This is a genomic window from Xylophilus rhododendri, from assembly GCF_009906855.1.
GTDB classification, from domain to species: domain Bacteria; phylum Pseudomonadota; class Gammaproteobacteria; order Burkholderiales; family Burkholderiaceae_C; genus Xylophilus; species Xylophilus rhododendri.
The window spans coordinates 622,411-732,508 of sequence record NZ_CP047650.1; the positions used below are offsets into that span (position 1 = coordinate 622,411).

The following is a 110,098-nucleotide window of genomic DNA, read 5'->3' on the forward strand; positions in this document are numbered from 1 at the left end:
GCGCTGCATAGAACAGGGCATGCATCTCCACGATGCGCCCCAGGGCCCCGGGGTGGTAGCCCTGCACGATGTCGATCGGCGCGGCGCCCATGTGCGGCTTCAGCAGCCGGCCGCGCAGGCACCGCGCGATGTGAATTCCATGGTGATGCCCGACAGCGGCACGAACACCGGCACCTTGACCGCCTTGACGAAGGCCTCGGTCTTGCTGCCCGGCCGCACCTTGCCGCCCACCGTGCCCACCTCGTTGGCATGCGAGGCGATCACCGCGGCGGGCTTGACCAGCTCGTTCATCACATAAGCCGCCTCGGCCGGGCCGGTGGTGAAGCCGTCGCCCATGTTCATCACCGCCAGTTTGGCGTGATAGAGGTCGCGCACCACCCGTTCCTGGTCGGCGGTGATGCCGGTGTCGCCCGACAGATAGGTCACCAGCCCGTTGCTGAAGGTCAGCACATAGCCGGTGGCCAGGCCCACATCGCCGTAGATGCCGGCCTCCTTCATCGCCTTGCCGAGTTCGCCGCCGATGTATTCGGGCTCCACGCCGTTGCTGTGCATCGCCGTGACGGTGGCGATCTTCACCCCGCCCACCGTCACGCTGCCGCCGAAGCGCGCCAGCATGGCATTGGCCGGATTGCCGCCCAGGGCCTTGAGCTTGGCGGCGAAGAAGGGCGGCATGTCGCTGCCCACCACGATCTTCGAGTTCTTGGCCAGCGCGATGTTGACGGCGTTGGAGTTGGGGTAGTCGGACACGGACACGTCCGGCGCCGCGCAGCTGCCCGCGTTGGGCGCCGCGTTGTGCGCATTGCCCAGGTGGTCGCCGTGCATGTGGCTGACCAGCAGGATGTCGATCTTGCCCAGGCGCGGATCGGCGGCGCCGGCCACGGTGCGGCCCGGGTCGTAGAGGATGCGGGTGCCGTTGGGGTCTTCGAAGATCAGTGCGCGGTCCTGCGGGCAGAACTCGCCGTCGATGCCGCCGAGCGGCGTGACCTTGACGTTCTGGGCCCAGGCCGGTGCGGCCAGCAGGGCGAAGGCCGACACTGCGGCGGCGGCGGCGAGACGATGGATTGGCTTCATGGAGTCTCCGAAAGGGTGGGCCGGAAATCCGCGAGTATGTCGCGCGCTTCGCTGCCTGTGCAGCCACTTCGCCTTCATCGCCGCGCTGCGGCGGGCCGGACTTGCTTGCGGCTTCGTCGGCGGCCGCCGCCCTGGCCACGCCAGCATGCGCGCTTTCATCCGCAGGAAAGCCAAGCCCTATGTCCGAATGGAGCCCCCAAGCCGTCCCGGTCCGCCCTGCCCCGGCCGGCCCGCATTGCCAGGACCCGCACCACGGCGCCCCGCCCCTCACGCCGCTGCCGGTCGACCGGACGCTGGACATGCAGACGCCGCCCACGCACGGCTCGCTCGCCTGGCTGCTCACCCACCGGCTCGAAGGCGCGCAGTGGCGGCCCGGCGGGCTGGACGGCTGGCGGGTGCACCGGCTGGCCGAGCGGGGCCATGTCGCCATCGACGCCGGGCTGCAGCAGGCCTGGGAGCACGCGCGCCGGCACTGGGGCCGGCGCAGGGATCAGGAAGTGGCCATGCCGCGCGCGCCAACGCCGGTCGAACGGCAGCTGGGCAGCTTCACCACCTATGCCGCTGGCACGCTGGTCGACCTGCTCAGGAAGCCCGCCTCGCCGGATGCGGCGCCCCTGCCGCGCGATCCCGAAGACCGGCTGCTCCAGCTCGTGGCCCTGTCCCGGCTGCTGGATCTGCCGCTGCGTCCCCACATCGCTTCGCTGCTCGCCGGGCGCCCCGCCGACTGGTTGGCACGCCCGATCGACGAACTGCTGGAGCATGCGCCGGGACATGTGGCCCGGTGCCTGCGCGCCGCCGAGCAGGTCGTCGTGCAGGCACGGCGCCGCGAGCCGTCGCCGGGCTCGCCGCAGCGCAGCCTCTTCGAGCCCGGGCTCAGCGATGCCCAGTACCGGGAATGCCTCGTACTGTTCCAGCAGTACATGCAGGAATGCGTGGACCGGGCCGCCCCGGGCGCCCGCGCCGGCGCCGGCTCCCGCGGCTGAAGCCGGGCCACAGCAACGTCAGAGCCCCTGCCCGCCCGACACCTCGATGCGCTGGGCATTGATCCAGCGGTTGCCGTCCGCCAGCAGGCTGGCGACCATCGGCCCGATGTCGTCCGGCAGCCCGACCCGGCCCAGCGCCGTGCGCTCGGCGATGTGGCGGTTGATCTCCGGGTTGTCGCGCACCACGCCGCCGCCGAAATCGGTCTCGATGGCGCCCGGCGCCACGGTATTGACCGCGATGCCGCGCGGCCCCAGCTCCTTGGCCATGTACAGGCTCAAGGTCTCCACCGCGCCCTTCATGGTGGCGTAGGCCGCATAACCGGGCAGCACCATGCGGGTCAGGCCCGAGGACAGGTTGACGATGCGCCCGCCGTCGGCCAGCAAAGGCAGCAGGGCTTGCGTCAGGAAGAAGATGCCCTTCAGGTGCACGTTCACCAGCCCGTCGAACTGCGCCTCGGTGGTCGATTCGAAGGCGGCGTATTCGCCGTGGCCGGCGTTGTTGACGAGGTGGTCGAACTGCTCGCGCTGCCAGGTCTGGCGCAGCGCCTCGCGCAGCCGCTGCGCGAAATCCGCGAAGCCGGCGACGCTGCCGGTATCGAGCTGCAGCGCGACGGCGCGCTGACCCAGGCCCCGGATCTCGGCGACAGCCGCCAGCGCCTCCTCGCGGCGGCTTTGATAGGTCAGCACCACATCGCCGCCGCTGCGGGCGATGTGCTGGGCGGTATTGCGGCCGAGGCCGCGGCTGGCGCCGGTGACGAGGGTGATCTTGCTCATGCGAAAACTCCGTGCTGGTGTTGTTTGGGGACGGGCCGATGCTAGGAATCGCGGACTCCGCCGTCTTTACCGGAAGCTCGCCGTTCCTTGCCTGTTCCTCCAGGCCCCTATCGCGCGCCACCCGCGCCCCTTAGGCTCGCGTCATGACCGAGACCCTGCTCCAGTCGGTGCGCCGCCACGCGGACACCTTTGCCGATGCGAACGGCATTGCCCGAACGCCCATTCCCGGCCTGATCGCCGTGCGCGCCGAGCAGCCCAGCGGGCTGGTGCACGACATCTACAAACCCCTGGTCTGCCTGGTGCTGCAGGGCAGCAAGCAGGTGGCGGTGGCCCGACAGACCTGGTCCCTGGCGCCGGGCGATTCGCTGCTGATCGCCGCCGACCTGCCCACCGTCAGCCAGGTCACCCGCGCCACGCCGGCCGAGCCCTACCTGTCGCTGGTGCTGGAGCTGGACCTGGCCGTGATCGGCGAGCTGACGATGCAGATGCAGGCCGCCCACGGCGACGACCACCAGGCCGCCCGCGCCGTGCCCACCGACACCGAGGTGGCCGACGCGGCGCTGCGCCTGATGCGCCTGCTCGACCGTCCGCAAGCGCTGCCCATCCTGCAGGACCAGGGCGTGCGCGAATGGCATTACTGGCTATTGGCCGGCCGCCACGGCGCGGCCATCCGGCAGCTGGGCCGGCCCGAGAGCCAGGCCAGCCGGGTGGCGCGGGCGGTGGCGCTGCTGCGCGCCGAATTCGACCGGCCGCTGCCGGTGGAGCGCCTGGCGCAGACGGCGGGCATGAGCGCCTCGTCCTTCCACCATCACTTCCGGGCGGTGACCTCGCTGTCGCCGCTGCAGTTCCAGAAGCAGCTGCGGCTGATCGAGGCGCGGCGGCGCATGGTGGCCGAGGGCGCCTCGGCCAGCAGCGCGGCTTTTGCCGTGGGTTATGAAAGCGTGCCGCAGTTCACGCGGGAATACGGCCGCATGTTCGGCCTGCCGCCGGGGCGGGATAAGCAGGCCGCCTGCAATTCTGGTTCCCCTTCAATTCAGCCCTGCGGCGGCTTGGCCGCCAATGCCGCATCGGACGTATATCCCAGAACGGATTTGTAGATCACAGGGCCGTTATCACCGCCGCGGCGCAACTCCAATACATCGCCGCGCATTCCCCATCCCGGTGCAGGTAAACATTGCCGTCGAGTTCCAGGTAAGGATTCCAATAATATGTGGTGCCTCCATCGATGTGTCCACTGTATTGACCATTGATGGTCCAGCCATGCATACTGTCCTGGTCAAGAATTTTCGGACAGTTCGATAGGGCGTGTTGCTGCCATTTTTCGCTCGAAGGCGTTGGGCGGCAGATAACCCAATGTCGAATGCAGTCGAGTGCTGTTGTAGAAGCCGACGATGTAGTCGCCGATGTCTGCAGCAGCCTCAGCGTGATTGGCGTAGTCGCGCTGCCAGACGCGCTCCATCTTCAAGTTCAAGAAGAAGCGCTCCATCACCGCGTTGTCCCAGCAGTTGCCCTTGCCGCTCATGCTGGCCAGCAGGCCGTGGCGTTGCAGTACGTCGCGATGAAGCTCGCTGGCATATTGACTGCCCCGGTCGGTATGCACGATCAAGCCGGGGCTGGGTTTTCGTTGGCCAATGGCCATCTCCAAAGCCGCACAGACCAGCTCTGCCGGCATGCTCGGTGCAGTAGCCCAGCCAATCAACTTGCGTGAATACAGGTCCAGGACGGCAGCCAGATAAAGCCAGCCGCTGCGAGTCCGGATATAGGTGATGTCTGCCACCCAAGCTTGATTGGCCGAGGCTGGCGCGAATTGCCGCTGCAGCACGTTTGCAGCCACCGGCAGCGTGTGGCGGCTGTCGGTGGTGTGAACGAATTTGCGCTTCCAGCTTGGCTGCAGGCGGTGTTCGCGCATTAGTCGGCGTATGCGCCAGCGGCCAACGTCAATGCCCTGGACCTCGAGCGCAGCACGCAACCGACGGCTGCCGTAACTGCGCCCGCTCGCTGTAAATGCGGCCTTCAATTGCACCTCAATGGGCTCGATTACGGCAGGCCGAGCTGCTCGTTTAAGAGCTGCGTAATAACCTGCTCGGCTGACACTCAAGACACGACACAGCGTGCTCACTGCAACTGTCTCGGCCTTCTTCTGCCACTGAGCAATCACGCGGTGGATTACTTCAGTTCCCGGGCGAAGAAGGCCGATGCTTTTTTTAAGATGTCGTTGTCCTGGCGCAGTTGCCGCAGCTCTGCTTCGAGCTGACGAATACGCCGTTGCTCCTCGGTCAAAGGCTTGCCAATGCCGGGCTGGCCTGCACTCTCTGCATCGTATTGCTCGACCCAACGGCGCACCGCGCTGTCGGTCAGGCTCATGTCTCTGCAGACCTGTGGCACGCTCAGGTTCTGCTCTCGGATCATCTTGACGACTTGAAGCTTGAAGGCCTCGTCGAAGCTGCGGCGGGGAAGGCGGTTCGTCATGTTCCAGTTGTCCTCAGGGGTTTGAATCCCCTATCGACTTGTCTTTGGAAATTAGACCAGGACATACCGGCAGTCTTGGCGAACAAAGCCTTGGCAATTTTCAGATGCATGACCTGACCATCCAGCCAGGCCACGATTCCAAGAGTGATGCGGCAAACCACGGGGCCGTCCTTTTCGCCCCGACGCACTTCCAGCACATCGCCGGCGGCGCCGCCACTGTGATAATAGGTGCTGATGCCTTCGCGCGAATCCCCGATGCACCAACTTTCGGCGCCACCCTTGCCGATGGCGCCGAAACGTTCTCCATTACGCCAGAAGCTGAATCGCTCGGGACCGTCGAAAAGTACCTTGGAAATCTGCAGCGTGCTCTTGCCCGCGTCCCACGACAGCGAAAGGTCCAGACAGCTGCTGTAGACGACATCAAAACCGTTTTGCCGAGCCAGCCTCACCTCGAAGAAATCGCCGGGCTTTGCACCTCCGTTACCCAAGTGCAAATTGATGCCGCTGTCAAGCCAGCCCGTCAGGTAGTGAATGATGGCCTTGTCGATGTCTCCGATATATTTTCCATTCAGATAAAAACCATGCCAAGATCCTTCGTGAAGCACCGCCGTGGACATGTCAAAATGCACCCAGTCATCCTCACGACGCGCCTTGATGTAAATATTAGCAGGCGGCCAGAAATCAGCCGGTTCATTGAAAAGAGTTATCCGCAGCCTGAGATCCGGATATTTTTCGGGTAACGGTACCAATTCGACAGGCGCACCGAACGAAACGCTGAAACCGGGAGGCGTGGGCAGACGTATCATCTCCTGCCAGTTCATGGTCAGTTCCGCTCCCCATCCGTCAAATTTCACGCTCGACTGGTCTTTTTCGGATATTTTTACCTTGCCTTGGGCTGCTTTAATTGGCTCGGTCGGAATCAGAATACGACTGTATGTAAGCTCCGGAGCTCCCGGATAATCCGGATGCTCTGAATCCAGGACAAGTTCAAATTGGTTGCATCCATAACGAACGGTGCAGGTGTAGCCGCCGCTGGAATGATCCAGGAATTGAGCGGAAAAGCCCATTTCCCATATGCCCGGCGAAACCCCCTCAGGACTTGCAGTGACTTTCAGATAACTCGGCATCATGGCCTCCTGCGATTGGTTGGCTTGCACCATAGCCATTGCACGAGCGTTTGTGTGCGCCCACACACTCAATCGCATGGCCCGTTCAACCCAACGCCACCAAGCATGTACAGCACATCCCACGTCAACCCGCGATCTTGCCGATCAAGCTCTTGTCGGAGGTATAGCCAATAGCGGTACGGTAAATCACCGGCCCCTTGGCACCGCCCTCGCGCAGTTCCAGCACTTCTCCGCGTACACCGTCGTATTTGTGAAAGAGACAGGTCTCAGCAGTCTTTTCGCTGATCCCCCAGTAGTAGAGGGATCCATTATGCAAGTGCCCGCTGTACTCACCGTTGCGTTGCCACTCGTAAATTCCCGCGCCTTGCATGGCGAACTTGCCTGGAAGCCGCAGATAGATAATTCCATTATCCAGCCAAGCCAACACACCGAGCATGACGCTGAAAATCACAGGGCCTTGTACCGTACCCCTGCGCACTTCGAAGACATCTCCCAGCTTTGCGCCGTCGCGGAAATATTGCCGCGCGCCATCCTTCAAAACTCCGCCCGTCCACTCGTGATCGACTTTATTGTTGGCGATCCGGCCGGCATGCCCCCCGTCAAGAAAGAAATAATAATCGACGCCACTGGCCAGCAGCGATTCCGCCGCTTTCAGCAATATTTTCGATCCCTGCAACTCCGCGGAAATACCCAGGATGGTGCTGTACACCACGATGCCTTTTTCGTCTCCCAGCAAAAGTTCGAATTTGTCGCCCGGCTTTGCGCTGCAGCCCACCGAGCGAAAACCGTCCCCTGTGCCATGATCGTTCAAGCGATGCAATGTGCCGTCATTCGCTATGTGTCCGGCGTATCTGCCGTTCAACATGAAGGTGAACCTGCGCCCCTCGATAAAAATCGTCGTGGACAGCGCCACGTAAACCCAGTCCTTTTCTGCAAAAGTATCGACATAGCAAAACAGCCGGGTCATGTCTTCCGGCGGCTCGTTGAACACAGCGAACTGCAGGGTGAGATCAGGATAATCGGCCGCTATCGGCTTCACCACAGCCGGCTTGCCCACCGACACGCTGAACGTGGCCGGCGTGGACAGAATTTGTGTGCTGGTGTGAATCTCCCAGGTGTCCGTCCAGACACCCACCCAGTCAAGCTTCGGATGATCCTGGGTGGAAACCTTCAACTTGCCTTGCGCCGCCTTGTACGGCTCAGTCGGAATTAATTTCTGCGCCGACAGCGCATGCGCACCCGGCTCTCGCGGGAGCAACTCAACGTGGTCATTATTATAATGAATGGAGACGCGCCGATCCCGCGCCGTGTCTTGCAAATACACCGTCATGCCATTGCCCGTCAGCTCCATGGAGACTGATGGATTTTCAATAAGCTTGAAATAGGTAGCCATGTTTTCTCCACGAAATGGGCCGCCGCCCGGTGTGAAAGAATCGCGCCTACCGACATTTGTCAATTCGGACATTGAAGCACCGGCCAGGACGTGGCTTCACCTGCGTGATTACCGCGTCAGGTATTGAAATGGGTCGGCATCGGCAGAAAATTCATTCCTGCCAAATGATTGTGCGCGCCGACTTCTCTTTCTCAATAGCCCATTGAGTCCATGGGCGCTGCGCAAAAGCCGCTATGCGGCCGTCGACCCCCCGCCGCCTCGAAACTCGCCATCTCCTGCAACACCAGGCAGGCCGGCATGCAGGGTCAGCACGCCGCGCAGCATGGCCACCTTGCGGGCAATGCCGGTCTCGTCCAGGCCGGTGCCGGCACCGGTGCACTCCTCCAGCGGCACGCCGACCAGGCGGGCAGCAGCGACTGGCCTTTGGCCAGGACCTGGTCGCGCTGGGCGGCGGTCATGGCCGGCCGCGATGTTCATCCGGCGACCTTGCCGATCAGGCCGAGGTGGGCGATGTAGCCGAGCGCCGAGCGATAGATCACCGGCACCCATCGACCACAAATAGGCCAGAGCACGTCTCATCCATTTGCAGATTTTCCGACCATGGCCAGATCGGATGTATATCCAAGCACGGTTTTGTAGATGACGGGGCCGTTATCGCCGCCCCGGCGCAATTCGAACACGTCGTCACGCGACACGCCGGTCGCGCCAAGAAGGACAAACCCGTCGCCGGCATTGTATTTGTTCCAGTAGTATCGCGTGCCATTATCGATGCCGCCACTATAGATTCCATTCAGATACCCGGTATATACGCCCGCGTTCGGGTCCAGAAGCTTGTCGTCAAGACGCAGGAACATCGTTCCATTGAAAAGCCAAGCGGAAATACCGAAGGTCTTGCTGTAGATAACCTCGCCATTCTTTCCGCCTTTACGCACCTCGAACAGGTCGCCTGGGGCACCGTCCTCCCGGTAAAAACTGAGCGTACCATCCTGCAGTTTTCCGCCACGCCAATAATTGACAACGCCGTCGATCACGTCGCCGACGTACTGATCATTCTTGAAAAAGGAAATATTCAGCCCGCTCTTGACCAAGGTTTCGGAGAGCCCAAGCGAAATCTTCGTTCCTTCCAGCGAGACTGAAATTCCAAAAACATCGCTATAAACCACGGGCCCGGTTTCACTCCCCAAACGCAACTCGAACTTGTCGCCGGGCTTTGTATTTTCATTGCTGTAATAGCAGAGACCGTCCTTTATGCCATTCCCATGCCATCCGTAGACGCGTCCGCCCTCAATATGACCAAAATACTGGCCATTCATCAGAAAGCAATAATTCCGTTCTTCCCGAAGCAGGGATTCCGGAATTTGCATCCGAACCAGCGACCCATTAAGCAGAGCATTAACATAACAAAGCAAACTTACCTCATTTCCTACGCTTTCGTTCAACAATGAAAGCCGCAGAGCAAAATACGGACAGGCCTCTGGGAGAGGCTTCAACAATATCGGCTTGTAAAGCTCCAGAGCGAAGTCTGCCGGCCTGCCCAAGTGCATGACGGGATTCATGAGCCGCACGCGCTCGGAAAAATTGCCGGCCCACTCCATGCGCTGCAGGTTATCGGAGGTTATTTTTAACTTGCTTTCCGCCGCCTTGATGCCCTCGGTGGCAATCGGCTCCCGATCCGATTCGCAGCATATTGAATCGCCATACTCGAATTGATTATTCGAAAAATGGGCCGCAATCTGCCAGTCGGGGGCGGTGGGATCGGCGAATGCGACTCTGATGCCTCCGCGATAGGCATGAAAACTGGCGGCAGGATGGCTCACTATCTTGAGATAGGTCGGCATATCGAGCTCCTCGGAAATTGGGGATGGCTCCATATTTTCGCGTTGTCATCGAAGCGTGCACCCACCATCCAATAGGCCATTTGGTCCAGACGGCGCCATATCTCGAAGGCGTTACTGTTGCGGCCAAGCTCTTGTCAAGCCGCCGTCGAAACCCCCGCCGCCTCGAAACTCGCCATCTCCTGCAACACCAGGCAGGCCGACTGCAGCAGCGGCCAGGCCAGCGCCGCGCCGGAGCCCTCGCCCAGCCGCAGTCCCAGCGACAGCAGCGGCTCGGCGCCCAGGTGGGCCAGCATGGCGCCGTGGCCGCGTTCGCCGGAACGGTGGGCGAACACGCAGCGCTGGAGCACCTTCGGCGCCAGGGCCGCGGCCACCATCACGGCGGAGCTGGTGATGAAGCCGTCGACCACGATCACCCGCCGCTCGGCCGCGGCCTGCAGCACCGCGCCGGCCAGGGTGGCGATCTCGAAACCGCCGAAGGCGGCCAGGGCATCCAGCGCCGTCTGCGCATCGGCATGCAGGGCCAGCACGCCGCGCAGCACCGCCACCTTGCGGGCGATGCCAGCCTCGTCCAGGCCGGTGCCGGCACCGGTGCATTCCTCCAGCGGCACGCCCACCAGGCGGGCCAGCAGCAGCGAGGCGGCCGAGGTGTTGCCTATGCCCATCTCGCCGAGCAGCAGCACATTGCCGGGCAGGCCGCGCACCAGCGACTGGCCGTTGGCCAGGGCGTGGTCGCGCTGGGCGGCGGTCATGGCCGGGCCGGTGGAAGCATCGGCGGTGCCGCGGGCGATCTTCAGTTCGGCCAGGCCGGGCCGCGGCGCGAAATCGTGCGCCACGCCGCAGTCGGCCACGGTGAGCGCCAGGCCATGCTGGCGCGCCAGCACGCTGACGGCGGCGCCGCCGGCCAGGAAGTTCTCCACCATCTGCCAGGTGACGTCACTCGGATAGGCCGACACGCCACGCGCCGCCAGCCCATGGTCGGCCGCGCAGACCAGCAGCTGCGGCGCCTGCAGCCGGGGCGATTCGCTGCCCAGGATCAGGCCGATCTGCAGCGCCAGCGACTCCAGCCGGCCGAGCGAGCCCAGCGGCTTGGTCTTGTGGTCGATCAGGTGCTGGAGGCGGGCCGACAGGGCGGCGTCGCGCAGGTCGGGGATGGAGGGAAGAACGAAGGTCATGGAACGGTCAGGAGAGAAGCGCTGAGGCGGCGGCGAGTGTATCGGCCGGCGCCTGTCCCGCTCCTGACCTGCCGTGCCTTATTCCACCTTGGCGCCGGAGGCCTTGACCACCTCGGCCATGCGCACATAGTCCACCGCCAGCAGCTTGCCGAAATCGGCGCTGCTCATGGCCTGCGGGCGGATGCCCTGCTTGTCCAGCCGCTCCAGGATCACCGGATCCTCCAGCAGCTTGTTGACCGCCGCGTTCACCCTGGCGACCTGCGCGGCCGGCGTGGCGACCGGGCCCAGCAGGCCGAACCAGGAATCGAACTGGTAGCCCGGCAGGCCGCTCTCGGCGATGGTGGGCACGCTGGGCAGGTACTTGGAACGCTGGGTGGAGGTCACGCCGATCAGGCGCACACGGCTGTCGTTGGTGAAGGCCAGCGCGCCGATGCTGGCGGCGATGATGGACTGGGCCCGGCCCGACAGCACCTCGTTGATCGCCTCGCCGGTGGCCTTCAGCGGGATGTGCACCACGTCGATGCCGGCCTTGCCGTTGAAGTAGGCCATGGCCAGGTGGGTGGCGCTGCCCACGCCGCTGGTGGCGTAGTTGAGTTTGCCGGGGTTGGCCTTGGCGTAGCGGATGTATTCGGCCACCGTCTTGGCGGGCACGTCGGCGTGGATCATCAGCACGTAGTCGGCGGTGCCGATGTGCGCGATGGGCACGAAGTCCTTCTGCGGGTCGTAGTTCAGCTTGGTGTAGAGCGTGCCGGCGATGTTGTGGCTGGCCGCCGCCAGCACCATGGTGTTGCTGTTGCCCGCGGCCTTGGCCACGTAGCTGGTTCCCACGGTGCCGCCGGCGCCGGCGCGGTTCTCCACCAGCACCGGCTGGCCCAGGGCCAGGCCGAGTTCGGTGGAGAACGAGCGCGCCAGGATGTCCTGCACGCCGCCGGCCGCGAAGGGCACGACCACATGGGTGACCTGGCTGGGCGCCTGGGCGAAGGCACGGCCGGCGGCCGCGGTGGCGCCCAGGGCGAAGGTGGCGCCGATGAAGCGGCGGCGGTCTGCGGTCATTTCTGCTTTCTGAGGGGAAGGGGAAAAAATGGGTCGTATCAGTTCACGCACAGCTCGTCGGCCAGGCGGCGCATGAAACGCTCGCACCAGGCCAGCTGGTCCAGCGTCACCCATTCGTTGGGCTGGTGCGCCTGGGCGATATGGCCCGGGCCGCAGACGATGGTGGGCACTCCGACCTGGTGGAACAGCGCCGCCTCGGTGCCGAAGGAGACCTTCACCGCCTGGCTGGCGCCATCGACCTCGGCGCAGCGAAAGCTGATCTGCGCGATCTCGCTGGCGGCGTCGGTGGCAAAGCCCGGCAGCACCGAGGTCTGGCGGTGGGTGATGCCGGTCTCGGGCGCCACCGCCTGCATGGCGGGAATCAGGCTGTCGGCGAATTCCTTGGCCTCGTTGAACAGGGTCAGCGGAGAGTCGAGATGGTGATGCCGGATCTCCCAGGCGATCTCGCAGTCGCGCGGAATGATGTTGAGCGCCGTGCCGCCCTGGATCACGCCGGTATGCACCGTCGTGTAGGGCACGTCGAACAGCGGATCGAAGGGGCCTTCGGCGGCCAGGCGGCGCGCCATGGTCTTGAGTTTGGTGACGAACTCGCAGGCCACTTCCACCGCGTTCACCCCCAGCGGGGTGAGCGAGGAATGCGCCTCGTGCCCGCGCACCGAAGTCTTGTAGCCGTGCTTGCCCTTGTGGGCGATCACCACCTGCATGCCGGTGGGCTCGCCGACGATGCAGCCGGCCGGGCGGTAGCCCTTGTCGACCATCATGGCGATCATGCGGCGCACGCCGATGCAGCCGACTTCCTCGTCATAGCTGAAGGCCAGGTGCACCGGGCGCTTCAGCTTGCGCTTCAACAATTCAGGCACCAGCCAGAGCGCGGTGGCGCCGAAGCCCTTCATGTCGGTCACGCCGCGGCCGAAGAGCTTGTCGCCGACCAGGGTGGCGGTGAAGGGATCGGTGTCCCAGGGCTGGCCGTCGACCGGCACCACATCGGTATGGCCGGAGAGCACGATGCCGCCGACCTTGGTCTCGCCGTTCTCGGCCGGCAGCGTGGCCCAGAGGTTGGCCTTGCGGCCGCTGTCGTCGTGGGTCAGCTCACAGTGGACGCCCTGGCTTTCCAGCAACTCGCGGGTCCAGTCGATGAGGGAGAGATTGCTGTCGCGCGAGACCGAGGAAAAGGAGATCCACTTCTCGATCATCGGCAGCGCGGCCAGGTTGGCGGCGGTGGCCGGTGCGTGGCTCGGCGGTGTGAAGGGGGCGTTCATGGCGGATCCGAAAAACGATGGAGTCCGGCATCGTATGCCGGCCCGGATCCGAGGCAATTCCTGTGCCCGGCAAAAGCCTGCAGGGCCGCGCGGCTAGGTCGGGGGGGCCAGCCTGTCGCGAGCGGCCAGCCTTACGAGTGCACGAATTTGATCAGGACGACCGAATCGGGTGCTGTGTCGGGGAATGGCGCCACGCGATAATCCATGTCTGCTTTGAAAATCGACTCCGATCTCTTTCTCAAAAGGGTTTCAGGAAACAGAGCCGATATGGACGCCAGAACGCCCTTCATGGTGATTTGTTGATGAACCTGGTCGGAAATCCTGATCCTGCCTGGCGTGGCGTTCGATTCCCGAGCAGCCTCGACATCGCTCCAACTCCTGTATTCCATTTCGTTCACAAAAAATTCCTGGCTGGCAAGTGGAGTTGCGCCATCGGCGCCGAATTTGGTCCACCTCATCCAGCCGAAACTGCCGCGCGGAATCCAGGGAAACACCTCAACCCGGTAATGGATGCCCTCGATTTTGTATTCCAGGCGATTGTTCGGGCTCAGGGAAAAATCGGAGCCATTCAACACTTGCAGATAAGTCGGCATAAATCAGCTCATTCTTGATGTGAAACTGCGCTCCAGAGCGTGCCGATTGTGAGGCGCCCCTGGCCCCACATGAATGGAATGCGTTGATCCTTTCAGGCTCGTGGGAGAGCCGAAATGCTCAGTCGATCAAACCGTCCAGTACATGCGGGTCGAAACATCGATCAGCCATCGCGGCCAGGCCGTCGAAGACGCTGTCGAGCGTGGGGGCCCCGGCGCCGAACAGGGCGTGCAGCACGGCCGGGTCCTCGAACATGCCGTGCAAGTACACCCCCAGCACATTGCCGTGCGCGTTCTGCCAGCCCAGGCCGGCGGGCAGCACCGCATGCGGCGCGGCCAGGTCGGGGCGCGGTGCGGTCTGGCCCTGGTGGATCTCGTAGCCGGACAGCGCAACGCCCGACAGCGCCGACCAGCTGCCGCGCACCGTGCCGAAGCTGGCGCGGGTGTGGCGCACCGTCTTCTCGGGTGAGAAGGCGGTGACCAGCGGCAGCAGGCCCAGGCCGGGGCCGTTGCCGTCGATGCCGTGGGCATCGACCAGGGCCTCGCCCAGCATCTGCAGGCCGCCGCAGATGCCCAGCACCGGCCGGCCGCGGGCGGCGTGGGTGGTGACGGCGGCGTCCAGGCCCTGCGAGCGCATCCAGGCCAGGTCGCCGCTGGTGTGCTTGGAGCCGGGCAGTACGATCCAGTCGGCGGCATGCAGTTCTGCCGGCGTGCGGGCCCAGACCAGGCGCACGCCTTCGATGTTCTTCAGCGCCTGGTATTCGTCCAGGTTGCTGATGCGCGGATAGGCCACCACCGCGATGGTGCGGCGCACCGTGCCGGCGGCGCCGGCCGGGCGGTCGTCGAACACGCCGTCTTCTTCCGGCAGGCCGTGGCGCCAGAACATGGGCACGGTGGCCACCGTGGGCACGCCGGTCATCTCGCGCAGCATCTCGGGGCCGGGTGCCAGCAGGCTGGCGTCGCCGCGGAATTTGTTGAGCACGAAGCCGCGCAGCAGTGCGCGGTCGGCCTCGGGCAGCAGCGCCCAGGTGCCGTAGAGATGGGCGAAGGCGCCGCCGCGGTCGATGTCGGTGACCAGCAGGCAGCGGGCATCGCCGTGGCGCGCCACCTTCATGTTGACGATGTCGCTGGACTGCAGGTTGATCTCGGCGGGCGAGCCGGCGCCTTCGATGACCACCACGTCGTTCTCGGCGCGCAGCGCAGCTAGCGCATCGGCCACGAAGGGCCAGACATGGGCGCTGCGTTCGCGCCAGGGCAGGCGCGACAGGGCGGTGTCGACCTGGCCCATCAGCACCAGCTGGCTGGCGGTGTCGCGCTCGGGCTTGAGCAGCACCGGGTTCATGCGCACATCGGGCACGGCGCGCGCGGCCAGGGCCTGGAAGTACTGGGCGCTGCCGATCTCGCCGCCGGTCACCACCCGGGCGTTGTTGCTCATGTTCTGCGCCTTGAAGGGCGCGACCTTCAGGCCCTGGTCGGCGTACCAGCGGCACAGGGCCGTGGTCAGCCAGCTCTTGCCGGCGCCGCTGGTGGTGCCCAGCACCATCACGCAGCGCGCGGTCACAGCAATCGAACCTGCTGGTCGGAATCGCCTTTTCTGACTTCCACGATGCCGTCCAGCGCCTTCACCATGGCGGGGAAGTTGGCGTGGCCGTATTCCTTGGGGTCGAAGGTGGGGTCGAGGCGCTTGATCATGTGGAAGATCGAGCCCTTGTTCACCCAGGGGTCGCCCTTGGTCTCGGCCAGCAGGTGCACCGCGCGGCGCAGCATCTCGGCGGCCGGGTCGAGCGGGGGCGGCGGCGGGGCGGCGGGGGTCTCGGGCGGCAGTTCCTCGGGCGGTTGCTCGATCAGGTTCTCGTAGTAGCGGAACTCGTGGCAGCTCTTGGCCCAGTGGCGGTTGGTGGAGCGCCGGGTGCCGATGCCCACGAGGGTGCGGCCGGCGGCCTTGATCTTCTGCGAGACGGGCATGAAGTCGCTGTCGCCGCCGACGATGATGACGGTGCCGATATGGCTGAAGCGCTGGATGTCTTCCACCGCGTCCAGGCAGAGCTTGATGTCCGCCCCGTTCTTGGCCGAGGCGCCGGGCGGGAAGAGCTGGATCAGCTCGACCGCGCCCTGCAGCAGCGCGTCGCGGTAACGGCCGTAGAACTGCCAGTTGCAGTAGCCCCGGTTGATCGCCACCGGGCCGAAGGAGGCGGCCAGCTCGACGATGGCCTGCACGTCCACCAGCGGCTCCTGCACCTTGAAGCGGTTGTCGGTCTTGCCGTAGGTGCCCTCGCCGTAGCGGTCTTCCACCAGGCTGGCGTGCAGGTTCTCGAAGTCCCAGTAAAGGGCGACGGACCGGTTGTCTTCGTTGTCGGGGCGTGCCATGGCGGAAAAGGAAATCAGGGCTGCGGGGCGTGCATGTTAGAGGGAGCGCGCCACCGCGTCGGCCAATGCCCTTTGCGCCGGCGGCGGCAGCACGCCCAGGCGCAGGTGGCCGGGCAGGCCGAAGGAGGCGCAGTCGCGCACCTGCACGCCCAGGGCGCGCAGGCGGGCCGGCAGGTCGGACGGGGTGGACTCGGGCAGGCGCACGGCGAAGAAGTTGGCGACCGAGGGCAGGCAGTGCCAGCCCAGGTCTTCGCAGAGGTTGAGCTGGGCGAGTTTCCAGCCGCGCAGGGTCTCCAGGCTGTCGGCCAGCCAGGCCTGGGTGTCCGCCCGGCACCAGGCATCGAGCATGGCCACGCCGTGGCTGCCGATGGGCCAGGACGGCGCGAGGCGGTCGAGCGCTGCGGCCTCGTCCTGCGCGCCGGGCGGCGCCACCAGATAGGCGGCACGGATGCCGGTCATGCCCAGGGCCTTGTTGGGGGTCCACAGCTGCCAGAAGCGGTCGGCGGAGGGGCCGGCCCAGGGGTCGGGGCCTTCCAGGCGCAGCGGCGCATAGGCGCGGTCGACCACCCGCAGCGCGGCGCCGTCGCTCTCGCCCGGGGTGTCGGACAGGCCCAGCGGGCTCGATGGGTCACAGGCCCAGGCCAGCGCATGGGCGGTGTCGGCGCCGCGCAGCTGAACTTCCAGGCCCCAGGCTTCGGCGGCGTGGCGGTAGTCGCCGTAGGCATAGCCGGGCAGCACGGCTCGCCGGATGCCGCGCTGCACCGCGCGGGCGGTCAGGCGCAGGATGGCCTCGCTGGCGCTGGCCGCGGGCACGATGCGCGCCACGTCCACGCCGTGGTGGGCGGCCAGGTCGTGGCGCAGGGCTTGATAGGCGGGATCGGGGTAGGCGCGCGGGTCGGCCCGCATCACGGCGGACAGCGCGCTCGGGCAAGGGCCGCAGGCGTTGGCGTTGGTCGAGAAATCAAAGGGGGCCGGACCGGAAGCATCCGGTCCGCCATGGGCGCGGTAGGGCATCAGGGCAGTACTCCGCCCAGCAGTGCGAGCAAACCGATGGAAAGGACGATGCGGCCGGTGCAGCGCAGGGCGGCGGCTGTGTCTGCCGCCTGCGGCACGCGGCCTTCGGGGAACAGCAGGTAGTGGCCGGGCTTGCCCAGGCGCACGCCCAGGCGCAGGGCCATGGCGCCCATGGGCCAGCCGCCGTTGGGGGATAGGGTGATGCGCGCTTGCGCGGGCAATGCGCGCCACGCGGCCAGGGGCGCGCCGACCAGCATCAGGGCGGCCGACAGGCGGGCGGGCAGCCAGGACAGCAGGTCGTCGGCCCGCGCCGTCCACTTGCCGGCCCATTCCCAGCAGCGGCCCTGGCGGCTGCCCCGATAGCCCCACATCGCATCGGCGGTATTGGCGAAACGGTAGAGCGCGGCGCCGGGCAGGCCCAGCAGCAGGAACCAGAACAGGGGCGCGATCACCGAATCGTTGAAGTTCTCGGCCAGGCTTTCGATGGCGGATTCGCGGACTTCCGAGGCGGTCAAGACCGAGGTGTCGCGGCTGACCAGGCGGGACAGCCGCGCCCGGCCGGCGCCCAGCGAATCGGCCAGCGCGGCTTCCACCGCCGAGGTCTCGTCGCGCAGCATGCGCCAGGCCAGCAGAGGCTTGAGCGCCAGGCCGAGCACGGCGGCGGCGAGCCAGGGATGCAGCAGGCGCATCGCCAGGTCCTGCACGGCCCAGGCGATCAGCACGCAGGCCAGTCCGCCGACAAACCAGGCCGCGGCACCTCGCCAGAAAGCCGGCATGTCGCGGCCCGGCGGGCAGTCACCCAGGGGCGCCACCCGCCTGCCGGCCCAGCCGAGGTAACGCCCCATGCCCACCACCGGATGCCAGCGGCGCGGCTCGCCCAGGGCGATGTCCACCCCCAGCGCCAGCAGCACGGCCAGCGCGGCGACGGCCCAGGGCAGTCCGCTCAATCCTCGATGCCCCGCTGCGCCGGCACGCCGGCCTGGAAGGCATGTTTGACCATGGTCATCTCGGTGACGGTATCGGCCAGCTCGATGATCTCGGGCGGGCAGCGCCGGCCGGTCAGGCACACATGCACCTCGCGCGGGCGCTGGCGCAGGGTGTCGAGCACGTCCTGCAGCGGCAGCCAGCCGTAGATCAGCGGGTAGGTGATCTCGTCGAGCACCACCAGGAAGAACTCGCCCGACAGGATGGCGTTGCGTGCCTTCACCCAGCCGTCGCGCGCCAGCTGCGCGCTGCGCTCCAGGTCCTGGCTCTTCCAGCTGAAGCCGTCGCCCAGGCCCTCGATGGGAATGCCCAGTTGTTCGAAGATGCGGTGTTCGCCGAAGCGCGCCGAGGGCACCTTCATGAACTGGTAGATGTGCACCGGCTTGCCGCGGCCATGGGCGCGCATGGCCAGTCCGAAGGCCGAGGTGCTTTTGCCCTTGCCGTCGCCGGTGTTGACGATGACCAGGCCGCGGCGTTCGCCCTCGGGCTTCTCGTAGGGCTTCTCGGTGGGTGGGGTTTCGATTTGCATGGAGGTCTTTCGTAGAGTTGGCACGGCTTCAGGCGCGCGGCACGACGGCCCAGCCGCCTTCCAGCGGCACGATGGCGATGCGGTGTTCGAAGACGGCTTCCAGCGCCGCATGGGTGGCCGCATCGTGCGGCGCGCCGGCATGCAGCACCCGGCCGGCCTGCAGCACCACGACATGGTCGGCGTGCAGGGCGAAGCCGATCTCGTGCAGCACGCTGACCACGGCCGCGCCCTGTGCGGCCAGGCCGCGCACCAGGGCCAGCCAGTCGGACTGGTGGGGCGGATCGAGGTTGGCCAGGGGCTCGTCCATCAGCAGCACCCGGGCCTGCACCGCCAGCGCACGCGCCAGCAGTACCCGCTGGCGTTCGCCGCCGGAGAGTTCGCCCAGGGGACGGTCGCGCCAGTCCCAGGCATGGGTGGCGCGCAGCGCCTGTTCGACGGCGGCGCGGTCGGCCGGGCCGGGCGGCGCCAGCCAGGGGCGGTGCGGCAGGCGGCCGAGCATGGCCACGTCCCAGGCGCTGAGGTCGTCGGCACCGCCGTCGGCCCCTTCGCCCTGGCCCAGCCAGGCGAGCTGGCGGGCGCGTTCGCGGGCCGGCCAGTCGGACAGCGCCCTGCCCTGCAGTTCCACCTTTCCGGCGCTGGCGGGCAGCAGGCCGGCCAATAGCTTCAGCAGGGTGGACTTGCCGGCGCCGTTGGGCCCGACGATGCTGGTCCAGCAGCCGGCCGGCAAATCGAGAGCTATGCCGTGCAGCACCTCGGCACGGCCCAGGCGGGCGTGCAGGCCGCGGGCACTCAGGGCGGTGTTCATCGGCGTGCTCCCCGGCGATGCATCAGCCACAGCAGGTAGCCGCCGCCCAGCAGCGCGGTCAGCACGCCCACCGGCAGTTCCAGCGGCGCGAAGAGGCCGCGGGCCAGCAGGTCGGACGCCATCAGCAGCAGTCCGCCCATGCCGGCCGACAGGATGAGCAATGCGGCATGCGTGCTGCGCACCAGCGGCCGCACCAGGTGCGGCGCGGCCAGGCCCACGAAGGCGATCAGCCCGGCATGCGCCACCGCCGTGGCGGTGCACAGCGCCAGCACGGCGACCAGGGCGGCGCGCAGCGTGGGCAGCGCCAGGCCCAGGCTGGTGGCGGTGGCCTCGCCCAGGGCCAGGCCGTCGAGCACCGGGGCCAGCAGCAGCGACACGATCAGACACCCCAGCAGCACCGCCGCCATCAGCGCCACCGCCTGCCAGCCCAGGAAGGCGGTGCTGCCCAGCGTGAAACCCTGCATCGCTTCCAGGATGCGCGGCGCGGCCAGCGTGACGAGATCCTTGGCCGCCCCCAGCACCACACCCACGATCACCCCGCCCAGCAGCAGGCGCAGCGTGTGCTGCGCGCCGCGCGCCAGGGCCAGGGTCAGCAGCACGGCGATCACGGCGCCGACGAAGGCCGCGCCGGTCACGCCCAGTTGGATCAGCCAGTCGCCCGCCATGGCCGCCGCCGGCGACTGGCCCGCCACCAGCAGCGCCAGCGCGGTGCCCAGCGACGCGCCGGAGGCGCTGCCCAGCAGATAGGGTTCGGCCAGCGGATTGCGGAACAGCCCCTGCGCCACCGCGCCCGCCAGGCCGAGCAGCGCGCCGCAGACCCAGGCGCCTGCGGTGCGCGGCAGGCGGATGTCCCAGACGATCTGCCAGGCCACAGGGTCCTGCCGCACCGCCCGCAGGCTGTCGATGCCGGTGCTGCCGATGGCCGCGCCCAGCGCCAGCAGCGCGCAGGAGGCGACCAGCAGCAGCGCGCCCAGCAGCCAGGGCCTTCTCCTGGTCACTCGGCCTTCCCGGGCTGGCGCTTGGCCGACTTTTCGACGAGGCATTCGGCCATGGCGCGCGCGGCTTCAGCCATACGCGGCCCGGGCCGCACCACCACGTCGGATATCTCGGGGCCGAAGACACAGACATTGCCCGTCTTCATCGCCCGCATGCTTTGCCAGCCCGGGTAGGGCACCATGGACTGCATGCTGCGGTTGCCGATCATGATCACGTCCGGATCGGCGCGCACCACGAACTCCGGGTTCAGGCGCGGGAAGGGCCCCAGCGATGCCGGCACCACGTTGCGTGCGCCCAGGCGGGTGAGCGTCTCGCCGATGAAGGAGGACTCGCCGGCCGCATACGGCCCGCGGCTCACCTCGAAATACACCCGCATGCCATGCGCCCGTTCGGGCAAGGACTGGGCAGCGGCCAGCACCCCGGCGTCGATCTCGCGCCAGAGCCGGTCGGCCGACGAAGTGGGCAAGCCCAGCAGCGTGGCGATCTGGCCCAGCACCCGGCGCACGTCGACATGGGTCTTGGGCTCCAGCGCCACCACCGGAATGCCCAGGGCTTCGAGCCGCGCGCTGGCCCGGGAGGACACGGCCAGCAGCACCACGTCGGGCTTGAGGGCGACGATGGCCTCGATGCTCGGATCCAGCCCGCCGCCCACCTGCGGCAGGCCGCGCACGAAGGCCGGTGCGTTGGAATAGCGGTCCACGCCGACCAGGCGCTGGCACTGGTCCAGCGCGCAGACGCTTTCGGTCAGCGAGGGCAGCAGGGTCACGATGCGCTGGGGCACCCGCGGCAGGGTGATGACACGGCCCCGGCCATCGGTGACGGACGGGCCGGCATCGGCCGCCTGCACCGCGCCGCAAGCCGCGAGCAGGCCCAGCCACAAGGCAAAAACGATCTTCTTCACAAGCTTCCCTTGAGTACCAGCGGCAGCCCGGCCGCCACCAGCGTGACACGCTCGCAGACCGCCGCCAGCGCCTGGTTGATGCGGCCCAGCGCGTCCACATAGGCGCGAACCTCGCGGCCCATGGGCACCACGCCCAGGCCGATTTCGTTGGAGACCAGCACGACCGGGCCGGCGGCCTGCGCGACGGCGTCGGCGAGCCGATCCGTCTCCTGCGCGATGCCGGACTCGTCCAGCGGATGGAGGTTGGCGAGCCAGAGGGTGAGGCAGTCGACCACGATCAGCGTGTCGGCCCGGCTGTGCGCGGCGATGGCTTCGGCTAGGGCGCGCGGCGCTTCGACGGTGGCCGCACCGGGCAGGCGTTCGGCCCGGTCGGCGCGATGGCGTTCGATGCGGCTCTGCATCTCTTCATCGCCGCCATGCGCCGTCACCACGAAGCTCGCGCGATGCCCGGCATCGCCCGCCAGCCAGGCCTGCGCCAGCTGCTCGGCACGCCGCGACTTGCCGCTGCGCTGGCCGCCCAGCACCAGCTCGCTGCCCGCCACCCTCATGCGCGCCCGCCCAGCAAGGCGGCGACCGCTTCGGGGCAGGACGCGAACCAGGCGTGGAAGTAGCTCGCCATCACCCCTTCGTGGGCATAGACGGCTTCCCCGCCCTGCCCTGCCGAGCCGCCGTCCGGCCGCGCGGTGCGCGCCACCACCGGCAGCGGCGAGGCCGCGGTCGAGTAGTGGAAGGTATGGCCGCGCAAGGTGCCCGCCGGCAGCGCCAGCTGCTGCGGCCCCAGGGCTGCCAGCCGGCGCTGCATGCGGGTGACGCCCGGCAGCAGGCCCCAGCCGGGATGGCTACGGCCTTCCATGTCGCAGATCTCGTCCATCAAGGCCATCATGCCGCCGCACTCGGCCCAGACCGGCTTGCCGGCGGCGATGTGCGCGGCCAGGCCTTCGCGGCTGGCGGTGGCTTCGGCCAGCTGGCGCGGATACAGCTCGGGATAGCCACCGGGCAGCCAGACGGCGTCGCAGTCGGGCAGCGCCTCGCCGGCCAGCGGCGAGAAGAAGGACAGCTCGGCGCCCATGCCCCGCAGGGTGTCCAGATTGGCCTGGTAGACGAAGGCGAAGGACGCATCCCGCGCGATCGCCACCCGCCGGCCGGCCAGCAGCGCCGGCAGTTCGGATGTGGATGCGGGCGCGGGAAAGTCCACCGCCCAGCGCTCCAGCGGCAGCGCCGCCAGGGGCGTGGCGGCCAGGGCGTCGGCGGCCGCGTCGATGCGGGCCAGGGCCTCGCTCGCCGGCAGGTCGGCCGACAGGCCCAGGTGGCGTTCGCGCAGGGCCCAGTCGGCGCTGCGCGGCAGCGAGCCCAGCCAGTCGTCGGCATCCCGCAGGCCGGCCTTGAGCATGTCGCCATGGCGCAGGCTGGCGACCTGGTTGGCCAGTACCCCCGCCCAGGGCAGGCCTGGCCGGTAGTGGCGCAGGCCGTAGGCCAGCGCGCCGAAGGTGCCGGCCATCTTGCCGGCATCGACCACCGCCACCACCGGCACGCCGAAGCGTTCGGCCAGGTCGGCGGCGCTGGGCTGGCCGTCGAAGAGGCCCATGGCGCCTTCGATGACGATCAGGTCGTTTTCCTGCGCGGCCGCATGCAGCATGGCGGCGCAGCCCTGCTCGCCGACCATCCACAGGTCGAGCGCATGAACCGGTGCGCCGGTGGCGGCTTCGAGCCAGTAGGGATCGAGGAAGTCCGGCCCCACCTTGAAGGCGCGCACGCGGCGCCCGGCGCGGGTGTGCAGGCGCGCCAGGGCCGCGGCCACGGTGGTCTTGCCCTGGCCGGAAGCCGGGGCCGCCACCAGGAGCGCGGGGCAGCGGGCAGAGAGCTCGTTTATTGCGGCGCCCATTTCACGCCCACGTACAGCACACGACCGGGCGTGGCGTAGGTATTGGCCAGCTGGTAGGACTTGTCGGCGAGGTTGTCGATGCGTGCGACCAGGCTGTAGTCGCGGGCGATGCGGGTGCTGGCATAGAGGTTGAACAGCGTGTAGCCGCCCAGGCGCGTGGTGTTGGCCGCATTGTCCCAGCGATGGGCGGATGTCTGCATTTCCGCGCCGGCGTCGATGTCGCCGAAGCGGGTATCTGCGCCCAGCACCGCATGCTGCTTCGCTCGGCGCGCCAGTTGCTTGCCGGTGTCCTCGTCCTTGGGGTCCTGCAGGTCCAGCGAGCCGCGCAGCGAGAAACCGGCGATCTTCTGGCTGCCGGCGAAGGTCACACCCGAGTACTCGGCATGCGCGGTGTTGCGGTAGCAGCCCAGGGTGGAGCCGCAGCCGCCGGCGGCGCCGAAGGTGATCAGGTTCTCGACCTTGTTGCGGTAGACGGTGACGCTGGCCTCGCTCGCACCCTGCGACCAGCGCAGCGCGGCCTCGGCATTGCGCGAGGTCTCGGGCTGCAGCGTGCCCAGGCCGTAGATCGAGAAGCGCTGGTAGAGCGTGGGCGCGCGGAAGGCGGTGCCGATGGACGCGGTGGCGCGCCAGTTGGCGTTGAAGGCGTAGCCGTAGGCGGCGCTGCCGGTGTCCTTGCCGCCGAACTCGCTGTCCTGGTCATGGCGGGCATGCAGCTGCAGGGTGTGCGGGCCCTGCTTGAAGGCATAGCCCAGGGCCAGGCCGTTCTGCGAGCGGTCGCGGTCGATCGGGGCGTTCTGCAGGTTGTCTTCCCGGCGTTCCAGCGCGGCGGTGAAGCGATGCGGGCCGAAGGTGAACTCGTTCTGGAACAGGTAGTTGTGCAGCTCGGTCTTGGTCAGGTAGTAGCTGGGCTGCGTCTCGTAGCGGCTGCGCGAGGCGGTGGCCTGCAGCGTGGCCTTCCAGAAGTCGGTCCACTGGCCGGTGTAGGTGAGGCCTGCGGTGCGCAGCTGGTGGAAGTTGGTGTCGTTGCTGCGCAGCGTGCTGTCGTACTGCGAGTCCATGTCGTTGGCCAGGAAACTCGCGTCGAGGCGGTTGCGGGCGTCGATCTTGAAGCCCAGGCGCGCGTTGGCGGAGCTGCTGCGGTAGCCGTCCTTGTCCGGGTTCTGCGTGGGCAGCGGGCGGGCGTTGAAGCCGGTGCTGATCTCGCGGGCCGCGCCGATGGAGTAGTCGAAGGCGTTGTCGGTGCCGAAAGCGCCGCTGGCGCCGGCCTCGATCTTCTTGGTGCCATGGGTGCCCGCGCCCACGCCCACATAGGGGTGGAAGCCGGCCTCGCCCTTCTTCGTGAACAGCTGGATCACGCCGCCGATGGCGTCGGAGCCATACACGGCGGCCGCCGGGCCGCGCAGCACTTCGATGCGCTCGATCTGGGACAGGGGGATCTGCTCCCAGATCACGCCGCCGGTCGATTGCGAATCGATGCGCACGCCGTCGAGGTAGACCGCGGTGAAGCGCGACTCGGCGCCGCGCAGGTACACGCTGGTGTTGTTGCCGGGGCCGCCGTTGCGGCTGATCTCGATGCCGGGCAGGCGCGCGAGAACGTCGGCCACGCCGACCGCGCCGCTGCGTTCGATGGTTTCGCGGTCGACCACCGAGACGTCGGACAACACGTCCGAGATCGGCTGCTCGGTGCGGTCGGCGGTGACCACGGTTTCCTTCAGCGATGCGGCCGAGGACTGGGCCAGCGCGGCGGACGCCAGGGCGAGTGTGGACAGGCAGGCAACGGCCTGCGCCACCAGGGAGAGACGGATTTTCATGAGAGACGACGGACAGTGAGGGCGGCCCTGGCCGGCTTCCCCGCCGGCTCTGGGCTCGATCGGCCCTTGCGGACGCGCCACTCGGGCAACGTCTGCAGGACCACGTCGTTGGCCGGTATCCGGGCTGGGTGGAACCCGTGTGTCTCGCCTTCCCAGATGCCTTGCTTGCATCCAGTGGCCATGAGGGCACACGCGAGTCCGCGATAACGCTGCGGACTCTTTCCACCGACCGTTGCGGGGGCAGCGCAGGTCGGGCATGTCCGTCGGCGGACAGCCCTCCTGCTTCCCGTTGAACTGCGCTGCCGAGAACCGGCGGCGCGAGCACCAACGGCGGCGATTCTATGCGACCCCGCCACAGGGACTAAGCGCCCACCCGGCGATCTTTCGGACGCATGTTTCAAAACCCTACAATCATGGGCCATGGCCCAATCCTCCGTCCCCCTTGAGCAAGTCGCCGAGCGCGTAGAACGATTGCTGTTGCGCCATGCCGAGCTGCGCCGCACCAATGCCCTGCTGGCCGAGCAGGTCGCCAGCCTCACCCGCGAGCGCGACGCCCTGCAGGTGCGCCTGCATGCCGCGCGGGTGCGGGTGGATGCGGTGCTGGAGCGCCTGCCGCTGGCGCTCGACAGCGAAACCGATGGAGGCCGCGCATGAAACAGATCGAAGTGCAGATCCTCGGCCAGGGCTACCTGCTGGGCTGCCCCGACGGCGGCGAGACCCGCCTGCGCGAGGCCGCCGAGAAGGTCAACCTGGCCATGACGCGTATCCGCGACGCCGGCAAGATCCGCGCGCGCGACCGCATCGCCGTGCTGGCCGCGCTGAACCTGGCCTTCGACGCGGCCGAGCGCCCTGCCCCCGCGCCCGCCACGCCCGGCGACCCGGAATCCGACGCCGCGCTCTGGACCAGCCTGCTGCGCCGCCTCGACGATGCCCTGGCCGAAGACGGACGGCTTCTGTAACGCCGCTGCCTTCGTGTGGCCGTACAATACAAACGTGTCTGCGGCGCACGCCGGGTCTTATATTTCCTTGAACCAATGCTCCCTGAGCAAGGGCTAGGTACATTGCCAGGCAAGCGTGATCGTCTCGCGTCAGACGAACCCAATGCCTGGCTGCCCTGGCCCACCTGAACCCCCGGTTCAGGATGAGGGCTCGGTGGCGACTGCAGACACCTCGTACATCCGGCCAAATGGCTGCCCCCGCGGCAGCCATTTTGCTTTGGGCATGAAAAAGCCCGCGGCTCGGCGGGCTCATGGCGGTGCAGCTCAGGCGTTTCAGCTGCTCAAGGAGCCCAGGCCATAGTTCATCGCAGCGGTGGCCACCACCAGGCAGGCCATCGCCAGCCATGCACCGGAACAGGCGAGCAGCAGGCCGGACCGAGCCTGGGAAGGCAGGCGGTCCGCCATCAACAGTCCCAGGCCGGGCAGCAGCGTGACGAGGACGAAGATCCAGACAAGGGTGGAGGAATCGGGCATGTCGCGCTCGGTTGGAGAATGGAAGCCCAAGTGAGCAGGCCTATCTGCCTGAAACTCTATGTGTCAGCCTGGGGTTTACGTGTAGGACGCAATCCCCTAATTCCGTCATGGACTCGTGCCCATGCGGGCATTTTTGGCGCTTCGTCCATTTCCCGCGCAGTAGCATCGCGTCCGCCCCAGAAGCAACGAGCCATGGCCAAGAAGCAGCCGCATATCAGCGAAACCCCCGCCACCCAGGTCCTCCGGCAGGAACGGGTCGAGTTCACCGAACACCCCTACGAATACCTGGAACACGGCGGCGCCCAGCACAGCGCGGCGGTGCTGGGCATGGACCCGTTCACTGTCGTCAAGACCCTGGTCATGCAGGACCAGGATGCCAAACCCCTGCTGGTGCTGATGCACGGCAACCGCACCGTCTCCACCAAGAACCTGGCGCGCCAGATCGGCGCCAAGTCGGTCGAGCCCTGCAAGCCCGAGGTGGCCCACCGGCACAGCGGCTACCTGGTCGGCGGCACCTCGCCCTTCGGCACCAGACGCGAGATGCGGGTGTTCATCGAATCGAGCATCCTGGAGCTGCCGCGCATCTGCATCAACGGCGGCCGGCGCGGCTATCTGGTGGGGCTGGATCCGCAGGTCTGCGTGCGCCTGCTGGGGGCGAAACCGGTGCAATGCGCGCTGGCAGAATAGCCGCGCCCCTCGGCCTTCACCAGAACAACGATCCCATGTCCCCCACCTTGCTCACCGTGCTCTGCACCCTCGCGGCCTACCTGATCGGCTCCCTGTCCTTCGCGGTGCTGGTCAGCCGCTCCATGGGCCTGGCCGATCCGCGCAGCTACGGCAGCGGCAATCCGGGTGCGACCAATGTGCTGCGCTCGGGCAGCAAGAAGGCCGCCATCGCCACGCTGCTGCTGGATGCGGCCAAGGGCTGGCTGCCGGTCTTCCTGGTGCGGGTGTTCGGCCCGGCCCATGGGCTGGACGACACCGCGGTCGCGCTCGCAGGGCTGGCCGCCTTTCTCGGCCACCTCTATCCGGTGTTCTTCCGCTTCCAGGGCGGCAAGGGCGTGGCCACCGCTGCCGGCGTGCTGCTGGGCATCGCACCGCTGCTGGGGCTGGCCACGCTGCTGACCTGGATCATCGTGGCTGGGTTCTTCCGCTACTCCTCGCTGGCGGCGCTGGTGGCCGCCGTGTTCGCGCCCTTCTATCTGGTGCTGGGCGGCGGCATCGCCTGGCCGCGCTCGACGGCGCTGGTGGCGGCGACGGTGGTGATGGCGGCCCTGCTGGTCTGGCGCCACCGCCTCAACATCCAGCGCCTGCTGGCCGGCCAGGAGTCGCGCCTGGGCAGCAAGAAGAAGCGCTGAGCCCGTCGCCTTTTTGGTGCGCCTGGCGCCCCAAGATCAGGCGATTTCTCCGACAAAGCCGGGTTTTTCCTCAACAGGAACCGGGCACGTTCCATGCGTAATGTCATCTGTCGACAGCTGACAGAACCCTGCCGCAGTAGAAAAAGCCTGCCGCAAACGGAGAAACGCATGGAACGCACAGCCATCTCGGGCGCAGTCCCGATCCGCCGCACCACCGGCTTCCTGCCCGGCATCTCCGAAGCCGAGCGCCGGGTGCGCGAGGAACTCGCCGCCTGCTACCGCCTGGTCGCCCACTTCGGCATGGACGACGGCATCTACACCCACATCTCGGCGCGTGTTCCCGGCCGGCACGACCAGTTCCTGATCAACCCCTTCGGCGTGCTGTTCCGCGACATCACCGCCTCCTCGCTGGTGAAGATCGACCTCGACGGCAACATCGTCGAGCCCAGCGACTACGACGTGAACCCCGCCGGCTTCACCATCCACAGCGCCGTGCACGCCGCCCGCCACGACGCGGCCTGCGTGCTGCACACCCACACCGTGGCCGGCGTGGCGGTGGCCTCGATGACCGGCGGGCTGCAGCCCTGCAACCAGTGGGCGCTGCAGTTCTACAACCGCGTCGTCTATCACAGCTACGAGGGCATCGCCCTCAACCACGAGGAGCGCGAGCGCCTGGTGGCCGATCTGGGCCCCACCGCCCGCACCATGATCCTGCGCAACCACGGCCTGCTGACGGCCGGCCGCAGCGTCGCCGAGGCCTTCATCCTCATGCACAACCTGGAGCGCGCCTGCAAGGTGCAGGTGGCCCTGCAGAGCACCGGCCAGGCGATCCACCCGGTGCCGCACGAGGTCTGCGAACTCACCGCCCGCCAGTACGAGAGCGGCGACACCAACCGCCTGCCCGACGCACCCGATCCCTACACCCGCGAGTGGCGCGCCCTGCTGCAGCGGCTCGAACCCGCCTCCACCGCCTCCTACCGTTCCTGAGATTTCCCCCTCCGTCGCATCGCCAGTCCATCCCACAGAAAAGGATCGTTCTTCATCATGAAACGTCGCCACCTGCTCCAAGCTGCTCCCGCCGCCGCCTTCGGCCTGTCGATCGCCGGCGTGCCGCTGCACTCCCTGGCGCAAACCAGGAAGGGCACGATCAACGTGCTGGTGCAGCCCGAGCCGCCCGGACTGATGATGGGCATCGTGCAGAACGGCCCCACGCAGCTGATCGCCGGCAACATCTACGAAGGCCTGCTGCGCTACGACGAGAACCTCAAGCCCATGCCCCAGCTGGCCACGTCCTGGACGGTCAGCCCCGACGCCAAGGTCTACACCTTCAAGCTGAAGCCCGGCGTGAAGTGGCATGACGGCAAGCCCTTCACCTCGGCCGACGTGGTCTTCTCCTGCGACGTCTTCCTGCGCAAGATGCACGCACGTTTCCGCGCCAGCCTGGCCCAGGTGGAATCGATCAAGGCGCTGGATCCGCTGACGGTGCAGTTCACCCTCAAGCAGCCCTTCGGCCCCTTCCTCGGCATCTTCGAGAACGGCACCATGCCCATGGTCCCGCAGCACATCTACGAAGGCACCGACTTCGCCACCAACCCGGCCAACAACACGCCCATCGGCACCGGCCCGCTCAAGTTCAAGGAATGGAACAAGGGCAGCTACATCCAGCTGGTCGCCAACGAGCAATACCACCAGCCCGGCGTGCCGGGCGTGGAGAACGTGTACTTCCACGTGATCCCCGACGGCGCTGCGCGTGCCGCCGCCTTCGAGTCCGGCAAGATCGACATCGCACCCGGCGGCACCGTCGAATACTTCGACGTGGATCGCCTGTCGAAACTGCCCGGCACCGCCGTCACCACCAAGGGCTGGGAGTTCTTCTCGCCGCAGTCGTGGCTGTGGATCAACAACCGCAAGGCACCGATGGACACGGTCAAGTTCCGCCAGGCCATCTGGACCGCCATCGACCGCGAGGCCATGGCCAAGATCGCCTGGTACGGCTTCGCCAAGCCCGCCACCGGCCCGTTCAACAGCCACATCGCCTTCGCCAGCACCGATGTGCCGAAGTATCCGAAGGACACCGCCAAGGCCAAGGCCCTGTTCGCAGAAGCTGGCTACAAGGGCGAGACCATCCGCCTGCTGCCCCTGCCCTACGGCGAATCCTGGCAGCGCCAGGCCGAGATCGTGCGCCAGAACCTGACCCAGGCCGGCGTGAAGGTCGAGATGGTCGCCACCGACGTCGCCGGCTGGAACCAGCGCTGCAACGAATGGGACTTCGACCTGGCCTTCACCTACGTCTACCAGTACGGTGAGCCGGCACTCGGGGTGTCGCGCAACTACACCAGCGACAGCATCGCCAAGGGCTCGCCCTTCAACAACGTCTCGGGCTACAGCAACCCCAAGGTCGACGAGCTCTTCGCCGCCGGCGCCAAGGAAGCCGATCCCGAGAAGCGCAAGGCGATCTACCTGGAAGTGCAGAAGATCTTGGTCACCGACGTGCCGGTCGCCTGGCTGCACGAGATCAACTTCCCCACGCTCTACCGCACCAAGGTGAAGAACCCGGTCAGCTCCGGCATCGGCCTGAACGACAGCCTGGGCCGCGCGACCCTGGCCTGATCCCGCCCCACAGCCGACGCCCGCGTCGGCCGGCCACGGCCCCTGTTCCGGCAGGGGTCGCGGCCGCCGCATTGCCCCATGACCTCCCAGGATCCGCCCTCCGCATGAAACGTCGCAAGCTCCTCCAGACGGCCGCCGCCTCCGCCACCGGCCTGACCCTGGCCGGCATTCCCCTGCACCTGCTGGCCGCCGGCACCCGGGGCGGCACGATCAACGTCGCGCTGCAGCCCGAGCCGCCGAGCATCATGATCGGCACCATCTCCAACGGCCCGGCCCTGCTGGTGGGCGGCAACATCTACGAAGGCCTGCTGAGCTACGACGAGAAGCTGGTGCCCCAGCCCTCGCTGGCCACCTCCTGGACGGTCAGCCCCGACGGCCTGACCTACGTCTTCAAGCTCAAGCCCGGCGTGAAATGGCACGACGGCCAGCCCTTCACCTCGGCCGACGTGGTCTTCTCCATCGACGTGTTCCTGCGCAAGGTGCATGCACGGGCGCGCAGCAACATCGTGGCGGTGGAGAGCATCAAGGCGCTCGATCCGCTGACCGTCGAGTTCAGGCTCAAATACCCCTTCGGCCCCTTCCTCGGCATCTTCCCGGCCAACGGCATGCCGATGGTGCCCAGACACATCTACGAAGGCGCGGCCGATTTCCTCAAGCACCCGGCCAATGCCACGCCCATCGGCACCGGCCCCTTCAGGTTCAAGGAATGGTCGCGCGGCAGCTTCATCCAGCTGGTGCGCAACGAGCAGTACCACGTGCCGCAGGTGCCGCTGGTCGACAGCCTGTACTTCCACGTGATCCCCGACGCCGCCGCCCGCGCCGCGGCCTTCGAGTCCGGCAAGATCGACATCCTGCCCGGCGGCTCGGCCGAATACTTCGACGTGGCCCGCATGGCCAAGCTGCCCGGCGTGCAGCTCAGCACCAAGGGCTGGGAGATGTTCGCGCCGCTGTCCTGGATCAACATCAACAACCGCAAGGCGCCGATGGACAAGGTCGAGTTCCGCCAGGCGCTCAGCCTGGCCCTCGACCGCGAAGGCATGCGCAAGGTCGCCTGGTACGGCTATGCCGACGTGGCCACCGGCGCCTTCAACAGCCACCTGAAATACTTCCGCGCCGACCTGCCCAAGCTCGCCCGCGACAAGGACAAGGCCATGAAGCTGCTGGCAGCCTCCGGCTACAAGGGCGAGACCCTCAAGCTGCTGCCCCTGCCCTACGGCGAGACCTGGCAGCGCATGGCCGAGATCACCCGGCTCAACCTGCAGGAGATCGGCATCAAGGTCGAGATGGTGCCCACCGACGTGGCCGGCTGGAACCAGCGCCTGAACGAGTGGGATTTCGACCTGGCCTTCAACTTCCTCTACCAGCACGGCGACCCGGCGCTCGGCGTGGCCCGCAACTACACCAGCAGCAACATCGAGAAGGGCTCGCCCTTCAACAACGTGGAGGGCTTCAGCAACCCGCAGGTCGATGCGCTCTTCGAACAGGGCCAGAAGGAGACCGATCCGGCCAAGCGCCAGGCCGCCTATTACGAGGTGCAGAAGCTGCTGGTCGAGCAGATGCCGGTGGCCTGGCTGCACGAACTGAATTTCCCCACCCTCTTCCGTGCCCGCGTGCACAACCCGATCAACTCGGCCACCGGGCTGAACGACGGCCTGGCGCGCGCCTGGGTCGCCTGACAACGCCGCCCGCATAACCGGAGCACACGATGAAACGTCTGCAATTCATGTCCGTGCGAATCGTCCAGGGCCTGCTGGCCCTGGTGCTGATCGCCACCGCCAACTTCATGCTGGTGCATTCCGCGCCGGGCGACCCGGTGTCCATCATGGCCGGCGAGGCCGGTGCGTCGGACCCGCAGTTCGTCGCCCAGCTGCGCAAGCAGTTCGGCCTGGACAAGTCCCTGCCCGAACAGCTGGGCACCTACCTTACCCACGTGGTGCAGCTGGACCTGGGCTACTCCTACCGGCAGCAGCAGCCGGTGGTCAAGCTCATCATGGACCGCCTGCCCGCCACCCTGCTGCTGACCGGCTCGGCCTTCGTGCTCTCGCTGATCTTCGGCGTCGGCCTGGGCGCGCTGGCCAGCCGCCACGCCGGCAGCTGGGTGGACAGCGTGATCACCGTGGTCGCGCTGATCTTCTACGCCACGCCGCTCTACTGGCTGGCCATGATGGCGGTGCTGGTCTTCACCGTGCAGCTCGACTGGCTGCCGGCCTTCGGCTTCTTCACCGTCGGCGCCGACCTGCACGGTTTCGCCAAGGCCTGGGACATCTTCCAGCACCTGCTGCTGCCTTCGCTGACCCTGGCCCTGTTCTACATGGCCGTCTATGCCCGCATGACCCGCGCCTCGATGCTGGAAGTGGCGCAGATGGACTTCGTCAAGACCGCCCGCGCCAAGGGCGTGCGACCGGCCCGCATCCAGCGCAACCACATCCTGCGCAACGCCCTGCTGCCGGTGGTGACCCTGGCCGGCATCCAGGCCGGCGGGATGATAGGCGGCGCGGTGCTCACCGAGACCGTCTTCGCCTGGCCCGGCATCGGCCGCCTGATGTTCGACGCCCTGCTGCAGCGCGACTACAACCTGCTGCTGGGCTGCTTCCTGTTCACCGCGGCCATGGCCGTGCTGTTCAACCTGATCACCGACCTGGTCTACACGCTGGTCGATCCCCGGATCGAGTTGTCCTGATCCACACGGAAAGAACCCCATGAAGACAACTTTCTGGCAGCGCTTCTGCCGCAACAAGGGCGCCCTCTTCGGCCTGGTCGTGCTGGCCCTGGTCGGCCTGGTCGTGGCCTTCGGCCCCTGGCTGGCCACCAACAGCCCCTGGGACATGGTCGGCCAGCCCTTCCAGCATCCCATGACCGACAAGGAACTGCCCCTGGGCACCGACACCATGGGCCGCGACATCCTCTCGGGCATCGTCGGCGGCGCACGGGTGTCGCTCTTGATCGGCATGGTCTCGACCGTGGTCTCGCTGCTGATCGGAGTGACCATCGGCGCCATCGCCGGCTACTTCGGCCGCTGGATCGACTCGGCCCTGATGCGTTTTACCGAGCTGTTCCAGGCCATCCCCAGCTTCGCCCTGGCCATCGTGCTGGTGGCCATCTTCGAGCCCTCGGTGAAAAGCATCGTGGTGGCCATCGCCATCGTCTCCTGGCCGCCGGTGGCGCGCCTGGTGCGCAGCGAATTCCTCACCCTGCGCCAGCGCGACTTCGTGGCCGCCGCCGAGCTGGCCGGCCAGTCCACGCCGCGCATCATCCTCACCCAGATCCTGCCCAACGCCGCCTCGCCCATCGTGGTGATGGCCTCGCTGATGATCGCCACCGCCATCCTGCTGGAGTCCTCGCTGAGCTTCCTGGGCCTGGGCGATCCCAACCAGATGAGCTGGGGCTATATGGTGGGTTCGGCCCGCACCGTGCTGCGCCAGGCCTGGTGGATGGCGCTGTTCCCCGGCGTCGCCATCCTGCTGACCGTGCTCGCACTCAACCTGGTCGGCGAAGGCCTGAACGACGGCCTCAACGCACGCTCCGACGGAAAGGGCCGCTGACATGACGACCTCCACGCAAACCATGAAACCCGTGCTGGAAGTCACCGGCCTGGACATCCGCCTGCCCAAGGGCGGCGACCGCGAACTCGCCGTCAAGGGCGCCGCGCTGCAGCTCCTGCCGGGCCAGACCCTGTGTGTGGTCGGCGAATCGGGCTCGGGCAAATCCATGATCGCCAACGCCATCATGGGCCTGCTGCCCCGCCCGCATGTGGAGCCTGTGGCCGGCAGCATCCTGTTCGACGGGCAGGACCTGTTGAAGCTCGACGAGAACCAGCTGCGCACCCTGCGCGGCCGGCGCATCGGCATGGTGTTCCAGGAGCCGATGACGGCGCTGAACCCGGTGATGCGCATCGGCGACCAGATCGCCGAGGTGTTCGATGCGCACGTCAACCTCAGCGCCGCCGAGAAACGCAGCCGCATCATCGCGGCGCTCACCGACGTCGGCCTGCCCGAGCCCGAGGTGCTGATCGACAGCTATCCCTTCCGCCTCTCGGGCGGCCAGCGCCAGCGGGTCATCATCGCCTGCGCCCTGGCCATGGAGCCGGCCGTGCTGATCTGCGACGAGCCCACCACCGCGCTCGACGTGACCACGCAGGCGCAGATCCTCAAGCTGATCCGCGAGCTGCAGCAACGCAAGGGCACGGCCGTGCTCTTCATCACCCACGACTTCGGCGTGGTCTCCGAGATCGCCGACCAGGTGGTGGTGATGCAGACCGGCATCGCCGTCGAAGCCGGCGCGGCCAAGGACGTGCTGACCAACCCCCAGCACCCCTACACCCGCAAGCTGATCGCCGCCATCCCGCAGGGCACCATGCGCGAGCCCGAGGGCGCCAGCCAGGAACCCTTCGTGCTGCAGGTGCAGGACCTGCACAAGACCTACGTCACCGGCGGCAGCCTGTTCAAGCCCGGCCGCCGGGTGCATGCCTGCAACGGCCTGAACTTCGAACTGCGGCGCGGCCAGACGCTGGGCATCGTGGGCGAGTCCGGCTCCGGCAAGTCCACCGTGGGCCGCTGCATCGTGGGCCTGAACCCCTTCGACAGCGGCCGCATCATGTTCAAGGGCAAGGTGCTGGCCGCCTCCGGCGCCGAGTTCCGCGCGCAGTCGCGCGGCAAGATCCAGATGGTCTTCCAGGACCCGTATGCCTCGCTCAACCCGCGCCACCGCGTGGGCGCGGCGATCGCGCAGGGGCCGATCGCCCAGGGCGTGTCCAAGGCCGAGGCCATGGCCCGCGCCATCGAGCTGCTGCAGCTGGTGGGCCTGGGCCCGGAGGCCGCCGACCGCTTCCCGCACCAGTTCTCCGGCGGCCAGCGCCAGCGCATCGGCATCGCCCGCGCGCTGGCCATGCAGCCCGAGCTGCTGGTGGCCGACGAGCCGGTGTCCGCGCTCGATGTCTCGGTGCAGGCGCAGGTGCTCAAGCTCTTCGCCGAGGTGCGCGAGAAATTCCAGCTGGCCATGGTCTTCATCACCCATGACCTGCGTGTGGCCGGCGAGATGTGCGACCACATCGCCGTGATGCAGCGCGGCACCATCGTCGAATACGGCGAGACTGCCAAGGTGCTCGCCAACCCGCAGCATGCCTACACCCGCACCCTGATCGAGGCCGTGCCGCGCATCGCGCAGCAGCCCGGCGCGGCCGAAGCCATTCCCCTGGAAACCTCCGTATGAGCAAGCCCCTCGTCATCGCCTTCGCCAGCCGCACCATCGGCATGGACTACCAGCTGAAGGCCTTCAGCGCCCAGTTCCCCGAGGCCGATTTCCGCTTCTTCGACACCAAGCGCGACACCCTCGGCGACCGCTCCGAGATCGACGTGGTCGTCACCTGGTCGCCGCCCCACGGCCTGATCGGCAGCCTGCCCAACCTGCGCCTGGTGCAGTCGGTGGCCGCCGGCACCGACCACATCACCAGCGACCCGGCCCTGCCGGCTCAGGTGCCGATCTGCCGCATCGTCGATACCGACATGGCCGGCGGCATGACCGCCTATGTCTGCTGGGCCGTCATCCAGCGCCAGCGCAAGATGCACGGCTTCCTGGACAACGCCCGCGAAAACCGCTGGGACGAGCTGCTGCCCATCATCCCGCCGGTCACCCACCGCGTCGGCATCGCCGGCCTGGGCACGCTGGGCATGGCCGCGGCCAAGGCCCTGCTGGCCATCGGCTACCAGGTGCGCGGCTGGAGCCGCACGGCCAAGACCGATCTGCCCGAAGGCCTGGAAGGCTTCCACGGCGAGGCCGGCCGGGCCGAGTTCCTCTCCGGCTGCGACACGCTCATCTGCCTGCTGCCGCTGACCGGCGAGACCCGCGACATGCTCGACTCGAAACTCTTCGACCAGCTGCCGCGCGGCGCCCACCTGATCAACACCGGCCGCGGCGAACAGCTGGTCGACGCCGACCTGATCGCCGCACTCGACGACGGCCGCCTGGGCTTCGCCACGCTGGACGCCTTCCGCGTCGAGCCGCTGCCGCAGGACCATCCCTTCTGGCACCACCCCAAGGTGCTGGTCACCCCGCACATCGCCACCCGCACCACCCCGCCACCGTGGCCCGCCAGACGGCGGAGAACCTGGCCCGCCTGGATGCGGCGGCCCACGAACTGCCGGTGCTGGACCACGCCCGCGGCTACTGAACTCTCGCTCCCCTGCAGCAAAACCAAGGAAAACATCCCATGCAAGACAGCAACACCATCGGCGGCAAGGACGTCGCCGTCCACCTGCATTCCTATACCAACCTGGCCGCGCTGCCCAGCACGCCGCCGCTGGTGATCGTCAAGGGCGACGGCATCCATGTGGTGGACGACGAGGGCAAGCGTTATGTCGAGGGCATGTCCGGCCTGTGGTGCGCCTCGCTGGGCTTTTCCAACAAGCGCCTGGCCGATGCCGGCACCCAGGCGCTCAACACCCTGCCCTACTACCACACGTTCAACCAGCGGACCAATCCGGCCGTGGTGGAACTGGCCGAGCGCCTGCTCAAGCTCGCGCCGGTGCCCATGTCGCGTGTCTTCTTCGCCAACTCCGGCTCCGAGGCCAACGACAGCGCGGTGAAGATGGTCTGGTACTACCACAACGCCATCGGCAAGCCCGAGAAGAAGAAGATCATCGCCCGCAAGCGCGCCTACCACGGCGTGACCGTGGCCGCCGCCAGCCTGGGCGGGCTGGACGCCAACCACCGCGACTTCGACCTGCCGCTCGCGCGTTTCCTGCATGTGGACACACCGCACCACTACTACGGCGCGAAGCCCGGCGAGACCGAGGACGCCTTCTCCACCCGCCTGGCCGAAGGCCTGGAGCAGACCATCCTGGCCGAGGGCCCGGAGACCGTCGCCGCCTTCATCGCCGAGCCCGTCATGGGCGCAGGCGGTGTGCTGGTGCCGCCGGCCGGCTACTTCGAGAAGGTGCAGGCGGTTCTCGCCAAGTACGACATCCTGTTCATCGCCGACGAGGTGATCTGCGGCTTCGGCCGCACCGGCAACATGTTCGGCTCGACCACCTTCGGCATGCGGCCCGACATCCTGACCTGCGCCAAGGCCCTGTCCTCGGGCTATGTGCCGATCTCGGCCGTGATGGTCAATGCCAAGGTCTACGACGCCATCGCCGCCAACAGCGGCAAGATCGGCACCTTCGGCCATGGCTACACCTACTCCGGCCATCCGGTGGCCAGCGCCGTGGCGCTGGAGACGCTCAAGGTCTACGAGGACGAGGACATCCTGGGCAACGTGGCCAAGGTCGCGCCCGTGTTCCAGGCCGCAGCGCGCGCCTTCGCGAACCGCCCCATGGTCGGCGAGGTGCGCGGCGTGGGCCTGATCGGCGCCATCGAACTGGTCGCCGACAAGGCCGCGCACAAGCCTTTCGCGCCAGAGCAGAAGGTCGGCTACCGCCTGGCCGCGCTGGCGCTGGAGGAAGGCGTGATCGTGCGCGCCATGGGCGACGCCATCGGCCTGTGCCCGCCGCTGATCATCAGCGCCGAGCAGGTCACCGACATGTTCGCCCGCCTCGCCCGCGCCTTCGACAAGCTCGAAGCCGAGATGCTCGCGAAGGCCTGAGATGAAAGCCTTCTTCTCCGACGACCAGCTGCTGCACGACCCGCAGCAGTTCATGCGCCTGGGCCGCATCGTCCACCCCACCGACCTGCCGGCCCGCGCCGAGGCGCTGATGGCCACACTTAAGACCCGCGGCATCACCGTGCTGGAGTCGCCCGACTACGGCCGCGCCCCGCTGGAGCAGGTGCACAGCAGCGACTACCTCGACTACCTGGAGACGGCCTACGAACGCTGGGAAGCCCTGCGCGCCGAAGGCAAGGACCCGGGCATCGAGGTGCTGCCCAACGGCTCGCCCTACGGCGTGAGCTACGCGGCCGGACAGCGGCGCGGCCCCTGCCCTTCGCCGCACATCGTGGCGCGCACGGGCTACTACATCACCGACCTGTCCTGCCCCATCGGGCCGAACAGCTGGCGCTCCATCCTGCGCTCCTCGCATGCGGCCGTGGCCGCTGCCGATGCGGTGCTGGCCGGCGACCCGCTGGCCTACGGCCTGTGCCGCCCCTCGGGCCATCACGCCTACTACGACCGCGCCGGCGGCTTCTGCTACGCCAACAACAGCGCCGCGGCCGCGGCCCGCCTGCGCCAGAAGTTCGACCGCGTGGCGGTGCTCGACATCGACGCCCACCACGGCGACGGCACCCAGCACATCTTCTACGAACGCAGCGATGTGTTCACGCTCTCCACCCACGCCGATCCGGCCGGCCAGTACCCCTGGTACACCGGCTACGCCCACGAGACCGGCGCCGGCGAAGGCCAGGGCTACAACCTGAACCTGCCGCTGGTGCATGGCAGCGGCATCGCCGAATTCACCGCCGCGCTGGACACCGCCTTCGCCGCCATCGGCCAGTTCGGCGCCCAGGCACTGGTCATCCCCCTGGGCTTCGATGGCCTGAAGGGCGACCCGACCGCCCTGCTCGGCTTCGACTACGACTGCTTCCGCCTGGCCGGCCAGCGGGTGCGTGCGCTCGGCGTGCCCACCGTGCTGGTGCAGGAAGGCGGCTACATGGTGGACGCCATCGGCACCGCGCTCGACGCGTTTCTCGAAGGACTTGAGGCATGAACGCCGTGCTCGATACCCAACTCTCGATCGACGGCGGCCGCATGTGGTCGGCCCTGATGGAACTCGCCAGGATCGGCGCCACCGCCAAGGGCGGCAACTGCCGGCTCGCCCTGACCGCGCTCGACGGCCAGGGCCGCGACCTGGTCAGCGGCTGGATGCGCGAGGCGGGCCTGACCGTGACGGTGGACGCCGTCGGCAACATCTTCGGCGTGCGCCCCGGCCGCAACATGGCCCTGCCGCCGGTGGCCACCGGCAGCCATATCGACACCCAGCCCACCGGCGGCAAGTTCGACGGCTGTTACGGCGTGATGGCCGGCCTGGAAGTGATGCGCACCCTGCAGGCGCAGAACATCCAAACCGAAGCCCCGCTGGCCCTGGTGGTCTGGACCAACGAGGAAGGCACGCGTTTCGTGCCGGTGATGATGGGCTCGGGCGTGCACTGCGGCGTGTTCCCGCTGGAGACCGCCCTGTCGGCGGTGGACGTGGATGGCCTCTCGGTGCGCGATGAGCTGAAGGCCATCGGCTACGACCAGGGCGCGCCCATCGGCAGCGTGCCGCTCGGCAGCTACTACGAGGCCCACATCGAGCAAGGCCCCATCCTGGAAGCCGAGGACACCGTCATCGGCGTGGTCACCGGCTCGCTCGGCTTGCGCTGGTTCGACATCACCGTGACCGGCATGGAAGCCCATGCAGGCCCCACGCCGATGGAGCTGCGCCGCGACGCGCTGTACGCCGCCACCCACCTGATGCAGAAGGTGGTCGACATCGCCAACGCGCCCGAGTTCGCGCCGCACGGCCGCGGCACGGTGGGCGTGGTGAACGTGTTCCCCGCCTCGCGCAACGTGATCCCGGGCCGGGTCGGCTTCACGGTGGACATCCGCCATCCGGATGCCGCCAAGCTCGATGCGATGGAGCAGGCCTTCCGCCAGGCCGCCACCGAGCTGGCCGAGGGCAAGACCACCGGCTACCCGGTCGAGGTCGATGTGAAGTTCGTGCAGGAATTCCCGCCCACGCCCTTCGCCGCCGAGATGGTGGAAGCGGTGCGCAGCGAGGCCGCCGCCCGGGGCCTCAGCCACCGCGACATCCTCACCGGCGCCGGCCACGACGCGGTCTACATGGCCCGCGTCGCGCCCACCGCCATGATCTTCGTGCCCTGCCGCGACGGCATCAGCCACAACGAGATCGAGGATGCCGATCCGCGCCACCTCGAAGCCGGAGCCAACGTGCTGCTGGGCGCGATGCTGACCCGTGCCGGCATCGCCGGCTGAGGGCGACGGCAGCCCGATGGCCATCGCCACCGACACGGCCCGCGGCGCCCCCGGGCGGCACGCCACCCGCGACGGGGTGCTGCTGTTCCTGGGCGCCCTGGCCGCCTTCGCCAGCTACGACGCCTTCGCCAAGCAGATGCTGATGACGCAGGCGCCGGGCATGGTGAACCTGGGGCGCTACGTCACCATCGTCACCATGTCGCTGGTGCTGCTGCTGCGCCACATGCGCGCCCGGCCCGGCGGCCCCATGCCCTGGCGCCAGCCGCACCAGGGCCTGCTGTGGCTGCGCAGCTTCATGCTGGCCACGGTGGCGACCAGCTTCATGACGGCCCTGGTCTACATGCCGCTGGCCGAATCCACCGCGCTCTACTTCACCGCGCCGCTCTTCATGGTGATGCTCTCGCCCTGGCTGCTGGGCGAGAAGGTCGGCCGGGTGCAGTGGACCGCCGTGGCGCTGGGCTTCGCCGGCATGCTGCTGGTGGTGCGGCCGGGCGGCAACCTGCCGCTGGTGGGCACGCTGTCGATGCTGCTGGCGGCCGTCTGCTATGCCATGTTCCAGATCCTGACCCGGCGGCTGTCGGGCCTGATCCCGGCGCCGGTGCAGTTCGCCCACATGGCGCTGGTCTGCCTGGTGGTCACCAGCGTGCCCACGCTGCTGGCGCCGCACATCCCGCTGCCGTCCTGGCCGATGGCGCTGGTGCTGCTGGGCGGCGGGCTGGTCAGCGGCTGCGCGCAACTGCTGCTGCTGGCGGCCTTCGCCCGGGTGAGCGCGGCCACGCTGGCGCCGCTCAACTACATCCAGCTGCTGCTGGCGGTGCTGATCAGCACCGTCTGGTTCCAGAAGCCGCCCGATGGCATCGCCCTGGCCGGCATCGCGCTGATCGTGGCGGCGGGCGTCTACCTGGCCAAGGCCGGGCGGCCGTCGCGCTAGGCAAGAGACAGACACCCACAAGAACACCGGGAGACATCCACACCATGGCCACCAAGCCCGTATTCGCACCGCTGGAGCCGGCCAAGGCCCCCGCCTTCGCCTCGATCGAGGTACCCGACCTGGTCGGCGTGGTCGAGGCCCGCCTGCAGGAGGCCATCCTCTCCGGCCGCATGGGGCCCGGCGAACGCATCGTGGAGGCCGAGATCGCCCGCCAGATGGGCGTGAGCCGCGCCCCGGTGCGCGAGGCCGCGCGCCGGCTGGAGAGCCTGGGCCTGCTGGTCTCGCGGCCGCGCCACGGCTTCGCGGTGCGCACCATCTCGGTCAAGCAGGTGGACGACCTCTACCAGGTGCGTATCACCCTGGAGCTGATGAGCGCCGCGCTGGCCTGCCGCAACGCCACCGACGAGGAACTGGCCGAGGTGGACCGCAAGGTCGACGAGATGATCGCCAAGGCCGACGTGCTGGACCAGGGCGAACGTGTGGCGCTGGACCTGGCCTTCCATGCCTATATCTGCGAACTCTCGCGCAACGACTACCTCTGGCGGCTGTTCGGCAACATGCGCACCGAGGTGCGCATGTTCCTGGCGCTGTCCGAGGAAACCTACGGCGACCGCCATGCGCTGGCCGAGACGCACCGGCCGATCTCGCAGGCGCTGATCGCACGCGACGTGGACACGGTGCAGAAGGCCTTGCGCTACCACCTCGAAGTCGCGCAGGAGCATGTGCGCGGCCTGTTCCTCAAGGACTGACGACATGGACACCCCGCATTCCAAAGTCGCCATGGTCAGCGGCGGTGCCCGCGGCATCGGCCGGGCCATCGTGGAGGAGCTGCTGCGCCATGGCTGGCGGGTCAGTGTCGGCGCACGCAATACCGCCGCCAGCTTCGAGGGCTTCGGGCCGGACCGGGTGCGGGTCTACCGCTTCGATGCCGAGCAGAAACAGACCGAGGCCGACTGGGTCGCCGCCACGGTGCGCGACTTCGGAGGCATCGATGCGCTGGTGCACAACGCCGGGATCATCAGCACGCAGTCGGTGGTCGAGGCACCGGACGAGGAAGTCGACCGCCTGCTCGAAGTCAATGTGAAATCGCCCCTGCGCCTGACCCGCCATGCCTGGCCGCACCTGCTGGCCGCCGACGAGGCCAAGGTGCTGGTGATGGCATCGCTCGCCGGCAAACGGGTGCGGGCGCCGGGCGCATCGCTCTATGCGCTCAGCAAGGCCGCCGTGCTTTCGCTGGCCCACGGCATCCGCCACTGCGGCGCCGAAAGCCGGGTGCGCTGCACGGCGCTGTGCCCGGGCTTCGTCGCCACCGACATGGCCGTCGGCGTGCCCACCGAGCAGTGGGAAAAGCTCACCCGTCCCGAGGACGTGGCCCGCATCGCCCGCACCGTGCTGGAGCTGCCGGCCAGCGCCAGCGTGGCCGAGATACCGATCAGCTGGCAGGTCGAACCTCAGTTCTGACCCGCTCTCATTCCATCGCAAGGAACAACAACATGAAAGTCATCTACAGCGACCACCACATCGGCCACGACCCGCAGCAGTTCATCGTGCGCGGCCGCATGAAACGCAGCAACGAGCAGCCCGAGCGCGCCCACCGCCTGCTGGCCGCAGCCACCGCGCTGGGCCATGAAGTCGTGTCGCCCGAGGACTTCGGCCCCGGCCCGCGCGCCGCCATCCACACGCCCCGCTACCTGCATTTCCTGGAGACCGCCTGGGCGCGCTGGCAGGAGCTGCCGGATGCCTCGGAAGAGGTCATGCCCAATGTGCACCCCTTCCCCGGCCAGCCCGCGAGCTATCCGGACAGCCTGGTCGGCCAGGCCGGCTGGCACCTCGCCGACATGGCCTGCTCGGTCGGCAGGAACACCTGGGAGGCCGCCACCTGGTCGGCCCATGTCGCCACCCATGCGGCCCAGCTGGTGATGGACGGCGAACGCGCCGCCTACGCCCTGTGCCGCCCGCCCGGCCACCATGCCTATGCCGACCGCGCCAACGGCTTCACCTACCTGAACAACGCCGCCATCGCCGCGCAGCATCTGCGCCAGCAGCACGACCGGGTGGCCATCCTCGACATCGACGTGCACCACGGCAACGGCACGCAGGGCATCTTCTGGCGCCGCAAGGATGTGCTGACCGTCTCGCTGCATGGCGACCCGCATTTCTGCACGCCCTTCTTCACCGGCCATGCGCACGAGATCGGCGAGGGCGAAGGCGAGGGCTACAACCTCAACCTGCCGCTGGCCAAGGGCACGCCGGACGCCGGTTTCCTGCAGGCCCTGGGCAAGGCGCACCAGGCCATCCGCGCCTTCGCGCCGGGCGCGCTGGTGGTCGCCCTGGGGCTGGATGCGCACGAGCACGATCCCTACCAGGCCCTGGCGGTGAGCACGGCCGGCTTCTCCACCATCCTGGCCGAGATCGCCCGCCTGGGCCTGCCCACCGTGCTGGTGCAGGAAGGCGGCTACCTGTCGGAAGACCTGGGCCCCAACCTCAGCAGCGCGCTCAGCGGCTTCACGGGCGCGGCATGACGGTGGTGGACCACGACGCCGCGATCCGCGCGGCCCTGCCCGAGGCGGCGGTGCTCACCGCCGCCGCCGCACCCGTCGAACAGGCCTGGGCCGAAACCGCCCTGGCCGCGCAATACGGCCTGCGCGGCGAATTCAAGCTGCTGACCGGCGAGCGCGATTCCAACTTCCGCGTCGACCTGCCCAACGGACGGCGCTGCATGCTCAAGGTCTCGCATCCGGACGAAGACCCGGTGGTGGCCGACTTCCAGACCCAGGCCCTGCTGCACATCGCCCAGGTCGATCCCGAGCTGCCGGTGCAGCGCCTGCTGCCCACGCTGGGCGAGCAACCCTCGGTGCTGCTGCCCGACGAACAGGGCCGGCCGCGTGTGGTCCGCCTCTTCAGCTACCTCGAAGGCATGCCCATGCCCCAGGCGCCGCGCACCGCCGCCCAGCGCCGCGACGTGGCCGGCACGCTGGCCCGGCTGGACATCGCCCTGTCGCGCCTCTGGCATCCGGCCGGCGAGAAGGAACTGCCCTGGGACATCCAGCGCGCCGACCGCGTGCGCGCCCTGCTCGACTACGTGCCCGACGCCGAACGCCGCGCCCTGGCCCACGGCGCGCTGGACAGCTTCGAGTCGCGCGCCAAGCCGGTGCTGCCCGCCCTGCGCCGCCAGCCCATCCACAACGACTTCAACATCTACAACCTGCTGGTGGACCCGGCCGCGCCCGACCGGGTCTCGGCCATCCTGGACTTCGGCGACATGGTAGAGGCGCCGGTGCTGGACGACCTGGCCGTGGCCGCCTCCTACCAGCTGGACGAACAGGGCGACGCGCTGGCCACCATCGCCGAGTTCGCCGCCGCCTACCACGCGGTGTCGCCGCTGCAGGACATCGAGATGTCGCTGCTGCTGGAGATGATCCGCGCACGCCTGTCCATGGTGGTGGCCATCAGCGGCTGGCGTGCCGCGCGCCATCCCGACAACGCGGCCTACCTGCTGCGTAACAACGCCATCTCCTGGGCGCGGCTGCGGGCCATCGCCGCCTATTCGCCCGAACAAGCGCACGAGGCCATCGCCGCGGCCTGCCGCGCCGTCCGAACATCCGAGGAAACGAATGCTGCCGCCTGAAGACCAAGCCCTGCTCGAACGCCGCGCCCGCCTGCTGGGCCCCGCCTACCGCCTGTTCTACGAGGAGCCCTTCCATCCCGTGCGCGGCGAGGGCGTGTGGCTCTACGACGCCGCCGGCAAGCCCTGGCTGGATGCCTACAACAACGTGGTCTGCGTGGGCCATGCCCGGCCCGAGGTGGTGGAGGCCATCGCCCGCCAGGCGTCCACGCTGAACACCCACACCCGCTACCTGCACGAAGGCGTGCTGGACTATGCCGAGCGCCTGCTCGCCACCCTGCCGCCGGAACTGGGCCACGCCACCTTTACCTGCACCGGCAGCGAGGCCAACGACTTGGCGATGCGGGTGGCGCGGGCGCATACCGGCGGCACCGGGCTGATCGTGACGCACTGGGCGTACCACGGGGTCACGTCCGCCATCGCGGAGGCCTCGCCCTCCCTGGGCCAGCACATCGTGCTGGGCGCCAATGTGCGCACCGTGCCGGCGCCCGCGCCGCTGCCGGGGCAGTCGGCCGAGGACTGCGGGCGGGTGTTCGCAGAGGGTGTGCGGGCTGCGGTCGCGGACCTGAAGGCGCATGGCATCAAGGCGGCGGCGCTGATGGTGGATACGGTGTTCTCCAGCGACGGGATATTCACCGAGCCAGCGGGCTTCCTGCGCGAGGCGGTGGAGGCGATTCACGAGGCGGGCGGTGTGTTCATCGCCGATGAGGTGCAGCCCGGGTTCGCGCGCACCGGGGAGTGCTTCTGGGGCTTTCAGCGCCACGGCATCGTGCCGGACATGGTCACCATGGGCAAACCCATGGGCAACGGGCATCCGGTGGCGGGGATGGCTGTTCGGCCTGAGGTGATGGCTGCGTTCGGGCGGCAGTCTCGCTACTTCAATACCTTTGGCGGGAACCCCGTTTCGATGGCTGCTGCTGCTGCGGTGCTGGATGTGATCCAGGGGCAGGAGCTGCAGCGCAATGCGCTGGAGGTGGGGGCCTATCTGCGGGCCGGACTGGTATCGCTGGCCGATAAACATGCGCTGGTCGGCGAGGTGCGCGGCGCGGGGCTGTTCATCGGGCTGGAGCTGGTCACGGATCGCGTCTTGCGCACGCCTGCTACTGCCGAGGCTGCTCAGGTCGTCAACGGCCTGCGCCGCAATGGGGTGCTGCTGAGCGCCACCGGTGAGACCGCTCATGTGTTGAAGATTCGGCCGCCTCTGGTCTTCACTCGGGAGCATGCGGATTTGCTGGTTTCTCGGGTTGATTTTGTGCTTGGGTCTCTCTTTTAGTTAATCGGTTTTTACTTCTTCTACTCCTACGGAGGGTGGAGGTGGGGCTGGCGTCGCCCCACACCCCCGGTAACTTTCTTTCCATTGAAAGAAAGTCACCAAAGAAAAATTAAAAAGCGGGATCGGGGACGGGCTTTCGCCCGGGTCGGGCCATTGTTCCGCTGACGCTCCACTCGGCTCTCGGCATGGCGTAGTGGGCTCAGCAACTGGAACGAATGCTCGAGGTTCGGGCCGCTCGTTCGCCAAAAGCTTCACGCACTGACGCGGTTGGTGGGCGCTTGTTTTGGCGCACTGGCGGCTTCCAGCGGATTGGGCGCGGCGCTTGATCAAACTTGTCGGTTGGCTGAGCGTGAAGCTTTTGGCGAACGAGCGTCCCGATCCTCGAGCTTTTGCAATCGTTGCTGAGATCAAATCGCCATGCGGAGAGCCGAGTGAAGCGAAGCGAAACAAAGGCCCGACCCGGGCGAAAGCCCGTCCCCGATCCCGCTTTCTAATTTTTCTTTGGTGACTTTCTTTCAATGGAAAGAAAGTTACCGGGGGTGTGGGGCGACGCCAGCCCCACCTCCACCCTCGGTAGGAGTAGAAGAAGTAAATAAGAACCCCAAAAAACCAATCACCGATCAGTAGCCAAAAAGAGACTCTCCTTAACCTCCTCCATCACCACATAACTCCGAGATTCCGCACTAACCGGCAACTTCTTCAAAATATCCCCCAGCAGATGCCGATACTCCCCCATCCCCCCAACCGAAACTTCACAAGATAATCAAAATCACCCGACACCAGATGGCACTCCATCACCTCAGGCATATGCAGCAACTCCTTGCGCACCTTATCGAAGACATCCCCCGATTTGGCAGCCAGCTTGATCTCCACAAACACCAGCAAGGTCTTGCCCAAGGCCTCAGGAGCCACCCGAGCGGCATAGCCGGTGATCACCCCTTCACGCTCCATGCGCCGGACCCGCTCGGTGCAGGGCGTGGCCGACAGCCCCACCTTCTCGGCCAGCTCGGTCATGGAAATGCGCCCCTGGCGCTGCAGGAGGTCGAGGATCCTGCGGTCGATTCGGTCGGGTTCGAACATTCACTCGGCGGATGGGGGCCGCACCAAAAAATAAGCGGATTGGCGAACATATCACCAAAAAAACAGCGGATTCCACTAGATGGGCATTCCTAGACTTCTGGATTCCCCGGAAATTCGAAAGACCCACGCCATGAAAGTCATCGTCCTCGGCAGCGGCGTCGTCGGCACCGCCTCGGCCTACTACCTCGCCCGCGCCGGAGCGGAGGTCACGGTGATCGACCGCCAGGACGGCCCCGCCCTGGAAACCAGCTTCGCCAACGCCGGCCAGGTCTCGCCCGGCTATTCGGCGCCCTGGGCCGCGCCTGGCATTCCGCTGAAGGCGCTGAAGTGGATGTTCGAGGAACACGCACCGCTGGCGATCCGCCCCGATGGCAGCCTGTACCAGCTGCGCTGGATCGCCCAGATGCTGCGCAACTGCACCGCAGGGCGCTACGCCATCAACAAGGCCCGCATGATGCGGCTGGCCGAATACAGCCGCGACTGCCTGCGCGAGCTGCGTGCCGACACCGGCATCGCCTACGAACAGCGCACCGGCGGCACGCTGCAGCTGTTCCGCAGCCAGCAGCAGATGGATGCGGTGGGCCGCGACGTCGAGGTGCTCAAGGCCTGCGGCGTGGATTACGAAGTGCTGGGCCCGGACCAGCTCGCCCGCGTCGAACCCGCCCTCGCCAGCCGCGGCCAGCCGCTGGCCGGCGGCCTGCGCCTGCCGGGCGACGAGACCGGCGACTGCCATCTCTTCACCAAGGCCCTGGCCGAACTGGCGCGAAAGGCCGGCGTGCAGTTCCGCTTCGGCCAGGACGTGACCGGTATCGAGACCACCGGCGACCGGGTGAGCGCCGTGCGCATCGGCCAGGAACGCCTGGTGGCCGACCGCTACGTGATGGCCTTCGGCAGCTACTCGCGCCAGCTGCTGCAGCCGCTGGGGCTGGACCTGCCGGTATACCCGGTCAAGGGCTATTCGCTGACCGTGCCGCTGGTGGACCCGGCACTGGCTCCCGTCTCCACCGTGCTGGACGAGACCTACAAGATCGCCGTCACCCGCTTCGACGACCGCATCCGCGTCGGCGGCATGGCCGAGCTGGCCGGCTTCGACCTGCGGCTGGACCCGCGCCGCCGCGCCACGCTGGAGATGGTGGTGCAGGACCTGTTCCCCGGCGGCGACATCGCCCGCGCCAGCTTCTGGACCGGCCTGCGGCCGATGACGCCGGACGGCACACCCATCGTCGGCGCCACGCCCTATGCCAACCTGTTCCTGAACACCGGCCACGGCACGCTCGGCTGGACCATGGCCTGCGGCTCCGGCCGGGTGCTGGCCGACATCGTCTCGGGCCGCGCGGCGGAAATAGACCTGGAAGGCCTGGGCCTGGCGCGTTATGGCCGCGCTAGGCCAGGTCGGGTGCCGGCGCATCCCGCCGCAGCGTGAACCAGAGCAGTGCGATCAGCATGGTGAACATCGGGCCTCCTGGATAAAGCGGCAAGGCGCGGTCCCACCTTCCCATGCGGCACAGCGGCGGGCAATAGGGCGGCACGCCTACGGCCGCCTTCTAAGATGCGGCCATGTCCGCCTCCGCTCCTCCGACGCGTCCCGATCCGGACGCCTTGCTGATCCAGCTCCAGCGCGAGGACCAGCGCGCCCGGCGCGGCCGGCTGCGCATCTACTTCGGCGCCAATGCCGGCGTGGGCAAGACCTTCGCCATGCTGGGCGCGGCCAGGCGCGAGCAGGCCGCGGGGCGCGACGTGGTCGTCGGCGTGGTGGAGACCCACGGCCGCGCGGACACCGCCGAGCTGGCCACCGGCCTGGAAACCATGGCACCGCGCGCCCTGCCCCATCGCGGCCGCAGCCTGCCCGAGTTCGACCTGGACGCGGCGCTGGCGCGCCATCCGGAGATCCTGCTGGTCGACGAGCTGGCGCATTCCAACGCCCCCGGCTCGCGCCACGACAAACGCTGGCAGGACGTGCAGGAGCTGCGCGAGGCCGGCATCGAGGTCTGGACCGCGCTCAATGTGCAGCACCTGGAAAGCCTCAACGGCACGGTGGGCGCCATCACCGGCATCCGGGTGCAGGAGACGGTGCCCGACACCGTCTTCGACGATGCCGACGAGCTGGTGCTGATCGACGTCACGCCCGACGAACTGGTGGCGCGCCTGCAGGCCGGCAAGGTCTATCTGCCGCAGCAGGCCGAACGCGCGGCGCAGAACTTCTTTCGCAAGGGCAATCTGATGGCGCTGCGCGAGATCGCCCTGCGCCGCACCGCCGAGCGGGTGGGCGACCAGCGCCAGCACTGGCGGGTGGAGACGCCGCGCGAGGGCCAGCGGGCCGTCGGCAGCGGCGCGGGCTCGGACGCGGTGCTCTGCTGCGTCGGCCCGCAGCCCGGCGCCGAGCAGGCGGTGCGCTCGGCCGCGCGGCTGGCGGTGCAGCGCAACCAGCACTGGGCTGCCGTGTTTGTGGAAACCCCGCGCCTGCAGGCCCTGCCCGCCGCCGAACGCGACCGCACTTTGGCCGTGCTGAAGCTGGCCGAGTCGCTGGGTGCGCGCACCGCCGTGCTGACCGGCGCCGACGTGGCGCAGGCCCTGGCCGCCCATGCACGGGAACACGGCTTCAGCACGCTGGTGATGGGCCGCGCCACCCCGGCCGCGGGCTGGCGCGGCTGGCTGCGGCGCCTGGCGGCGGGCCACGGCCTGCGCGAGCACCTGGCCTTGCAGGCGCCCGAACTGGACATCCTGGAAGTCGCCGCCGCGACCAGCACACGCCGCCTGGGCAGCGCCCTGCCCGCCGAGCTGGCGGACACCCGCCACCAGCGCCAGCGCTGGCCGGGCTACGCCTGGGCCTGCGCCACCAGCCTGCTGCTGACCGTGGCGCTGCAGGGCCTGGGCGGCGCCTTCGAGCTGGCCAACCTGGTGATGCTCTTCCTGCTGGGCGTGGTGCTGGTCGCCGTGCGTTTCGGCCGCGGGCCGGCCGGACTGGCGGCGCTGCTGAACGTGCTGGCCTTCGATTTCTTCTTCGTTCCACCGCGCCTGTCCTTCTCGGTCAGCGACGTGCAGTACCTGGTGACCTTCGCGGTGATGCTGGGCGTGGGCCTGCTGATCGGCCAGCTCACCGCCGGTTTGCGGTTCCAGGCCCGGCTGGCCGGCAGCCGCGAGACCCGGGCGCAGAGCCTGTTCGAACTGTCGCGCGACCTGTCGGCCGCCCTGCTGCCGCAGCAGATCGCCGAGCTGGGCGAGGCGGCGGTGCGGCGCAGCTTCGGCGGCCAGGCCCATGTGCTGGTGGCCGACGAGCACGACCGCCTGCCCGCCCTCGCCGAACTGCCGCCCGGCATCGATGCAAGTGTGGCCGACTGGGTCTACCGGCACGGCCAGCCGGCGGGCCTGGCCACGGCCACGCTCTCCGCCCAGGACTGGCATTACCTGCCGCTGGCCGCGCCCATGCGCATCCGCGGCGTGCTGGCCTGCCGGCCCGAGCAGGCGCGCTGGCTGCTGATTCCGGGCCAGCAGCAGCTGCTGGGCACGCTGGCGCGGCAGATCGCGATCGCGCTGGAGCGGGTGCATTACGTGGACATCGCCCGCCAGGCCGTCGTGCAGATGGAGTCAGAACGCCTGCGCAACACCTTGCTGGCCGCCATGTCGCACGACATCCGCACGCCGCTGACCGCGTTGCTGGGCCAGGCGCAGGCCCTGCAGGCCGGCGGCGCCGCGCTGCCCGAGGCCAGCCGCGAGCGCCTGCTGGCCGGCATGGTGCTGACCGCCCGGCAGATGCAGGGGCTGGTGCTCAACCTGCTGGACATGGCGCGGCTGCAGAGCGGCGCGCTGCATCTGCGGCTGGACTGGCAGTCGGTGGAGGAAGCGGTGGGCAACGCCATCCGCGCCGCTGCACCGGCCCTGGGCGAGATCGCGGTGCGCACCGAGCTGCCGGCCGATCTGCCGCTGGTGGAGTTCGATGCAGCGCTGATGGAGCGGGTGCTGGTCAATCTGCTGGAGAACGCCGCCAAGTACGGCGCGCCGCCCATCGTGATGGCAGCCCGGGCGGACGCGGACAGCCTGACGATCACGGTGCGCGACCACGGCCCGGGCCTGCCGCCGGAAGGATCGCAGGACCTGTTCGCCATGTTCACCCGCGGCGCGGTCGAATCCGGCACACCGGGGGTGGGCCTGGGCCTGGCGATCTGCCGCGAGGTCGTCGCGGCCCATGGCGGCAGCATCGTCGCGGCCAACGCGCCCGGCGGCGGCGCCGAATTCGCCGTGCAGCTGCCGCGCCGCGCGCCGCCCGCCCTGGCCGAGCCCGACGAGATGGCACCGATGGCAAGATCGCGGCCATGAACACGCCCGTGGCCGTGGTCGTCGAGGACGAACCGCAGATCCGAACCTTCATCCGCAGCGCGCTGGAGCAGCAAGGCTGGACGGTGCATGAGGCGGCCACCGCCGAACGCGGCATCGTCGAGGCCGGCACCCGCAAGCCCGACCTGCTGGTGCTGGACCTGGGCCTGCCGGATGCCGACGGCGTGTCCGTGATCGAGGCGGTGCGCGCCTGGTCCACCGTGGCCATCCTGGTGCTGTCGGCGCGCAGCGACGAGCAGGACAAGATCCGCGCACTGGACGCCGGTGCCGACGACTATCTGACCAAGCCCTTCGGCATGGGCGAACTGATGGCGCGGCTGCGTGCGATCCGGCGCCGGCCGCGGCCGGGCGGCGATGGGGCGGCGGAATCGGCCCTGCTGCGCTTCGGCGATGTGGAACTCGACCTGGCGGCCCGCCAGGTGCGGCGTGCCGGCACGCAGGTGCACCTCACGCCGATCGAGTTCCGCCTGCTCTCCACCCTGGCCGCGCATGCCGGCCGGGTGCTGACCCATCGCCAACTGCTGCTGGCCGTCTGGGGGCCGGCGCACGCGGAGCAGACGCACTACACCCGTATCTACATGGGCAATCTGCGCAAGAAGCTGGAAGCCGATCCGGCCCAGCCGCGCCATTTCCTGAGCGAGAACGCGGTCGGCTACCGGCTGGTGCTGTAGGGGCGCGCCAACAGGAAGTGGTACAGGCTGTCGGTTTTTCCCCGCAAATCGGCCGCGCAGTAAGGAAAAGCTAACGTAAAAAACATCTTTTTACGTAGAGTTCGGGCTTAGCCCGGATTCGTCCGGAGATTTTTCCGACTCGGCACCCTCGCGCATGAAATTTTCCAATCTCCCCATGGCGCTCAAGTTGGCGTTCTCCTTCGCCATCATCGTCCTGCTGACCTTGATCCTGGGCGTGGTTTCCTGGCTGTCGCTGAACCGTCTGGGCGAGCAGACGGATTCGATCGCACGCAACAACCTGCCGAGCATCACCCTGCTCAACGACTATGCGCAGGAGCTCAACTTCTTCCGCCGCAGCGAAGCGCAGGTGCTGCTCGAACTGCCGCCCGAAAACCGCAAGATTGTGTTGACCGCGATGGCCGATCGCGACGGCAACATGGCCAAGATCGAGCAGAAATACGCCCCCATGGTGGCTTCGCCCGAGGAACAGCAGGCCTTCGACAAGCTGCGCGCCGCCGGCCAGGCCTATGGCGCGTCGCGCAAGCGCATCCTGGCGGTCGGCCGGGATCTCGACTCGCTGAACGCCGGCACGGTCTACTACATGAACGAGTCGCGCGAACTTTTCGCTGGCGTCAACCGCGCGCTGGAAGCACTGGTAGCGATCAACCGCAAGCAGGCCGACGAAGCAGCCGCCACGGCCGTTTCGACACAGGCCAGCGGCGAGACCACCATCATCGCCACCCTGGTCATCTGCCTGGCGCTGGCGGCCATCCTGGCCACGCTGCTGACCCGCATGACCGTCAACTCCCTGCGCCTGGCCAGCGAGGCGACCAACCGCATGGCCGACGGCGACCTGACGGTGGCCGTCTCCGCCCAAGGCACCGACGAGATCGGCCAGTTGCTCAAGTCGCTGGAAAACATGCGCCAGCGCCTGGCCAATGTGGTCGGCGAAGTGCGCGGCAATGCAGAAGGCGTGGCCACCGCCAGCGCCCAGATCGCCCAGGGCAACGACGACCTGTCGGGCCGCACCGAACAACAGGCTTCGGCCCTGGAAGAGACCGCCGCCTCGATGGAGGAACTCAACTCCACCGTGCGCCAGAACGCCGACAACGCCCAGCAGGCCAGCCAGCTGGCCTCCGGCACCTCCACCCTGGCCCAGCAGGGCGGCGACGTGGTGGGCCAGGTGGTGCAGACCATGAAGGGCATCAACGAGAGCTCGCAGCGCATCAGCGACATCATCTCGGTGATCGACGGCATCGCCTTCCAGACCAACATCCTGGCGCTGAACGCCGCCGTGGAAGCCGCCCGCGCGGGTGAACAGGGCCGCGGCTTCGCGGTCGTGGCCAGCGAAGTGCGCAGCCTGGCCCAGCGCAGCGCCGATGCCGCCAAGCAGATCAAGACCCTGATCAGCACCAGCGTGGAACGTGTCGACCAGGGCACCGAGCTGGTCGACAAGGCCGGCGCCACCATGCAGAACGTGGTGCAGTCGATCCGCCAGGTCAACGACCTGGTCGCCGAGATCAGCGCCGCCAGCCGCGAACAGAGCGCCGGCGTGCAGCAGGTCGGCGAGGCCGTCACCAACATGGACCAGGTCACGCAGCAGAACGCCGCGCTGGTCGAAGAGGCGGCAGCCGCCGCCGGCAGCCTGCGCCAGCAGGCCGAACAGCTGGTGCAGGCCGTGGCCTACTTCCGCATCGGCGAGACCGGTGTCGGACACGCCATGCGCGCCGCCGCGCCGATGCCGGCGCCCCTGCCCGCAACCAAGCCGGTGGCGGCCGCCCGTCCCGCCGCGCCGGCCGTGCAGGCAGCCGTGCGCAAGCCGGCTGCCGCCGCCGCACCCAAGCCGGTGGCCAAGGCCCTGGCCCGCCCCACCGCCGCAGCGCCGGCTCCGGCGCGCAGCCCGGCGCCGGCCAGCGCCAAGGCCACGGCCTCGGAGTCGAACGACGACTGGGAAAGCTTCTGACCGATGTCCAGCCAACTTCCGCCGCTGCCGACCATTCCCTTGGGCCGCTACCACCACTACAAGGGTGGTGAGTACGAGGTGATCGGCGTGGCACGCCACAGCGAAACGCTGGAGGCTTTCGTCATCTACCGCCCGCTCTACAACGCCACCGGCATGTGGACACGGCCCCTGGCCATGTTCCTGGAACAGGTCGAGGCCAATGGCGAATGGCAGCCGCGCTTCCGTTATCTGTCTGCCTATTCGCAACGAGCGCAAGACCGCGTGCCGGCGCTGGGCACGGCCGGTTAAACGCCGCTCTTCAACACCCTCGCCCATGACATCCAGCGCCCTCGTCCTTCGTCCCGCCCAGCAGAGCGACTTTCCGGCCTGGCTGACCCTGTGGCTGGGCTACCAGGCCTTCTACAAGGTCGAGATCGCGCCGGCGGTCACCGAGCGGACCTGGGCGCGGCTGCTCGATCCGGCCGAACCGATGCACTGCACCCTGGCCGAGAGCGCCGGCCGGCCGATCGGCCTGGTGCACCACATCTTCCACCGCTCCACCTGGACCGACGGCCCCTACTGCTACCTGCAGGACCTGTTCGTGGCGCCGGAGCTGCGCGGCCAGGGCACGGGCCGGCAGCTGATCGAACATGTCTACGAACAGGCCCGCATGGCCGGCGCTTCGCGTGTGTACTGGCTGACGCACGAGACCAACCAGGATGCGATGAAGCTCTACGACCGCGTCGCCGACCGCTCCGGCTTCCTGCAATACCGGCACCTGCTGGGCTGAGCCGCCGCCCCGCGCGGCCTGGACCGCTATTTGCTCCGGCAGCCCATGACGATCGAAGACGACAAGCCCCGTGTGCACGACGAACTGCTCTGGAACGACTGGCATCCGGTTGCTTTCAGCCAGCAGATAGACGCGGGCCAGACCCAGGCCGCGCGGCTGCTGGAAGAGGACATCGTGCTCTGGCGCCGCGCCGACGGCAGCATCCACGCATGGCAGGATCGCTGCCCGCACCGCGGTGCCAAGCTCTCGCTGGGCTGCGTGGTCGCCGACCAGCTGGCCTGCCCGTACCACGGCTGGCGCTTCGATGGCCAGGGCCGCTGCGTGCTCAAACCCGCCCAGCCCTCGCTGCCGCTGCCCGCCGCGCCCATGGTGAGCGCTTATGCGGTGCAGGAGCATTACGGCCTGGTCTGGGTCTGCCTGGGCACGCCGGTCCGTCCCGTCATCCCCTATGCGGAATTCGAGGACTCGCGGCTGCGCCACATCATGGCCGGTCCCTATGCGGTACGCGCCTGTGCCCCACGGGTGGTCGAGAACTTCATCGACATGGCGCATTTCTCCTTCGTGCACGAAGGCATCCTCGGCGATGCGGGCCACACCGAGATTCCGGAATACACGGTGCACGACTTCCTCGATGACAGCGCCCAGCCCGGCGTACGTGCCGAGGGCATGCGGGTGTCGCAGCCGCAGGCCAATCTGCAGGCGCAAGGCACGGCCGATGTCGTCTACGGCTACCGCATCTCGCGGCCGCTGTCGGCCATCCTGACCAAGCAGATCGTGGGCTCGGAAATCGCCGAAGCCATCACCCTGTTCATCCAGCCGGTGGCCGAGGACCAGTCGCAGGTGTGGATGGTGTTCTCGGGCGTGAAATCGCCGGAGCCGGACGAGGCGGTGCGCGCTTTCCAGGACACCGTCTTTGCTCAGGACAAACCCATCCTGGAATCGCAGCGCCCCCAGCGCCTGCCGCTGCAGATGCGCGCCGAACAGGCGCAGCGGGCCGATCTGCTGTCCGCGCACTATCGGCGGTATCTGCGCGCACAGGGGCTGCGCTACGGCGTCACGCCCTGAACCATGCCTGGAACTCCTGTCCGCCCCGGGCAGTGGATCATTGGCTCTTGATGCGGGTCTTGCGATCGGCCTTTTTGGCGGCGCGCTCGGCATCCGCTTTCTCGGCCTGGGCCTGCCAGACGGTGAATTCCTCCGGCGTTTCCAGCGTCATGCGGCCCAGCGTGGCGGAGCGGAATTCGTGGATCACGATCTCGGCGGCCTTCTGCAGATTGACCCGTCCCTTGCCGAGCAAGGCGCCGCGTTGGCGGCCCACGCGCTCGAGCACATCCTCGTCGCGCAGATCGGCGATCTCCTCGGGCGTCTCTGGCAGGCGGAATCGCGCCTTCAGCAAGGTCCCGTAGGGCTGCTTGATGTATTGCAGGAACTCCAGCGCCACCAGTTCCTCGTCATAGGCATTGCGGCCGATCGAGCCGGCCGCCGCCAGGCGATAGCCGGACTCGGGCAGCGCGATGCGCGGCCAGAGCATGCCGGGGGTGTCCCAGAGGTAGAAGTCGTCCTGCAGCACGATGCGCTGCTCCAGCCGGGTGATGCCCGCCTCGTCGCCGGTCTTGGCCTTCTTGACGCCGGTGAGGGTGTTGATGAGGGTGGACTTGCCCGCATTCGGCACGCCGCAGATCAGCACCCGCATCGGCTTGGCCATGCCGCCGCGGTTGGGTGCCAGCGCATGGCAGGCGGCGACGATCTTCTGGGCCGGGGCCGACTCGCTGGCGTCGAGCGCGATCGCCTGGGTCTCGGACAGGGCCTTGTAATACGCCAGCCAGGCGGTGGTGCGTTCCGGATCGGCCAGGTCCTGCTTGTTGAGCACCTTCAGTGCCGGCTTGCCCGCCGTGAGTTCGGCCAGCAGCGGATTGGCGCTGGAGCCCGGGATACGCGCATCGAGTACTTCGATGACGGCGTCGATCTCTTTCACGCGTTCGGCGATGGCCTTGCGCGTCAGGTGCATATGGCCAGGGAACCACTGAATCGACATGAGGCGGGAAACTTTCGAAGAAAAGAGGTAGGTCGGTCGGAGCGGACCTCACGACGTTTCGGCGCCCGCATCGCCGATTGTCGGGCATTGGGTATCGGCGTCTCAGAGGGTCTGGCAGCCCATCACCGCATAGGCTACCCGCGGCATCAGGGCGAGCCACTCGGGCCCCACCCGTGCAGTCGCCTCCACCAGGGTGTAATCCAGTTCGCGCAGCCAGTCGGCCCGATTGAGCACCAGCGCCACCGCTACCTTGTCCAGATCGCACTGCGCCAACCAGGCCTGCTTGCCCGTGAGTGCCTCGACCGTCTTGCCGAGTACATGTTGATAGGCCACTTCGCCCATAGAAAACTCCGAATTCACACTGTGACGCAAACCATAGCCGCAGCATCAGCCCATCCGGCTGATCCGCACCTGACTTTTGCACGGGTGTGACAAGGCATAGACCTGCCATCTAAGATCGCAACATGGCCTTGATTCCATTGACCGATGCGGCGTCCTCGCGCGCCATTGCCCAGGAACTGCTGGCACGGCTGCAGACAAAAGGCATCGTCGATTTTCGGCCGCCACCTCCCGAGCCCACGACCTGCTGCGGAAGAGGCTGCAATGGCTGCGTCTGGGAGGGCTTTTTCAATGCATTCGTTTATTGGCGCGACGAAGCATTGCTGCTTCTGGATTGATTGAATAATCCGCCGCCCCAAAGACAAAAGCCCCTCAATCTTTCGACTGAGGGGCGTTTGCGGCTGTAAGAGCCTGACGATGACCTACTTTCACACGGGAACCCGCACTATCATCGGCGCGGAGTCGTTTCACTGTCCTGTTCGGGATGGGAAGGAGTGGTACCAACTCGCTATGGTCATCAGGCATAAAGGGTTGCCGTCCTGGTTTTGAGGTCAGGACAGCGAATTCATAGAGTCAAATCAGTTTGAGTGTTTTGATTACGTCTTGGCATAACACCCTGATATCTGCGCTGGCAGTGTATCAAAGTTATAGGGTCAAGCCGCACGAGCAATTAGTATCAGTTAGCTTAACGCATTACTGCGCTTCCACACCTGACCTATCAACGTCCTGGTCTAGAACGACTCTTCAGGGGGCTCAAGGCCCCGGCAGATCTTATCTTGAAACGAGTTTCCCGCTTAGATGCTTTCAGCGGTTATCTCTTCCGCACTTAGCTACTCGGCAATGCCACTGGCGTGACAACCGATACACCAGAGGTGCGTCCACTCCGGTCCTCTCGTACTAGGAGCAGGCTTCCTCAAATCTGCAGCGCCCACGGAAGATAGGGACCAAACTGTCTCACGACGTTTTAAACCCAGCTCACGTACCTCTTTAAATGGCGAACAGCCATACCCTTGGGACCGGCTACAGCCCCAGGATGAGATGAGCCGACATCGAGGTGCCAAACACCGCCGTCGATATGAACTCTTGGGCGGTATCAGCCTGTTATCCCCAGAGTACCTTTTATCCGTTGAGCGATGGCCCTTCCATACAGAACCACCGGATCACTATGTCCTGCTTTCGCATCTGCTCGACTTGTCAGTCTCGCAGTTAAGCACGCTTATGCCATTGCACTATCGTCACGATGTCCGACCGTAACTAGCGTACCTTCGAACTCCTCCGTTACGCTTTGGGAGGAGACCGCCCCAGTCAAACTGCCTACCATGCACTGTCCCCGATCCAGATAATGGACCTAGGTTAGAACCTCAAACGCACCAGGGTGGTATTTCAACGTTGGCTCCATGCGATCTAGCGACCGCACTTCAAAGCCTCCCACCTATCCTACACAGATCCGTTCAAAGTCCAATACAAAGCTACAGTAAAGGTTCATGGGGTCTTTCCGTCTTTCCGCGGGGAGATTGCATCATCACAAACATTTCAACTTCGCTGAGTCTCGGGAGGAGACAGTGTGGCCATCGTTACGCCATTCGTGCAGGTCGGAACTTACCCGACAAGGAATTTCGCTACCTTAGGACCGTTATAGTTACGGCCGCCGTTTACTGGGACTTCAATCAAGAGCTTGCACCCCATCATTTAATCTTCCAGCACCGGGCAGGCGTCACACCCTATACGTCCACTTTCGTGTTTGCAGAGTGCTGTGTTTTTAATAAACAGTCGCAGCCACCGATTTTTTGCAACCTCATTGGGCTCCAGGAGTAAATCCCTTCACCTACTAAAGGCACACCTTCTTCCGAAGTTACGGTGTCAATTTGCCGAGTTCCTTCTCCCGAGTTCTCTCAAGCGCCTTAGAATACTCATCTCGCGCACCAGTGTCGGTTTGCGGTACGGTCGTCAATAGCTGAAGCTTAGTGGCTTTTCCTGGAAGCAGGGTATCACTCACTTCGTCTGCAAGCAGACTCGTTATCACCCCTCATCTAAGCCCGGCGGATTTGCCTACCAGGCACGACTACAGGCTTGAACCAACATGTCCAACAGTTGGCTGAGCTAACCTTCTCCGTCCCCACATCGCACTATTGATCGGTACAGGAATATTGACCTGTTTCCCATCAGCTACGCATCTCTGCCTCGCCTTAGGGGCCGACTCACTCTACGCCGATGAACGTTGCGTAGAAAACCTTGCGCTTACGGCGAGGGGCTTTTCACCCCCTTTAACGCTACTCATGTCAGCATTCGCACTTCTGATACCTCCAGCATCCTTTACAAGACACCTTCACAGGCCTACAGAACGCTCTCCTACCACGTGCCATAAATGACACATCCGCAGCTTCGGTAACTGGCTTAGCCCCGTTACATCTTCCGCGCAGGACGACTCGATCAGTGAGCTATTACGCTTTCTTTAAATGATGGCTGCTTCTAAGCCAACATCCTGACTGTTTTAGCCTTCCCACTTCGTTTCCCACTTAGCCAATTTTAGGGACCTTAGCTGGCGGTCTGGGTTGTTTCCCTCTTGAGTCCGGACGTTAGCACCCGGTGCTCTGTCTCCCAAGCTGTACTCTGCGGTATTCGGAGTTTGCCTTGGTTTGGTAAGTCGCCATGACCCCCTAGCCAAAACAGTGCTCTACCCCCGCAGGTAATACTTGAGGCACTACCTAAATAGTTTTCGGAGAGAACCAGCTATTTCCAAGTTTGTTTAGCCTTTCACCCCTATCCACAGCTCATCCGCTAGTTTTGCAACACTAGTCGGTTCGGACCTCCAGTACCTGTTACGGCACCTTCATCCTGGCCATGGATAGATCACTTGGTTTCGGGTCTACACCCAGCGACTGGACGCCCTATTCGGACTCGATTTCTCTACGGCTTCCCTATTCGGTTAACCTTGCCACTGAATGTAAGTCGCTGACCCATTATACAAAAGGTACGCAGTCACCCTTGCGGGCTCCTACTTTTTGTAAGCATGCGGTTTCAGGATCTATTTCACTCCCCTCCCGGGGTTCTTTTCGCCTTTCCCTCACGGTACTAGTTCACTATCGGTCGATGATGAGTATTTAGCCTTGGAGGATGGTCCCCCCATATTCAGACAGGATTACACGTGTCCCGCCCTACTTGTCGCTGGCCTAGTACCACACGTCGGTTTTCGCATACAGGGCTATCACCTGCTATGGCTGACCTTTCCAGATCATTTTGCTAACCGTCGTGCTATCACCAGCAGGCTCTTCCGATTTCGCTCGCCACTACTTTCGGAATCTCGGTTGATGTCTTTTCCTCGAGCTACTGAGATGTTTCAGTTCACCCGGTTCGCCTCGCATGACTATGTATTCATCATGCGATACCCCTAAGGGTGGGTTTCCCCATTCGGAAATCTCCGGATCAAAGCTAATTTGCCAGCTCCCCGAAGCTTATCGCAGGCTATCACGTCCTTCGTCGCCTATCATCGCCAAGGCATCCACCACATGCTCTTATTCACTTGACCCTATAACTTTGACGTCTCTCATCGAAACATCGCCGCACTATCAAGGAATTGTCAGGTCTTTCACCTGACGCGTTATGCCGTATGACCCTTGCGGATCGATACTTTGAATTTCCAGACTTAGTCTGAATATTCGTTTTGACGCAATCAAAAATTCATGTCACCGGCGGCACGGTGAGGACTTGTCCTCTTTCCGCCGGCAACACTGATTAGACTCTATGAATTTTTAAAGAACAGCCGATCAATCGCACTATCACGATCAACAACAAAACAGCCTCTTGCAAAGCTGCTTTGGTATTGAACCCAGAATTTCATCCCAGAATCATAAGCATCTGTTGTTGACTTCGAAGAAGAATGGTGGAGGATGACGGGATCGAACCGACGACCCCCTGCTTGCAAAGCAGGTGCTCTCCCAGCTGAGCTAATCCCCCAATAAGGCCTCACGCCATATCTCTTCTATCCAGTCACCCGAAATGGTGGGTCTAGTTGGGCTCGAACCAACGACCCCTGCGTTATCAACACAGTGCTCTAACCAGCTGAGCTACAGACCCATTCGCCGAGTGACTCGACTTCTTCCAACAACCGATAAGTGTGGGCGTTCAATAACGCTAAACCTGCTAGTTTTTCCAGAAAGGAGGTGATCCAGCCGCACCTTCCGATACGGCTACCTTGTTACGACTTCACCCCAGTCACGAACCCTGCCGTGGTAATCGCCCTCCTTACGGTTAGGCTAACTACTTCTGGCAGAACCCGCTCCCATGGTGTGACGGGCGGTGTGTACAAGACCCGGGAACGTATTCACCGCGACATTCTGATCCGCGATTACTAGCGATTCCGACTTCACGCAGTCGAGTTGCAGACTGCGATCCGGACTACGACTGGCTTTATGGGATTAGCTCCCCCTCGCGGGTTGGCAACCCTCTGTACCAGCCATTGTATGACGTGTGTAGCCCCACCTATAAGGGCCATGAGGACTTGACGTCATCCCCACCTTCCTCCGGTTTATCACCGGCAGTCTCATTAGAGTGCCCAACTAAATGTAGCAACTAATGACAAGGGTTGCGCTCGTTGCGGGACTTAACCCAACATCTCACGACACGAGCTGACGACAGCCATGCAGCACCTGTGTTACGGTTCTCTTTCGAGCACCAAGCCATCTCTGGCGAGTTCCGTACATGTCAAAGGTGGGTAAGGTTTTTCGCGTTGCATCGAATTAAACCACATCATCCACCGCTTGTGCGGGTCCCCGTCAATTCCTTTGAGTTTCAACCTTGCGGCCGTACTCCCCAGGCGGTCAACTTCACGCGTTAGCTTCGTTACTGAGTCAATGAAGACCCAACAACCAGTTGACATCGTTTAGGGCGTGGACTACCAGGGTATCTAATCCTGTTTGCTCCCCACGCTTTCGTGCATGAGCGTCAGTGCAGGCCCAGGGGATTGCCTTCGCCATCGGTGTTCCTCCGCATATCTACGCATTTCACTGCTACACGCGGAATTCCATCCCCCTCTGCCGCACTCCAGCAATGCAGTCACAAATGCAGTTCCCAGGTTGAGCCCGGGGATTTCACATCTGTCTTACATTACCGCCTGCGCACGCTTTACGCCCAGTAATTCCGATTAACGCTTGCACCCTACGTATTACCGCGGCTGCTGGCACGTAGTTAGCCGGTGCTTATTCTTACGGTACCGTCATAGACCCATCGTATTAGGACGAGTCTTTTCGTTCCGTACAAAAGCAGTTTACAACCCGAAGGCCTTCATCCTGCACGCGGCATTGCTGGATCAGGCTTGCGCCCATTGTCCAAAATTCCCCACTGCTGCCTCCCGTAGGAGTCTGGGCCGTGTCTCAGTCCCAGTGTGGCTGGTCGTCCTCTCAGACCAGCTACAGATCGCAGGCTTGGTAGGCCTTTACCCCACCAACTACCTAATCTGCCATCGGCCGCTCCGTCCGCGCGAGGTCTTGCGATCCCCCGCTTTCATCCGTAGATCGTATGCGGTATTAGCACAGCTTTCGCTGCGTTATCCCCCACGATCGGGCACGTTCCGATGTATTACTCACCCGTTCGCCACTCGTCAGCATCCGAAGACCTGTTACCGTTCGACTTGCATGTGTAAGGCATGCCGCCAGCGTTCAATCTGAGCCAGGATCAAACTCTACAGTTCGATCTTGATTGTTTTACTCATAAAAACGGAATTGAAGTGACTTCACTTCTATTCTCATGAGCGTTTGATGAGAGTCAGTTAAGACTCTCTGGTTCTGTGAACCTTGGCAAGTCGCCTCTCAAACGCCCACGCTTATCGGCTGTAAGTTTTTAAAGATTTCCCGCAAAACCCGGCAGCGTTTGCCACCCTGTTTTACTTGCTAGCTGCGATCAGCTGAGCCTTAAATTCTACACCGTTTTTGAAGTTCGTGTCAAACTTTTTTTCACTTGCTTCGAACAACTCGCTGAATTTCTTCCAGCTCGCCGTTTTCTGCTGAGCCTCGAATTCTATACTGCTTTTTCGACTTTCGTCAAACAACCGTAAAAAACTTTTCGACCCATTCAGCGCAACCAACTTGCTGCAGATGCAGCGCACTGTGTTGTGCTGAGCCAGTGACTATAGCACAGGAAATTGCGCCGTCTTGCAGGCTGCATCGTCCTACATGGGAGGACGACGATGCCCACTATGTTGGTGCGATAGCTCATAAGGAATCCACGATGACCCCTTCCCATGGAAATTCGCCGGAAGTGACGCGGCGTGCCGTCCTGGCCACTGGCGTCGGCAGCGCGACGCTCGCCAATGTCGCCCAGGCTCAGCAGGCTCAACTCGCTACCGCACCAGCGCCCAAGGCTTCTGCAGCCAATGACGATGCGCAAGTGCCCGGCATGTCCGTGACGCTGGATATCAACGGTCGCGCTCACACTCTGAGACTCGATCCCCGCACCACACTGCTCGATGCCCTGCGCGAGCATGTCCAGCTCACCGGCACCAAGAAGGGATGCGATCACGGCCAGTGCGGCGCCTGCACCGTCATGGTCAACGACCGCCGCATCAACAGCTGCCTGACGCTGGCCGTGATGCACGAGGGCGACAAGATCACCACCATCGAAGGCCTGGGCCGTCCCGGCCAGCTGCATCCGATGCAGGCGGCCTTCGTCAAGCATGACGGTTTCCAGTGCGGCTACTGCACGCCGGGCCAGGTCTGCTCGGCCGTGGCCACGCTGGGCGAGATACGAGCGGGCATTCCCAGCCATGTGAGTGTCAACCTGATCGCCAATCCGAAAGCGACGGCAGAAGAAATCCGCGAACGCATGAGCGGCAACATCTGCCGCTGCGGCGCCTACTCCAACATCCTGGATGCGATCCAGGAAGTCGCGGGAGGCCAGGCATGAAAGCCTTCACCTACGAACGCGCCGCTTCGCCCGCTGAAGCAGCCTCCGCCCTCGTGGCAAGGCCCGGGGCCAGGCTGATCGCCGGCGGCACCAATCTGCTGGACCTGATGAAGCTGCAGATCGAGACGCCCACCCACCTCATCGACATCAACCGCACCGGCCTCGACCGCATCGAGGACACCTCCGACGGCGGCCTGCGCATCGGCGCCCTGGTGCGCAACACCGATCTGGCCGCCCACGCTCGCGTGCGAAAGGATTACGCCGTGCTCAGCCGCGCCCTGCTGGCCGGCGCATCCGGCCAGTTGCGCAACAAGGCCACCACGGCGGGCAACCTGCTGCAACGCACCCGCTGCCCTTACTTCTACGACACCACCAAGCCCTGCAACAAACGCCAGCCGGGCAGCGGTTGCTCGGCCATCGGCGGTTTCGACCGCAACCTGGCGATTCTGGGCACCAGCGAGCACTGCATCGCCACGCATCCCAGCGACATGGCGGTCGGCATGCGGGTGCTCGATGCCACCGTCGAGACGGTACGCGCCGACGGCAGCGCACGCCGCATCCCCATCGCCGACTTCCACCGCATGCCGGGCAGCACCCCTCATATAGAGACGGCACTGACCGCTGGCGAAATGATCACCGCCGTCACCCTCCCCGCCCCGGTCGGCGGCAGGCATGTCTATCGCAAGGTACGCGACCGCGCCTCCTACGCCTTCGCCCTGATCTCGGTGGCCGCCATCGTGCAGGCCGACGGCAGCGGCCGCTTCGCCTACGGCGGCCTGGCGCCCAAGCCCTGGCGGGTGGAGGCGGCGGAAAAATCGACCGATCCCATCGCCATCACCCAAGCCACGCTGCAAGGCGCCCGCACCAGCGAACACAACGCGTTCAAGCCCTTGCTGGTGCAACGCACGCTGGCCTCCGTCCTGCAAGAAGCCAAGGCCTGATGCCATGAAGTTCGACAAACCCGCCACTCAGAACCCGATCGACCGCCTGCAGGTCATCGGCCAGCCGCACGACCGCATCGACGGCCCGCGCAAGACCACCGGCACCGCGCCCTATGCCTACGAGCGCCACGACGTGGTGAAGAACCAAGCCTACGGCGTGGTCCTGGGCGCGGCCATCGCCAAGGGCCGCATCACACGCATCGACACGCAGGCCGCATTGGCCGCGCCGGGCGTGATCTCCGTCGTCACTTATCAGAACGCCGGCAAGGTCGGCAAGGCCAAGGCCATCACCGCGCATCTGCTGGCAGGGCCGGAGGTGGAGCATTTCGACCAGGCGGTAGCCATCGTCGTGGCCGACAGCTTCGAGAAGGCCCGCTCGGCCAGCAAGCTGATCCAGGTCGATTACCAGTCCAGCCCAGGCCAGTTCGACCTGGCCGCGCAAAAGGACTCAGCCGCCAAGCCCGACATGGGCAAGGACCAGCCCGATACCGCCGTCGGCGACTTCGAAGGCGCTTTTGCAAACGCCAGCGTGAAGGTCGACCAGACCTACACCACGCCCGACCAGAGCCACAGCGCGATGGAGCCCTTCGCCAGCATCGCCTCCTGGGAGGGCGACAAACTCACCCTGTGGACGTCCAACCAGATGATCGCCTGGGCCCGGCGCGACCTGGCCGAAGTCTTCGGCCTGCCCAAGGAAAACTTCCACGTCATCTCCAGCTTCGTCGGCGGCGGTTTCGGCTCCAAGCTGTGGATCCGCAGCGACGCGGTCATGGCCGCGGTGGCCGCACGCGCGGCGGGCCGGCCGGTGAAGGTGGCGCTGGCGCGGCCGCAGATCGTCAACAACACCACCCACCGGCCGGCGACCATCCAGCGCATCCGCATCGGCGCCGGGCAGGATGGAAAGATCACCGCGATCGCGCACGAGAGCTGGTCCGGCGACCTGAAGGGCGGCCAGCCCGAAACCGCCGCGATGCAGACCCGCCAGCTCTATGCCGGCGCCAACCGCATGACCTCGCACCGCCTGGCCACACTCGATCTGCCCGAAGGCAACGCGATGCGCGCCCCCGGCGAGGCGCCCGGCCTGATGGCCCTGGAAATCGCCATGGACGAACTCGCCGAGGCGCTGAAGATGGACCCGGTCGCCCTGCGCATCGCCAACGACACGCAGGTCGATCCGGAGAAGCCCGAGCGCCCCTTCTCCCACCGCGACCTGGTGGGCTGCCTGCGCACCGGCGCCCAGCGTTTCGGCTGGGAGCGGCGCATCGCCGAGCCGGGCCGGCAGCGCGACGGCCGCTGGCTGGTCGGCATGGGCATGGCCAGCGCCTTCCGCGGCAATCTCACGATGAAATCGGGTGCGCATGTGGCCATAGACCGGCGCGGCACGGTCACCGTGTCCACCGACATGACCGACATCGGCACCGGCAGCTACACCGTCATCGCCCAGACCGCCGCCGAGATGCTGGGCGTGCCGCTGGAGCAGGTGCAGGTGCGGCTGGGCGACTCGGCCTATCCGGTGTCTTCCGGATCCGGCGGGCAATGGGGCGGCAACAGTTCCACCGCGGGCGTGTATGCGGCCTGCATGGCGCTGCGCGGGGCGATCGCCCGCAAGGCTGGGTTCGACATCGACGACACGCTGTTCGAAGCAGGCAAGGTGCTGTCGCAGGGCCGGGCGATCTCGCTGGGCGACATCGCAGGCAATGCCGGCATCGCCGCCGAGGATTCCATCGAGTTCGGCGACCTCGACAAGCAATATGCGCAGGCCACCTTCGGCGCCCATTTCGCGGAAGTGGGCGTGGATGCCGCCACCGGCGAGGTGCGGGTGCGGCGCATGAGCGGCGCCTTCGCGTCCGGCCGCATCCTCAACCCCAAGACCGCGCGCAGCCAGGTGATAGGGGCGATGACCATGGGCCTGGGCGCGGCGCTGATGGAGGAAGCCATCGTGGACAAACGCCACGGCTATTTCGTCAACCACGACCTGGCCGAATACCACGTGCCGGTGCATGCCGACATGCCGGTGCAGGACGTCTTCTTCATGGACGAGGTGGACGACAAGTCCTCCCCCATGAAGGCCAAGGGCATCGGGGAACTCGGCCTCTGCGGCAGTGCGGCGGCCATCGCCAACGCGGTCTACAACGCCTGCGGCGTACGGGTGCGGCACTATCCGCTGACGCTGGACAAGCTGATTCGCGGCATGGCCTGAGGCGGGTAGAGAATCGGCCGATGCCTCATCGATTCGCCCGAACTGCCAGCACGGCGCTCACCAGCGCCGTCGCCGCCCTCCTCGTCGCGGCCTGCGCCGCTCCCGCAGCGAACAAGCCGGTTGTGGTCTCCATGCCCGACGCGGCCGTCAGCGCAGCACCGGCAGCCGTTGCACCGCCCGCGCCAAGTCTGGCGGTGAATCCGTCCTCGCCGCCAGGCTTTGCCGACTGGCTGGCCAAGGTACGCGAGACCGCCCTGGGCAGCGGCATGGACGCCGCCACACTGGACCAGGCCTTCGGCGGCGTGCAATTCCTGCCCCGCGTGGTTGAACTCGATGGCCGCCAGCCGGAGTTCACCCGGCCGGTCTGGGAATACCTCGACACCGCCGTCTCCCAGCAAAGGATCAGGCGCGGCCAGGAGAAGTGGCAGGAAGTGCAGGCCCAGGCCGATGCCGCGGCCGCCCGCTACGGTGTTCCGGCCAGCATCGTCATGGCGATCTGGGGCATGGAAAGCAATTACGGCAGCAACTACGGCGACATCCCCACCATCGACGCCCTGGCCACCCTGGGCTTCGAAGGCCGGCGCGAGGACTGGGCGCGCGGGCAACTGCTGGCGGCGCTGAAGATCCTGCAGAACCGCGACATCGACCGCGAACACATGATCGGCTCCTGGGCCGGCGCCATGGGCCAGACGCAGTTCCTGCCCTCGGCCTTTCTCGCCTATGCGGTCGATGCCGACGGCGACGGCCGCCGCGACATCTGGGGCAGCATGGCCGATGTCACCGCCTCCACCGCCAACTTCCTGGCCCGCTCGGGCTGGCGCGCCAACGAGCCCTGGGGTTTCGAGGTGCGGCTGCCGGCCGGCTTCGACCTGGCCCGTGCCGATCCGCGCGTCAAACAGTCGAGCGCGCAGTGGCAGGCCGAGGGCCTGGCCGCGGCCCAGGGCGATGCCCTGCCGGCCCTGTCGGACGGCTACATCCTGCTGCCGGCAGGCGCCGGCGGACCGGCCTTCCTGGTCGGGCCCAATTTCGGCGCGATCCTGCGCTACAACAATTCGATCAGTTATGCGCTGGGCGTGGGCCTGCTGTCGCAGCGGCTGGCGGGCGGTCCCGGCGTGATGGCGGCCTGGCCGCGCCAGCTCGTCAACCTGAGCCGCAGCCAGTTGCTGTCGCTGCAGACGGCGCTGAACCAACGCGGTTTCCCCAGCGGCACGCCGGACGGCATGATGGGCCCGGCCACCCGCGACGGCATTCGCGCCTATCAGCGCAGCCTGGGCAACGCGCCGGACGGTTATCCCACCCTGGAGCTGCTGCAGCGCCTGCAGCCCTGAGGTTTCGCCCGCCCGCGCATCACATGCGCAATGGCAATTTTCCCTACACAGGGCGCGGCAATGGATGACTCCGGACCCGCGGGCGAAACGCGATCTTCCTGGTCCAGCACATCCCATCTTTGCGAGACCGCCATGAGCCCTGAACTCGACCCTGCGCTGGACCCCGAGCCTTCCCTGCCCAACCGCATCGTCTATGTCAGCTGCGTGGCTGCCGCGGCCGCCGCGCTGTTCGTGCTGGTGTCGGGTGTGAATGCAGGCGCCGGTCAGGACCCGCGCCTGCAGGTCGCGCAGTGCTGGCACGAGATCGAGACCGAGCAGCCGGCGGGCGACGTGTTGCACGACATGCGGGTGGCCTGCCAGCAGCTGGAAAGCCATCTCGCGCAGTCCACCCGGCGCCGTCCCGAGGCGCTGGTCGCCTCGCAGGAATGAAGCTTCAGAAGCCCGAGCCGTACATCTGCTTGAAACCGCGCTCCATGCGCTCGCAGGTCTGAATCTGCTCGGTGCGCGAACGCTGCGTCGGCAGCTTGCTTTCCACAGCGTCCCAGCAGTTCTCCACCACACGCCGGTGGGTTTCGATGGAATCGACTTCACGGCTGGCGCTCGTCTGCCAGAGGACCACCGCCAGCACTCCCACCACCATCCAGACCACGAAATTGGGAGAGCGTGAAGGCTTGGGGTCCGGAATCGGCGCGGTGGGTGGGGGGGTCATGAAGCGATTGTGACTACATTCTTACATCCAGCAAAACCTGGGGATACCCGGCTTGCCCCGTCCGCAAGCCGATTCAGAAGAGGCTGCTTTGAACGGGACGGGAAGGCGCCGGGGCCGGCTGAGCCATCGGCGATGGCGCGGCCGGCGGCTTGACGGCACGGACTTCGAACCAGGCCGTGTGCGATTCCGCCAGCCCCCGCATGCCCTCGGCCCTTGCCCGCTGGGTGGCGACGACCCAGGCCTGGGCGAGTTGGCGTTCCTCGGCGCTCAGGCTGTTGCCATCGCTTTCGCTCGCCAGTGTCCAGGCCCGCAGGGCGCCCGGTACCGCCAGAGGGCCGTGCAGCGCCCGTTCCAGTTCCTGGCGATAACGCCATTGCGCCTCGGCCGGTTCGGGGCCCGACTGCAGCGGATAGTCCTGCAGCGTGATCGACACCTGCCGCCGCGCCGCCGCGATCGCGGCATCGGCCGCCGGATCGATCTGCTCCAGCGTGCGCCCGCGGGTCTCGGCCATGGCCGCGCCAATGGCGGCGAAGACTTCGTCCATGCTGCGTTTCGTATTGCCCATCGCTGGCGGAACCTCTGTTCGTAAAATACTGTTTAAATATACAGCATTTCGTCAAACAGAAACCGGATCACTCGACAGCAACCGTTAAGCTGCCCGCCATGAGCACCGGAGATGGCCCCACACCCGACCCTTCGCCTGTCGTCCCGGATTCGATCCGCCTGGCGGTCAACATCCTGGCCGGCGCCGCCATCCTCGCGCTGCTCTACCTGGGCCGCGAGATCCTGGTGCCGATCACGCTTGCCGCCATCCTCAGCCTGGTGATCGCGCCGCTGGTGCGGTTGTTCAAGCGACGGCGGCTCGGACAGTTCGGCGCGGTGCTGTCGGCGGTGGGGCTGGTCACGCTGGTGCTGGGCGGCGTGGCGGTGGCGATCGCGATGCAGCTCTCGGCCATGAGCCAGAAGCTGCCCGAATACGAGCAGACCCTGCGCTCCAAGCTGCAACTGGTGCAGACCGCCACGCTGGACCGGCTGCAGGCCATGGAAGGCGATGCCACCCAGCTCATGGGCGCGCCGCCGCCGCTGCACGGCCGCCAGACCCGCACCGTGCCGGTGGAGATCCACGAGCCGCGCCGCAATGCCCTGACCATCGTCTGGCGGCTGCTGTCCTCGGTCTGGGCGCCGCTGGGCACCACGGCCATCGTGCTGGTCACCCTGGTCTTCGCGCTGCTGGAGCACGAATCCCTGCGCGACCGGTTCATCCGGCTGGCCGGCGGCGACCTGCGCGCCACCAGCCATGCGCTCAACGATGCCGGCGAACGGCTGTCGCGCTATTTCCTGTCGCAGCTGGCGGTCAACACCGGCGTGGGGGTCATCGCCGGGCTCGGCCTGGCGCTGATCGGTGTGCCGCAGGCGCTGCTCTGGGGCGTGCTGACGGCGCTGCTGCGCTTCGTGCCCTATGTGGGCATCTTCCTGGCGGCCGGCGCGGTGGCCTTGTTCGGCGCTGCGGCCGATCCGGGCTGGACGCTCTGCCTGGGCGCGCTGTCGCTGTTCGTCGCGGTGGAACTCATCGTCGCGCAGATCGTCGAGCCGCTGCTCTATGGGCACAGCACCGGCCTGTCGCCGATCTCGGTGGTGGTGGCGGCCATCTTCTGGGGCTGGATCTGGGGGCCGGTGGGACTGCTGCTGTCCACGCCGCTGACGCTGTGCCTGGTGGTGGCCGGGCGCAATGTGCGGGGGCTGGCCTTTCTCGACATCCTCTTCGGCGACACACCGGCGCTCACGCTGTCGCAGCGCTTCTACCAGCGCTCCCTGGCCGGCGATGCGCATGAGCTGATCGCCGATGCGCGCAAGTTCCTCGCCCGCAGCAGCCTGGCGCGCTACTGCGACGAAGTGCTGATGCCGGCGCTGCAGCTGGCCGGCCGCGATTTCGCCGCCGGCAGCATCTCGCCGCTGCAGCAGCAGAACGTGCGGGCCACCATGGCCTCGCTGCTGGCGCGGCTGGGACCGAAGGAGCGGCCGGCAGGAGGTCGCCGCGGCAAGGCCGATCCGGCGGACGACGCCGGCCCCGGCCAGTTGCTGCGCCGCCAGCGCGAGGCGGTGCTGGGCCGCTACCAGGGTCCGCTGGAAGTGCCGCCCGGATCGGTGGCCCTGTGCATCGGCATGGGTTCGCAGCGCGACGATCTGGTCACCGAAATCCTGGTCCGGGTGCTGCGCGATGCGCAGGTCGATGCGCGCCATATTTCCATCGCCGATCTGGACCACCGCCCGGCCGAGGCCAAGGCCGGCAGTGTCGCGCTGGTGTTCATCGCCAGCATGGATCCGGCGCAGGAAGGGAGCGCCGCGGCGGCCTTGGCCGGCCGGCTGCACGAGCTGCTGCCCGGCGTGCCGCTGGTGGCGGTGCTGCCGGCGGCCGTGCCTGCCGAGGGGCGGCAGGCGGGGCTGAAAGTGGACGCCATCGCCCACTCCTATAGCGAGGCGCTGGAGGAAGTGCGGCGCCGTTTCCAACCGAACTGATCGGTGCCGCCGTCCGCAGGCGCCTTCCCCGCGCCTTTTTCCTACAAGCTCTGCGGAAGCGTCCTACACAGTGAGCACGGGTTCATCTCTCTGGCGGCGCGGCACTTTCGTTGCAGACTGAGGCTTCATGACCTCCGACTGGCACAACTCCGATCCGCACGCCGACCCGGCCCGCCCTGCCACCCGTGGCCGAACCGATTTTCAGGATTCGCTGCTCGCCGCCCGCCGAGAAGAACAGGCGCAGGAGAAAAGACGCTCCCAGGCCATCGCCGAGGCCTTGCGCGCCCGGGGCCTGGCGTCCGATCCCGATGGCAGCCAGTTCCGTGCCGCGCAGCAAAAGGCGATCGCCGCCCGCCGCGCCGACAACGCCCGCCTGGAGGCCGAACGCCAGGCCAAGCGCGATACCGGCTTCACCCTGAGTCAGCTCGACGCCTGGGAAGACGCGCCGGTGAAACGGCGCGCCAAACGCCTGAGCAGGCCGATGTGGCTGCTGGCCACATTGGTGGCCTCCGGCGCGGTGGCGCTGGCCACGCTGCTGCTGCGCAGCTGAAAGATAGCGGGCCTAACGGTCCCGCTTCCAGAGCTGGCCGAGCCGCCGCTGGTCCTCGCTGAACTCGGCCAGGCCGATGTCCCAGTTGGTTTGCAGCAGCGGGTTCTCTTCCTTGTTCAGCACGAAGTGCACCGGCTCCAGCTGTGTTCCCGCGTTTCGCTCCGCCGGCCTCAGCCGGATGCGGTCTCCATCGAAATAAAGCTGGGCCGCGCCGATGTTGACCAGGTACTCCACCGTCATGTTGTATCCCTCCAGGGGGCGGAGTAAATCACGTTTGTCACGCTGCCGCATTAGCAAAAAACAATCGGGCCGATCATGTTTTCGACGGTGCCGGCGCTGACTTTTCCATCGCCAGAATCTCGGTCGCGATACGCGAAACGCCGCCTGGCGAGAGCTCGTCCGCCGCCACGGATGCCCGCTCCGCCCAGTGAGCGAAGTGGCGGGCCTGGGAGCGTTCGTAGTGCGGGTCGTAGTGCTGCGCGATCAGCTCGGAAAAGAGCGGTGCGAGCGCACGCTGGCGCGCCCAGTCCTGCCAGCGCCGCACGTTCTCGCCGCCCTGCAGCTGCTTGAGCTGGCCGAGCTGGGTGGCCAGTGCCTCGGGATCGTCGCCCAGGTAGGCGTAGTCCTCCAGCAGATAGGCGTGGCGCGCATCCAGCGTGGCGCGCACCTCGATGCAGGGCGCGGCGCGCATGCATTCGACCAGTTCCACCGGCAGGTTCAGCTGGCCGATACGGGGGCTCTCGCCTTCCACATACACGTCGCGCTGCAGGTCGAAGGCGTCCAGGGTGGTGGCCAACAGGGTCTCGAAGCGCTTTTGCGAGGGCTGCGGCTGGCCCGGCAGGCGGCCCAGCAGCGAGCCCTTGTGGCTGGCGAAGAATTCCAGGTCGAGCACCTGGGCGCCCTGCGCTTGCAGCGCATGCAGCACCCGGGTCTTGGCGCTGCCGGTGGCGCCGCAGATCACCTTCAGGCGCAGCCGCGGGCTGAGTTCGGCCAGCTGGTCGACCACATGGCGGCGGAAGTTCTTGTAGCCGCCGGCCAGCTGCTGCGCATCCCAGCCGACCATACGCATCCAGGTGACCATGGAGCCGCTGCGCAGACCGCCGCGCCAGCAATAGACCAGCGGCCTCCAGTTCGCGGGCCGGTCGGCGAAATGCGCGTACATGTGCCGCGCCAGGTTGGCCGCCACCATGGCGCCGCCGACGCGCCGGGCCTCGAAGGCGCCAGTCTGGTGGTAGAGGGTGCCGACGATGCGGCGCTCCTCGTCGTCGAGCACCGGGCAGTTGATGGCGCCGGGGATGTGGTCGAGCGCGAACTCGCTGGGCGAACGCGCGTCGATGATGGTTTCGAAGCGGCGGTACTCGTCCGCGCGGGCCAATGGACGCTGGGTCATGCACGCACTTCCAGTCGCTGTCGGCCGGACGGCGCGGCGACCACTTCGCCAATGACCGCCGCGGCCTCGAAGCCATGGCGCCGGAACACCGCCATCACCTCGTCGACGGAGCCCGCGTCGCAGGACACGAGCAGGCCGCCGCTGGTCTGCGGATCGGTCAGCAGCGCGCGTTCGGCGGCTGGAAAGCCTTCCGGCAGCGACACCTCCGCGCAATAGCCCTCCCAGTTCCGGCCCGATGCGCCGGTGACCGAGCCTTGCGTGGCCAACTCCCGCACGCCGTCGATCAGGGGAACGCTGCTCCAGTCCAGCCGCACACCCAGGTCCGCGCCGCGCGCCAGTTCCAGCAGATGGCCGGCCAGGCCGAAACCGGTGACGTCGGTGAGCGCATGCACGCCGTCCAGAGCCGCCAGGTCCGGCCCGGCCGTGTTCAGCTTGGTGGTGGTGGCGATCATGCGGGCGTAGCCGGCTTCGGGCAGCACTTCCTTCTTGAGCGCGGCCGACAGCACACCCACGCCGATCGGCTTGCCCAGCACCAGGCGATCGCCCACCCGGGCATCCGCATTGCGCTTGACGCGTTTCGGGTGCACCACCCCCAGCGCCACCAGCCCGTAAATCGGTTCGACCGAGTCGATGGTGTGCCCGCCCGCGATCGGAATGCCGGCCTCCCGGCACACCGATTGCCCGCCGGCCAGGATCTCGCCGATGACCTCGGTGGACAGCACATTGACCGGCATGCCCACCAGCGCCAGCGCCATGATCGGCTTGCCGCCCATGGCATACACATCGCTGATCGCGTTGGTGGCGGCGATGCGGCCGAACTGGAAGGGGTCGTCCACGATGGGCATGAAGAAATCGGTGGTGGCGACCAGGGCGATCTCGTCGGTGAGCTGGTAGACGGCGGCGTCGTCGGCTGTCTCGATGCCGACCAGCAGTTGCGGCGGCACCGGCATGCCGGGCGCCTTGCGCAGGATCTCGCTGAGCACGCCGGGGGCGATCTTGCAGCCGCAGCCGCCGCCGTGGGACAGCGAAGTCAGGCGTGGCGGGACAGTGGCGGCGAGGGGGGCGTTCATCGGGAGGCTCTCCGGTATGTGTTCGTTCGGCTGGAAATCCGCAGCGCCCTGCGCGGGGATGCGAGGCGGGAGTGTCGCACCGTCATTCTTTCGGGGTGTAATGCCGGCTTTCGGTTTACGGCCTGTCCCTTACATGACCACTTCGACCCTCCGCCGCGCCCTGCTCGCCTGCGCCCTGCTGGCCGGCGCCTTCCAGCTTCCCGCCCAGGCCCAGCAGCAGAAGATCCTGCGTGTCACCGCCATTCCGGACGAATCGCCCACCGAGCTGGCCCGCAAGGCCGCGCCGCTGGTGAAATACCTGGAGCAGCGCCTGGGCATGAAGGTGGAGTTCACCCCAGTGACCGACTACGCCGCCTCGGTGGAGACGCTGATCAACCGCAAGGTCGACCTGGCCTGGTTCGGCGGCTTCACCTTCGTGCAGGCCTCGGCGCGCTCGGGCGGCAAGGTGATTCCGCTGGTGCAGCGCGAGGAGGACGAGAAGTTCAAGTCGGTCTTCATCACCGCCGATCCGGCCATCAAGACCCTGGCCGACCTCAAGGGCAAGGACGTGAGCTTCGGCGCGCAAAGCTCCACCAGCGGTCACCTGATGCCGCGCAGCTTCCTGCTGCAGGCCGGTGTGGATCCGGACAAGGACTTCCGCCGCGTGGCCTACAGCGGCGCACATGACGCGACCATCGCGGCCGTTGCCGGCGGCAAGGTGCAGGCCGGCGCGGTCAACATCTCGGTGTGGGAAAAGTTCGTGGCCGACAAGAAGGTGGACACCAGCCGCGTCCATGTCTTCTACACCACCCCGCCTTACTACGACTACAACTGGTCGGTGAGCAGCGAGATGGCGCCCGAGCTGCGCGAGGCCATCACCAAGGCCTTCCTGGATCTGAACGACAAGACGCCCGAAGGCCGCGAGGTGCTGAGCCTGCAGCGCGCCACGCGTTTCATCCCGACCAAGCCGGAAAACTACAAGGGCATCGAGACCGCCGCCAAGAGCGCCGGCCTGCTCTGAGTTTTCGATGAGGCTGGACCTGCGGGGCGTTCACGCGCGGCATCCCTCGGCGCCGCGCGGCAGTGCGGTGCTGCGCAGCATCGACCTGCACCTGGCCAGCGGCGAGCAGGTCGCCGTGATCGGCCCTTCGGGCGCCGGCAAGACGACCCTGATGGAACTGGCCGCCGCCAGCCTGCGGCCGGGCGAGGGCCGCATCGCCTTCGATGAGACCGATCCCTGGACGCTCGGCGCCGCCGCCTTGAAGCGCCAGCGCGGCCGGCTCTTCCTGGCGCCGCAGACGCCGCCCCTGCCGCCGCGCCAGCGGGTGGTGACCGCCGTGCTGGCCGGCTGCCTGCCGGGCTGGAGCCTGGCGCGCAGCCTGCGCTCGTTGTTCTATCCGGCCGATATCGAAGGCGCCCGCGCCGCGCTGGCGCATTTCGACCTGGCCGAGAAACTCTTCGCGCGGGTGGATCGCCTTTCCGGCGGTGAACGCCAGCGTGTCGGCCTGGCCCGCGCGCTGATGGCGCCGGCCGGGCTGTGGCTGATCGACGAGCCGCTTTCGGCCCTGGACCCGACCCGCTCCCGACAGGCCCTGGCCGCGCTGACCGGCCTGGCGCGCGAACGCGGCATCACCCTGCTGGCCACGCTGCACCAGGTGGACATGGCTTTGGCGCATTTCGACCGCATCGTCGGTTTGCGCGCCGGCGTCGTCGCCTTCGACCTGCCCGCCGCGCAGGTCGATGCGGCGCGGCTGGCCGCGCTGTATGCGCAGCACGAGGCGGAACTCGTCTCGCCCGGCGCCCCGCCGTTCGACGCGTTGCCACCGACGGCGGCCGCGCCGGTGCTGATGCAATGCCGCTGAAGCCGGCTTTGCACCGGCAGCACGATCCCGCCTGGATCGGCCGGCTGTTCTGGACCGGCCTGGCCCTGCTGCTGCTCTGGCCCACCCTGGTGGCCACCGAATTCCGGCCCTGGCAGCTGTTCGACGCGGCCAGCCGGGCATCGAGCGCACGTTTTCTCGGCGCCTTCTTCCCACCCGCCACCGGGGCCGACTTCCTGGCGCAGGTGGCCCGCCAGACCTGGCGCACCGTGGCGATCGCCACCGCCGGCATCACGCTCGCCTGGGTGATCGCGATTCCGGCCTGCCTGCTGTCGACCCGGGCCTTGTCGATCTCCGCCCTGCCCGGCCGCATGGCGCCGCTGCCGGCCGCGCTGCGGCAAGGCCTGCGCTGGCTGTTGATCGTGCTACGCAGCATTCCGGAACTGGTCTGGGCGCTGGTCTTCGTGCGGGTGGTCGGCCTGGGCCCCACGGCCGGCGTGCTGGCCATCGCCCTCACCTACGGCGGCATGCTCGGCAAGGTCTATGCCGACATCCTGGAAAGCAGCGATCACAGCAGCACCCGCCACCTGCTGGGCAATGGCAGCGGCCGGCTGCAGGCCTTCTTCTACGGGCTGCTGCCGCAGAGCGCGGCGGAGCTGGCGTCCTATACCGTCTATCGCTGGGAGTGCGCGATCCGCTCCTCGGTGGTGCTCGGTTTCGTAGGCGCGGGCGGGCTGGGCCAGATGCTGGACACCTCCACCAAGATGTTCGCCGGCGACGAGGTGGCGACCATGCTGCTGGTCTTCGTGCTGCTGGTGGCAGTGGCCGACCGGGTCAGCGCCTGGCTGCGCCGGGGGCTGGGATGAACCGGCCGCTGCTGCGCTGCAAGGCCTGCTGGTTCTGCCTGGCGGTGCTGGCGCTGGTGGTGGCGAGCTTCCGGGAGCTGGACCTGCAGTGGGCCGCCTTCCTGTCGCCGGGCGCGCTGGCGTCGATGGGGCATTTCATCGGCGAGTTCTATCCGCCCGAGGTGTCGCCTGTCTTTCTGCGCAAGATCTTCGTGGCTTCGGGCGAAACCCTGGCCATGTCGGCGCTGGGCACCGTGCTGGCCGCGCTGGGCGGGCTGCTGCTGGCGGTGGCCGGCCGGGGCTGGGCCCGGGGCCCGGTGCGCCTGCTGCTCAACGGCCTGCGTGCGGTGCCGGAACTGGTCTGGGCGGCGCTGCTGCTGATCGCCGCCGGCCTGGGCCCGCTGGCCGGCACCCTGGCGCTGGCGCTGCACACCACCGGCGTGCTGGGACGGCTGTTCGGCGAGGCGATGGAGAACAGTCCGCCCGGGCCGGCAGCCGCCCTGCGCATCCAGGGCAACGGCGCGCTGCGGGTGTTCTGCTATGCCACGCTGCCGCAGCTGCTGCCGCAGATCGTTTCCTACACGCTCTACCGCTGGGAAAACAATATCCGCGCCGCCGCCATCCTGGGCGTGGTCGGGGCGGGCGGGCTGGGGCAGATGCTGGCCTTCCACCTGGGGCTGTTCCAGATGGGACGGACGGCGACCGTGCTGCTGGCCATGCTGCTGTTGGTGGCGCTGGTGGATGGCGCCAGCTATCTGTGCCGCCGGGCGATGGCGCGCTGACCGGCTGCAAATCCCCGCCCGGTCCGGGCATTTGCCTTACACCGCGCGTGCGCTGGCCACTTCGACAATCGCCGGATGAACTTATCGGAGAAATGGCGCGACTCGCAGCCGCCACCGCAACCTGTGCGCCGACGCTTTCGGGCCCAGGATTTCGAGGATTCGGTGATCAATGAACGCGCCGAGGAACGCAAGTCCAGGCTGTATCAGGCCTCTCCCGCGGTCGCGGCGCCCGCCCGCATGCGGCCGGCGGCGCCGGATCCGGGCTCCTGGCTGAGCCATGCGCCGCAAGGCAAGGCCATCGTGCACGAGTTGCGTGAGCGGCGTGCGGCTGCCGAGGCTGTTTCGTCCGAATCCGATGCGCTTCCCCACCAGGTCGAAGCCCGCGGCCTGCGCCACCGTGTCGGCTGGATGATCGGCGCTGCCGTCATCGCCGTCTGCGCTTTGGGCGCGGTCGCGGCATATGCCCTGCCGCTGTCTGCGGTTCAGTGATGCGCGCAGGTATCCCGCGGCAGCCAGACCTGATCGGCCTCCGCGGGATTGCGGTCGCGCATCAATTCCAGCCCGCAGCTGATGCACTGGAACTGGTAGACGGCATTGGTCTGCCGGCCGGTGATGCCGTCACCGAAATAGGTGATGCCCGTCAGCTGCAGCTGCGAATGCGGCGGCTCCGCCGTCCGGGCGCCGACGATGCCGAAACAGTGGCTGCAGATGTGCAGTGCTTGCGATTCGATCATGGGCTCACCTTGCGCCCCAGCGGCTGACGTCCATCTGACCGCGTGCGGCTTTTACAGGACCGTGGGCGCGGCAAGACAATTCCACTTGAACAGGTGTCTTTCTCCACTGCGGGATGGCGCATGAGAGGAAAATTGCGGGATGTTCCATGTCTTTCACGCCAGCGGCGTCACGTTCTTCGCCTGCGCCGTAGCCTGCAAGACGGGATGGTTGCCGGTGGTCGACATCGTGACCAACCGCTCGGACATCACGCGGCACCAGCGGCTGGAGGTGTATCCCACACAGATCGCCGCCCTGCTGGCATCCTTCGCCGACGCTTCCTATCTGGCATCGCTGGTTCGGCAGCACGGATAAAAAAAGCCCGCTGAAGAGCGGGCTTTTTCGATGGTGTTTGGCGGCGGACTCTGACGCGATCCGCCTTTACGGCACTTTCACTTGCGGGAGACACCTGTTGTTATCGTCGTGGTGACTCGGGTTCGACGTGCCGCCGTGAGAGTCGGCGTTGCCTGGCCAGGCTGCCGGCGCCTTGCAACAAGCGCCGAATGACGGATTATACATCGCATTCAGCCACGCCGTGTGACTTTCGAGAAAACAATGTCGTGAGACATAGGAACGCCGTCCGGAAATATCCATAATGAACGGACATGCGAACCGCCGCCAGTCTCGACGAGGAAGAACGGATACAGGCGCTGCGCTCGCTCGACCTGCTCTACACCGCACCCACCGAAGCCTTCGACCGAATCACCCGACTGGCCGCAGCGGTTTTTCAGGTGCCGATCGCGCTGATCACCCTGCTGGACACCGAGCGGCAATGGTTCAAGTCGCGTGTAGGTTTGTCGGTGCCCGACACCTGCCGCGAAGATGCTTTCTGCAACTACACCATCGCCAGTCCGCAGGTGATGGTGGTGCGTGACGCGGCCCAGGATCCACGCTTTCTCAACAACCCCCTGGTCACCGGCTATCCGGGCATCTGCTTCTATGCGGGTGCGCCGCTGGTGCTGGCCAACGGCCACAGCCTGGGCAGCCTCTGCCTCATCGATCATCGGCCGCGCGAATTCGACGCCGCCCAGGAGCAGATGCTGCTCGACCTGGCCGCCATGGTGGTGGCGCAGATCGAACTGCAGCATGCCGTCGGCCGGATCGACGGCAGCACCCACCTGCCCAACCGGGCGCAGCTGACGATCGACCTGGAGGAACTCTGCCAGGCCAGCCCCGGCCAGCAATGCACCCTGATCCTGCTGGACCTGATGGGCCCGGAATCGCTGCAGAGCGTGATGCGGGCGGTGGGCGCGGGCCCGCTCGAAGAGCTGGTGCGCGGCGCCGGCCGCCGCCTGCGTGAATTCGCCGGGCATGTCTCCAAGGTCTACCAGGTCGACATGAGCTGCCTGGCGCTGGTGGTGCGAAAGACCGCCGACTTCGACCTGAACCGTTTTCTCCAGGCCCTGGTGCAGGAATTCCGCGAGCCTTTCACCACCTCCGACCCCTATCTGCTGGAACAGCGTCCGCGCCTGGGCGCCGCCGTGTTCGAGCTGGATGCGGCCAACATTCAGGACGTCTTCCGGCGGGCGATCGCCTCCTTGCATACCAACAAGTCGCGCCGGCCGGTGGTGACCTGGTACGACGCCGACGAAGACCTGCGCTACAAGCGCAGCTACCAGCTCCTGAGCGCGGTTCCGCATGCGATGGCGCATGGCGAGTTCTCCCTGGTGTTCCAGCCGAAACTCGACCGCGACTCCCTGGCTTTTCGCGGCGCCGAGGCCCTGCTGCGCTGGCACCATCCGGTGCTGGGCAATATACCGCCAGGCGAATTCATACCGCTGGTGGAGAGCACCAACCTGATCCACTCGGTGACCGAATGGGTGATCCACTCCGCGCTGGCGCAGCTGGTGGAGTGGGAAACCCGCGGCCTGGTCGTCGATGTGGCGGTGAACATCTCGGCGCGCAATCTGGAAGACGCCGATTTCATCCGCATGATGCAGAACGCATGCACCCTGCACCAGGTGCAGCCCCGGCGCCTGCAGCTGGAATGCACCGAGAACGTCGCGCTGACCGGCGAATCCACGGTGCGGGCGATCAACGAAGCACGCGCCCTGGGCATCCAGATCGCGCTGGACGATTTCGGCACCGGGTATTGCAATTTCGGCTCGCTCTACAGCCTGCCGGCCGAGGCGCTGAAGCTGGACCAGTCGCTGATCCGCCCGATCGGCACGGACGAGCGGGCGCGGGAAATCGTCCGCTCCATGATCGACCTGGGCCACAGCCTGGGCTACAAGCTGGTGGCAGAAGGCGTGGAAACCGTCCAGATCCTCGATCTGCTGATCGACATGGGTTGCGACGAGATCCAGGGCTACTACGTCAGCCGGCCGCTGCGGCCGGAGGATGCCTTCGCCAGGATGAAGCAGCAGAACGATGCGTTTCTCCGCGGACCATCTTCGGCATGAGCCCTGGCCCCGATGCCGTCCAGCCCGTGCTATTTCGCCGCGGCCAGCGTTTTCACCTCACCGCGTACATAGCTGAAGAAAAGCTCCTGTTCGGAGCCCTTATCGAAGAACGCGTCTGCACCACCACGCAGGCAGGCATCCCGCAGCGCCTGGGAACTGCTGTTGGTGAACACCACGATGGGATGGGTCAGGCCCGCATCGCGCATCTGCCTGAGGATGCTCAGCCCGGTACCGGAAGTGAGGTACATGTCGAGGATGACCAGCGACACCCTGTGGGAGTAAACGGCCAGCCAGTTGATCGCATCGATCTCGTTCTCGGCAGTGGCGATGACCGCGACCGAAGCCTCGGACTTCAGGAGCTCGATCAGGCTTTCCCGCAATGACGGGTTGTCCTCGACCAGGAATGCGCGTTTGGAGTGGGGCATGCATCCATCATCGGCGACGCCGGGGAAACTTTCCTGCTGCAAATTTCCCATTCAGCCGTAGGACGACGATGTGCGTCCCTGCGTTTCGCGCGGACCGGGTGGCGCTTTGGCAGTTACAACGTGACCTAGACTCTGGATTACAAGCTCGTGGATGTGTCCTGGGTGTGCTGCATCGCGCATCCAGTACCAAGACGAAAGATCAAAAGCAGGGCCGACTGGCTTGCTCGGCAATCGGCATCAACAACCGGAGGACTACACGGTGGTCAGTATCAATATCGGTGGTCGTCAGAAACTGGCGTTGGCTGCACTCATGGCGGGTGTCGTCGTAGCTGCGCATGCCGCAGCACCACAGCAAGCCGCGCGCGGCGGGCAGGATTGGGGGCCGATGCCCTACCCCACCCCGGTGAATGAACCGACGATCAGAGACTTCACGCTGGCGGCGCAAATGATCGACAAGGTATCGGGCGATCCGGCATATGCGGCCAAGCTCGCCACCTACCGCATGTGCAGCGAGCTGGCCCTGCGAGCCCTCGTCCCCTACAAGGTCGATACGGTCGGGTCCATGATCTACACCGCAGTGCGCGGCTGTACCCGGCAGATGGATGACTATGTGCTGCTGTTCGTTCAAGACGAACGCTTCAAGGCCAATTACTACGTCGCCCACGCCGTCCAGCGGCTTGCCCAGCAGGAGCAGCAGATCGATCTCCTGCCGCTGGCTGAACGCCTGCGCGCGCCGACTTTCACAGTGGAGGCGCCAGGGCTGCTCACCAGCATCAAGAAGTTCTTCAATATCGGCCAGCAGCAAACGCGAGAGGAGAAGACTTGAGAGGCTGGCAATGCCTGGCCGGCATGCTCAGTTTTCCCGGCACACCGCCAAAGAAAAAGGCCGCATGAAGCGGCCTTTTGAAAATGGTGGGACCTGCGGGGGTCGAACCCACGACAAACGGATTAAAAGTCCGCTGCTCTACCAACTGAGCTAAGGTCCCTTGCCGTCACGTCAGATGTCGTGTGCAGCAAAGCCCACGATTATAGCGGCGAAATTGCTCGCCCAGCCAGCTTCTCGATCACATGTCCGGCCGCGACCATGCCGAAGGTGGCGGTCACGCTGACGGCGGAGCCGAAACCGTGGCAGTTGAGCGAACCGTCGCCGTCGATGGCGCAGGACGGATCCGGCGGCGCGACTGCTTCCCGGCTGAACACGCAGTCGATGCCGATGCTCTTGCCATCGCGTGCGGCGCCGTACTCCTTGCGCAGCCTGTAGCGCAGCTGGGCCAGCAAGGGGTCGTGGGTGGTCAGGCTCAGATCGGCCAGCTCCACGGCCTGGGCGCGTCGTTTGCCGCCGGCAGCGCCGACGGTGACAAACACCGCGCCGCCCTTGCGCTTGCGCTCAGTCAGGGACCACACGGCCATCGTCAGCTTGGCCTTGGCGTCGTCGCAGGCGTCGATCACCGCATCGACCTGGGCCGGCAGCAGGGCCGGCCAGTTCTGCGGATCGACGAAGTCATCGACCGTCTCCACCCGGCAATCCGGGTTGATCTGGGCGATGCGTTCACGCATGGCTTCAACCTTGGCCTGGCCCAGAGTGGCGCTCAGCGCATGGATCTGGCGGTTGACGTTGGACTCGGCGATATGGTCGAGATCGACCAGCACCAGCCGTCCCACGCCGGACCGCGCCAGCGCTTCGGCGGCCCAGGAACCCACGCCGCCGATGCCCACCACCGCCACGCAGGCGGCCCGGATGCGCGCCGCCGGCTGCATGCCGTAGAGGCGCTCCATGCCGCCGAAGCGGCGGGCCGCATCGGCGGATTCGGCGGGCGCTGTCGCCAGCAGGCTCACTTCAGGCGGGCCAGCCGCTCACGTGCGGCCGAGGCGGCTTCGGACTGCGGATAGGCCTTCATCAGGTCTTCCAGCGTCTTGCGGGCCGCCTTGCTGTCCTTGAGTTCGGCCTGGCAGTTGGCGATGGCCAGCGCGGCCTCGGGTGCACGCGCATGGTTGGGCGCCTGGGTCAGCAGGGCCTTGAAGCTGACGATGGCTTCCTTGTAGCCACGGTTGGCGTACTGCGCGTTGCCGAGCCAGAACAGCGAAGACGGCAGATAACCCGAGTTCGGGTATTTCTGCACGAAGGCGCCGAAGGCGTTCTGCGCGGCGTTGAAGTCGCCCTGCCGGAAGACGGCCAGGGCCGCTTCGTAGCCGTGCTTTTCCGCAGGCGCGGCATTGAACTGCGCACCATCGACCGTGACCTGCGCGGGCTCGAACTGCCGCAGCCGCTCGTCCACGCCCTGGGCCATGTCCTTCTGGCGCTTCTGCGCTTCGCTCAGGTCGCGCTGCAGCTGCTCGTTGGCACCGCGCATGGTGGCCTGGTCGGCACGCAGCGCCTCGATCTGGTTCTGCAGCGTCAGCAGGCTGCGCCGCAGTTCGGTGTTCTCGCCGGACAGGCGGGTGATCTGCTGCGTGTTGCTGTCGATGTGCTGGCGGATCTCGAGGATGGCACGACGGGCTTCGTCGTCATCGAAGAGACCCGCCTGCGCGGCACCGCCCGCCACCAGCAGCAGGGCTGCGGCGGCGGCGCGAGCCACCCCGGTGCGCAGCCAGCGCTGCGGCTGATGCCCGGCCATCAGCGGTACGTGAATTCGACGCGGCGGTTCTGTGCCCAGGCCGCTTCGTCATGGCCGGTGGCGGCCGGCTTCTCGGAGCCGAAGCTCACGGCCTCGACCTGGCTGTCGCCCACGCCCAGCAGGCCCAGCGCGCGGCGCACGGCCTCGGCACGCTTCTGGCCCAGGGCCAGGTTGTATTCGTGGCCGCCGCGCTCGTCGGTGCTGCCTTCGAGGGACAGGCGGCGGTTCGGGTTGGCCTTGAGGAAGCGGGCGTGCTGCTCGATCATCGACTGGAACTCCGCCTTCACCGCGAAGCTGTCGTAGTCGAAGTACACGATGCGGGCCACGCCGACCGGGCCTTGCGCGGTGGCGGTGGCGTTCAGGTCGACCGGGGTCACGCCCGACTGGCCCATGCTGCCGCTGTTGGCGCCGCCGGCACCGGCTGCGCTGCCGCGGTCTTCCACCGGCGGGGTGTCGAGCTTGACGGGCGAGCTGCAACCAGCGATGAGGGCGGTGGCGGCCAGCGCCAGGGTGATTTGCTTGAACATGGGAACTCCTGAGAACCTGTACTTGATGGCTAGTGGATAAGGGAAAAGAAAACGGTGGGCCCGGCCTTGCACGCGCGAGGCGTCAGGGCTGCTTCTGGAACGGGCCCCAGTCGGGTTCGCGGATATCGCCGCCCTGGCCTGCCAGGCGTGCCTTGATCTTGCCGTCCAGCGTGGTGGTCATCAGGGCCTCGCGGCCTTGCTGGCGGGTGGCGTAGATGATCAGGCGGCCGTTGGGCGCGAAACTGGGGTTCTCGTCGTTGGAGGTGTCGGTGATCGCATTCGCGGTGCCGCTGGCGAGTTCCATCACATGCAGCTTGAAGGCACCACCCACCCGCGAGATGTAGGCCATGTACCGGCCGTCGGGGCTGATCGTGGGCGAGATGTTGTAGGTGCCCGAGAAAGTGACCCGCTCGGCATTGCCGCCGCCCACCGGCATGCGGTAGATCTGCGGCGCGCCGCCCCGGTCGCTGACGAAATAGAGGCTGCGGCCATCGGCCGAATAACTCGGTTCGGTGTCGATGCCGGCACTCTGCATAAGGCGCGTGGGCTCGCCGCCGGAGGCATCGATGGTGTAGAGCTGCGAGCCGCCGTCGCGGCTGAGCGTGACGGCCAGCCGGCGGCCATCGGGCGACCAGGCCGGCGCGCTGTTGGAGCCGCGGAAGTTGGCGATCAGGCGCCGCTTGCCGCTGGAGATCTCGTGCACGTAGACCACCGGCTTGCGTGACTCGAAGGACACATAGGCCAGCTGCGAGCCGCTGGGCGACCAGGCCGGCGAGATGATGGGCTCCGGGCTGGTCAGCGCCGATTGGGAATTCTCGCCGTCGGCATCGGCCACCCACAGGGTGTAGCGGGTGCCGGCCTTGGTGACGTAGGCGATGCGGGTGGAGAACACGCCCTTCTCGCCGGTGAGCTTCTCGTAGATGAAGTCGGCGATGCGGTGGGCCGCCAGGGGCAGGTCGATCTGCGGCACGATGAAGCTCTGGCCGCCCAGGTCCTCGCTGCGCACCACGTCCCAGAGGCGGAAACGCACGTCGTAGCGGCCATCGGCCAGGCGGGTGACGCTGCCCTCGGCCAGCGAATCGGCGCCCTTCTGGCGCCACTGGCTCACATCCGGGCGGCTGCTCTCGTCGAGTTCGACACCGGCGGCGTCGATCGCACGGAAACGGCCGCTGCGCTCCAGGTCGGCCTGCACGATGGCGGCGATCTTCTGCGGGCTCTGGCCTTCGCCCTTGAAGGGCGCGATGGCGATGGGTGATTGGGTCAGGCCGACGCCGGAGACCTCGACCCGGAACTGCGCCAGGGCCGGCAGTGCCGGGCCCAGGGTGGCCACCGAAGCGGCGAGGCCGATCAGCGTGCGGCGTTGGACGGAGGAAGACAATGAACGGACAGCGGTCGGCAGCACGGCGATAGGATGGTTCATGAATGGGGGGGTGTCGACTCCTGGGCCCGCGATGCAAGAAAGACGCATGGAAGACGCGGGCGAACACGCAGCCGGATGTTACACATTGGCAGCGAGACGCTGAAACAAAAGGTTGGATCAGGCCCGCATCTTCGTAACAAGACCCAACCGTAGAATCGCGCCAGCATGCAGAGTTCCCAAGACAACGGCCCGGCGGCCGCCCCATCGGCCGCAGCATCCAGCGCAGCCATCCCGCTCACCTTGCTGGGCCGTTTGCGCAGGCTGGCGCGCTATTTCGGGCTGCACAAGGCGGCCTGGGCGCTGGCGATCGCCGCGACCATCGTGGCGGCGGTGACCGAGCCGCTGATCCCCGCCCTGATGAAACCGCTGCTGGACCGCGGCTTCACCCAGGGCCGGCTCGACCTGTGGGCGGTGCCGGTGGCGGTGATCGGGCTGTTCGCGGTGCGCGGCATGGCGCAGTTCGCTTCCCAGTACGCACTCGCGCAGATCGCCAACGAGGGCATGATCGCCCTGCGCCGCGATCTGTTCGAACGGTTGCTCGCGGCCGAGATGGCGCTGTTCTCGCGCCAGTCGGCGAGTTCGCTGTCCAACACCGTGGTCTACGAAGTGCAGACCGGCGCCACGCTGGTGGTGCAGGCCCTGCTGGGGCTGTCGCGCGACGGCTTCACCATGATCGCCCTGCTCTTCTACCTGCTGTGGCTCAACTGGCAGCTGACGCTGGTGGTGGGCCTGGTGATCCCGGGCGTGGCCTGGATCATGAAGACCCTCTCGCGCCGCCTCTACCAGGTCACCAAGGCCAGCCAGAAAGCCACCGACGACCTGGCCTATGTGGTCGAGGAGAACGTGCTGGCCCACCGCATGGTGCGGCTGCACGGCGCGCAGCAGGTGCAGAAGCAGCGTTTCAACGACCTGGCCGGGCGGCTGCGCGGGCTGGCCATCAAGTCCACCGTGGCCTCGGCCGCGATGACGCCGCTGACGCAGCTGCTGGCCGCGGCTGCGCTGTCGGCGGTGATCGTGATCGCGCTCTGGCAGGGCCGCATCGGCGACGACCCCAAGGGCGTGACGGTGGGCGGCTTCGTCGCCTTCATCACCGCGATGCTGATGTTGATCGCGCCGATCCGCCGGCTCGCCGAGATCGCCAACCCGGTCACCCGCGGCGTGGCGGCGCTGGAGCGCGGCCTGGCGCTGCTGGGCGACACCGCCGACGAACCGAGCGGCCAGTGGAAGCCCGACCCGGCCCAGGCCCAGACCGGTCCGCTGATCGAGTGGCGCAATGTGCGTGTGGCCTACCGCGACACCGCCGCGCCCGCGCTGGACGGGGTGGACCTGACGGTGCGCCAGGGCGAGGTGGTCGCCTTCGTCGGCCCCTCGGGCTCGGGCAAGACCACCCTGATCAACCTGCTGCCGCGTTTCGTGCTGCCCAGCGACGGCTCGGTGCGGGTGCGCGGCCAGGACGTCGCCGAGTGGCATACGCAGTCGCTGCGCGAGCAGTTCGCCATGGTCAGCCAGGATGTGGTGATGTTCAACGACACGGTGGCCGCCAACATCGCCATGGGCGCGCCGCAGGACCGCGAGCGCCTGCAGCGCTGCCTGGAAGACGCCAACCTGGCCGAACACGTGGCCCGCATGCCGCAGGGCATGGACACGCTGGTGGGCCACAACGCCTCCGAACTCTCCGGCGGCCAGCGCCAGCGCCTGGCCATCGCACGCGCGCTTTACAAGGACGCGCCCATCCTGATACTGGACGAGGCCACCTCGGCGCTGGACACCGGCTCCGAGCGCCTGGTGCAGCAGGCCCTGCAGCGGGTGATGCAGGGCCGCACCACCCTGGTGGTGGCGCACCGGCTGTCGACCATCGAGCATGCCGACCGGGTGGTGGTGATGCAGCACGGCCGCATCGTCGAACAGGGCACGCATGCCCAGCTGCTCAGCGCCGACGGCCTGTATGCCCGGCTGCACACGCCGGCGGCCGGCATGCCGGCGATCTGAGCCGGTCGAGCGGGCTCAGTGCGGACCGGCGCCGGGGTCCTGGCGCACCGGCCGCAGGGTCTTCTCGTCGAAGGACACCTCACCCAGCCGCCAACCGTCGCGGCAGCGCACCGCCGCCCAGAAGCGGCGCAGCGTGTACCACTGCTGGGCGACCAGGCCCAGGCCGTTGTCGGCATCCACCGCCGGATCGCTGACGCCGGTGGCGCGCGGCGGCTCGCCATAGAGCGCGGTGCCGAAGAGCTGGTCCCACCAGGGCAGCACCTGGCCGAAATTGCAGTTGTGCAGCTGCGGCCGCTGCGGATCGCGCAACATGTGGTGCAGCCGGTGAAAGCGCGGATCCACCAGCAGCCGTCCGCCGATGCGGCCGAAACCCCAGCGCACATTGGCATGCGAGAGGCTCTGCACCAGCTCGCTGATCATCACGATCAGCGCGAACTGCGCGGTGTCCACCCCCATGGCCAGGCCGACCGTCGCCAGCACGATGGATTGCAGCGCGCCGTCCAGATAGTGGCTGCGGTCGTTGGCCCAGCAGCTCATCTGGCGCTGGCTGTGGTGCATGCTGTGCATGGCCCACCACCAGGGCAGCTCGTGCTGCAGCCGGTGCATCCAGTAATACGTCAGGTCGTAGACCACGTAATAGAGCGCGAACAGCAGCCACGGATGGCCGCCGAACCAGGGCACCCAGGCCAGCAGGCCGGTGGGCTCGTCCTGCGCGCCCGAGGCCGCGGGCGATGCGCCCAGCAGATGCGCCATCGGCGTCAGCACCAGGAAGCTGAACAGCGGGAACAGCCCCAGCAGCATGACCAGCGTATAGGTGCGGTCCAGCCCGGCCAGCTTGCGGTGCGGCCAGCGCTCGGCAGGCGCCAGCGATTCCAGCGGCCGCATCACGAAGGCGATGATGCCGATCTGCAGCAGGGAGATCAGCAGGGCCTCGGCGATGTCGGCCGGCTCGCCGGCGGCTTCACGCAAGGTGGCCGGCAGTTGCGCCAGCACGGGCACGATCAGGTGCGAGGAGGTCCACTGGACGGCCGCATGGCCCAGTGCGAGGAGTTCATTCATGGCCGACGGATTTTCCTGAAAAATCCTGACCGCCGCCCGACCGCCCCGCCTTGCCCCTGCACTCAGAGCAGGACGATGTCGTAATCCTCCGGCCCCATCGCCACCTCGGACTGCAGCGAGATCGGCTTGCCGATGAAGTCCGACAGGCCGGCCAGGTGCTGGCTCTCCTCGTCCAGGAACAGCTCCACCACCCGCGGCGAGGCCACCACCCGGAATTCGCGCGGATTGAACTGGCGGGCCTCGCGCAGGATCTCGCGCAGGATGTCGTAGGTCACCGTGCGCGGTGTCTTGACCACGCCGCGCGACTGGCAGCAGGGGCAAGGCTCGCACAGCATGTGGGCCAGCGACTCGCGGGTGCGCTTGCGGGTCATCTCGACCAGGCCCAGCGGCGAGAAGCCGCCCGAGGAGGTCTTCACCCGGTCGCGCGCGAGCTGCTTGCGGAACTCGGCCAGCACCTGCGTCTGGTGGTCCTCCCGCACCATGTCGATGAAATCGATGATGACCATGCCGCCCAGGTTGCGCAGCCGCAGCTGGCGGGCGATGGCCTGGGCCGCTTCCAGGTTGGTCTTGAAGATGGTGTCGTCGAAGTTGCGCGCGCCCACATAACCGCCGGTGTTGACGTCGATGGTGGTCAGCGCCTCGGTCTGGTCGACGATCAAATAGCCGCCGGACTTCAAGTCCACCCGCCGGCCGAGCGCGCGGGCGATCTCCTCGTCCACGGTGTAGAGATCGAAGATCGGCCGCTCGCCGCTGTAGAGCTGCAGTTTGTTGGCGGCCGCCGGCATGAATTCGGCGCTGAAATCCTGCATGCGCTTCAACTGCTCGCGCGAGTCGATGCGGATGCTGGCGGTCTCCTCGCCCGCCAGGTCGCGCAGCACCCGCTGCAGCAGGTCGAGGTCCTGGTGCAGCAGCGACTTGGGCGGCAGCTGCAGGGCCTGCTGGCGGATACGGTTCCAGGTCTTCCTCAGATAGGCGATGTCGTCGGCCAGCTGGGCATCGCTGGCGTCTTCGGCATTGGTGCGCAGGATGAAGCCGCCGCCACCGCCTTCGGCGCGCTCGCCGATCAGCGCCTGCAGCCTGGTGCGCAGGGCGTCGCGCTGCTCCGGCGGAATCTTTTGCGACACACCCACATGGTCGTCCTGCGGCAGATACACCAGCAGCCGGCCGGCGATGCTCACCTGGGTCGATAGCCGCGCGCCCTTGGTGCCGATGGCGTCCTTGATGACCTGCACCATCAGCGCCTGGCCTTCGAAGACCTGTTTTTCAATCGGCACCAGCGGCTGGGCCTGGCGCTGCGGCATCTCGCCCTCGGCGTGGCCCTGCCAGACGTCGGCCACATGCAGGAAGGCGGCACGCTCCATGCCGATGTCGATGAAGGCCGACTGCATGCCGGGCAGCACACGCGAGACCTTGCCCAGGTAGATGTTGCCGACCAGGCCACGCTCGAGCGTGCGTTCGACGTGAAGCTCCTGGACCGCCCCGTGCTCCACGACGGCCACACGTGTCTCCTGTGGCGCCCAGTTGATCAGGATGTCTTGCTGCATGGGGACTTTTTTTAGGTAGCCCGCGGCTCTGGCCGTGGGAGCGGCCCATCATGCCAGAGCGTCAGCGCCTCAGACGGCGAATCCGGCCTGCCGCAGCAGCCCGGCCGTCTCGAACAGCGGCAGCCCCATGATGCCGGTGTAGCTGCCGGAAATCTGCTGGATGAAGGCCGCTGCCCGGCCCTGGATGCCGTAGGCGCCCGCCTTGCCCATCGGTTCGCCGCTGGCGACATAGGCGAGCAGCCGGTCGGCATCGAGCGGCGCGAAGGACACGCGGGATTCGCAGAGCGCCTGCCAGCGCTGCGCTCCGGACTGCACCGCCACCGCAGTCAGCACCCGGTGCGTGCCGCCGGCCAGCTCGCTCAGCATGCGCTGCGCATCCTGGGCGTCCTGCGGCTTGCCGTAGATGCGGCCGCCCATCGCCACCGTGGTGTCGGCGCAGAGCAGCGGAGCATCCTGCAGGCCGCGTCGCGCCAGCCGCGCCACTGCCGCGTCGAGCTTGAGCGCCGTGACGCGCTGCACGTAGCGACGTGGCGCCTCGCCGGGCAGCACTGCTTCCAGCGCTTCTGCATCTTCCTCATCGCCGGAGGCCGTGAGGACGCGATGTTCCACGCCGAGCTGCTCGAGCAACTGGCTTCGGCGAGGGCTTTGGGAAGCGAGATAGAGGAATGGCGGTGGCTTCATGGCCTGCGATGCTAACGGGCCGCTCGCCGCCGTCCGCCGGCCGCGCCAGGGCGGCCCGCGCATCGCGCACGATGGACTGCAGCCGCTCGCCCCAGCGCTGGGCCAGCACCCGGTCGGTTTCCGGTGCGCGGTCGGCCGCTTCCTGCGCCGCCGCCATGCGTTCGGACCAGCACCGCAGGCCGGCCAGTACCTTGGCGGCCGACTCCTCGCGGGATTCGAGTGACATGAAGGCCGCCATGGCGCAGAAATCGGCGAATCGTGCCCGCAGGGCGGAGAGTCCGCTGCCGCGGGCAGTGGGAGGCTGTGAGCTGGGGATCGACATCCGGTCGATCCTCCCGATGGCGCCCTGCCCGCCGCCGTGCCAAACGAAGGCCCGTCACGCCAGGCGAAGCGCCGCCCGGCGTGGCGATTCACTCCCGGTGATAGGGATGGCCGGCGTTGAGCGACCAGGCGCGGTAGAGCTGTTCGATCAGCAGCACCCGGGCCATCGCATGCGGCAGGGTCAGGTCGGACAGGCGGATGCGCTCGTGGGCGGCGGCGCGGAAGGCCGGATCCAGCCCGTCCGGCCCGCCGATCACCAGCGCCACGTCGTCGCCCTCGCGCTGCCAGGCGGTGAGCCGGGCGGCCAGGGCGGCGGTGGTCAGCGAGGTGCCGCGTTCGTCCAGCACCACGATGCGGGTGCCGCGCGCGATGGCCGCCTCAATGCGGCCGCGCTCGGCCTGGTAGAGCGTCTCCAGCGTCTTGGAGCCGCGCGGCTCGGTCTTGACGGTCTTGATGTCCACCCGCAGCTCGGGTGGAAAACGCTTGGCGTAGTCGTCGTAAGCCGTCTGCGCCCAGGCCGGCATGCGCTGGCCGACGGCGACGATGGACAGCTTCAAGGCTTAGGCGCGCGGGGTCTTGCGGGCCGGCGCCTTGCGGGCGGGCGACTTGGCCGCGGGCGGCTGCCCGCCGTCTTGGTGGCCGTCTTGGCCGCTGCGCGCTTGGGCACCTCGCCCACCACCAGCACCTTGCCGCGCGGCTTGGCCACCGGAGCAGGTGCCGCCTTCTTGGCCACGACCTTCTTCGCGGCGGCCTTCTTGGCAGCCGCCAGGGTGGGCGGCTTCTCGGCTGCGGGCTTGCGGCTCTCGGCCTGGTTCGGACGCGGCGGCGGGTAGACGATGTCGTCGGCCAGCGCGGCGGAGCGGCTGCGGCGCTTCTTCAGATCGGGGATCGGCTCCTTGCCGGCCTTGGCGGTCTTGGCCGCGGGCGCCGGCTTGGCTGCGGCTTCGGCGGTCTTGCTGCCGGCGGCGGTCGCGGCCTTCTTGGCGGCAGCCTTGCCGGCAGCCGTCAGCACCTTCACCGGCGTATCGCCCCAGATCTCCTCCAGGTGGTAGTACTGGCGGATGGCGGGCTGCATGATGTGCGCCACGGCGGCGCCGCAGTCCACGATGATCCACTCGCCGTTCTCCTCGCCCTCGGTGCGCGGCTTGTCGAAGCCGGCCTCACGCACCGCGTCGCGCACGCTGGTGGCCAGCGCCTTGGTCTGCCGGTTGGAGGTGCCGGAGGCCACGATCACACGCTCGAAAAGCGGCGACAGGTGCTCGGTGTTGAACACCCGGATGTCCTGCGCCTTGACGTCTTCCAGGCCATCGACGATGGCGCGCTGGAGTTTCTGGACGTCTTTTTTGGCGGCGGATTCCGTCTTGGGAGTGGTACTCATCAGGCTGTTCGGTAGAGGTGGTGTTGGTCAATATAGCGCGCCACGCCTGGCGGAACCAGGGGCGCAGGTCTTGCCCGCGGGCTGCACGCTCGCGGATGTCGGTGGCACTGGTGTCCACCGTGGGCATGTCGATCCAGCACCAGCGGGCGCCGGGCTCGTGCTGCCAGTCCGGTCCGCCCGCCGCCACGTCCGCGCCGGGACGGCGGGCGATGGCGATGGTGGCGGCCTGCAGCAGCGCGTGCCAGAGGTGCCAGCCGGGCAGGGACGCGGCCTGGTCGCCGCCGATGACGAGGAAGAATTCCGCGTGCGGGGTCTCGGCACGCAGTTCGTCCAGGGTATCTGCGGTGTAGCTGGGCCCGTCGCGATTCAGTTCGCGGGTGTCGATGACCGCGCCGGGGATATGGGCAAAAGCGGCCTCGGCCATGGCCAGCCGGTCGGCCGCGGGCGACAGCGGCCGCGCCTTGTGCCAGGCGTGGCCGGTGGGCACCAGCAGCAGCCGGTCCAGGCGCAGCTGCGCCACCGCGGCCTCGGCCAGGGCGACATGTGCCAGGTGCGGCGGATCGAAGGCGCCGCCGAAGATGCCGATGCGCATCGTGTGCTTCAGGTTATTCAGATCCAGTCCCGGGGCGCCAGGAAACGCTCGGCGAGCGCTGCCTCGGACGAGCCCGGCTCCGGCCGGAACTGGTAGCGCCAGGCCGCCAGCGGCGGCATGGACAGCAGGATGGATTCGGTGCGGCCGCCCGACTGCAGGCCGAAATGCGTGCCGCGGTCCCACACCAGGTTGAATTCCACATAGCGGCCGCGCCGGTAGCGCTGGAAGTCGGTTTCGCGCTCGCCCCAGGGCAGGTGCTGGCGGCGCGCCACGATGGGCAGGTAGGCGGCCAGGAAGGCATCGCCCACGGCTTCGAGCATGGCGCGGTCGCGTTCGGGGCCGAGTTCGGCGAAGTCGTCGAAGAAGATGCCGCCGATGCCGCGGGCTTCCTGGCGGTGCTTGAGGAAGAAGTAGCGGTCGCACCATTCCTTGAAGCGCGGGTACTTGTCCTCGCCGAAGGGGTCGAGCGCATGACGGCAGACGGTGTGGAAATGCACCGCGTCGTCCTCGAAACCGTAGACTGGCGTGAGGTCCATGCCGCCGCCGAACCAGCGGGTCGGTTCCTGGCCCGGATGCCCGGCCGAGATCATGCGCACGTTCATGTGCACCGTCGGCACATAGGGGTTGCGCGGATGGAAGACCAGCGAGACACCCATCGCCTCGAAAGGCGCGCCGGCCAGTTGCGGCCGGTGTTCGGTGGCCGAAGGCGGCAGGCGTTCGCCCCGTACATGCGAGAAACCGCAGCCGGCGCGCTCGAAGACGGCGCCGCCCTCGACGATGCGGGTGACGCCATCGCCCTGCAGCGGCTCGCCCGCCGCCTTGGTCCACGGATCGGTGACGAAGGCCACGCTGCCGCCGGCGGCGGTTTCGATGGCTTCCAGGGCCGAGACGATGCGCTGCTGCAATCCCAGGAGATAGGCGCGCATGTCGCCGGCCGTGTCGGTCATCCCTTGATGGCCCGGTAGCCGATGTCGCGGCGGTACTGCGCGCCGTCGAAATGGATGCCGCGCGCCACGTCGTACACCCGCTGCTGGGCCTGCTTGACGCTGTCGGCCAGGGCGGTCACGCAGAGCACGCGGCCGCCGCTGGTCAGCACCACGCCGTCCTTCAGGACCGTGCCGGCGTGGAACACCATGGCGTCCTCGGCATCGGCCGGCAAGCCCTGGATCGCATCGCCCTTGCGCGGATCGAGCGGATAGCCGTGCGCGGCCATCACCACGCCCAGCGCCACCCGACGGTCCCAGACCAGTTCGACCTGGTCGAGCCGGCCTTCGGCGCCGGCCAGCAGCACCTCGGAGAGGTCGCTCTTCAGGCGCATCATGATCGGCTGGGTTTCCGGGTCGCCCATGCGGCAGTTGAATTCCAGCGTCTTGGGCTTGCCGGAGGCATCGATCATCAGGCCGGCGTACAGGAAGCCGGTGTAGGAGATGCCGTCCTTCTCCATGCCGCGGATGGTCGGCAGGATGATCTCGCGCATGGCGCGGGCATGCACGTCGGCGGTGACCACCGGCGCGGGCGAATACGCGCCCATGCCGCCGGTGTTGGGCCGGCATCGCCGTCGAGCAGGCGCTTGTGGTCCTGGCTGGTCGCCAGCGCCACCACGTTCTTGCCGTCGCACAGCACGATGAAGCTGGCTTCCTCGCCCTGCAGGAATTCCTCGATGACGACACGCGCGCCACCTGCGTTGTGGGTCACGCCGAACTTGTTGTCCAGCAGCATGAAGTCGATGGCTTCGTGCGCCTCGGCCAGGTCCATGGCCACGACCACGCCCTTGCCGGCGGCCAGGCCGTCAGCCTTGATGACGATGGGGGCGCCCTGCCTGTCCACATAGGCGTGGGCGGCGGCCGCGTCGGTGAACGTTTCGTAGACCGCCGTCGGGATGCCGTGGCGCTGCATGAACGCCTTGGAGAACGCCTTGGAGCTTTCCAGCTGGGCGGCGGCCTTCGTGGGGCCGAACACCTTCAGGCCGTGCGCGCGGAACTCGTCCACCACGCCGGCGGCCAGCGGCGCCTCGGGGCCGACCACGGTCAGCCCGATCTTCTCGGCCTGCGCCCATTCGCGCAGGGCCACCACCTCGGTGATGGCCACGTTCTCGAACGTGGCGTCGCGCGCGGTACCGCCGTTGCCGGCGGCCACGTAGACCTTCTGCACCTTGGGCGATTGCGCCAGTTTCCAGGCCAGCGCGTGCTCGCGTCCGCCATTGCCGATGACCAGAACCTTCATACCGCCCTTCACTCGGACAAAGCCGCGTTGTGGAATACCTCCTGGACGTCGTCCAGGTCTTCCAGCACGTCGAGCAGTTTCTGCATCTTCGCGGCGTCTTCGCCCGCGACATCGACGGTGTTCTCCGCGCGCATGGTCACCTCGGCGATCTCGGCGTTGAAGCCGGCCTGGGCGAGCGCATCGCGCACGGATTCGAAATCGTGTGGAGGCGTCAGCACCTCGATGGAGCCGTCCTCGTGGCTGAGCACGTCGTCGGCGCCGGCCTCCAGGGCCGCTTCCATCAGCTTGTCCTCTTCGGTGCCGGGCGCGAACAGCAGCTGGCCCACATGCTTGAACTGGAAGGCGACCGAGCCTTCGGTGCCCATGTTGCCGCCGTACTTGCTGAAGGCGTGGCGCACCTCGGCCACGGTGCGCACGCGGTTGTCGGTCATGGTGTCGACGATGATGGCCGCGCCGCCGATGCCATAGCCCTCGTAGCGGATTTCCTCGTAGCTCACGCCTTCGAGGTTGCCGGTGGCCTTGTCGATGTTGCGCTTGATGGTGTCGGCGGGCATGTTGGCCGCCTTGGCCTTGTCCACCGCCAGGCGCAGGCGCGGGTTGGCATTGAGGTCGCCGCCGCCGGTGCGCGCCGCGACCATGATTTCACGGATGACGCGGGTCCACACCTTGCCGCGCTTTTCGTCCTGCCGGCCCTTGCGGTGCTGAATATTGGCCCATTTGCTGTGTCCAGCCATAAGTCGCTCGATTCGCTCGTTGGCGTGTTTCTGATTCTTCGGTGCCCGGAGGCAACCGGCGATTTTACCCGGCCGCGAGTGGGCCGGGCGCTACACTCGCCGGACGCTTTTTCCTATAGAGCCCGCGACGGGCGAATCCGCATGACCGCAGACCTGCCCGTTGCCCGCAACGCCCACACCACGCTGGCGCTGCTGCCGGCCCTGGCCAACCGCCACGGCCTGATCACCGGCGCCACCGGCACCGGCAAGACCGTCACCCTGCAGACCCTCGCCCAGGGCTTCTCGCGCATCGGCGTGCCGGTGTTCATGGCGGATGTGAAGGGCGACATCGTCGGCATCTCGCGGCCGGGCGCCATATCTCCCAAGCTGGCCGCCACGCTGGCCGAACGCGGCATCGAGGCGCCCGCGCCCGCCGCCTGCCCCACCGTCTTCTGGGACGTGTTCGGCACGCAGGGCCATCCGGTGCGCGCCACCATCTCCGACATGGGCCCGCTGCTGCTGGGCCGCATGCTGGGCCTGAACGACACGCAGTCGGGCGTGCTCGACATCGTCTTCAAGGTGGCCGACGACCGCGGCCTGCTGCTGCTCGACATGAAGGACCTGCGCGCGCTGCTGCAGCACATCGGCGAGAACGCGGCCGAGTTCCGCACCGCCTACGGCAATGTCAGCCCGGCCAGCATCGGCGCGATCCAGCGCGGGCTGCTGCAGATCGAATCGCAGGGCGGCAACCAGTTCTTCGGCGAGCCGATGCTGGCCATCGACGACCTGCTGCAGACCGACCCCACCACCGGCCACGGCAACATCAACCTGCTGGCGGCCGACAAGCTGCTGCAGTCGCCGCGCCTCTATGCCACCTTCCTGCTGTGGCTGCTGTCGGAGCTGTTCGAACACCTGCCCGAGATCGGCGACCCCGAGAAACCCAAGCTGGTCTTCTTCTTCGACGAGGCCCACCTGCTCTTCGACGAAGCGCCGCCCGCCCTGGTCTCGCGCATCGAACTGGTGGTGCGGCTGGTGCGCTCCAAGGGCGTGGGCATCTACTTCGCCACCCAGAATCCGCTGGACTTGCCTGACAGCGTGCTCGCCCAGCTCGGCAACCGCATCCAGCATGCCCTGCGCGCCTTCACCCCGCGCGATCAGAAGGCCGTGCGTGCCGTGGCCGAAACGATGCGCCCGAACCCCGGCCTGGACGTGCAGGCCGCCATCGGCGAACTGGCCACCGGCGAGGCGCTGCTCAGCCTGCTCGACGAGAAGGGCCGGCCCTCGCCCACTGAACGCGCCTTCGTGATGCCGCCGGCCAGCCGCATCGGGCCGATCACCCCGGCCGAGCGCGCCGAGACCATGAAGGATTCCCCGGTGGCCGGCGCCTACGAGACGCCCATCGACCGCGAATCCGCCTACGAAGTGCTGCGCGGCCGTGCACCCGCGGCGACCGCTCCCGCCCCGGCCGGCACCCCGGCGCCCGGCACGCCGGCCACGCCTACCGCCCCTGCCGGTGGCGGCATGATGGACAGCCTCAACGACCTCGTCTTCGGCCACACCGGCCCGCGCGGCGGCCAGCACGACGGCCTGGCCCAGGTGGCGGCCCGCGCCGCCATCCGCACCATAGGCACCAGCGTGGGCCGCGAGATCGTGCGCGGCGTGCTGGGCAGCCTGTTCGGCGCCAAGAAGCGCTGACCCTCGATTCACTCATCCAAGCCACCCAAGCCATGTCCCAAGTCCACCTCCTCGACCACCCGCTCCTGCAGCACAAGCTCACCCTGATGCGCCGCAAGGATGCGTCCACCAACAGCTTCCGCCGCCTGCTGGGCGAGATCTCCTCAATGATGGCCTACGAGCTGACGCGCGACATGGCGCTGCAGCCCATCGAGATCGAGACCCCGCTCGAAGCCAGCACCGGCATGGTGATCGACGGCAAGAAGCTGGTCTTCGTCTCCATCCTGCGCGCCGGCAACGGCATCCTCGACGGCATGCTGTCGGTGGTGCCGGGCGCCCGCGTCGGCCACATCGGCCTGTACCGCGACCCGCAGACGCTGACCGCCGTCGAGTACTACTTCAAGATGCCCAGCGAGATGCAGGAGCGCGAGGTGATCGTGGTCGATCCGATGCTGGCCACCGGCAACTCGGCCATCGCGGCGGTGCAGCGGCTGAAGGAACTCAACCCCAAGTCGATCAAGTTCTGCTGCCTGCTGACCTGCCCGGAAGGCGTGGCGGCGATGCAGCAGGCGCATCCCGACGTGGACATCTACACGGCCGCCATCGACCGCGGCCTGGATGAGCATGGCTACATCCGCCCCGGCCTGGGCGACGCGGGCGACCGCATCTTCGGCACGAAATAAGCGGCGCCCGCGAAGTGAGCGGGCAGCATTCTTGCTAGGACGGGTGGTCCATTCCCATCACCGAGGAGAAGCACTTGAAAGTCCGTCGCCAGGCCATCGTCCGCTCACTTGCCCTCTCCGCCGCCGCGCTGGCGCTGGGCGCCCCGGGGCTCGCATTCGCGCAGGCCAAGATCAAGGTGGCAGCCGCCTATACCGTGCCCTATGAACAGGCCTGGGTCAGCCGGCTGCACAAGGCGCTGAAGGCGGCCGAGGCGCGCGGCGAGATCGAATACAAGTCGACCGAAAACGTCACCAACGCCGACTACGAACGCGTGCTGCGTGAATACGCCAACGGCGGCGCCCAGCTCATCGTGGGCGAGGCCTTCGCGGTGGAGACGGCCTCGCGCAAGGTGGCCAAGGACTTTCCCAAGACCGCCTTCCTGATGGGCTCCTCGGGCAAGCCGCAGCAGCCCAACTTCTCGGTGTTCGACAACTACATCCAGGAGCCGGCCTACCTCACCGGCATGATCGCCGCGGGCATGTCCAAGACCCACAAGATCGGCATGGTGGGCGGCTTCCCCATCCCGGAGGTGAACCGGCTGATGAACGCCTTCATGGCGGGCGCGCGCGAGATCGATCCCAAGACCACCTTCTCGGTGACCTTCATCAACAGCTGGTTCGATCCGCCCAAGGCCAAGGAGGCCACGCTGGCCATGATCGACCAGGGCGCCGACGTGCTGTATGCCGAGCGCTTCGGTGTCTCCGACGCGGCCAAGGAGCGCGGCAAGCTGGCCATCGGCAACGTGATCGACAACCAGCCGCAGTACCCGGACACCATCATGGCGACCGCGCTCTGGGCCATGGAGCCCTCCATCGACCACGCCATCGCCCAGGTCAAGGCCGGCAAGCTGGAGGCCGAGGACTACGCGCCCTATTCGCTGATGAAGAACAAGGGCTCCTCGCTGGCGCCGCTGGGCACCTTCGAGAAGAAGATCCCCGCGGAACTCGTCGCCAAGGTGAAGGCCCGCGAGGCCGAGATCCTGTCGGGCAAGTTCGCGGTGAAGGTGGACAACAACACGCCCAAGTCCTCGCCCAAGTGAGCCTGCTGCGCCGCGTACTGCGAGCCCTGCTGGCGCCGGCCGTGCTGGCGCTGGCGGCCTGCGCGGGCATGCCTGCTCCTGCAGCGCCGCTGCAGCCGGGACGCATCGACGGCACGCCGCGCATCGCCGTGGTGTCGGCCTTCGAGCCCGAGCTGGTGCTGCTGCGCCAGCAGCTGCAGGATGCGCAGCGCCACAGCGTGCAGGGCGTGGAGTTCCTCACCGGCACGCTGGCCGGCAAGCCGGTGCTGCTGTTCCTGTCGGGCATCAGCATGGTGAACGCCGCCATGAACACGCAGCGGGCGCTGGACCTGTTCCAGGTGACGCACATCGTCTTCAGCGGCATCGCGGGCGGGGTGAATCCCGCTCTGCACATCGGCGATGTGAGTGTGCCGGCGCAATGGGGCCAGTACCTGGAGGTGCTGGCCGCGCGCGAGACGGCGCCGGGTGTCTTCAGCCCGCCGGCCCGGATGGGCCCACTACCCTTTCCGGCTTTCGGCATGTTCTATCCCCGGCCGGTCGAGGTGCGCAGTGCGGCGCAGCCGCGGCGGCAGCTGCAATTCTGGTTTCCAGTGGATGCCGGCATGCTGGCCGCCGCGCAGTCGCTGCAGGCGTCGGGTGGCGCGGCACTGACTTCCTGCGATGCGCAACAACGCTGCCTGCGCCATGCGCCCCGGCTGGAGGTGGGCGGCAACGGCGTCTCCGGCGCCTCCTTCATGGACAACGCGGCGCTGCGTGACTACACCTTCCGCACCTTCGCCGCCAATGTGATCGACATGGAGACCGCCGCCACCGCCCAGGTCGCGGCCAGCAACGGCGTGCCCTTCATCGCCTTCCGCTCGCTCAGCGACCTGGCCGGCGGCGGGGAAGGCGAGAACGAGATGACGGTCTTCATCGCCATCGCCGCCGAAAACTCGGCGCGGGTGGTGACCGCCTTCCTGCGGCACTGGACACCCTGAGCGCCATGCCGCAAGACAGCGCCCCGGTCCTGGCCCTGCGCGGCATCCGCAAGCAGTTCGGCGCGCTGGTCGCCAACGACGACATCTCGCTGACGCTGCAGGCCGGCGAGGTGCTGGCCCTGCTGGGCGAGAACGGCGCGGGCAAGTCCACGCTGATGTCCATCCTGTTCGGCCACTACACGGCCGACGCGGGCGAGATCGAGGTCTTCGGCCAGCCGCTGCCGCCGGGCCAGCCGCGCGCGGCGCTGGCCGCGGGCATCGGCATGGTGCACCAGCATTTCGCGCTGGCCGACAACCTGAACGTGCTCGACAACGTCATCCTGGGCACCGAGCCACTTTGGCGTCTTTCCAGCGCCCGCCAGGCCGCACGCGCCAGGCTGCAGGACGTGGCCCGGCGCTTCGGCCTGCCGGTGGATGCGGATGCGCGGGTGGGAACGCTCTCGGTCGGCGAGCGCCAGCGGGTGGAGATCCTGAAGGCGCTCTACCGCGGTGCGCGCATCCTGATCCTGGACGAGCCCACGGCCGTGCTCACGCCGCAGGAAAGCGAATCGCTATTCGCCACGCTGGCGCTGCTGGTGGCCGAGGGCCTGTCGGTGATCTTCATCAGCCACAAGCTGGCCGAGGTGCTGCGGGTGGCCCAGCGCCTGGTGGTGCTGCGCGCCGGCCGTGTCGTGGCCGAGGCGCCGAGCGCCGGCACCAGCGCGGCGCAGCTGGCCGACTGGATGGTGGGCCGCGCGGTGGCCATGCCGCAGCGCGCCGTCAGCATCAAGCGCGGCGCGACGGTATGCGAGCTGAAATCGGTCCGCACCGAAGGCAGCCCGCGCGACCGGCTGCGCGGTGTGTCGCTGGCGCTGGGCGCGAGCGAGATCGTGGCGGTGGCCGGTGTCTCGGGCAACGGCCAGGGCGCGCTGGCCGATCTGCTCTGCGGCACGCGGCGACGGGTGGCGGGCACCGCGACGCTGTCGGGCCGGGTGCTGCGCGCCGACCCGGCCACGCTGGTGCGGGCGGGCGTGGCGCGCATCCCGGAAGACCGGCATGCGGTCGGCGCGGTGGGCGACCTGCCGGTGTGGGAAAACGCGGTGTCCGAACGCCTGGGCAGCCCGGCCTTCAACCTCTTCGGCTGGGTACGGCGGCGCGCGGCGCGCCAGCACGCGGCGGCCATCGTCGAAGGCTTCGACGTGCGCGGCGGCGGCCTGGATGCGCCGGCCCGGTCGCTGTCGGGCGGCAATCTGCAGAAACTCATCCTGGGCCGCGCCCTGCTGCCGCCGCCGGACGCCACGGTGCCGCTGCGCCTGCTGGTGGCGCACCAGCCGACCTGGGGGCTGGACATCGGCGCCGTCGCCGCCATCCGCACCGAGCTGATCGCCGCACGCAACGGCGGCGCGGCGGTGCTGGTGATCTCGGACGATCTCGACGAGGTGATGGCCCTGGGCGACCGCATCGCCGTGATGCACGAGGGCCGGCTCACCGCCGCCCTGCCGGCGGCGCAGTGGACCCGCGAGAGCCTGGGCCTGGCCATGGCCGGCGCCAGCGACGCATCCGATTCGGAGACCGCATGAGGCTGGAACGCCGCACCCGCAGCTCGCCGCTGGCGATCGCCGCCGCATCGCTGGGCGCGGTGGTCTTCACGCTGCTGGTCAGCGCCGTGCTGGTGGCCGCCGCCGGTGCGCCGGTGGGCCGCACCTACGCGCTCTTGCTGCAGGGCGGCTTCGGCTCGGTCTTCGCCTGGAGCGAGACGCTGACCCGCGCCGTGCCGCTGATCTTCACCGGCCTGGCCGCCGCCGTGGCCTTCCGGGCCCGGCTGTTCAACATCGGCGCCGAGGGCCAGCTCTATGCCGGCGCGCTGGCCGCCGTGGCGGTCGGCGGCATGCACGACGGCAGCGGGCTCGACTGGCCGATCTGGCTGCTGTTTCCCGCCATGCTGGCCGCCGCCGCGCTGGCCGGCGCCCTGCTGCTGCTGGGCCCGGCGCTGATGAAGAGCCGGCTGGGCGTGGACGAAGTCGTGACCACGCTGCTGCTCAACTTCATCGTGCTGCTGGGCGTCTCGGCGCTGCTGGACGGGCCGATGAAGGACCCCACCGCCATGGGCTGGCCGCAGAGCGTGGCGCTGCAGGACGGGCTCTCGCTGTCGCAGCTCTGGCCGCAGACGCGGCTGCACACCGGGCTGATCGGCGGCTGCGCGCTGGCGGCCGGGCTGTGGCTGGTGCTCAAGCGTGCGCGGCTGGGTTTCGACATCCGCGCGGTCGGCGCCAACAGCCGGGCCGCGGCCTTCGCCGGGGTGCCGGTGACCCGCACTGTCGTGCTGGTCGCCATGCTCTCGGGTGCGCTCGCCGGCCTGGGCGGCGCGGTGGAGGTGGCCGGGCGCACCGGCTATCTCACCCTCGACATGTCGCCGGGCTATGGCTACACCGGCATCGTGATCGCCATGCTGGCCGCCCTGCATCCGCTGGGCGTGGTGGCCGCGGCCGTGTTCACCGCTGGCGTGCTGGTGGGCGCGGACAGCATGAGCCGCGCCATCGGCGTGCCGAGTTCCATCGCCGACGTGATCGTCGCCACCTCGCTGCTGGCGGTGCTGGTGGCCTCGCTGTTGGCGCAGTACCGGATCCGGCTAAAAGGCTGAACGACACGCATGAACGAGATCGCCGACATCCTGGCCAACCCGGCCTTCTGGGCCGCCGTGCTGCGCATCGCCACGCCGCTGATCCTGGGCACGCTGGGTGTGCTGCTGTGCGAGCGGGCCGGGGTGCTGCACCTGGGCATCGAGGGGATCATGGTGGCCGGCGCGCTCGGCGGCTGGCTGGCCGTGTACCACGGTGCATCGCTCTGGGGCGGCATGGCCTGCGCGGCCGTCGTCGGCGCGCTGTTCGGGCTGCTGCATGCGGCACTGACGGTGGGGCTGGCGCTTTCGCAGCATGTCTGCGGCCTGGGCATCACCCTGCTGGCGACGGCGCTGAGTTATTTCAGCTACCGGCTGGCCTTCGGGCAGGTGAGCACGCCGCCGACCATCCAGCCTTTTGCGCCGATGGCCTGGCTGGGCATTCCGGTGCTGGACGAGCAGACGGCACCCACGCTGCTGGCCCTGGTGCTGGTACCTCTCATGGGCTGGCTGCTGATGCGCACGCCACTCGGCCTGGCGCTGCGCATGGTGGGCGAGAACCCGCAGGCGGCCGAGAGCCAGGGCGTGCCGGTGCTACGGCTGCGCACCGGCGCCATCGTGGCCGGATCGGCGCTGATGGGCATGGCCGGCGCCTTTCTCACGCTGTCGGCCTTCAACGCCTTCTATTTCAATATGGTCAACGGGCGCGGCTGGATCTGCGTGGCGCTGGTGGTGTTCGCCTCCTGGCGGCCGGGCAAGGCGCTTCTGGGCGCGCTGCTGTTCGCCTTCTTCGATGCGCTGCAGCTGCGGCTGCAGCAGGCGGGCGATGCGGCCCTGCCCTATCAGCTCTACCTGATGCTGCCCTATGCGCTCTCCATCCTGGCGCTGGTGCTGGTGGCGCGCAAGGCGGCCTATCCGCAGGCGCTGATGAAGCCCTACCGCAAGGGCGAGCGCTGAACCCTTTCCCTACCAGAGACATCCCATGCTCGATCTGCTCGTCACCCACGCCACGCTGCCGGACGGCCGCACCGACATGTCGCTGGCCGTCCAGGACGGCCGCTTCGTGGAGATCGCGGCCGGCCTGCAGGTGCCCGCGCACGAGACGCTAGATGCCGGCGGCCTGCTGGTCTCGCCGCCCTTCGTCGATGCGCATTTCCATCTGGACGCCACGCTCTCCTACGGCATCCCGCGCATCAACGAGAGCGGCACGCTGCTCGAAGGCATCGCGCTATGGGGCGAACTCAAGCCGCAGCTGACGCACGAGGCGCTGGTCGAACGCGCGCTGGCCTATTGCGACTGGGCGGTGTCGCGCGGCCTGCTGGCGATCCGCAGCCATGTGGACACCAGCGACCCGCGCCTGGTCACCGTCGAAGCCATGCTGGATGTGCAGAAGCGCGTGGCGCCTTATCTCGATCTGCAGCTGGTCGCCTTCCCGCAGGACGGCGTGCTGCGCACCCAGGGCGGGCTGGACAGCCTGACCCGCGCGCTCGACATGGGCGTGGGCATCGTCGGCGGCATCCCCCACTTCGAACGCACCATGGCGCAGGGCGCCGAGAGCGTGCGCCTGCTCTGCGAGCTGGCCGCCGAACGCGGCCTGCCGGTGGACATGCACTGCGACGAGACCGATGACCCACTCTCTCGCCACATCGAGACCCTGGCCGCCGAAACCCAGCGCCTGGGCCTGCAGGGGCGTGTGGTCGGCTCGCACTGCACCTCGATGCATTCGATGGACAACTACTACGTCAGCAAGCTGCTGCCGCTGATCGCCGAATCCGGCGTGTCGGTCATCGCCAATCCGCTGATCAACATCACCCTGCAGGGCCGGCACGACAGCTATCCCAAACGCCGCGGCATGACCCGCGTGCCCGAGCTGATGGCCCATGGCGTGCGGGTGGCCTTCGGCCAGGACTGCTGCATGGACCCCTGGTACAGCCTGGGCTCCGGCGACATGCTGGACGTGGCCCACATGGGCCTGCACGTCGCCCAGATGACCAGCCAGGCCGCCATGCGGCGCTGCTTCGAGGCGGTGACGACGGCGCCCGCCGCCATCATGGGACTGGCCGGCCACGGCCTGGAAGTGGGGCGGAATGCCGATTTCGTGCTGCTGCAGGCCGGCGATCCTGTCGAAGCGCTGCGCCTGCGCGCCACCCGGCTGCAGGTGCGGCGGCGCGGCAAGCTGCTGGCCAGCAGCCCGGCCGCGCGCGCCACGCTGGCCCTGCCGGGGCGGCCGGCAAACGTCGAGTGCCGTCAGCATCCGTCGGTCTCAGCCGACAGGCCTGGCGCGGCCTGAGGGCCAGGATTGGCGCAATACCACTACGCGGCTCGCCGATCCTTCCATGGGCAATCCCACCACTCCGGCCGTCATCGAAGCGCAGAAGACCATCGGCACCGTCCTGGAACAGCTGGAGGCCAGCACCGGGGCCGAAGTGCAGGACATCGGCCTGGAAGACATGGTGGACACCGATCCGCGCACCGGCTCACCGGTGGTGCAGAAATCGGTGGAAATCAAGCTGCAGCCCCGCAAGGCCAAACGCTGGGCCACGTGAGCGGCAGCGCGCCCGACCGCTAGCGGGGGGAGCGCCTGAGCACCGGCTGGGGCGGAAGCCGATGCGAATTGACGTCTTCCAGCCAGGTCGAGAGTTCCTGCATCAGATGGGTCGACAACTCGTCGACGAAAGCCTTGGTCCTGTAGGTGCCCGGGTGGTCCAGCGCGAACTGGCCGGCCACCACGAAGCGCTGCTTGCGGCATTTCTCCAGCGCCAGCGCCGCCGCGGACGCCGAATCCTTGACCGGGCGGAAATCCGCCGGCAGGTTCAGGGTGGCACACACGCGGTAGGCTTCGATCTCGCGCGCCAGCGCCGGCGAGGCGACGGCGTCTTCGGGCGGTGCCTCGGCGGCACAGGCCACCGAAGCCGAGATCGCCAGCGCCGCTGGCAAGAGCAGTTGGACATACGAAGGCACAGGCATACCTTCGTGAGCATGCATCAAGTTGCACGCGTGTGCCACGGGGCGTCCACGGTTTTCAGCGATCGCCGACAGGCCTTCAACCATCTCGGAATGGTGGATCAGGCTAGTAATGCGATGAATTCGCATTTATACTGGGCTTTTCCAATCAGCCAGCCACTGCTTGCCGCCATGATCGTCTGCATCTGCCACCGGGTCTCGGATCGCGAAATTGCCCGCCATGTGCGTGCCGGCCTCGGCTTCGACGAAATCCAGTTCGAACTGGGTGTCGCCACGCAATGCGGCCAGTGCGAAACCTGCGCCCGCGATGTCGTCGCCCAGTGCAGCGCCTCCCACCCCGTGGCGGCGCTGCAGCAGGGTGATGCCGGCGTGCAGGCCATTCAGCTCGGCCGGTCCATCATGGAGAGCAAGGCATGGAAGTCGTCGCAAGTCTCGGTGGCTGCCTGATCCTGGTCGTCGGCTCGGCCTGGTGGATTTTCCGCCAGTAGCGGCAGCCACAAACGCCGGTGGCCGCAGGCCGGTGCACGCTTTTTGACATGACAGCAGTTCACTCCCCCTCCCATCCCGCAGCCTCCGCTGCGCCCCGCCTGGCACTGCCGCGCGTCAGCCGCAACGTGGCCATCGCCGGCGGCGTGCTGCTCTTCCATGCCGCCGCCCTCTGGGCCATTCAGAGCGGACTGGTGCGCAAGGTCGCCGAAGTGGTCATCCCGGTCGAGATCCTGAGCGAGATCATCGCGCCGCCCAAGGCCGCGCCGCCGCCGCCTCCGCCACCGGAGCCGAAGAAGCAGGAGATCAAGAAGGCCGTGACGCCCAAGCCGGTGGCGATCCGCGATCCGATCCCGACGCCCAACGCGCCGACCGGCGTGGTCGAGCCGCCGCCGCCCGCGCCGGCCCCGCCCGCTCCCGCGCCCCGGCTCCGGTGGCGCCGCCAGCGCCTCCCGCGCCCCCGGCCCCGCCAGCGCCCAAGCTGATCGAAGTGACCGAAGGCCAGGTGCAGTACGTGCGCCAGCCGACACCGGCCTTCCCCTCCATCAGCCGCCGCCTCGGCGAAAGCGGCAAGGTCGTCGTCGGCATCTACTTCAGCGCCGACGGTTTCGCCAAGCGTGTGGTGCTGCAGCAATCCAGCGGCTTCGACCGCCTCGACAAGGCGGCGCTCGACGCCGCCATCACCGCCCAGGTCACACCCATACGCCGGCCCGGCGCCAATGCAGAGACCATGTACCTGCTGGCCGCGCCCTTCAATTTCGTACTCAATTAATCAGAAGTCATCCGTTTTCGGGAGTGTTTTCATGGAATCGCAATTCGGCATCGCCAACGTCTGGACCCAGGGGGACTTCGTCACCCGCGCGGTCGCCATCCTGCTGCTGGGCATGTCGCTGGCCTCGTGGATGGTCATCCTGATCAAGGCCCTGGACGTCATCCGCTACAAGAAATTCGCCCGCGGCTCGGACGACTTCTGGCACAGCGAGGACTTCGCCGCCGCCCTGGCCAAGCTGGGCAGCGACAACAGCAACCCCTTCCGCCAGCTGGCGCTCGAAGGCCGCGAGGCCACCGCCCACCACCGCAACACCAAGGCCCACCTGCACGACAGCCTGGACGTGAGCGACTGGATCACCCGCACCCTGCGCAACGCCATCGACGAAACCACCGCCCGCATGCAGGCCGGCCTGGCGATCCTGGCTTCGGTGGGATCGACCGCCCCTTCATCGGCCTGTTCGGCACCGTCTGGGGCATCTACCACGCGCTGATGAGCATCGGCACCGCCGGCCAGGCCACCATCGACAAGGTGGCGGGCCCCATCGGCGAATCGCTGATCATGACGGCGCTCGGCCTGGCCGTCGCCATTCCCGCCGTGCTGGGCTACAACGCCCTGGTGCGCGGCAACAAGTCGGTGCTCAACAAGCTCAACAGCTTCGCCCACGACCTGCACGCCTACTTCGTGACCGGCGCCCGAGTGAGCAGCTCGCCGGCCACCGTGCTGCCGCTCAAGAAGGGGAACTGAGATGGCCTTCGGTACCCAGGACGACACCGACGAGGTGATGAACGAGATCAACATGACGCCGCTGGTCGACGTCATGCTGGTGCTGCTCATCATCTTCATCATCACGGTGCCCGTGATGAAGAACTCGGTGCCGATCGACCTGCCCCGCGCCACGGCCCAGCCCGAGGACATCAAGCCCGAGACGATCCGCCTGAGCGTGGCCGGCGACGGCACCTACTTCTGGAATGAGGGCGCCATCCCCGACGAGCAGCTCGAACCGCGCCTGGCCAGCGAGGCCGGCCACCAGCCGCAGCCGGAGCTGCACATCAAGGGCGACCGCAACGTGCGCTACGAGCGTGTGGCCAAGGCCATGGCGGCGGCGCAGCAGGCGGGCATCAAGAAGATCGGTTTCGTCACCGATCCGGACGGTTCCTGAGGGTCTGAAACCGTTTGGGCGGCGCGCGCCGGTCCGCGCGCCAGCCGCCCAAACAAATTATTTCAAACCCCGCGTTGACTCATCTTTGAGAATGGTTATCATTAACCCATCGAGAACGCATCGGAGATCGCACACATGACTGCCTCAGCCAACACCGCATCCCGCCATGCCGCGACGGGCAAGCAGGTTCTGTCCTTCCAGATGCTCGACGAGCACGACGAAGCCGAACACGACATCGAAGCCGCTGCGCCCTCGCTGGCTTCCATCCTCAGTTCGGAACTGCTGCGCGGCCGCAAGGCCGTCTCCATCAGCCACAACGGCTCCACCTACCGCCTGCAGGCCACCCGCCTGGGCAAGCTGATCCTGACCAAATAAGGATCACGTCTTCCTGTTTCATCGTGGGGCGACCAAAGAGGCTTTCAGGAGCTTCCCAGGGTCGTTTTTGCTAGCCAAGGGTCATCCTCCAGCCACGCATTTTTTCCCCACCACTGCCGTCCCAGGCAAAACAAAGCCGGCCACAGGGGCCGGCTTTTTGTTTTCCGGCATCGAAGCCGGAAAGCGCGGTCAGAGACCCAGCGCGGCGATGCCCGCCTTGGCGATCTGCGCGTCTTCGGTCGACTTCACGCCGCTGACACCCACGGCGCCGATGACCTGGCCGTCC

The 110,098-nt window shown here is 67.3% G+C and carries 105 protein-coding genes, 3 tRNA genes, 3 rRNA genes, 1 other RNA gene, 5 pseudogenes and 1 riboswitch (2 of these 118 running past the window's edge); of the genes and pseudogenes, 61 read left to right on the forward strand and 56 right to left on the reverse strand.

The features are described from left to right. Positions 1-91: the beginning of a GNAT family N-acetyltransferase gene (locus GT347_RS02915; protein WP_160550544.1), read on the reverse strand. The gene continues 416 nt to the left of window position 1, outside the view; the window shows 91 of its 507 coding nt (coding positions 1-91); its start codon is at positions 89-91; its stop codon lies beyond the left edge, outside the window. A gap of 8 nt (positions 92-99) precedes the next feature. After that, entirely contained in the window at positions 100-1,071 is a 972-nt protein-coding gene (locus GT347_RS02920; protein WP_160550545.1) for an MBL fold metallo-hydrolase, read from the reverse strand. A 179-nt stretch (positions 1,072-1,250) separates the two neighbouring features. Here GT347_RS02920 and GT347_RS02925 point away from each other — a divergent pair, with 179 nt between their 5' ends. Beyond that, positions 1,251-2,054: a hypothetical protein gene (locus GT347_RS02925; protein ID WP_160550546.1), complete on the forward strand. Its 804-nt coding sequence runs from the start codon at positions 1,251-1,253 to the stop codon at positions 2,052-2,054. A gap of 18 nt (positions 2,055-2,072) precedes the next feature. Here the strand turns inward: GT347_RS02925 and GT347_RS02930 are convergent, their stop codons facing one another. Then, positions 2,073-2,828: an SDR family NAD(P)-dependent oxidoreductase gene (locus GT347_RS02930; RefSeq protein ID WP_160550547.1), complete on the reverse strand. Its 756-nt coding sequence runs from the start codon at positions 2,826-2,828 to the stop codon at positions 2,073-2,075. Positions 2,829-2,971: 143 nt separating this feature from the next. Between GT347_RS02930 and GT347_RS02935 the strand changes: the two genes are divergently transcribed. Continuing rightward, positions 2,972-3,925, forward strand: coding sequence for an AraC family transcriptional regulator (locus tag GT347_RS02935; RefSeq protein ID WP_160550548.1), 954 nt, complete (start codon positions 2,972-2,974; stop codon positions 3,923-3,925). A 179-nt stretch (positions 3,926-4,104) separates the two neighbouring features. Here the strand turns inward: GT347_RS02935 and GT347_RS02940 are convergent. From GT347_RS02940 to GT347_RS03035, 20 genes are all read right to left on the reverse strand, one after another. Continuing rightward, a protein-coding gene (locus GT347_RS02940; RefSeq protein WP_160550549.1) for an IS3 family transposase occupies positions 4,105-5,297 on the reverse strand; the annotation gives its coding sequence in 2 pieces (ribosomal slippage) (positions 4,105-5,024 and positions 5,024-5,297; 1,194 coding nt in all). Next, entirely contained in the window at positions 5,294-6,463 is a 1,170-nt protein-coding gene (locus GT347_RS02945) for a hypothetical protein (protein WP_160550550.1), read from the reverse strand. Before GT347_RS02945 ends, GT347_RS02940 begins: the two co-directional genes overlap by 4 nt. 85 nt (positions 6,464-6,548) lie before the next feature. Further along, positions 6,549-7,817 (reverse strand): hypothetical protein, encoded by a 1,269-nt coding sequence (locus tag GT347_RS02950; protein ID WP_160550551.1) that lies wholly within the window; start codon positions 7,815-7,817, stop codon positions 6,549-6,551. 231 nt (positions 7,818-8,048) lie between these two features. Next, the gene (locus GT347_RS28015) at positions 8,049-8,294 is read right to left on the reverse strand and encodes a nicotinate-nucleotide--dimethylbenzimidazole phosphoribosyltransferase (RefSeq protein WP_407704133.1); all 246 of its coding nucleotides are present in this window, start codon (positions 8,292-8,294) and stop codon (positions 8,049-8,051) included. Positions 8,295-8,392: 98 nt separating this feature from the next. Then, entirely contained in the window at positions 8,393-9,655 is a 1,263-nt protein-coding gene (locus GT347_RS02960; RefSeq protein WP_160550553.1) for a hypothetical protein, read from the reverse strand. 134 nt (positions 9,656-9,789) lie between these two features. Then, positions 9,790-10,827 carry a nicotinate-nucleotide--dimethylbenzimidazole phosphoribosyltransferase gene (gene cobT, locus GT347_RS02965; protein ID WP_160550554.1) on the reverse strand — a complete coding sequence of 346 codons (1,038 nt, stop codon included), beginning with the start codon at positions 10,825-10,827 and terminating at the stop codon, positions 9,790-9,792. Positions 10,828-10,905: 78 nt separating this feature from the next. Then, positions 10,906-11,880, reverse strand: coding sequence for a tripartite tricarboxylate transporter substrate binding protein (locus tag GT347_RS02970; protein WP_160550555.1), 975 nt, complete (start codon positions 11,878-11,880; stop codon positions 10,906-10,908). Positions 11,881-11,918: 38 nt separating this feature from the next. Then, the gene (argE, locus tag GT347_RS02975; RefSeq protein WP_160550556.1) at positions 11,919-13,139 is read right to left on the reverse strand and encodes an acetylornithine deacetylase; all 1,221 of its coding nucleotides are present in this window, start codon (positions 13,137-13,139) and stop codon (positions 11,919-11,921) included. A 131-nt stretch (positions 13,140-13,270) separates the two neighbouring features. Further along, positions 13,271-13,732, reverse strand: coding sequence for a hypothetical protein (locus tag GT347_RS02980; RefSeq protein ID WP_160550557.1), 462 nt, complete (start codon positions 13,730-13,732; stop codon positions 13,271-13,273). Between the two features lie 118 nt (positions 13,733-13,850). After that, a complete protein-coding gene (locus GT347_RS02985; protein ID WP_160550558.1) occupies positions 13,851-15,290 on the reverse strand; it encodes a cobyric acid synthase in 1,440 nt (479 codons plus the stop codon). Beyond that, entirely contained in the window at positions 15,287-16,096 is an 810-nt protein-coding gene (locus GT347_RS02990; protein WP_160550559.1) for an NYN domain-containing protein, read from the reverse strand. Before GT347_RS02990 ends, GT347_RS02985 begins: the two co-directional genes overlap by 4 nt. 36 nt (positions 16,097-16,132) lie before the next feature. Next, positions 16,133-17,110 (reverse strand): aminotransferase class I/II-fold pyridoxal phosphate-dependent enzyme, encoded by a 978-nt coding sequence (locus GT347_RS02995; RefSeq protein ID WP_160550560.1) that lies wholly within the window; start codon positions 17,108-17,110, stop codon positions 16,133-16,135. Next, positions 17,110-18,057: an adenosylcobinamide-phosphate synthase CbiB gene (gene cbiB, locus GT347_RS03000; protein ID WP_160550561.1), complete on the reverse strand. Its 948-nt coding sequence runs from the start codon at positions 18,055-18,057 to the stop codon at positions 17,110-17,112. The genes GT347_RS02995 and cbiB overlap by 1 nt, the downstream gene beginning before the upstream one ends. Further along, the gene (gene cobO / locus GT347_RS03005; protein ID WP_160550562.1) at positions 18,054-18,623 is read right to left on the reverse strand and encodes a cob(I)yrinic acid a,c-diamide adenosyltransferase; all 570 of its coding nucleotides are present in this window, start codon (positions 18,621-18,623) and stop codon (positions 18,054-18,056) included. Before cobO ends, cbiB begins: the two co-directional genes overlap by 4 nt. Before the next feature lie 28 nt (positions 18,624-18,651). Next, on the reverse strand, positions 18,652-19,428 hold the full coding sequence (locus tag GT347_RS03010) for an ABC transporter ATP-binding protein (RefSeq protein ID WP_160550563.1): 777 nt from the start codon (positions 19,426-19,428) through the stop codon (positions 18,652-18,654). Beyond that, positions 19,425-20,471, reverse strand: coding sequence for a FecCD family ABC transporter permease (locus GT347_RS03015; protein WP_160550564.1), 1,047 nt, complete (start codon positions 20,469-20,471; stop codon positions 19,425-19,427). Before GT347_RS03015 ends, GT347_RS03010 begins: the two co-directional genes overlap by 4 nt. Beyond that, a complete protein-coding gene (locus GT347_RS03020) occupies positions 20,423-21,325 on the reverse strand; it encodes an ABC transporter substrate-binding protein (protein ID WP_160550565.1) in 903 nt (300 codons plus the stop codon). Before GT347_RS03020 ends, GT347_RS03015 begins: the two co-directional genes overlap by 49 nt. Further along, entirely contained in the window at positions 21,322-21,873 is a 552-nt protein-coding gene (gene cobU, locus GT347_RS03025; RefSeq protein WP_160550566.1) for a bifunctional adenosylcobinamide kinase/adenosylcobinamide-phosphate guanylyltransferase, read from the reverse strand. Before cobU ends, GT347_RS03020 begins: the two co-directional genes overlap by 4 nt. Then, positions 21,870-23,207 (reverse strand): cobyrinate a,c-diamide synthase, encoded by a 1,338-nt coding sequence (locus GT347_RS03030; protein WP_160550567.1) that lies wholly within the window; start codon positions 23,205-23,207, stop codon positions 21,870-21,872. The genes cobU and GT347_RS03030 overlap by 4 nt, the downstream gene beginning before the upstream one ends. Next, entirely contained in the window at positions 23,192-25,018 is a 1,827-nt protein-coding gene (locus tag GT347_RS03035) for a TonB-dependent receptor domain-containing protein (RefSeq protein ID WP_160550568.1), read from the reverse strand. The genes GT347_RS03030 and GT347_RS03035 overlap by 16 nt, the downstream gene beginning before the upstream one ends. 93 nt (positions 25,019-25,111) lie before the next feature. Next, positions 25,112-25,362, reverse strand: a riboswitch (cobalamin riboswitch). Positions 25,363-25,438: 76 nt separating this feature from the next. Between GT347_RS03035 and GT347_RS03040 the strand changes: the two genes are divergently transcribed. From GT347_RS03040 to ssrS, 3 genes are all read left to right on the forward strand, one after another. Continuing rightward, positions 25,439-25,672, forward strand: coding sequence for a DUF904 domain-containing protein (locus tag GT347_RS03040; RefSeq protein ID WP_160550569.1), 234 nt, complete (start codon positions 25,439-25,441; stop codon positions 25,670-25,672). Then, positions 25,669-25,977, forward strand: coding sequence for a cell division protein ZapA (locus tag GT347_RS03045; RefSeq protein WP_160550570.1), 309 nt, complete (start codon positions 25,669-25,671; stop codon positions 25,975-25,977). Before GT347_RS03040 ends, GT347_RS03045 begins: the two co-directional genes overlap by 4 nt. Before the next feature lie 32 nt (positions 25,978-26,009). Next, positions 26,010-26,190: non-coding RNA, 6S RNA (gene ssrS, locus GT347_RS03050), on the forward strand. Between the two features lie 99 nt (positions 26,191-26,289). Here the strand turns inward: ssrS and GT347_RS03055 are convergent. Further along, on the reverse strand, positions 26,290-26,490 hold the full coding sequence (locus GT347_RS03055; RefSeq protein WP_160550571.1) for a hypothetical protein: 201 nt from the start codon (positions 26,488-26,490) through the stop codon (positions 26,290-26,292). A 192-nt stretch (positions 26,491-26,682) separates the two neighbouring features. Here GT347_RS03055 and GT347_RS03060 point away from each other — a divergent pair, with 192 nt between their 5' ends. The 18 genes from GT347_RS03060 (at position 26,683) to GT347_RS03145 (ending at position 46,191) form a co-directional block, all read left to right on the forward strand. Beyond that, positions 26,683-27,177 carry an aminoacyl-tRNA deacylase gene (locus GT347_RS03060; protein WP_160550572.1) on the forward strand — a complete coding sequence of 165 codons (495 nt, stop codon included), beginning with the start codon at positions 26,683-26,685 and terminating at the stop codon, positions 27,175-27,177. Positions 27,178-27,212: 35 nt separating this feature from the next. Then, entirely contained in the window at positions 27,213-27,848 is a 636-nt protein-coding gene (gene plsY, locus GT347_RS03065) for a glycerol-3-phosphate 1-O-acyltransferase PlsY (RefSeq protein ID WP_160550573.1), read from the forward strand. Between the two features lie 168 nt (positions 27,849-28,016). Continuing rightward, complete coding sequence (locus GT347_RS03070; RefSeq protein WP_160550574.1) at positions 28,017-28,835, forward strand: class II aldolase/adducin family protein; 819 nt, start codon at positions 28,017-28,019, stop codon at positions 28,833-28,835. Between the two features lie 57 nt (positions 28,836-28,892). Continuing rightward, positions 28,893-30,458 carry an ABC transporter substrate-binding protein gene (locus tag GT347_RS03075; RefSeq protein ID WP_160550575.1) on the forward strand — a complete coding sequence of 522 codons (1,566 nt, stop codon included), beginning with the start codon at positions 28,893-28,895 and terminating at the stop codon, positions 30,456-30,458. A gap of 104 nt (positions 30,459-30,562) precedes the next feature. Beyond that, positions 30,563-32,134, forward strand: a complete 1,572-nt coding sequence (locus tag GT347_RS03080) for an ABC transporter substrate-binding protein (RefSeq protein WP_160550576.1) — start codon at positions 30,563-30,565, stop codon at positions 32,132-32,134. Positions 32,135-32,163: 29 nt separating this feature from the next. Then, a complete protein-coding gene (locus tag GT347_RS03085; RefSeq protein WP_160550577.1) occupies positions 32,164-33,138 on the forward strand; it encodes an ABC transporter permease in 975 nt (324 codons plus the stop codon). A gap of 19 nt (positions 33,139-33,157) precedes the next feature. After that, positions 33,158-34,000 carry an ABC transporter permease gene (locus GT347_RS03090; RefSeq protein WP_160550578.1) on the forward strand — a complete coding sequence of 281 codons (843 nt, stop codon included), beginning with the start codon at positions 33,158-33,160 and terminating at the stop codon, positions 33,998-34,000. Between the two features lies 1 nt (position 34,001). Next, positions 34,002-35,666, forward strand: a complete 1,665-nt coding sequence (locus GT347_RS03095; protein WP_160550579.1) for an ABC transporter ATP-binding protein — start codon at positions 34,002-34,004, stop codon at positions 35,664-35,666. Continuing rightward, positions 35,663-36,760 carry a 2-hydroxyacid dehydrogenase gene (locus tag GT347_RS03100; RefSeq protein WP_229722651.1) on the forward strand — a complete coding sequence of 366 codons (1,098 nt, stop codon included), beginning with the start codon at positions 35,663-35,665 and terminating at the stop codon, positions 36,758-36,760. Before GT347_RS03095 ends, GT347_RS03100 begins: the two co-directional genes overlap by 4 nt. After that, positions 36,664-38,037: an aspartate aminotransferase family protein gene (locus tag GT347_RS03105; RefSeq protein WP_160550580.1), complete on the forward strand. Its 1,374-nt coding sequence runs from the start codon at positions 36,664-36,666 to the stop codon at positions 38,035-38,037. Before GT347_RS03100 ends, GT347_RS03105 begins: the two co-directional genes overlap by 97 nt. Position 38,038: 1 nt before the next feature. Next, on the forward strand, positions 38,039-39,094 hold the full coding sequence (locus GT347_RS03110) for a histone deacetylase family protein (RefSeq protein ID WP_160550581.1): 1,056 nt from the start codon (positions 38,039-38,041) through the stop codon (positions 39,092-39,094). Next, positions 39,091-40,362 carry a Zn-dependent hydrolase gene (locus tag GT347_RS03115; protein ID WP_160550582.1) on the forward strand — a complete coding sequence of 424 codons (1,272 nt, stop codon included), beginning with the start codon at positions 39,091-39,093 and terminating at the stop codon, positions 40,360-40,362. The genes GT347_RS03110 and GT347_RS03115 overlap by 4 nt, the downstream gene beginning before the upstream one ends. 16 nt (positions 40,363-40,378) lie before the next feature. Next, complete coding sequence (locus tag GT347_RS03120) at positions 40,379-41,293, forward strand: DMT family transporter (protein ID WP_160550583.1); 915 nt, start codon at positions 40,379-40,381, stop codon at positions 41,291-41,293. A gap of 44 nt (positions 41,294-41,337) precedes the next feature. Further along, positions 41,338-42,042, forward strand: a complete 705-nt coding sequence (locus GT347_RS03125) for a GntR family transcriptional regulator (protein WP_160550584.1) — start codon at positions 41,338-41,340, stop codon at positions 42,040-42,042. Positions 42,043-42,046: 4 nt separating this feature from the next. Beyond that, positions 42,047-42,754: an SDR family NAD(P)-dependent oxidoreductase gene (locus GT347_RS03130; RefSeq protein WP_160550585.1), complete on the forward strand. Its 708-nt coding sequence runs from the start codon at positions 42,047-42,049 to the stop codon at positions 42,752-42,754. Between the two features lie 32 nt (positions 42,755-42,786). After that, complete coding sequence (locus tag GT347_RS03135) at positions 42,787-43,815, forward strand: histone deacetylase family protein (RefSeq protein ID WP_160550586.1); 1,029 nt, start codon at positions 42,787-42,789, stop codon at positions 43,813-43,815. Next, entirely contained in the window at positions 43,812-44,921 is a 1,110-nt protein-coding gene (locus GT347_RS03140; protein WP_160550587.1) for a phosphotransferase, read from the forward strand. The genes GT347_RS03135 and GT347_RS03140 overlap by 4 nt, the downstream gene beginning before the upstream one ends. Further along, complete coding sequence (locus tag GT347_RS03145; RefSeq protein ID WP_160550588.1) at positions 44,908-46,191, forward strand: aspartate aminotransferase family protein; 1,284 nt, start codon at positions 44,908-44,910, stop codon at positions 46,189-46,191. The genes GT347_RS03140 and GT347_RS03145 overlap by 14 nt, the downstream gene beginning before the upstream one ends. 613 nt (positions 46,192-46,804) lie before the next feature. On the opposite strand, the pseudogene GT347_RS03150 reads toward GT347_RS03145, so the two are convergent. Further along, a pseudogene (locus GT347_RS03150) lies at positions 46,805-47,271 on the reverse strand (winged helix-turn-helix transcriptional regulator). A 130-nt stretch (positions 47,272-47,401) separates the two neighbouring features. Here GT347_RS03150 and GT347_RS03155 point away from each other — a divergent pair. The 7 genes from GT347_RS03155 (at position 47,402) to GT347_RS03185 (ending at position 56,071) form a co-directional block, all read left to right on the forward strand. Continuing rightward, positions 47,402-48,694, forward strand: a complete 1,293-nt coding sequence (locus GT347_RS03155; protein ID WP_229722653.1) for a D-amino acid dehydrogenase — start codon at positions 47,402-47,404, stop codon at positions 48,692-48,694. A 134-nt stretch (positions 48,695-48,828) separates the two neighbouring features. Next, a complete protein-coding gene (locus tag GT347_RS03160) occupies positions 48,829-51,585 on the forward strand; it encodes a DUF4118 domain-containing protein (protein ID WP_160550590.1) in 2,757 nt (918 codons plus the stop codon). Continuing rightward, on the forward strand, positions 51,582-52,274 hold the full coding sequence (locus GT347_RS03165) for a response regulator (RefSeq protein WP_160550591.1): 693 nt from the start codon (positions 51,582-51,584) through the stop codon (positions 52,272-52,274). Before GT347_RS03160 ends, GT347_RS03165 begins: the two co-directional genes overlap by 4 nt. Positions 52,275-52,449: 175 nt before the next feature. Further along, positions 52,450-54,237, forward strand: a complete 1,788-nt coding sequence (locus tag GT347_RS03170; RefSeq protein WP_229722655.1) for a methyl-accepting chemotaxis protein — start codon at positions 52,450-52,452, stop codon at positions 54,235-54,237. 3 nt (positions 54,238-54,240) lie between these two features. Further along, positions 54,241-54,525: a DUF1653 domain-containing protein gene (locus tag GT347_RS03175; RefSeq protein ID WP_160550593.1), complete on the forward strand. Its 285-nt coding sequence runs from the start codon at positions 54,241-54,243 to the stop codon at positions 54,523-54,525. 25 nt (positions 54,526-54,550) lie between these two features. Next, positions 54,551-55,006 (forward strand): GNAT family N-acetyltransferase, encoded by a 456-nt coding sequence (locus tag GT347_RS03180; RefSeq protein ID WP_160550594.1) that lies wholly within the window; start codon positions 54,551-54,553, stop codon positions 55,004-55,006. A 45-nt stretch (positions 55,007-55,051) separates the two neighbouring features. Beyond that, on the forward strand, positions 55,052-56,071 hold the full coding sequence (locus GT347_RS03185) for an aromatic ring-hydroxylating oxygenase subunit alpha (RefSeq protein ID WP_160550595.1): 1,020 nt from the start codon (positions 55,052-55,054) through the stop codon (positions 56,069-56,071). A gap of 37 nt (positions 56,072-56,108) precedes the next feature. Here the strand turns inward: GT347_RS03185 and ylqF are convergent, their stop codons facing one another. Further along, entirely contained in the window at positions 56,109-57,041 is a 933-nt protein-coding gene (ylqF, locus tag GT347_RS03190; RefSeq protein ID WP_160550596.1) for a ribosome biogenesis GTPase YlqF, read from the reverse strand. Positions 57,042-57,143: 102 nt separating this feature from the next. Further along, complete coding sequence (locus GT347_RS03195) at positions 57,144-57,383, reverse strand: hypothetical protein (RefSeq protein WP_160550597.1); 240 nt, start codon at positions 57,381-57,383, stop codon at positions 57,144-57,146. Between the two features lie 122 nt (positions 57,384-57,505). On the opposite strand from GT347_RS03195, the gene GT347_RS03200 reads away from it, so the two are divergent. After that, entirely contained in the window at positions 57,506-57,718 is a 213-nt protein-coding gene (locus GT347_RS03200) for an oxidoreductase-like domain-containing protein (RefSeq protein ID WP_160550598.1), read from the forward strand. A 71-nt stretch (positions 57,719-57,789) separates the two neighbouring features. On the opposite strand, the gene rrf is transcribed toward GT347_RS03200, so the two are convergent. From rrf to GT347_RS03225, 5 genes are all read right to left on the reverse strand, one after another. Then, positions 57,790-57,902 (reverse strand): 5S ribosomal RNA (gene rrf, locus GT347_RS03205). A gap of 127 nt (positions 57,903-58,029) precedes the next feature. Then, a 23S ribosomal RNA gene (locus GT347_RS03210) occupies positions 58,030-60,906 on the reverse strand. A gap of 352 nt (positions 60,907-61,258) precedes the next feature. Then, positions 61,259-61,334 (reverse strand) — tRNA-Ala (locus GT347_RS03215). A 43-nt stretch (positions 61,335-61,377) separates the two neighbouring features. Further along, positions 61,378-61,454, reverse strand: a tRNA-Ile gene (locus GT347_RS03220). A 79-nt stretch (positions 61,455-61,533) separates the two neighbouring features. Continuing rightward, positions 61,534-63,066, reverse strand: a 16S ribosomal RNA gene (locus GT347_RS03225). The 16S, 23S and 5S rRNA genes sit together here with 2 tRNA genes alongside, the layout of an rRNA operon. 536 nt (positions 63,067-63,602) lie before the next feature. Between GT347_RS03225 and paoA the strand changes: the two genes are divergently transcribed. The 5 genes from paoA to GT347_RS03250 all read left to right on the forward strand — a co-directional run bounded on the left by paoA (position 63,603) and on the right by GT347_RS03250 (position 69,175). Then, positions 63,603-64,277 carry an aldehyde dehydrogenase iron-sulfur subunit PaoA gene (gene paoA, locus GT347_RS03230; RefSeq protein ID WP_160550599.1) on the forward strand — a complete coding sequence of 225 codons (675 nt, stop codon included), beginning with the start codon at positions 63,603-63,605 and terminating at the stop codon, positions 64,275-64,277. Continuing rightward, positions 64,274-65,218, forward strand: a complete 945-nt coding sequence (locus tag GT347_RS03235; protein WP_160550600.1) for an FAD binding domain-containing protein — start codon at positions 64,274-64,276, stop codon at positions 65,216-65,218. The genes paoA and GT347_RS03235 overlap by 4 nt, the downstream gene beginning before the upstream one ends. 4 nt (positions 65,219-65,222) lie before the next feature. Next, the gene (paoC, locus tag GT347_RS03240) at positions 65,223-67,418 is read left to right on the forward strand and encodes an aldehyde oxidoreductase molybdenum-binding subunit PaoC (RefSeq protein WP_160550601.1); all 2,196 of its coding nucleotides are present in this window, start codon (positions 65,223-65,225) and stop codon (positions 67,416-67,418) included. A gap of 20 nt (positions 67,419-67,438) precedes the next feature. Next, the gene (locus tag GT347_RS03245; protein ID WP_160550602.1) at positions 67,439-68,746 is read left to right on the forward strand and encodes a lytic murein transglycosylase; all 1,308 of its coding nucleotides are present in this window, start codon (positions 67,439-67,441) and stop codon (positions 68,744-68,746) included. Positions 68,747-68,878: 132 nt separating this feature from the next. Further along, the gene (locus tag GT347_RS03250) at positions 68,879-69,175 is read left to right on the forward strand and encodes a hypothetical protein (protein ID WP_160550603.1); all 297 of its coding nucleotides are present in this window, start codon (positions 68,879-68,881) and stop codon (positions 69,173-69,175) included. A 4-nt stretch (positions 69,176-69,179) separates the two neighbouring features. On the opposite strand, the gene GT347_RS03255 is transcribed toward GT347_RS03250, so the two are convergent. Both GT347_RS03255 and GT347_RS03260 read right to left on the reverse strand, forming a co-directional pair. After that, positions 69,180-69,455 carry a hypothetical protein gene (locus GT347_RS03255; RefSeq protein ID WP_160550604.1) on the reverse strand — a complete coding sequence of 92 codons (276 nt, stop codon included), beginning with the start codon at positions 69,453-69,455 and terminating at the stop codon, positions 69,180-69,182. A gap of 73 nt (positions 69,456-69,528) precedes the next feature. Next, positions 69,529-69,999 carry a hypothetical protein gene (locus GT347_RS03260; protein ID WP_160550605.1) on the reverse strand — a complete coding sequence of 157 codons (471 nt, stop codon included), beginning with the start codon at positions 69,997-69,999 and terminating at the stop codon, positions 69,529-69,531. A gap of 119 nt (positions 70,000-70,118) precedes the next feature. Here GT347_RS03260 and GT347_RS03265 point away from each other — a divergent pair, with 119 nt between their 5' ends. Together GT347_RS03265 and GT347_RS03270 are read left to right on the forward strand one after the other, a co-directional pair. After that, on the forward strand, positions 70,119-71,972 hold the full coding sequence (locus GT347_RS03265; protein WP_160550606.1) for an AI-2E family transporter: 1,854 nt from the start codon (positions 70,119-70,121) through the stop codon (positions 71,970-71,972). A gap of 127 nt (positions 71,973-72,099) precedes the next feature. Then, positions 72,100-72,522: a hypothetical protein gene (locus GT347_RS03270; protein ID WP_160550607.1), complete on the forward strand. Its 423-nt coding sequence runs from the start codon at positions 72,100-72,102 to the stop codon at positions 72,520-72,522. Positions 72,523-72,534: 12 nt separating this feature from the next. Here the strand turns inward: GT347_RS03270 and GT347_RS03275 are convergent, their stop codons facing one another. The 3 genes from GT347_RS03275 to selD form a co-directional block, all read right to left on the reverse strand. Continuing rightward, the gene (locus tag GT347_RS03275; protein ID WP_160550608.1) at positions 72,535-72,762 is read right to left on the reverse strand and encodes a hypothetical protein; all 228 of its coding nucleotides are present in this window, start codon (positions 72,760-72,762) and stop codon (positions 72,535-72,537) included. A gap of 73 nt (positions 72,763-72,835) precedes the next feature. Next, positions 72,836-73,912: a tRNA 2-selenouridine(34) synthase MnmH gene (gene mnmH, locus GT347_RS03280; RefSeq protein ID WP_160550609.1), complete on the reverse strand. Its 1,077-nt coding sequence runs from the start codon at positions 73,910-73,912 to the stop codon at positions 72,836-72,838. Beyond that, a complete protein-coding gene (gene selD / locus GT347_RS03285) occupies positions 73,909-74,982 on the reverse strand; it encodes a selenide, water dikinase SelD (RefSeq protein WP_160550610.1) in 1,074 nt (357 codons plus the stop codon). The genes mnmH and selD overlap by 4 nt, the downstream gene beginning before the upstream one ends. A gap of 133 nt (positions 74,983-75,115) precedes the next feature. Here selD and GT347_RS03290 point away from each other — a divergent pair, with 133 nt between their 5' ends. The 5 genes from GT347_RS03290 to GT347_RS03310 all read left to right on the forward strand — a co-directional run bounded on the left by GT347_RS03290 (position 75,116) and on the right by GT347_RS03310 (position 78,897). Further along, complete coding sequence (locus GT347_RS03290; protein ID WP_160550611.1) at positions 75,116-75,982, forward strand: putative selenate ABC transporter substrate-binding protein; 867 nt, start codon at positions 75,116-75,118, stop codon at positions 75,980-75,982. Between the two features lie 7 nt (positions 75,983-75,989). Further along, positions 75,990-76,823 carry a phosphonate ABC transporter ATP-binding protein gene (locus tag GT347_RS03295; protein ID WP_160550612.1) on the forward strand — a complete coding sequence of 278 codons (834 nt, stop codon included), beginning with the start codon at positions 75,990-75,992 and terminating at the stop codon, positions 76,821-76,823. Continuing rightward, a complete protein-coding gene (locus GT347_RS03300; protein WP_160550613.1) occupies positions 76,814-77,647 on the forward strand; it encodes a PhnE/PtxC family ABC transporter permease in 834 nt (277 codons plus the stop codon). Before GT347_RS03295 ends, GT347_RS03300 begins: the two co-directional genes overlap by 10 nt. After that, positions 77,644-78,408, forward strand: a complete 765-nt coding sequence (gene phnE, locus GT347_RS03305) for a phosphonate ABC transporter, permease protein PhnE (RefSeq protein WP_160550614.1) — start codon at positions 77,644-77,646, stop codon at positions 78,406-78,408. The genes GT347_RS03300 and phnE overlap by 4 nt, the downstream gene beginning before the upstream one ends. Before the next feature lie 75 nt (positions 78,409-78,483). Continuing rightward, positions 78,484-78,897 carry a hypothetical protein gene (locus GT347_RS03310; RefSeq protein WP_160550615.1) on the forward strand — a complete coding sequence of 138 codons (414 nt, stop codon included), beginning with the start codon at positions 78,484-78,486 and terminating at the stop codon, positions 78,895-78,897. Here GT347_RS03310 and GT347_RS03315 read toward each other — a convergent pair. Continuing rightward, a complete protein-coding gene (locus GT347_RS03315; RefSeq protein WP_160550616.1) occupies positions 78,891-79,142 on the reverse strand; it encodes a hypothetical protein in 252 nt (83 codons plus the stop codon). The two genes, GT347_RS03310 and GT347_RS03315, sit on opposite strands and share 7 nt — an antisense overlap. 139 nt (positions 79,143-79,281) lie before the next feature. Here GT347_RS03315 and GT347_RS03320 point away from each other — a divergent pair, with 139 nt between their 5' ends. Further along, the gene (locus tag GT347_RS03320; RefSeq protein ID WP_160550617.1) at positions 79,282-79,494 is read left to right on the forward strand and encodes an ATP/GTP-binding protein; all 213 of its coding nucleotides are present in this window, start codon (positions 79,282-79,284) and stop codon (positions 79,492-79,494) included. Between the two features lie 290 nt (positions 79,495-79,784). Continuing rightward, positions 79,785-81,581 (forward strand): putative bifunctional diguanylate cyclase/phosphodiesterase, encoded by a 1,797-nt coding sequence (locus GT347_RS03325; RefSeq protein WP_160550618.1) that lies wholly within the window; start codon positions 79,785-79,787, stop codon positions 81,579-81,581. Between the two features lie 29 nt (positions 81,582-81,610). Here the strand turns inward: GT347_RS03325 and GT347_RS03330 are convergent, their stop codons facing one another. After that, positions 81,611-82,006, reverse strand: a complete 396-nt coding sequence (locus tag GT347_RS03330) for a response regulator (protein WP_160550619.1) — start codon at positions 82,004-82,006, stop codon at positions 81,611-81,613. A gap of 259 nt (positions 82,007-82,265) precedes the next feature. Between GT347_RS03330 and GT347_RS03335 the strand changes: the two genes are divergently transcribed. Next, a complete protein-coding gene (locus tag GT347_RS03335; RefSeq protein ID WP_160550620.1) occupies positions 82,266-82,832 on the forward strand; it encodes a hypothetical protein in 567 nt (188 codons plus the stop codon). Between the two features lie 84 nt (positions 82,833-82,916). On the opposite strand, the gene GT347_RS03340 is transcribed toward GT347_RS03335, so the two are convergent. The 5 genes from GT347_RS03340 to tolB all read right to left on the reverse strand — a co-directional run bounded on the left by GT347_RS03340 (position 82,917) and on the right by tolB (position 86,568). Beyond that, positions 82,917-82,992 (reverse strand) — tRNA-Lys (locus GT347_RS03340). Between the two features lie 40 nt (positions 82,993-83,032). After that, the gene (locus tag GT347_RS03345; RefSeq protein ID WP_160555199.1) at positions 83,033-83,782 is read right to left on the reverse strand and encodes a tRNA threonylcarbamoyladenosine dehydratase; all 750 of its coding nucleotides are present in this window, start codon (positions 83,780-83,782) and stop codon (positions 83,033-83,035) included. Between the two features lie 56 nt (positions 83,783-83,838). Further along, on the reverse strand, positions 83,839-84,621 hold the full coding sequence (gene ybgF / locus GT347_RS03350) for a tol-pal system protein YbgF (RefSeq protein ID WP_160550621.1): 783 nt from the start codon (positions 84,619-84,621) through the stop codon (positions 83,839-83,841). Further along, positions 84,621-85,148 (reverse strand): peptidoglycan-associated lipoprotein Pal, encoded by a 528-nt coding sequence (gene pal, locus GT347_RS03355; protein WP_160550622.1) that lies wholly within the window; start codon positions 85,146-85,148, stop codon positions 84,621-84,623. The genes ybgF and pal overlap by 1 nt, the downstream gene beginning before the upstream one ends. Positions 85,149-85,230: 82 nt before the next feature. After that, positions 85,231-86,568 (reverse strand): Tol-Pal system beta propeller repeat protein TolB, encoded by a 1,338-nt coding sequence (gene tolB / locus GT347_RS03360; RefSeq protein ID WP_160550623.1) that lies wholly within the window; start codon positions 86,566-86,568, stop codon positions 85,231-85,233. Between the two features lie 165 nt (positions 86,569-86,733). Here tolB and msbA point away from each other — a divergent pair, with 165 nt between their 5' ends. Further along, positions 86,734-88,557 carry a lipid A export permease/ATP-binding protein MsbA gene (gene msbA / locus GT347_RS03365; protein ID WP_160550624.1) on the forward strand — a complete coding sequence of 608 codons (1,824 nt, stop codon included), beginning with the start codon at positions 86,734-86,736 and terminating at the stop codon, positions 88,555-88,557. Positions 88,558-88,572: 15 nt separating this feature from the next. Here msbA and GT347_RS03370 read toward each other — a convergent pair whose 3' ends face one another. The 10 genes and pseudogenes from GT347_RS03370 to GT347_RS03410 form a co-directional block, all read right to left on the reverse strand. After that, complete coding sequence (locus tag GT347_RS03370) at positions 88,573-89,616, reverse strand: sterol desaturase family protein (RefSeq protein ID WP_160550625.1); 1,044 nt, start codon at positions 89,614-89,616, stop codon at positions 88,573-88,575. 62 nt (positions 89,617-89,678) lie between these two features. Further along, a complete protein-coding gene (gene rng, locus GT347_RS03375; RefSeq protein ID WP_160550626.1) occupies positions 89,679-91,160 on the reverse strand; it encodes a ribonuclease G in 1,482 nt (493 codons plus the stop codon). Between the two features lie 69 nt (positions 91,161-91,229). Next, entirely contained in the window at positions 91,230-91,841 is a 612-nt protein-coding gene (locus GT347_RS03380; RefSeq protein WP_160550627.1) for a Maf family protein, read from the reverse strand. After that, positions 91,735-92,163: a hypothetical protein gene (locus tag GT347_RS27275; RefSeq protein ID WP_195812454.1), complete on the reverse strand. Its 429-nt coding sequence runs from the start codon at positions 92,161-92,163 to the stop codon at positions 91,735-91,737. Before GT347_RS27275 ends, GT347_RS03380 begins: the two co-directional genes overlap by 107 nt. A gap of 88 nt (positions 92,164-92,251) precedes the next feature. Next, the gene (gene rlmH / locus GT347_RS03385) at positions 92,252-92,719 is read right to left on the reverse strand and encodes a 23S rRNA (pseudouridine(1915)-N(3))-methyltransferase RlmH (RefSeq protein WP_160550628.1); all 468 of its coding nucleotides are present in this window, start codon (positions 92,717-92,719) and stop codon (positions 92,252-92,254) included. Continuing rightward, the gene (rsfS, locus tag GT347_RS03390; RefSeq protein ID WP_160550629.1) at positions 92,716-93,540 is read right to left on the reverse strand and encodes a ribosome silencing factor; all 825 of its coding nucleotides are present in this window, start codon (positions 93,538-93,540) and stop codon (positions 92,716-92,718) included. The genes rlmH and rsfS overlap by 4 nt, the downstream gene beginning before the upstream one ends. A gap of 121 nt (positions 93,541-93,661) precedes the next feature. Continuing rightward, positions 93,662-94,132 (reverse strand): annotated as a pseudogene (gene nadD / locus GT347_RS03395) (nicotinate (nicotinamide) nucleotide adenylyltransferase); the annotation flags it as partial. 17 nt (positions 94,133-94,149) lie between these two features. Further along, the gene (hemF, locus tag GT347_RS03400) at positions 94,150-95,079 is read right to left on the reverse strand and encodes an oxygen-dependent coproporphyrinogen oxidase (protein WP_160550630.1); all 930 of its coding nucleotides are present in this window, start codon (positions 95,077-95,079) and stop codon (positions 94,150-94,152) included. Then, positions 95,076-96,355 (reverse strand): annotated as a pseudogene (gene purD / locus GT347_RS03405) (phosphoribosylamine--glycine ligase). Before purD ends, hemF begins: the two are co-directional and overlap by 4 nt. A gap of 8 nt (positions 96,356-96,363) precedes the next feature. Continuing rightward, positions 96,364-97,089 carry a YebC/PmpR family DNA-binding transcriptional regulator gene (locus GT347_RS03410; RefSeq protein WP_160550631.1) on the reverse strand — a complete coding sequence of 242 codons (726 nt, stop codon included), beginning with the start codon at positions 97,087-97,089 and terminating at the stop codon, positions 96,364-96,366. Between the two features lie 141 nt (positions 97,090-97,230). Here GT347_RS03410 and GT347_RS03415 point away from each other — a divergent pair, with 141 nt between their 5' ends. The 9 genes from GT347_RS03415 (at position 97,231) to GT347_RS03455 (ending at position 106,602) form a co-directional block, all read left to right on the forward strand. Further along, complete coding sequence (locus GT347_RS03415) at positions 97,231-98,763, forward strand: helicase HerA-like domain-containing protein (RefSeq protein ID WP_160550632.1); 1,533 nt, start codon at positions 97,231-97,233, stop codon at positions 98,761-98,763. A 32-nt stretch (positions 98,764-98,795) separates the two neighbouring features. Next, on the forward strand, positions 98,796-99,425 hold the full coding sequence (gene upp, locus GT347_RS03420) for a uracil phosphoribosyltransferase (RefSeq protein ID WP_160550633.1): 630 nt from the start codon (positions 98,796-98,798) through the stop codon (positions 99,423-99,425). A gap of 74 nt (positions 99,426-99,499) precedes the next feature. Continuing rightward, positions 99,500-100,504 (forward strand): BMP family protein, encoded by a 1,005-nt coding sequence (locus tag GT347_RS03425; RefSeq protein ID WP_160550634.1) that lies wholly within the window; start codon positions 99,500-99,502, stop codon positions 100,502-100,504. Between the two features lie 68 nt (positions 100,505-100,572). Then, positions 100,573-101,460: a 5'-methylthioadenosine/S-adenosylhomocysteine nucleosidase gene (locus GT347_RS03430; protein ID WP_160555200.1), complete on the forward strand. Its 888-nt coding sequence runs from the start codon at positions 100,573-100,575 to the stop codon at positions 101,458-101,460. Positions 101,461-101,465: 5 nt separating this feature from the next. Next, a complete protein-coding gene (locus GT347_RS03435; RefSeq protein WP_160550635.1) occupies positions 101,466-103,019 on the forward strand; it encodes an ABC transporter ATP-binding protein in 1,554 nt (517 codons plus the stop codon). Further along, positions 103,016-104,080, forward strand: a complete 1,065-nt coding sequence (locus GT347_RS03440; protein WP_160550636.1) for an ABC transporter permease — start codon at positions 103,016-103,018, stop codon at positions 104,078-104,080. The genes GT347_RS03435 and GT347_RS03440 overlap by 4 nt, the downstream gene beginning before the upstream one ends. Positions 104,081-104,089: 9 nt before the next feature. Beyond that, the gene (locus GT347_RS03445; RefSeq protein WP_160550637.1) at positions 104,090-105,013 is read left to right on the forward strand and encodes an ABC transporter permease; all 924 of its coding nucleotides are present in this window, start codon (positions 104,090-104,092) and stop codon (positions 105,011-105,013) included. 25 nt (positions 105,014-105,038) lie between these two features. Next, entirely contained in the window at positions 105,039-106,346 is a 1,308-nt protein-coding gene (locus GT347_RS03450; protein WP_160550638.1) for an amidohydrolase family protein, read from the forward strand. 46 nt (positions 106,347-106,392) lie between these two features. Further along, positions 106,393-106,602, forward strand: coding sequence for a hypothetical protein (locus tag GT347_RS03455; RefSeq protein WP_160550639.1), 210 nt, complete (start codon positions 106,393-106,395; stop codon positions 106,600-106,602). A gap of 19 nt (positions 106,603-106,621) precedes the next feature. Here the strand turns inward: GT347_RS03455 and GT347_RS03460 are convergent, their stop codons facing one another. Then, entirely contained in the window at positions 106,622-107,017 is a 396-nt protein-coding gene (locus GT347_RS03460; protein WP_160550640.1) for a hypothetical protein, read from the reverse strand. Positions 107,018-107,191: 174 nt separating this feature from the next. On the opposite strand from GT347_RS03460, the gene GT347_RS03465 reads away from it, so the two are divergent. The 5 genes and pseudogenes from GT347_RS03465 (at position 107,192) to hemP (ending at position 109,812) form a co-directional block, all read left to right on the forward strand. Next, the gene (locus tag GT347_RS03465) at positions 107,192-107,467 is read left to right on the forward strand and encodes a (2Fe-2S)-binding protein (protein ID WP_160555201.1); all 276 of its coding nucleotides are present in this window, start codon (positions 107,192-107,194) and stop codon (positions 107,465-107,467) included. A gap of 89 nt (positions 107,468-107,556) precedes the next feature. Continuing rightward, positions 107,557-108,278: pseudogene (locus GT347_RS28120) on the forward strand (energy transducer TonB). A gap of 31 nt (positions 108,279-108,309) precedes the next feature. Beyond that, a pseudogene (locus GT347_RS03475) lies at positions 108,310-109,022 on the forward strand (MotA/TolQ/ExbB proton channel family protein). 1 nt (position 109,023) lies between these two features. Continuing rightward, the gene (locus GT347_RS03480; protein WP_160550641.1) at positions 109,024-109,437 is read left to right on the forward strand and encodes an ExbD/TolR family protein; all 414 of its coding nucleotides are present in this window, start codon (positions 109,024-109,026) and stop codon (positions 109,435-109,437) included. Between the two features lie 201 nt (positions 109,438-109,638). Beyond that, positions 109,639-109,812, forward strand: coding sequence for a hemin uptake protein HemP (hemP, locus tag GT347_RS03485; RefSeq protein ID WP_160555202.1), 174 nt, complete (start codon positions 109,639-109,641; stop codon positions 109,810-109,812). 189 nt (positions 109,813-110,001) lie between these two features. Here hemP and GT347_RS03490 read toward each other — a convergent pair whose 3' ends face one another. After that, a protein-coding gene (locus GT347_RS03490) for a GlcG/HbpS family heme-binding protein (protein ID WP_160550642.1) crosses the window boundary here: on the reverse strand, positions 110,002-110,098 show its 3' portion. It continues 311 nt past the right edge of the window; 97 of the gene's 408 nt are visible here — the last part of the coding sequence; the start codon falls outside the window, past its right edge; its stop codon occupies positions 110,002-110,004.

What these genes read in the sequence shown, in the direction of transcription:
- GT347_RS02920 (WP_160550545.1), bottom strand. Translation starts at nt 1,071, where the DNA reads ATGAAGCCAATCCATCGTCTCGCCGCCGCCGCCGCAGTGTCGGCCTTC.
- GT347_RS02925 (WP_160550546.1), top strand. Translation starts at nt 1,251, where the DNA reads ATGTCCGAATGGAGCCCCCAAGCCGTCCCGGTCCGCCCTGCCCCGGCC.
- GT347_RS02930 (WP_160550547.1), bottom strand. Translation starts at nt 2,828, where the DNA reads ATGAGCAAGATCACCCTCGTCACCGGCGCCAGCCGCGGCCTCGGCCGC.
- GT347_RS02935 (WP_160550548.1), top strand. Translation starts at nt 2,972, where the DNA reads ATGACCGAGACCCTGCTCCAGTCGGTGCGCCGCCACGCGGACACCTTT.
- GT347_RS02945 (WP_160550550.1), bottom strand. Translation starts at nt 6,463, where the DNA reads ATGGCTATGGTGCAAGCCAACCAATCGCAGGAGGCCATGATGCCGAGT.
- GT347_RS02950 (WP_160550551.1), bottom strand. Translation starts at nt 7,817, where the DNA reads ATGGCTACCTATTTCAAGCTTATTGAAAATCCATCAGTCTCCATGGAG.
- GT347_RS28015 (WP_407704133.1), bottom strand. Translation starts at nt 8,294, where the DNA reads ATGAACATCGCGGCCGGCCATGACCGCCGCCCAGCGCGACCAGGTCCT.
- GT347_RS02960 (WP_160550553.1), bottom strand. Translation starts at nt 9,655, where the DNA reads ATGCCGACCTATCTCAAGATAGTGAGCCATCCTGCCGCCAGTTTTCAT.
- cobT (WP_160550554.1), bottom strand. Translation starts at nt 10,827, where the DNA reads ATGACCTTCGTTCTTCCCTCCATCCCCGACCTGCGCGACGCCGCCCTG.
- GT347_RS02970 (WP_160550555.1), bottom strand. Translation starts at nt 11,880, where the DNA reads ATGACCGCAGACCGCCGCCGCTTCATCGGCGCCACCTTCGCCCTGGGC.
- argE (WP_160550556.1), bottom strand. Translation starts at nt 13,139, where the DNA reads ATGAACGCCCCCTTCACACCGCCGAGCCACGCACCGGCCACCGCCGCC.
- GT347_RS02980 (WP_160550557.1), bottom strand. Translation starts at nt 13,732, where the DNA reads ATGCCGACTTATCTGCAAGTGTTGAATGGCTCCGATTTTTCCCTGAGC.
- GT347_RS02990 (WP_160550559.1), bottom strand. Translation starts at nt 16,096, where the DNA reads ATGGCACGCCCCGACAACGAAGACAACCGGTCCGTCGCCCTTTACTGG.
- GT347_RS02995 (WP_160550560.1), bottom strand. Translation starts at nt 17,110, where the DNA reads ATGCCCTACCGCGCCCATGGCGGACCGGATGCTTCCGGTCCGGCCCCC.
- cobO (WP_160550562.1), bottom strand. Translation starts at nt 18,623, where the DNA reads ATGCAAATCGAAACCCCACCCACCGAGAAGCCCTACGAGAAGCCCGAG.
- GT347_RS03010 (WP_160550563.1), bottom strand. Translation starts at nt 19,428, where the DNA reads ATGAACACCGCCCTGAGTGCCCGCGGCCTGCACGCCCGCCTGGGCCGT.
- GT347_RS03015 (WP_160550564.1), bottom strand. Translation starts at nt 20,471, where the DNA reads ATGCCTCGTCGAAAAGTCGGCCAAGCGCCAGCCCGGGAAGGCCGAGTG.
- cobU (WP_160550566.1), bottom strand. Translation starts at nt 21,873, where the DNA reads ATGAGGGTGGCGGGCAGCGAGCTGGTGCTGGGCGGCCAGCGCAGCGGC.
- GT347_RS03030 (WP_160550567.1), bottom strand. Translation starts at nt 23,207, where the DNA reads ATGGGCGCCGCAATAAACGAGCTCTCTGCCCGCTGCCCCGCGCTCCTG.
- GT347_RS03035 (WP_160550568.1), bottom strand. Translation starts at nt 25,018, where the DNA reads ATGAAAATCCGTCTCTCCCTGGTGGCGCAGGCCGTTGCCTGCCTGTCC.
- GT347_RS03040 (WP_160550569.1), top strand. Translation starts at nt 25,439, where the DNA reads ATGGCCCAATCCTCCGTCCCCCTTGAGCAAGTCGCCGAGCGCGTAGAA.
- GT347_RS03045 (WP_160550570.1), top strand. Translation starts at nt 25,669, where the DNA reads ATGAAACAGATCGAAGTGCAGATCCTCGGCCAGGGCTACCTGCTGGGC.
- GT347_RS03055 (WP_160550571.1), bottom strand. Translation starts at nt 26,490, where the DNA reads ATGCCCGATTCCTCCACCCTTGTCTGGATCTTCGTCCTCGTCACGCTG.
- GT347_RS03060 (WP_160550572.1), top strand. Translation starts at nt 26,683, where the DNA reads ATGGCCAAGAAGCAGCCGCATATCAGCGAAACCCCCGCCACCCAGGTC.
- plsY (WP_160550573.1), top strand. Translation starts at nt 27,213, where the DNA reads ATGTCCCCCACCTTGCTCACCGTGCTCTGCACCCTCGCGGCCTACCTG.
- GT347_RS03070 (WP_160550574.1), top strand. Translation starts at nt 28,017, where the DNA reads ATGGAACGCACAGCCATCTCGGGCGCAGTCCCGATCCGCCGCACCACC.
- GT347_RS03075 (WP_160550575.1), top strand. Translation starts at nt 28,893, where the DNA reads ATGAAACGTCGCCACCTGCTCCAAGCTGCTCCCGCCGCCGCCTTCGGC.
- GT347_RS03080 (WP_160550576.1), top strand. Translation starts at nt 30,563, where the DNA reads ATGAAACGTCGCAAGCTCCTCCAGACGGCCGCCGCCTCCGCCACCGGC.
- GT347_RS03085 (WP_160550577.1), top strand. Translation starts at nt 32,164, where the DNA reads ATGAAACGTCTGCAATTCATGTCCGTGCGAATCGTCCAGGGCCTGCTG.
- GT347_RS03090 (WP_160550578.1), top strand. Translation starts at nt 33,158, where the DNA reads ATGAAGACAACTTTCTGGCAGCGCTTCTGCCGCAACAAGGGCGCCCTC.
- GT347_RS03095 (WP_160550579.1), top strand. Translation starts at nt 34,002, where the DNA reads ATGACGACCTCCACGCAAACCATGAAACCCGTGCTGGAAGTCACCGGC.
- GT347_RS03100 (WP_229722651.1), top strand. Translation starts at nt 35,663, where the DNA reads ATGAGCAAGCCCCTCGTCATCGCCTTCGCCAGCCGCACCATCGGCATG.
- GT347_RS03105 (WP_160550580.1), top strand. Translation starts at nt 36,664, where the DNA reads ATGCAAGACAGCAACACCATCGGCGGCAAGGACGTCGCCGTCCACCTG.
- GT347_RS03110 (WP_160550581.1), top strand. Translation starts at nt 38,039, where the DNA reads ATGAAAGCCTTCTTCTCCGACGACCAGCTGCTGCACGACCCGCAGCAG.
- GT347_RS03115 (WP_160550582.1), top strand. Translation starts at nt 39,091, where the DNA reads ATGAACGCCGTGCTCGATACCCAACTCTCGATCGACGGCGGCCGCATG.
- GT347_RS03120 (WP_160550583.1), top strand. Translation starts at nt 40,379, where the DNA reads ATGGCCATCGCCACCGACACGGCCCGCGGCGCCCCCGGGCGGCACGCC.
- GT347_RS03125 (WP_160550584.1), top strand. Translation starts at nt 41,338, where the DNA reads ATGGCCACCAAGCCCGTATTCGCACCGCTGGAGCCGGCCAAGGCCCCC.
- GT347_RS03130 (WP_160550585.1), top strand. Translation starts at nt 42,047, where the DNA reads ATGGACACCCCGCATTCCAAAGTCGCCATGGTCAGCGGCGGTGCCCGC.
- GT347_RS03135 (WP_160550586.1), top strand. Translation starts at nt 42,787, where the DNA reads ATGAAAGTCATCTACAGCGACCACCACATCGGCCACGACCCGCAGCAG.
- GT347_RS03140 (WP_160550587.1), top strand. Translation starts at nt 43,812, where the DNA reads ATGACGGTGGTGGACCACGACGCCGCGATCCGCGCGGCCCTGCCCGAG.
- GT347_RS03145 (WP_160550588.1), top strand. Translation starts at nt 44,908, where the DNA reads ATGCTGCCGCCTGAAGACCAAGCCCTGCTCGAACGCCGCGCCCGCCTG.
- GT347_RS03155 (WP_229722653.1), top strand. Translation starts at nt 47,402, where the DNA reads ATGAAAGTCATCGTCCTCGGCAGCGGCGTCGTCGGCACCGCCTCGGCC.
- GT347_RS03160 (WP_160550590.1), top strand. Translation starts at nt 48,829, where the DNA reads ATGTCCGCCTCCGCTCCTCCGACGCGTCCCGATCCGGACGCCTTGCTG.
- GT347_RS03165 (WP_160550591.1), top strand. Translation starts at nt 51,582, where the DNA reads ATGAACACGCCCGTGGCCGTGGTCGTCGAGGACGAACCGCAGATCCGA.
- GT347_RS03170 (WP_229722655.1), top strand. Translation starts at nt 52,450, where the DNA reads ATGGCGCTCAAGTTGGCGTTCTCCTTCGCCATCATCGTCCTGCTGACC.
- GT347_RS03175 (WP_160550593.1), top strand. Translation starts at nt 54,241, where the DNA reads ATGTCCAGCCAACTTCCGCCGCTGCCGACCATTCCCTTGGGCCGCTAC.
- GT347_RS03180 (WP_160550594.1), top strand. Translation starts at nt 54,551, where the DNA reads ATGACATCCAGCGCCCTCGTCCTTCGTCCCGCCCAGCAGAGCGACTTT.
- GT347_RS03185 (WP_160550595.1), top strand. Translation starts at nt 55,052, where the DNA reads ATGACGATCGAAGACGACAAGCCCCGTGTGCACGACGAACTGCTCTGG.
- ylqF (WP_160550596.1), bottom strand. Translation starts at nt 57,041, where the DNA reads ATGTCGATTCAGTGGTTCCCTGGCCATATGCACCTGACGCGCAAGGCC.
- GT347_RS03195 (WP_160550597.1), bottom strand. Translation starts at nt 57,383, where the DNA reads ATGGGCGAAGTGGCCTATCAACATGTACTCGGCAAGACGGTCGAGGCA.
- GT347_RS03200 (WP_160550598.1), top strand. Translation starts at nt 57,506, where the DNA reads ATGGCCTTGATTCCATTGACCGATGCGGCGTCCTCGCGCGCCATTGCC.
- paoA (WP_160550599.1), top strand. Translation starts at nt 63,603, where the DNA reads ATGACCCCTTCCCATGGAAATTCGCCGGAAGTGACGCGGCGTGCCGTC.
- GT347_RS03235 (WP_160550600.1), top strand. Translation starts at nt 64,274, where the DNA reads ATGAAAGCCTTCACCTACGAACGCGCCGCTTCGCCCGCTGAAGCAGCC.
- paoC (WP_160550601.1), top strand. Translation starts at nt 65,223, where the DNA reads ATGAAGTTCGACAAACCCGCCACTCAGAACCCGATCGACCGCCTGCAG.
- GT347_RS03245 (WP_160550602.1), top strand. Translation starts at nt 67,439, where the DNA reads ATGCCTCATCGATTCGCCCGAACTGCCAGCACGGCGCTCACCAGCGCC.
- GT347_RS03250 (WP_160550603.1), top strand. Translation starts at nt 68,879, where the DNA reads ATGAGCCCTGAACTCGACCCTGCGCTGGACCCCGAGCCTTCCCTGCCC.
- GT347_RS03255 (WP_160550604.1), bottom strand. Translation starts at nt 69,455, where the DNA reads ATGACCCCCCCACCCACCGCGCCGATTCCGGACCCCAAGCCTTCACGC.
- GT347_RS03260 (WP_160550605.1), bottom strand. Translation starts at nt 69,999, where the DNA reads ATGGACGAAGTCTTCGCCGCCATTGGCGCGGCCATGGCCGAGACCCGC.
- GT347_RS03265 (WP_160550606.1), top strand. Translation starts at nt 70,119, where the DNA reads ATGAGCACCGGAGATGGCCCCACACCCGACCCTTCGCCTGTCGTCCCG.
- GT347_RS03270 (WP_160550607.1), top strand. Translation starts at nt 72,100, where the DNA reads ATGACCTCCGACTGGCACAACTCCGATCCGCACGCCGACCCGGCCCGC.
- GT347_RS03275 (WP_160550608.1), bottom strand. Translation starts at nt 72,762, where the DNA reads ATGACGGTGGAGTACCTGGTCAACATCGGCGCGGCCCAGCTTTATTTC.
- mnmH (WP_160550609.1), bottom strand. Translation starts at nt 73,912, where the DNA reads ATGACCCAGCGTCCATTGGCCCGCGCGGACGAGTACCGCCGCTTCGAA.
- selD (WP_160550610.1), bottom strand. Translation starts at nt 74,982, where the DNA reads ATGAACGCCCCCCTCGCCGCCACTGTCCCGCCACGCCTGACTTCGCTG.
- GT347_RS03290 (WP_160550611.1), top strand. Translation starts at nt 75,116, where the DNA reads ATGACCACTTCGACCCTCCGCCGCGCCCTGCTCGCCTGCGCCCTGCTG.
- GT347_RS03295 (WP_160550612.1), top strand. Translation starts at nt 75,990, where the DNA reads ATGAGGCTGGACCTGCGGGGCGTTCACGCGCGGCATCCCTCGGCGCCG.
- GT347_RS03300 (WP_160550613.1), top strand. Translation starts at nt 76,814, where the DNA reads ATGCCGCTGAAGCCGGCTTTGCACCGGCAGCACGATCCCGCCTGGATC.
- phnE (WP_160550614.1), top strand. Translation starts at nt 77,644, where the DNA reads ATGAACCGGCCGCTGCTGCGCTGCAAGGCCTGCTGGTTCTGCCTGGCG.
- GT347_RS03310 (WP_160550615.1), top strand. Translation starts at nt 78,484, where the DNA reads ATGAACTTATCGGAGAAATGGCGCGACTCGCAGCCGCCACCGCAACCT.
- GT347_RS03315 (WP_160550616.1), bottom strand. Translation starts at nt 79,142, where the DNA reads ATGATCGAATCGCAAGCACTGCACATCTGCAGCCACTGTTTCGGCATC.
- GT347_RS03320 (WP_160550617.1), top strand. Translation starts at nt 79,282, where the DNA reads ATGTTCCATGTCTTTCACGCCAGCGGCGTCACGTTCTTCGCCTGCGCC.
- GT347_RS03325 (WP_160550618.1), top strand. Translation starts at nt 79,785, where the DNA reads ATGCGAACCGCCGCCAGTCTCGACGAGGAAGAACGGATACAGGCGCTG.
- GT347_RS03330 (WP_160550619.1), bottom strand. Translation starts at nt 82,006, where the DNA reads ATGCCCCACTCCAAACGCGCATTCCTGGTCGAGGACAACCCGTCATTG.
- GT347_RS03345 (WP_160555199.1), bottom strand. Translation starts at nt 83,782, where the DNA reads ATGGAGCGCCTCTACGGCATGCAGCCGGCGGCGCGCATCCGGGCCGCC.
- ybgF (WP_160550621.1), bottom strand. Translation starts at nt 84,621, where the DNA reads ATGGCCGGGCATCAGCCGCAGCGCTGGCTGCGCACCGGGGTGGCTCGC.
- pal (WP_160550622.1), bottom strand. Translation starts at nt 85,148, where the DNA reads ATGTTCAAGCAAATCACCCTGGCGCTGGCCGCCACCGCCCTCATCGCT.
- tolB (WP_160550623.1), bottom strand. Translation starts at nt 86,568, where the DNA reads ATGAACCATCCTATCGCCGTGCTGCCGACCGCTGTCCGTTCATTGTCT.
- msbA (WP_160550624.1), top strand. Translation starts at nt 86,734, where the DNA reads ATGCAGAGTTCCCAAGACAACGGCCCGGCGGCCGCCCCATCGGCCGCA.
- GT347_RS03370 (WP_160550625.1), bottom strand. Translation starts at nt 89,616, where the DNA reads ATGAATGAACTCCTCGCACTGGGCCATGCGGCCGTCCAGTGGACCTCC.
- rng (WP_160550626.1), bottom strand. Translation starts at nt 91,160, where the DNA reads ATGCAGCAAGACATCCTGATCAACTGGGCGCCACAGGAGACACGTGTG.
- GT347_RS03380 (WP_160550627.1), bottom strand. Translation starts at nt 91,841, where the DNA reads ATGAAGCCACCGCCATTCCTCTATCTCGCTTCCCAAAGCCCTCGCCGA.
- GT347_RS27275 (WP_195812454.1), bottom strand. Translation starts at nt 92,163, where the DNA reads ATGTCGATCCCCAGCTCACAGCCTCCCACTGCCCGCGGCAGCGGACTC.
- rsfS (WP_160550629.1), bottom strand. Translation starts at nt 93,540, where the DNA reads ATGAGTACCACTCCCAAGACGGAATCCGCCGCCAAAAAAGACGTCCAG.
- hemF (WP_160550630.1), bottom strand. Translation starts at nt 95,079, where the DNA reads ATGACCGACACGGCCGGCGACATGCGCGCCTATCTCCTGGGATTGCAG.
- GT347_RS03410 (WP_160550631.1), bottom strand. Translation starts at nt 97,089, where the DNA reads ATGGCTGGACACAGCAAATGGGCCAATATTCAGCACCGCAAGGGCCGG.
- GT347_RS03415 (WP_160550632.1), top strand. Translation starts at nt 97,231, where the DNA reads ATGACCGCAGACCTGCCCGTTGCCCGCAACGCCCACACCACGCTGGCG.
- upp (WP_160550633.1), top strand. Translation starts at nt 98,796, where the DNA reads ATGTCCCAAGTCCACCTCCTCGACCACCCGCTCCTGCAGCACAAGCTC.
- GT347_RS03430 (WP_160555200.1), top strand. Translation starts at nt 100,573, where the DNA reads ATGCCTGCTCCTGCAGCGCCGCTGCAGCCGGGACGCATCGACGGCACG.
- GT347_RS03435 (WP_160550635.1), top strand. Translation starts at nt 101,466, where the DNA reads ATGCCGCAAGACAGCGCCCCGGTCCTGGCCCTGCGCGGCATCCGCAAG.
- GT347_RS03440 (WP_160550636.1), top strand. Translation starts at nt 103,016, where the DNA reads ATGAGGCTGGAACGCCGCACCCGCAGCTCGCCGCTGGCGATCGCCGCC.
- GT347_RS03445 (WP_160550637.1), top strand. Translation starts at nt 104,090, where the DNA reads ATGAACGAGATCGCCGACATCCTGGCCAACCCGGCCTTCTGGGCCGCC.
- GT347_RS03450 (WP_160550638.1), top strand. Translation starts at nt 105,039, where the DNA reads ATGCTCGATCTGCTCGTCACCCACGCCACGCTGCCGGACGGCCGCACC.
- GT347_RS03455 (WP_160550639.1), top strand. Translation starts at nt 106,393, where the DNA reads ATGGGCAATCCCACCACTCCGGCCGTCATCGAAGCGCAGAAGACCATC.
- GT347_RS03465 (WP_160555201.1), top strand. Translation starts at nt 107,192, where the DNA reads ATGATCGTCTGCATCTGCCACCGGGTCTCGGATCGCGAAATTGCCCGC.
- GT347_RS03480 (WP_160550641.1), top strand. Translation starts at nt 109,024, where the DNA reads ATGGCCTTCGGTACCCAGGACGACACCGACGAGGTGATGAACGAGATC.
- hemP (WP_160555202.1), top strand. Translation starts at nt 109,639, where the DNA reads ATGCTCGACGAGCACGACGAAGCCGAACACGACATCGAAGCCGCTGCG.